The organism is Streptomyces sp. NPDC100445 (assembly GCF_044759735.1).
Taxonomy (GTDB): Bacteria; Actinomycetota; Actinomycetes; order Streptomycetales; family Streptomycetaceae; genus Streptomyces.
Genome location: NZ_JBIVZV010000008.1, coordinates 132596 through 245447 on the forward strand (window position 1 = coordinate 132596; position 112852 = coordinate 245447).

100 protein-coding genes and 9 pseudogenes (2 of these 109 cut by a window edge) are annotated in these 112852 nt (G+C 71.1%); 58 read left to right on the top strand and 51 right to left on the bottom strand.

Annotation, left to right across the window (positions count from 1 at the left end):
- From ACIQVT_RS20245 to ACIQVT_RS20290, 10 genes are all read right to left on the bottom strand, one after another.
- On the bottom strand, positions 1-750 hold the 5' portion of the coding sequence (locus ACIQVT_RS20245) for a fumarylacetoacetate (FAA) hydrolase (RefSeq protein ID WP_403755231.1). Its footprint begins 168 nt before the window's first position; 750 of the gene's 918 nt are visible here — the first part of the coding sequence; it begins with the start codon at positions 748-750; its stop codon lies off the left edge, out of view.
- 39 nt (positions 751-789) lie between these two features.
- Complete coding sequence (locus tag ACIQVT_RS20250) at positions 790-2076, bottom strand: pyridoxal phosphate-dependent aminotransferase (protein ID WP_403755234.1); 1287 nt, start codon at positions 2074-2076, stop codon at positions 790-792.
- A 132-nt stretch (positions 2077-2208) separates the two neighbouring features.
- Entirely contained in the window at positions 2209-3864 is a 1656-nt protein-coding gene (locus ACIQVT_RS20255) for an AMP-binding protein (RefSeq protein ID WP_403755237.1), read from the bottom strand.
- Positions 3861-4979, bottom strand: a complete 1119-nt coding sequence (locus ACIQVT_RS20260) for a Glu/Leu/Phe/Val dehydrogenase dimerization domain-containing protein (protein ID WP_403755240.1) — start codon at positions 4977-4979, stop codon at positions 3861-3863. Before ACIQVT_RS20260 ends, ACIQVT_RS20255 begins: the two co-directional genes overlap by 4 nt.
- 57 nt (positions 4980-5036) lie before the next feature.
- Positions 5037-5600: a type 1 glutamine amidotransferase gene (locus tag ACIQVT_RS20265; protein WP_403755243.1), complete on the bottom strand. Its 564-nt coding sequence runs from the start codon at positions 5598-5600 to the stop codon at positions 5037-5039.
- A gap of 11 nt (positions 5601-5611) precedes the next feature.
- Complete coding sequence (locus ACIQVT_RS20270) at positions 5612-6415, bottom strand: acetylglutamate kinase (RefSeq protein WP_403755246.1); 804 nt, start codon at positions 6413-6415, stop codon at positions 5612-5614.
- Positions 6412-7470, bottom strand: coding sequence for an N-acetyl-gamma-glutamyl-phosphate reductase (argC, locus tag ACIQVT_RS20275; RefSeq protein WP_403755250.1), 1059 nt, complete (start codon positions 7468-7470; stop codon positions 6412-6414). The genes ACIQVT_RS20270 and argC overlap by 4 nt, the downstream gene beginning before the upstream one ends.
- A complete protein-coding gene (locus ACIQVT_RS20280; RefSeq protein WP_403755253.1) occupies positions 7467-8315 on the bottom strand; it encodes a RimK family alpha-L-glutamate ligase in 849 nt (282 codons plus the stop codon). Before ACIQVT_RS20280 ends, argC begins: the two co-directional genes overlap by 4 nt.
- Before the next feature lies 1 nt (position 8316).
- Complete coding sequence (locus ACIQVT_RS20285) at positions 8317-8502, bottom strand: lysine biosynthesis protein LysW (RefSeq protein ID WP_403755256.1); 186 nt, start codon at positions 8500-8502, stop codon at positions 8317-8319.
- 71 nt (positions 8503-8573) lie between these two features.
- A complete protein-coding gene (locus tag ACIQVT_RS20290; RefSeq protein ID WP_403755259.1) occupies positions 8574-9725 on the bottom strand; it encodes an isopropylmalate synthase in 1152 nt (383 codons plus the stop codon).
- Positions 9726-9961: 236 nt separating this feature from the next.
- Between ACIQVT_RS20290 and ACIQVT_RS20295 the strand changes: the two genes are divergently transcribed.
- Both ACIQVT_RS20295 and ACIQVT_RS20300 read left to right on the top strand, forming a co-directional pair.
- Entirely contained in the window at positions 9962-11107 is a 1146-nt protein-coding gene (locus ACIQVT_RS20295) for an acyl-CoA dehydrogenase family protein (RefSeq protein ID WP_403755262.1), read from the top strand.
- A 29-nt stretch (positions 11108-11136) separates the two neighbouring features.
- Complete coding sequence (locus ACIQVT_RS20300; protein WP_403755265.1) at positions 11137-12426, top strand: acyl-CoA dehydrogenase family protein; 1290 nt, start codon at positions 11137-11139, stop codon at positions 12424-12426.
- 86 nt (positions 12427-12512) lie between these two features.
- Here ACIQVT_RS20300 and ACIQVT_RS20305 read toward each other — a convergent pair whose 3' ends face one another.
- Positions 12513-13202 carry a winged helix-turn-helix domain-containing protein gene (locus tag ACIQVT_RS20305; protein WP_403755267.1) on the bottom strand — a complete coding sequence of 230 codons (690 nt, stop codon included), beginning with the start codon at positions 13200-13202 and terminating at the stop codon, positions 12513-12515.
- Positions 13203-13609: 407 nt separating this feature from the next.
- On the bottom strand, positions 13610-14260 hold the full coding sequence (locus ACIQVT_RS20310; protein ID WP_403755270.1) for a ScbR family autoregulator-binding transcription factor: 651 nt from the start codon (positions 14258-14260) through the stop codon (positions 13610-13612).
- A 147-nt stretch (positions 14261-14407) separates the two neighbouring features.
- Here ACIQVT_RS20310 and ACIQVT_RS20315 point away from each other — a divergent pair, with 147 nt between their 5' ends.
- A complete protein-coding gene (locus ACIQVT_RS20315; RefSeq protein ID WP_403755273.1) occupies positions 14408-15307 on the top strand; it encodes a ScbA/BarX family gamma-butyrolactone biosynthesis protein in 900 nt (299 codons plus the stop codon).
- A 58-nt stretch (positions 15308-15365) separates the two neighbouring features.
- Here ACIQVT_RS20315 and ACIQVT_RS20320 read toward each other — a convergent pair whose 3' ends face one another.
- Positions 15366-16130 carry an SDR family NAD(P)-dependent oxidoreductase gene (locus ACIQVT_RS20320; protein ID WP_403755276.1) on the bottom strand — a complete coding sequence of 255 codons (765 nt, stop codon included), beginning with the start codon at positions 16128-16130 and terminating at the stop codon, positions 15366-15368.
- 208 nt (positions 16131-16338) lie between these two features.
- Here ACIQVT_RS20320 and ACIQVT_RS20325 point away from each other — a divergent pair, with 208 nt between their 5' ends.
- The 4 genes from ACIQVT_RS20325 to ACIQVT_RS20340 all read left to right on the top strand — a co-directional run bounded on the left by ACIQVT_RS20325 (position 16339) and on the right by ACIQVT_RS20340 (position 19928).
- Positions 16339-16902: a TetR/AcrR family transcriptional regulator gene (locus ACIQVT_RS20325; protein WP_403755279.1), complete on the top strand. Its 564-nt coding sequence runs from the start codon at positions 16339-16341 to the stop codon at positions 16900-16902.
- A 130-nt stretch (positions 16903-17032) separates the two neighbouring features.
- Positions 17033-18085 (top strand): medium chain dehydrogenase/reductase family protein, encoded by a 1053-nt coding sequence (locus tag ACIQVT_RS20330; protein WP_403755282.1) that lies wholly within the window; start codon positions 17033-17035, stop codon positions 18083-18085.
- A 268-nt stretch (positions 18086-18353) separates the two neighbouring features.
- Entirely contained in the window at positions 18354-19103 is a 750-nt protein-coding gene (locus ACIQVT_RS20335) for a DUF6585 family protein (RefSeq protein WP_403755284.1), read from the top strand.
- A gap of 132 nt (positions 19104-19235) precedes the next feature.
- Complete coding sequence (locus ACIQVT_RS20340; RefSeq protein WP_403755288.1) at positions 19236-19928, top strand: hypothetical protein; 693 nt, start codon at positions 19236-19238, stop codon at positions 19926-19928.
- A 120-nt stretch (positions 19929-20048) separates the two neighbouring features.
- Here ACIQVT_RS20340 and ACIQVT_RS20345 read toward each other — a convergent pair whose 3' ends face one another.
- Positions 20049-23003, bottom strand: coding sequence for an AAA family ATPase (locus ACIQVT_RS20345; protein ID WP_403755291.1), 2955 nt, complete (start codon positions 23001-23003; stop codon positions 20049-20051).
- A gap of 384 nt (positions 23004-23387) precedes the next feature.
- Here ACIQVT_RS20345 and ACIQVT_RS20350 point away from each other — a divergent pair, with 384 nt between their 5' ends.
- On the top strand, positions 23388-24311 hold the full coding sequence (locus ACIQVT_RS20350) for an LLM class F420-dependent oxidoreductase (RefSeq protein WP_403755294.1): 924 nt from the start codon (positions 23388-23390) through the stop codon (positions 24309-24311).
- 212 nt (positions 24312-24523) lie between these two features.
- Positions 24524-25363, top strand: coding sequence for a hypothetical protein (locus ACIQVT_RS20355; protein WP_403755297.1), 840 nt, complete (start codon positions 24524-24526; stop codon positions 25361-25363).
- Here ACIQVT_RS20355 and ACIQVT_RS20360 read toward each other — a convergent pair.
- From ACIQVT_RS20360 to ACIQVT_RS20380, 5 genes are all read right to left on the bottom strand, one after another.
- Positions 25344-25556 (bottom strand): hypothetical protein, encoded by a 213-nt coding sequence (locus ACIQVT_RS20360; protein WP_403755300.1) that lies wholly within the window; start codon positions 25554-25556, stop codon positions 25344-25346. The genes ACIQVT_RS20355 and ACIQVT_RS20360 overlap by 20 nt on opposite strands.
- Positions 25541-25666 carry a hypothetical protein gene (locus tag ACIQVT_RS20365; RefSeq protein WP_403755303.1) on the bottom strand — a complete coding sequence of 42 codons (126 nt, stop codon included), beginning with the start codon at positions 25664-25666 and terminating at the stop codon, positions 25541-25543. Before ACIQVT_RS20365 ends, ACIQVT_RS20360 begins: the two co-directional genes overlap by 16 nt.
- Before the next feature lie 417 nt (positions 25667-26083).
- The gene (locus tag ACIQVT_RS20370) at positions 26084-26242 is read right to left on the bottom strand and encodes a hypothetical protein (RefSeq protein WP_403755306.1); all 159 of its coding nucleotides are present in this window, start codon (positions 26240-26242) and stop codon (positions 26084-26086) included.
- Positions 26239-26898: a response regulator transcription factor gene (locus tag ACIQVT_RS20375; protein WP_403755309.1), complete on the bottom strand. Its 660-nt coding sequence runs from the start codon at positions 26896-26898 to the stop codon at positions 26239-26241. The genes ACIQVT_RS20370 and ACIQVT_RS20375 overlap by 4 nt, the downstream gene beginning before the upstream one ends.
- Positions 26899-27211: 313 nt before the next feature.
- Entirely contained in the window at positions 27212-28249 is a 1038-nt protein-coding gene (locus ACIQVT_RS20380) for a sodium-dependent transporter (RefSeq protein WP_403755312.1), read from the bottom strand.
- 397 nt (positions 28250-28646) lie between these two features.
- On the opposite strand from ACIQVT_RS20380, the gene ACIQVT_RS20385 reads away from it, so the two are divergent.
- The 5 genes from ACIQVT_RS20385 (at position 28647) to ACIQVT_RS20405 (ending at position 35275) form a co-directional block, all read left to right on the top strand.
- On the top strand, positions 28647-30860 hold the full coding sequence (locus tag ACIQVT_RS20385) for a glycoside hydrolase family 9 protein (RefSeq protein ID WP_403755865.1): 2214 nt from the start codon (positions 28647-28649) through the stop codon (positions 30858-30860).
- A 62-nt stretch (positions 30861-30922) separates the two neighbouring features.
- Positions 30923-31264 (top strand): VOC family protein, encoded by a 342-nt coding sequence (locus tag ACIQVT_RS20390; RefSeq protein WP_403755315.1) that lies wholly within the window; start codon positions 30923-30925, stop codon positions 31262-31264.
- 884 nt (positions 31265-32148) lie between these two features.
- A complete protein-coding gene (locus tag ACIQVT_RS20395) occupies positions 32149-33993 on the top strand; it encodes a thiamine pyrophosphate-requiring protein (protein ID WP_403755318.1) in 1845 nt (614 codons plus the stop codon).
- Positions 33990-35126 (top strand): enolase C-terminal domain-like protein, encoded by a 1137-nt coding sequence (locus ACIQVT_RS20400; protein WP_403755321.1) that lies wholly within the window; start codon positions 33990-33992, stop codon positions 35124-35126. Before ACIQVT_RS20395 ends, ACIQVT_RS20400 begins: the two co-directional genes overlap by 4 nt.
- Entirely contained in the window at positions 35123-35275 is a 153-nt protein-coding gene (locus ACIQVT_RS20405; RefSeq protein ID WP_403755909.1) for a hypothetical protein, read from the top strand. Before ACIQVT_RS20400 ends, ACIQVT_RS20405 begins: the two co-directional genes overlap by 4 nt.
- Positions 35276-35332: 57 nt before the next feature.
- Here the strand turns inward: ACIQVT_RS20405 and ACIQVT_RS20410 are convergent, their stop codons facing one another.
- Together ACIQVT_RS20410 and ACIQVT_RS20415 are read right to left on the bottom strand one after the other, a co-directional pair.
- Positions 35333-38395: an FAD-binding and (Fe-S)-binding domain-containing protein gene (locus ACIQVT_RS20410; RefSeq protein WP_403755324.1), complete on the bottom strand. Its 3063-nt coding sequence runs from the start codon at positions 38393-38395 to the stop codon at positions 35333-35335.
- A 148-nt stretch (positions 38396-38543) separates the two neighbouring features.
- Positions 38544-38639 (bottom strand): annotated as a pseudogene (locus tag ACIQVT_RS20415) (hemerythrin domain-containing protein); the annotation flags it as partial.
- A gap of 431 nt (positions 38640-39070) precedes the next feature.
- Here ACIQVT_RS20415 and ACIQVT_RS20420 point away from each other — a divergent pair.
- Positions 39071-39661: a PP2C family protein-serine/threonine phosphatase gene (locus ACIQVT_RS20420; protein WP_403755327.1), complete on the top strand. Its 591-nt coding sequence runs from the start codon at positions 39071-39073 to the stop codon at positions 39659-39661.
- A gap of 251 nt (positions 39662-39912) precedes the next feature.
- Here the strand turns inward: ACIQVT_RS20420 and ACIQVT_RS20425 are convergent, their stop codons facing one another.
- On the bottom strand, positions 39913-41268 hold the full coding sequence (locus ACIQVT_RS20425) for a glutamine synthetase family protein (RefSeq protein WP_403755330.1): 1356 nt from the start codon (positions 41266-41268) through the stop codon (positions 39913-39915).
- A 269-nt stretch (positions 41269-41537) separates the two neighbouring features.
- Here ACIQVT_RS20425 and ACIQVT_RS20430 point away from each other — a divergent pair, with 269 nt between their 5' ends.
- The 10 genes and pseudogenes from ACIQVT_RS20430 to ACIQVT_RS20475 all read left to right on the top strand — a co-directional run bounded on the left by ACIQVT_RS20430 (position 41538) and on the right by ACIQVT_RS20475 (position 50999).
- Positions 41538-42113, top strand: a complete 576-nt coding sequence (locus ACIQVT_RS20430) for a MarR family winged helix-turn-helix transcriptional regulator (protein WP_403755333.1) — start codon at positions 41538-41540, stop codon at positions 42111-42113.
- A 246-nt stretch (positions 42114-42359) separates the two neighbouring features.
- The gene (locus tag ACIQVT_RS20435; protein ID WP_403755336.1) at positions 42360-43829 is read left to right on the top strand and encodes an aldehyde dehydrogenase; all 1470 of its coding nucleotides are present in this window, start codon (positions 42360-42362) and stop codon (positions 43827-43829) included.
- A complete protein-coding gene (locus tag ACIQVT_RS20440; RefSeq protein WP_403755339.1) occupies positions 43822-44757 on the top strand; it encodes a 3,4-dihydroxyphenylacetate 2,3-dioxygenase in 936 nt (311 codons plus the stop codon). The genes ACIQVT_RS20435 and ACIQVT_RS20440 overlap by 8 nt, the downstream gene beginning before the upstream one ends.
- 9 nt (positions 44758-44766) lie before the next feature.
- Positions 44767-45612, top strand: a complete 846-nt coding sequence (locus tag ACIQVT_RS20445) for a fumarylacetoacetate hydrolase family protein (protein WP_403755342.1) — start codon at positions 44767-44769, stop codon at positions 45610-45612.
- Between the two features lie 44 nt (positions 45613-45656).
- A complete protein-coding gene (locus tag ACIQVT_RS20450) occupies positions 45657-47021 on the top strand; it encodes a pyridoxal phosphate-dependent decarboxylase family protein (RefSeq protein WP_403755345.1) in 1365 nt (454 codons plus the stop codon).
- Between the two features lie 160 nt (positions 47022-47181).
- A complete protein-coding gene (locus ACIQVT_RS20455) occupies positions 47182-47988 on the top strand; it encodes an acetoacetate decarboxylase family protein (RefSeq protein ID WP_403755348.1) in 807 nt (268 codons plus the stop codon).
- Between the two features lie 21 nt (positions 47989-48009).
- Entirely contained in the window at positions 48010-49500 is a 1491-nt protein-coding gene (locus tag ACIQVT_RS20460) for an aldehyde dehydrogenase (protein ID WP_403755351.1), read from the top strand.
- Positions 49497-50210 (top strand): gamma-glutamyl-gamma-aminobutyrate hydrolase family protein, encoded by a 714-nt coding sequence (locus ACIQVT_RS20465; RefSeq protein ID WP_403755355.1) that lies wholly within the window; start codon positions 49497-49499, stop codon positions 50208-50210. The genes ACIQVT_RS20460 and ACIQVT_RS20465 overlap by 4 nt, the downstream gene beginning before the upstream one ends.
- A 120-nt stretch (positions 50211-50330) precedes the next feature.
- Positions 50331-50420: pseudogene (locus ACIQVT_RS20470) on the top strand (IS5/IS1182 family transposase); the annotation flags it as partial.
- A gap of 78 nt (positions 50421-50498) precedes the next feature.
- On the top strand, positions 50499-50999 hold the full coding sequence (locus ACIQVT_RS20475; RefSeq protein ID WP_403755358.1) for a GNAT family N-acetyltransferase: 501 nt from the start codon (positions 50499-50501) through the stop codon (positions 50997-50999).
- 444 nt (positions 51000-51443) lie between these two features.
- On the opposite strand, the gene ACIQVT_RS20480 is transcribed toward ACIQVT_RS20475, so the two are convergent.
- A complete protein-coding gene (locus ACIQVT_RS20480; RefSeq protein WP_403755361.1) occupies positions 51444-51767 on the bottom strand; it encodes a hypothetical protein in 324 nt (107 codons plus the stop codon).
- An 884-nt stretch (positions 51768-52651) separates the two neighbouring features.
- Between ACIQVT_RS20480 and ACIQVT_RS20485 the strand changes: the two genes are divergently transcribed.
- From ACIQVT_RS20485 to ACIQVT_RS20495, 3 genes are all read left to right on the top strand, one after another.
- Positions 52652-53185 carry a transposase gene (locus tag ACIQVT_RS20485; protein WP_403755364.1) on the top strand — a complete coding sequence of 178 codons (534 nt, stop codon included), beginning with the start codon at positions 52652-52654 and terminating at the stop codon, positions 53183-53185.
- Complete coding sequence (locus ACIQVT_RS20490) at positions 53092-53649, top strand: transposase (protein WP_403755367.1); 558 nt, start codon at positions 53092-53094, stop codon at positions 53647-53649. Before ACIQVT_RS20485 ends, ACIQVT_RS20490 begins: the two co-directional genes overlap by 94 nt.
- A gap of 415 nt (positions 53650-54064) precedes the next feature.
- Complete coding sequence (locus ACIQVT_RS20495) at positions 54065-55084, top strand: hypothetical protein (protein ID WP_403755370.1); 1020 nt, start codon at positions 54065-54067, stop codon at positions 55082-55084.
- Between the two features lie 671 nt (positions 55085-55755).
- Here the strand turns inward: ACIQVT_RS20495 and ACIQVT_RS20500 are convergent.
- The 7 genes from ACIQVT_RS20500 to ACIQVT_RS20530 form a co-directional block, all read right to left on the bottom strand.
- Positions 55756-58302: an ATP-binding protein gene (locus ACIQVT_RS20500; protein ID WP_403755372.1), complete on the bottom strand. Its 2547-nt coding sequence runs from the start codon at positions 58300-58302 to the stop codon at positions 55756-55758.
- 2 nt (positions 58303-58304) lie between these two features.
- Positions 58305-58988: a response regulator gene (locus ACIQVT_RS20505; RefSeq protein WP_403755375.1), complete on the bottom strand. Its 684-nt coding sequence runs from the start codon at positions 58986-58988 to the stop codon at positions 58305-58307.
- A 95-nt stretch (positions 58989-59083) separates the two neighbouring features.
- Positions 59084-59698 (bottom strand): potassium-transporting ATPase subunit KdpC, encoded by a 615-nt coding sequence (gene kdpC / locus ACIQVT_RS20510; RefSeq protein WP_403755378.1) that lies wholly within the window; start codon positions 59696-59698, stop codon positions 59084-59086.
- 5 nt (positions 59699-59703) lie between these two features.
- Complete coding sequence (kdpB, locus tag ACIQVT_RS20515; protein WP_403755381.1) at positions 59704-61845, bottom strand: potassium-transporting ATPase subunit KdpB; 2142 nt, start codon at positions 61843-61845, stop codon at positions 59704-59706.
- The gene (kdpA, locus tag ACIQVT_RS20520) at positions 61845-63506 is read right to left on the bottom strand and encodes a potassium-transporting ATPase subunit KdpA (protein WP_403755384.1); all 1662 of its coding nucleotides are present in this window, start codon (positions 63504-63506) and stop codon (positions 61845-61847) included. The genes kdpB and kdpA overlap by 1 nt, the downstream gene beginning before the upstream one ends.
- Positions 63507-63514: 8 nt before the next feature.
- A complete protein-coding gene (gene kdpF, locus ACIQVT_RS20525; RefSeq protein WP_009326374.1) occupies positions 63515-63604 on the bottom strand; it encodes a K(+)-transporting ATPase subunit F in 90 nt (29 codons plus the stop codon).
- 310 nt (positions 63605-63914) lie between these two features.
- Positions 63915-65285: a YibE/F family protein gene (locus ACIQVT_RS20530; RefSeq protein WP_403755388.1), complete on the bottom strand. Its 1371-nt coding sequence runs from the start codon at positions 65283-65285 to the stop codon at positions 63915-63917.
- A 960-nt stretch (positions 65286-66245) separates the two neighbouring features.
- Here ACIQVT_RS20530 and ACIQVT_RS20535 point away from each other — a divergent pair.
- Positions 66246-68312: a putative Ig domain-containing protein gene (locus tag ACIQVT_RS20535; RefSeq protein ID WP_403755391.1), complete on the top strand. Its 2067-nt coding sequence runs from the start codon at positions 66246-66248 to the stop codon at positions 68310-68312.
- Between the two features lie 200 nt (positions 68313-68512).
- Here the strand turns inward: ACIQVT_RS20535 and rpsN (ACIQVT_RS20540) are convergent.
- Positions 68513-68674, bottom strand: a pseudogene (gene rpsN / locus ACIQVT_RS20540) (30S ribosomal protein S14); the annotation flags it as partial.
- Positions 68675-68684: 10 nt separating this feature from the next.
- Between rpsN (ACIQVT_RS20540) and rpsR (ACIQVT_RS20545) the strand changes: the two are divergent.
- A pseudogene (gene rpsR / locus ACIQVT_RS20545) lies at positions 68685-68869 on the top strand (30S ribosomal protein S18).
- A gap of 174 nt (positions 68870-69043) precedes the next feature.
- Here rpsR (ACIQVT_RS20545) and ACIQVT_RS20550 read toward each other — a convergent pair.
- Positions 69044-69172 (bottom strand): annotated as a pseudogene (locus tag ACIQVT_RS20550) (hypothetical protein); the annotation flags it as partial.
- 184 nt (positions 69173-69356) lie between these two features.
- Here ACIQVT_RS20550 and ACIQVT_RS20555 point away from each other — a divergent pair.
- The 4 genes from ACIQVT_RS20555 (at position 69357) to ACIQVT_RS20570 (ending at position 74266) form a co-directional block, all read left to right on the top strand.
- Positions 69357-70856 carry a Y4yA family PLP-dependent enzyme gene (locus ACIQVT_RS20555; RefSeq protein WP_403755394.1) on the top strand — a complete coding sequence of 500 codons (1500 nt, stop codon included), beginning with the start codon at positions 69357-69359 and terminating at the stop codon, positions 70854-70856.
- Positions 70853-72190 carry a pyridoxal-phosphate dependent enzyme gene (locus ACIQVT_RS20560; protein ID WP_403755397.1) on the top strand — a complete coding sequence of 446 codons (1338 nt, stop codon included), beginning with the start codon at positions 70853-70855 and terminating at the stop codon, positions 72188-72190. The genes ACIQVT_RS20555 and ACIQVT_RS20560 overlap by 4 nt, the downstream gene beginning before the upstream one ends.
- Positions 72187-73413, top strand: coding sequence for an aminotransferase class V-fold PLP-dependent enzyme (locus ACIQVT_RS20565; protein ID WP_403755400.1), 1227 nt, complete (start codon positions 72187-72189; stop codon positions 73411-73413). Before ACIQVT_RS20560 ends, ACIQVT_RS20565 begins: the two co-directional genes overlap by 4 nt.
- Positions 73414-73498: 85 nt before the next feature.
- Positions 73499-74266, top strand: coding sequence for a class I SAM-dependent methyltransferase (locus tag ACIQVT_RS20570; RefSeq protein ID WP_403755403.1), 768 nt, complete (start codon positions 73499-73501; stop codon positions 74264-74266).
- A gap of 63 nt (positions 74267-74329) precedes the next feature.
- Here ACIQVT_RS20570 and ACIQVT_RS20575 read toward each other — a convergent pair whose 3' ends face one another.
- From ACIQVT_RS20575 to rpmG, 5 genes are all read right to left on the bottom strand, one after another.
- On the bottom strand, positions 74330-74890 hold the full coding sequence (locus ACIQVT_RS20575) for a GNAT family N-acetyltransferase (protein ID WP_403755406.1): 561 nt from the start codon (positions 74888-74890) through the stop codon (positions 74330-74332).
- Positions 74891-74962: 72 nt separating this feature from the next.
- On the bottom strand, positions 74963-75199 hold the full coding sequence (gene rpsR / locus ACIQVT_RS20580) for a 30S ribosomal protein S18 (protein ID WP_403755409.1): 237 nt from the start codon (positions 75197-75199) through the stop codon (positions 74963-74965).
- Between the two features lie 53 nt (positions 75200-75252).
- The gene (locus ACIQVT_RS20585; RefSeq protein ID WP_403755412.1) at positions 75253-76404 is read right to left on the bottom strand and encodes a CobW family GTP-binding protein; all 1152 of its coding nucleotides are present in this window, start codon (positions 76402-76404) and stop codon (positions 75253-75255) included.
- Entirely contained in the window at positions 76404-76658 is a 255-nt protein-coding gene (locus ACIQVT_RS20590; protein WP_403755415.1) for a type B 50S ribosomal protein L31, read from the bottom strand. The genes ACIQVT_RS20585 and ACIQVT_RS20590 overlap by 1 nt, the downstream gene beginning before the upstream one ends.
- A 31-nt stretch (positions 76659-76689) precedes the next feature.
- Positions 76690-76854, bottom strand: coding sequence for a 50S ribosomal protein L33 (gene rpmG / locus ACIQVT_RS20595; protein ID WP_030340409.1), 165 nt, complete (start codon positions 76852-76854; stop codon positions 76690-76692).
- Between the two features lie 68 nt (positions 76855-76922).
- On the opposite strand from rpmG, the gene rpmB reads away from it, so the two are divergent.
- The 4 genes from rpmB to ACIQVT_RS20615 all read left to right on the top strand — a co-directional run bounded on the left by rpmB (position 76923) and on the right by ACIQVT_RS20615 (position 79230).
- Positions 76923-77159, top strand: coding sequence for a 50S ribosomal protein L28 (gene rpmB, locus ACIQVT_RS20600; RefSeq protein ID WP_403755419.1), 237 nt, complete (start codon positions 76923-76925; stop codon positions 77157-77159).
- Positions 77159-77464: a 30S ribosomal protein S14 gene (gene rpsN, locus ACIQVT_RS20605; RefSeq protein WP_403755422.1), complete on the top strand. Its 306-nt coding sequence runs from the start codon at positions 77159-77161 to the stop codon at positions 77462-77464. The genes rpmB and rpsN (ACIQVT_RS20605) overlap by 1 nt, the downstream gene beginning before the upstream one ends.
- Positions 77465-77650: 186 nt before the next feature.
- A complete protein-coding gene (locus ACIQVT_RS20610) occupies positions 77651-78028 on the top strand; it encodes a hypothetical protein (RefSeq protein WP_403755425.1) in 378 nt (125 codons plus the stop codon).
- Positions 78029-78039: 11 nt separating this feature from the next.
- Entirely contained in the window at positions 78040-79230 is a 1191-nt protein-coding gene (locus ACIQVT_RS20615; RefSeq protein ID WP_403755428.1) for a GTP-binding protein, read from the top strand.
- 497 nt (positions 79231-79727) lie between these two features.
- Here the strand turns inward: ACIQVT_RS20615 and ACIQVT_RS20620 are convergent, their stop codons facing one another.
- The 8 genes and pseudogenes from ACIQVT_RS20620 to ACIQVT_RS20655 form a co-directional block, all read right to left on the bottom strand.
- Positions 79728-80900 (bottom strand): GTP-binding protein, encoded by a 1173-nt coding sequence (locus tag ACIQVT_RS20620; RefSeq protein WP_403755431.1) that lies wholly within the window; start codon positions 80898-80900, stop codon positions 79728-79730.
- Between the two features lie 6 nt (positions 80901-80906).
- Entirely contained in the window at positions 80907-81077 is a 171-nt protein-coding gene (rpmF, locus tag ACIQVT_RS20625) for a 50S ribosomal protein L32 (RefSeq protein ID WP_403755434.1), read from the bottom strand.
- Positions 81078-81204: 127 nt separating this feature from the next.
- Positions 81205-81657: a Fur family transcriptional regulator gene (locus ACIQVT_RS20630; RefSeq protein ID WP_403755437.1), complete on the bottom strand. Its 453-nt coding sequence runs from the start codon at positions 81655-81657 to the stop codon at positions 81205-81207.
- Between the two features lie 13 nt (positions 81658-81670).
- Positions 81671-82549, bottom strand: a complete 879-nt coding sequence (locus ACIQVT_RS20635) for a metal ABC transporter permease (protein ID WP_403755439.1) — start codon at positions 82547-82549, stop codon at positions 81671-81673.
- The gene (locus ACIQVT_RS20640; RefSeq protein ID WP_403755442.1) at positions 82546-83457 is read right to left on the bottom strand and encodes a metal ABC transporter permease; all 912 of its coding nucleotides are present in this window, start codon (positions 83455-83457) and stop codon (positions 82546-82548) included. The genes ACIQVT_RS20635 and ACIQVT_RS20640 overlap by 4 nt, the downstream gene beginning before the upstream one ends.
- Positions 83444-84274, bottom strand: coding sequence for a metal ABC transporter ATP-binding protein (locus ACIQVT_RS20645; RefSeq protein ID WP_403755445.1), 831 nt, complete (start codon positions 84272-84274; stop codon positions 83444-83446). Before ACIQVT_RS20645 ends, ACIQVT_RS20640 begins: the two co-directional genes overlap by 14 nt.
- Before the next feature lie 120 nt (positions 84275-84394).
- Positions 84395-85366 carry a metal ABC transporter solute-binding protein, Zn/Mn family gene (locus ACIQVT_RS20650; RefSeq protein WP_403755448.1) on the bottom strand — a complete coding sequence of 324 codons (972 nt, stop codon included), beginning with the start codon at positions 85364-85366 and terminating at the stop codon, positions 84395-84397.
- 259 nt (positions 85367-85625) lie between these two features.
- Positions 85626-86222: pseudogene (locus ACIQVT_RS20655) on the bottom strand (hypothetical protein); the annotation flags it as partial.
- On the opposite strand from ACIQVT_RS20655, the gene ACIQVT_RS20660 reads away from it, so the two are divergent.
- The 7 genes from ACIQVT_RS20660 (at position 86200) to ACIQVT_RS20690 (ending at position 91925) form a co-directional block, all read left to right on the top strand.
- Entirely contained in the window at positions 86200-86790 is a 591-nt protein-coding gene (locus ACIQVT_RS20660) for a hypothetical protein (RefSeq protein WP_403755451.1), read from the top strand. The pseudogene ACIQVT_RS20655 and the gene ACIQVT_RS20660 sit on opposite strands and share 23 nt — an antisense overlap.
- Positions 86754-87158 carry a hypothetical protein gene (locus ACIQVT_RS20665; RefSeq protein ID WP_403755455.1) on the top strand — a complete coding sequence of 135 codons (405 nt, stop codon included), beginning with the start codon at positions 86754-86756 and terminating at the stop codon, positions 87156-87158. The genes ACIQVT_RS20660 and ACIQVT_RS20665 overlap by 37 nt, the downstream gene beginning before the upstream one ends.
- Before the next feature lie 471 nt (positions 87159-87629).
- On the top strand, positions 87630-88853 hold the full coding sequence (locus ACIQVT_RS20670; RefSeq protein ID WP_403755458.1) for an RHS repeat domain-containing protein: 1224 nt from the start codon (positions 87630-87632) through the stop codon (positions 88851-88853).
- A complete protein-coding gene (locus tag ACIQVT_RS20675; protein ID WP_403755461.1) occupies positions 88850-89218 on the top strand; it encodes a hypothetical protein in 369 nt (122 codons plus the stop codon). The genes ACIQVT_RS20670 and ACIQVT_RS20675 overlap by 4 nt, the downstream gene beginning before the upstream one ends.
- 366 nt (positions 89219-89584) lie before the next feature.
- Positions 89585-90819 (top strand): IS3 family transposase gene (locus ACIQVT_RS20680; protein WP_403755868.1). Its coding sequence is split into 2 segments (ribosomal slippage): positions 89585-89858 and positions 89858-90819, totalling 1236 coding nucleotides; the frame shifts between segments, so codons are not numbered across the junction.
- Between the two features lie 238 nt (positions 90820-91057).
- Positions 91058-91474, top strand: coding sequence for a hypothetical protein (locus ACIQVT_RS20685; RefSeq protein WP_403755464.1), 417 nt, complete (start codon positions 91058-91060; stop codon positions 91472-91474).
- Positions 91475-91634: 160 nt separating this feature from the next.
- Entirely contained in the window at positions 91635-91925 is a 291-nt protein-coding gene (locus ACIQVT_RS20690) for an abortive infection family protein (RefSeq protein ID WP_403755467.1), read from the top strand.
- A 17-nt stretch (positions 91926-91942) separates the two neighbouring features.
- On the opposite strand, the pseudogene ACIQVT_RS20695 reads toward ACIQVT_RS20690, so the two are convergent.
- Positions 91943-92126 (bottom strand): annotated as a pseudogene (locus tag ACIQVT_RS20695) (GNAT family N-acetyltransferase); the annotation flags it as partial.
- A gap of 438 nt (positions 92127-92564) precedes the next feature.
- Here ACIQVT_RS20695 and ACIQVT_RS20700 point away from each other — a divergent pair.
- The 6 genes and pseudogenes from ACIQVT_RS20700 to ACIQVT_RS20725 all read left to right on the top strand — a co-directional run.
- Positions 92565-93011 (top strand): annotated as a pseudogene (locus ACIQVT_RS20700) (transposase); the annotation flags it as partial.
- Between the two features lie 279 nt (positions 93012-93290).
- Positions 93291-94589, top strand: a complete 1299-nt coding sequence (gene pcaC, locus ACIQVT_RS20705) for a 4-carboxymuconolactone decarboxylase (protein ID WP_403755871.1) — start codon at positions 93291-93293, stop codon at positions 94587-94589.
- Positions 94590-94628: 39 nt separating this feature from the next.
- The gene (locus ACIQVT_RS20710; RefSeq protein WP_403755470.1) at positions 94629-95264 is read left to right on the top strand and encodes an MBL fold metallo-hydrolase; all 636 of its coding nucleotides are present in this window, start codon (positions 94629-94631) and stop codon (positions 95262-95264) included.
- A 40-nt stretch (positions 95265-95304) separates the two neighbouring features.
- Complete coding sequence (locus ACIQVT_RS20715; RefSeq protein WP_403755473.1) at positions 95305-96084, top strand: exodeoxyribonuclease III; 780 nt, start codon at positions 95305-95307, stop codon at positions 96082-96084.
- A gap of 16 nt (positions 96085-96100) precedes the next feature.
- Positions 96101-96520, top strand: a complete 420-nt coding sequence (locus ACIQVT_RS20720; RefSeq protein ID WP_403755476.1) for a DUF6278 family protein — start codon at positions 96101-96103, stop codon at positions 96518-96520.
- Between the two features lie 207 nt (positions 96521-96727).
- A pseudogene (locus tag ACIQVT_RS20725) lies at positions 96728-96933 on the top strand (amino acid ABC transporter permease); the annotation flags it as partial.
- 76 nt (positions 96934-97009) lie between these two features.
- Here the strand turns inward: ACIQVT_RS20725 and ACIQVT_RS20730 are convergent.
- Together ACIQVT_RS20730 and ACIQVT_RS20735 are read right to left on the bottom strand one after the other, a co-directional pair.
- The gene (locus ACIQVT_RS20730) at positions 97010-98578 is read right to left on the bottom strand and encodes an alpha/beta fold hydrolase (RefSeq protein WP_403755479.1); all 1569 of its coding nucleotides are present in this window, start codon (positions 98576-98578) and stop codon (positions 97010-97012) included.
- Between the two features lie 108 nt (positions 98579-98686).
- On the bottom strand, positions 98687-99433 hold the full coding sequence (locus ACIQVT_RS20735; protein WP_403755482.1) for a hypothetical protein: 747 nt from the start codon (positions 99431-99433) through the stop codon (positions 98687-98689).
- A 143-nt stretch (positions 99434-99576) separates the two neighbouring features.
- On the opposite strand from ACIQVT_RS20735, the gene ggt reads away from it, so the two are divergent.
- Positions 99577-101379, top strand: a complete 1803-nt coding sequence (ggt, locus tag ACIQVT_RS20740) for a gamma-glutamyltransferase (RefSeq protein ID WP_403755485.1) — start codon at positions 99577-99579, stop codon at positions 101377-101379.
- 84 nt (positions 101380-101463) lie between these two features.
- Here the strand turns inward: ggt and ACIQVT_RS20745 are convergent, their stop codons facing one another.
- On the bottom strand, positions 101464-104004 hold the full coding sequence (locus tag ACIQVT_RS20745; RefSeq protein ID WP_403755488.1) for an ATP-dependent Clp protease ATP-binding subunit: 2541 nt from the start codon (positions 104002-104004) through the stop codon (positions 101464-101466).
- 903 nt (positions 104005-104907) lie between these two features.
- Positions 104908-105684, bottom strand: a complete 777-nt coding sequence (gene map, locus ACIQVT_RS20750) for a type I methionyl aminopeptidase (protein ID WP_403755491.1) — start codon at positions 105682-105684, stop codon at positions 104908-104910.
- Between the two features lie 69 nt (positions 105685-105753).
- Here map and ACIQVT_RS20755 point away from each other — a divergent pair, with 69 nt between their 5' ends.
- The 6 genes from ACIQVT_RS20755 (at position 105754) to ACIQVT_RS20780 (ending at position 112498) form a co-directional block, all read left to right on the top strand.
- Positions 105754-106005 carry a helix-turn-helix domain-containing protein gene (locus ACIQVT_RS20755; RefSeq protein WP_403755494.1) on the top strand — a complete coding sequence of 84 codons (252 nt, stop codon included), beginning with the start codon at positions 105754-105756 and terminating at the stop codon, positions 106003-106005.
- 146 nt (positions 106006-106151) lie between these two features.
- A complete protein-coding gene (locus tag ACIQVT_RS20760) occupies positions 106152-107624 on the top strand; it encodes a hypothetical protein (RefSeq protein ID WP_403755497.1) in 1473 nt (490 codons plus the stop codon).
- Positions 107625-107828: 204 nt separating this feature from the next.
- Entirely contained in the window at positions 107829-108671 is an 843-nt protein-coding gene (locus tag ACIQVT_RS20765) for a nitrilase-related carbon-nitrogen hydrolase (protein WP_403755500.1), read from the top strand.
- A complete protein-coding gene (locus ACIQVT_RS20770) occupies positions 108668-109960 on the top strand; it encodes an aspartate aminotransferase family protein (protein WP_403755503.1) in 1293 nt (430 codons plus the stop codon). Before ACIQVT_RS20765 ends, ACIQVT_RS20770 begins: the two co-directional genes overlap by 4 nt.
- A gap of 104 nt (positions 109961-110064) precedes the next feature.
- Complete coding sequence (hydA, locus tag ACIQVT_RS20775) at positions 110065-111468, top strand: dihydropyrimidinase (protein WP_403755506.1); 1404 nt, start codon at positions 110065-110067, stop codon at positions 111466-111468.
- A gap of 10 nt (positions 111469-111478) precedes the next feature.
- Complete coding sequence (locus ACIQVT_RS20780; protein WP_403755509.1) at positions 111479-112498, top strand: TIGR03842 family LLM class F420-dependent oxidoreductase; 1020 nt, start codon at positions 111479-111481, stop codon at positions 112496-112498.
- Positions 112499-112532: 34 nt separating this feature from the next.
- Here the strand turns inward: ACIQVT_RS20780 and ACIQVT_RS20785 are convergent, their stop codons facing one another.
- Positions 112533-112852, bottom strand: partial view of a hypothetical protein gene (locus tag ACIQVT_RS20785; protein ID WP_403755512.1) — the 3' portion only. Its footprint extends 346 nt past the window's final position; only the last 320 of its 666 coding nucleotides appear in the window; the start codon falls outside the window, past its right edge; the stop codon is at positions 112533-112535.

Below are 112852 nucleotides of genomic sequence, written 5' to 3' on the forward strand. Positions count from 1 at the left end.
CACCAGTCCGGGCCGGCGCAGCAGCGGGTAGGACAGGACGTGGGCGGTCATGTCCTCGATCCGGTGGTAGAGGGAGTCACCGCCGCAGGAGAAGTCCCCCTCCCAGGCCGTGGCGCCGTCCCGCTCGACGGTGACCCGTCCGGTCACGGTCCGGGGCGGCGCGTCGAGGAACAGCCACGGCGTGAGCGAGGTCTCGCACAGCTTGGCGTACGGCGTCCAGGCCCACGGGTTCTTCCGGTGCAGTCCGATGTCGTTGAGGTCGTTGCCGAAGGTGTAGCCGGCGTAGTGCGGCACGCCCTCGTCGTCGTTGACGTGGACCAGGGCGACCTCCGGCTCCTCGAGCAGCCAGACGGGATCGGCCGGGGTGACCAGGGGCTCGTCCGGCATGCGCAGCCAGGAGCCGAACCCCTTGAGGTAGTAGTTCGGCGGGGTGAACTGCTCGTCGGGGGACGGGTCGTGGTCGAACTTGGAGCGGTGGGTGCCCATGAAGCCGTTGACCAGGGCGTTGTTGGTGGTGGTGGGCAGCAGCGGCGGAAGGAACCGCAGCTCGGGGTCGCCGGTGGTCACCTCGACCGTCTCGGCGCCGTCGGTCACGGCGGCGATGACCGCCTCGGGACCGCCGCCCGCGATGACGGCGGCGCGCACCTGGTCCTCGGTGACCCGGTACAGGACGTGGGGCCGGCCGGGGGTCGGCAGGCCGACGCCCGCGTACCGCAGACCCTTGTACTCGCATTCGAAGAGGATGGACATCGTGCTGGGCTCTCCTCGGTGGGTGGGTGGTGGCGTGTTCTAGGAGGTGGGCCGGCCGGGACCGGCGAGATCGGCCAGGACCTCGGCGACGCGGTCCGTCGAGGCCCTGATCCAGGGCAGCCGGGTGGGGTCGGTGGCGGACAGGGCCTCGAAGCGTTCGGCGTCGGTGTCGCCGTAGAGCCGGCTGGTGGCGACCCGGACCCGCAGCGCGTGCCCGGACTCGCCGAAGGCGGTACCGGGCAGCAGGCCCACCCCGTACCGTTCGGCCAGCAGCGCGGCCAGCGCCTCGCCGCCGCGCACCCCGTGGACCGCGTCGAGGTGCTCCCGGAGCGGTTCGAAGTCCGGGTAGAGGTAGCAGGTGGCCCGCACGGGTGACAGTTCGGCGCCGACGGCGGTGAACCGTTCGGCCACCGCGCGCACCACCGCCTCGTGCAACCGCCGCGCGGCGGCGACGTACGCGACCACCTCGGGCGGCTCGCCGAAGGCGTAGGCCGCGGCGGCCTGCACCGGCGCCGCGGTGCTCGACCAGATCTGGCTGGCGATGCCGACCAGCCGGGCGTGCACCTCGTGCCCGAGCGGGCCGTCCGGCAGCCGGGCGACGCCGAGCCGCCAGCCGCCGAGCGCGAGGTTCTTGGTGAGACCGGTGGTGACGACGGTCCGCTCCGGCGCGAACACCGCCGGGGAGACGGCGCGGTCCGCCGGGTCGAAGACCAGGTCGCAGTAGATCTCGTCGGAGACGATGACGAGGTCCAGGTCCCGGGCGGCCCGCGCCAGGCGCTCGACCGTGTCCGGCCCTGCCACGGTGCCCGTGGGGTTGTCGGGCAGGGTGACCACCACGCACCGCGGGTCGCGCCCGGCGGCCCGGGCGAGGGCCACCGCCTCGCGCAGCGCCTCCGGGTCGGGCACACCACCCTCGCCCGGCAGGGTGGGGACCGCGATCGGGCGGGCCCCGGCCAGCCGGGCCTGCGCCGCGTAGCTGACCCAGCTGGGCACCGGCACCACCACGTCGCCGCCGACGGCCAGCAGCAGCGCGAACAGCAGCGGCTTGCTGCCCGGACCGCACACCACCAGACCGGGGTCGACGGCGAGGCCGCGGCGCTCCCAGTAGCCGGCGGCCGCGGACCGCAGTGCCGGGCTGCCCGCCACCGAACCGTAGGCGTTGCGGTCCGCCGCCTCGGCGAGCCGGTCCCGCAGCGCGGGCAGCACGGGCAGGCCGATCTCACCGCCGGCCAGGGAGAGAACCTGCTCCCCGGCGCGACGCCGACGGGCCAGCACCTCGTCGGCGGCCAGGGTCGCCGACATGGTCACGGGCACGGGTGCGGTCATGGTGGGCTCCAACGGTCGAGCTGGGACGGGATCGGGGAGCGGACGGGAGACGGGGGGACGGGGGAGGGTGCTTCCGCCGGCGGAGTGAGGGGGCGTAAGGGGGACTCCGCCGGCGGAGCGGGGGACGGGAGGTCACGACCCGGCGAAACGCTCCCGCAGTTCGACCTTGCGGACCTTGCCGGTGAGCGTCTTGGGCAGGGCCGCGACGACCTCCAGGCGCTCCGGGTAGAAGCGGGGGTCCTGGTCGGCCTCCTTCAGGTGGGCGCGGATGTCCTCCAGCGTCAGGGTGGCGCCGCCGCGCGGGACGGCGACCGCGAGGATCGGGTCGTCGACCGTGCCGTGCGGGCCGACGAGGGCGGCGTCCGCGACCTTCGGGTGCCGGGAGATGATCGCCTCCAGCTCGGCCATCGGTACGACGATCCCGTCCCGCAGGATCGTGTCCTTGGCCCGGCCCAGGATGCGGATGCCGCCCCGGCCGTCCTCCCGCGCCACGTCACCGGTGTCGAACCAGCCGTCCTCGGTGAGTTCGGCGTCGAAGACGTCCTGCTGCTTGTAGTAGCCGAGCGCCCGGGACGCGCCCCGCACCCGCAGTCGGCCCACCGCGGCCCGCCGGCTCGGGTCGTGGCACAGGTCGATGCGGATCTCCATGGAGTCGATGGGCCTGCCGTGGCTGTGCGCCGCCCAGTCCTGGTTGTAGTCCAGCCGGCTGATGGTCACGGGGCCGAACTCCGACATGCCCCACACCGAGTACGTGCGCGCTCCCAGCGTCTGGCGCAACTCGTCCACCAGCTGCTGGAGCACCGGTGCCGCGCCGGTGACGGTGTGGCGCAGACTGGACACGTCGTGCGGGTCGACCCGCTGGGCCCTGGCGACGCCGGAGAGCGTGGGTGGTGGGCCGTACAGCAGCGTGGCGCCGTACCGCTCGACCAGGTCCAGCAGGCCGGCGTGGTCCGGGCCGTTCTGGAAGGCGATCGTCCCGCCGAGCATCACCCCGGCGAGGACACCCTGGCCGAAGCCGGAGTAGTGCACCAGCGGGGTGGTGACGACGGCCACCAGGTCGTCACGGAGCAGGAAGGTGTCCACGTAGCCGCGCACACCCGAGTGCACCGTGTTCTGGCTGTGCACCACTCCCTTGGAGAACCCGGTCGTGCCGGACGTGAACAGCACCACGAACGGCTCGTCGGGACGCAGTTGACGGCCCTCCAGCTCGGCCGCGCGCTGCTTCTCCCAGGGGGTGGCCAGGAAGTGGTCGTGGAAGTCGACCGCGCCCTCGGGGGCGTGTCCGTCGACGACCACCACGTGCTCCAGCGGCAGTTCGCCCTGGAGGGCGGCGACGGTCTCCGCGAGCGGATAGCCCTCCCACTCCGGGACCGTGACGCACACCTTGGCCTCGGTGAGCGCCAGACGGTGGCGCAGCTCCTCCTCCCGGCAGACCGGCGCGATGGGGCAGATGACCGCGCCGACCGCCATGCAGGCGAACATCAGCGGCACCATCTCCCACCGGTTGGGCAGCTGCACGGCGACCACGTCACCGCGCCGCACGTCCAGTTCGAGCAGTGCCACGGCGAACCGGTCGGTCAGCCGCGCCAGTTCGGCGTAGTCGAGGGTGTCGGTGCGGGCCTCGTCGAGACGGCGCCCGGCGATGGCCAGCTTGCGCGGCCGCTCCCGCGCCTGGCGGCGCAGGTCGTCGAGGAAGGTCTCGTCCCGCCACCAGCCGCGCCGCCGGTACTCGGCCATCCGGTCCGCGGCCGACGCCGTGGCCAGGATGGCGGTGGTCGTCGAGGTCATCCCCGCTCCTTGCGCCGGGTCTCCAGCAGTTCGGGCAGCGGGTCGCCGGCGCGGGCGCCGGCTATCTCCAGCAGGTCCCGGGTGTTGCGGCGGACGCGGTCACCGATCCAGTCGAAGACCCACGCCTTGCGGGCGTCCGCCGCCAGGTCGAAGGGGACGACGCGGGTGACGGCCAGGGCGGCCGAGCCGGCACCCCCGATGTTGGCGATCACGCCCGGTACCAGCGTGGCGCCCGAGGCCCGCGCCTTCTCGCGCGCCTCGTCGCTGGAGGCGAGGTTCGCGCCCTCCACGACCAGGGCGGCCCGCAGCCGGTGCGCATTGCCGGCGTTCAGGGCGTACTTCTGTGCGGCCAGGACCAGCAGGTCGGCGTCGACGTCGAGCCAGGCGTCCGGCTCGGTGGAGACGGTGACGTGCTGCGGCAGCCGGGAGCGGTCGATCAGCCCGAACTCGTCGGTGACGGCGACCAGGTCGGCCACCGGGAGCCGGTCCGCGCTGATGGTGCCGTGCACGTCGGCCACACCGACGACCACGTGCCCGCGGTCCTCCAGGAACCGGGCGACGGCCCGGCCCACCGCGCCGAAGCCCTGCACCACGACCCGGGCGGGTCCGGTGCGGCCGCTCGCCTCCAGGGCGGTGACCGCCGCGACACCGACACCGTGGCCCGTGCAGTCGATCAGGGGCTCGTAGTAGGTGCGCCAGTCGATGGGCATGTCCGGCGCACCCAGCCGGTAGCGGGGATCGTAACCGGCCTCGTCGAAGAAGACGGCCCGGTCGGCGGGGGTGACGCCCATGTCGATGCCGAGGTGGATGCCGCCGTGCAGCAGCGGCTTGACGGTACGGCCGAAGGTGCGGAAGGTCTCCTCGCGGTCGCCGCCGTCGGAGACGATGCCGCCCTTCGCCCCGCCGATGGGCAGGCCGGCCAGGATGAACTTGTGCGTCATGTCGCGGGCGAGCCCGGCGACCTCCTCCTCGGTGACCCCGGCGGTCATCCGTACGCCGCCCATGGCCAGGCCGTCATGGAGGGAGTCGACGACGACCCAGCCCTTGAGCGCGCCGCCGCTGCCGTTGAGGTGCACGGTGAACGCCGGCGGCTGAGAGTTCTCCAGATCACTCATGGTCAAGTCAGGTCCTTTCCTGGGGTGTAGAAGGGCGGGACGGGTCCGCCCGCGGCATCACTGGTAGAGCTGGGCGAAGCCCCGCAGGATCTCCAGGCCGTCACTGCGGAACTCCAGGTGCGCCTGCGAGCCGAGGATCCGGCCGTCGTCGGAGCTCAGGAACTCCACCGGCGCGTGCTCGGACCGCCCGATGGAGCGGAAGCCGGCGGGCGCCTCACGGAGATAGAGGGTGTGCCGGTGGAAGACGGTCACCGTGGGCTTCACATGGGTGAAGAGCGGTTCCTCCTTGTCGACCTGGACGTCGAAGCCGCCGACCCGCTGGGGGCCCTCGGCGAGCCGGCCGCCCGCCGAGACCGCGAGGATCTGCATGCCGCCGCAGATCCCGAAGACCGGGACGTCGGCGGTCATCACGAGGTCGACGAGCGGCTTGTAGAAGTCGCGGTCGTAGGCCCGCACCTTGGTGCCGCTCAGGACGATCGCCTGGTGGCGGCCGTCGAGCCGGGCCGGCACGGAGGCCGCGTCGACCACGTCGGTGTCGGAGCCGAGCTCCTCGAAACGCCCGCGCAGCTGTTTCAGCGACAGCGTTCCGTTGTTGACCACGAGTACACGGGACTTCGCCACGCGCGTGCTCCTCACGTTCGGGTGATGACGGTGCCGGTGCGGGCGGCCAGCAGGTCCGTGACCGGCGCGCTGCCGATGACGACGCGTTCCACGCCCCGTTCCAGGGCCTCGCCGGCGGCCCGCAGTTTCTTGCGCATGCCTCCGGTCGCGCCCTTGTCCCGGAACTCGGCGGCGGCCCGCGCGGTGATCCGGGGCACCGGCTCGCCGTCGACGAGCAGGTGCGCCACGTCGGTGACGAGCACCAGGTCCCTCGCGCCGGTCGCGCCGGCGACGGCGGCCGCTGCCCGGTCGGCGTCGGTGTTCACCTCCTGCCCGGCCGCGTTGCGGGCGAGCGGGGTGACCAGGTAGGCGTGGCCGGGCTGGAGGTTCTTCAACGCGGAGGGGTCCACACCGGTGATCGGGCCGACGAGGTTCTCCAGCTCCACGAGCTGCTTCTCCCGCCACCACCAGCGCTCGCCCTCGCCCGCGCTGACGAGCCCGTCACTGCCGAGCAGCCGTTCCGCGGTGACCCCGCGCCGTTCGAGCCGCCCGAGGACCGACTCGGCCAGCTCGGCGCTGACCGTCTTGATGTCCTCGATGACCTCGGGCGTGGTCCAGCGGCTCTGGTTGCCGTACCGGTCGCGCAGGATCGCCGACGGCTCGTGGTAGCGGGCGCTGAGCCTCTTCAGCGGCTTGGACCAGCCGTGCACGAGGACCAGCGGCCGCTCCTGCGCGTGCCGGGCCAGGTCGTCCCACCAGGCGCCGGCGAGGTCGTCGAGGCAGCTGCCCCCGAGCTTCACCACGGTCGGTGTCCGCCGTGCGGTCGTCGCGCTCATGCGGGCATCACCGGCTGCATCGTCAGACCCGTCTCCTCGGGGAGCCGGAACCGCATGTTCATGGCCTGGACGGCCTGGCCCGCCGCGCCCTTGACGAGGTTGTCGAGGGCGGCGAGGACGACGATCCGGCCGCCCTCCTCGTCGTGCAGGACCGTCACGTCACAGAAGTTGGAGCCCAGGACCGCCTGCGGATCGGGCACCGGGATCAGCGTCTCGGTGTGGCGCCGCACCCGCACGAACCGGTGCCCCTTGTAGAAGCGCAGGTAGGCCCGCTGGAGCTCGCGGCCGTCCACCTCGTCGTCGGTGAAGACGTAGGCGCTGGCCAGCAGTCCGCGCACGTGCGACACCCCGTACGCCGACATCGTCAGCGAACCGACGGTGCCGGGCTTGCTGTGCTCCAGGAAGTCGCTGACCTCGGCGGCGTGCCGGTGCCCGGTGGGGGCGTACGGCGCGATGGCGCCGTTGCGCAGCGGGTGCAGGTCGGGGACGCGCAGCTGGAGACCGCCGCCGCTGGAACCGCTTTTGCCGTCCACGACCACGGTCCTCAGGTTCAGGCCGAGGCCGAGCGTCAGCGGGGCCAGCCCGAGGGTGATCGCCGTGGCGTAGCAGCCGGGCACGGAGATCAGCGAGGCGTCGGCCAGCTGGTCGCCGACGAGCTCCGGTACGCCGTAGACGAAGCGGTCGGCGAGTGCGTCCGACCGTGCGGCCTTGGGGTACCAGCGCTCGTGCAGCCGGCGGGTGCGGATACGGAAGGCACCGCTCAGGTCGATCACGCACGGCACGCGGTCGGCGAGGAGAGCGGCCAGTTCGGCCGAGGCCGGGGCGGGCGTGGCGAGGAACACCACGTCGCACCGCTCGGCCACGGCGTCCGCGGTGACGCGTTCGACGGTCAGACCCAGGTCGAGACGGAGCCCGGGATGCAGCTGGGCCGGGCGCCGGCCGGCGCTCGCGTTGCCGCCGAGGAAGGTCAGTTCGAGTTCCGGGTGCTGGCTCACCAGCCTGATCAGTTCACCGCCGGCCAGCCCGGAGGCGCCGACGATTCCCACGCGGATCATGCGAGTATCTCCTGGAGGTGACGGGCGATGGCCGACGGGATGTCCGCTCCCGTGGTCGACGCCACCCCTCGCCAGGCGGGGGCGTGGTTGACCTCGTTGACCAGGTGGCCCGACGGCGTCTTGAAGAGATCGACTCCGTAGATCCCCTCGCCGAGCCGGTCCACGACACCGTCGACGAGCTTCTGGACCTCGGGGTCGTGGGCGAGGGCGCGGCTCTGGTTGCCGAGCGCCGCGTTGCTGCGCCAGTCGGCCCCGGCGCTCTCGAACTCGGCCGCGGCGACGATCTCCCGGCCGACGACCAGGCAGCGGACCGAGCCGCCGCCCAAGTACGGCTCCACCAGGCAGGCCTGCTCGAAGGCGTGGCCGAGGTCCTCGACGTAGTCGTAGACGGACTGGGCCAGGTCGGCGTCGCGGACCAGGGTGACGCGCTTGCCCATCCCGCCGTAGACCGGCTTGAGCACCGCCGGCAGGCCCAGTTCGTCGAGCGCCCGGGTGAAGTCCTTGCGGGACAGGGCGAGCCGGAAGTCCGGCACCGGTACGCCGGCCGAGCGCAGCACGGCGCGCAGCACCAGCTTGTTCTCGCAGGCGTGGATGGCGGCGGCGGAGTTGAGGACGGGCACGCCGCCGGACTCGGCCAGGGTGGCGAGCAACCCGCCCCGGGTGTAGCTGCGGCTGCGGATCAGCAGGGCGTCGTAGCCGTCGACCGAGGGGTCCTGGACGTTCCCGAGGCACAGGGACTCGTCATTGACCCAGTCGACCTGGAGGCCCAGTTCGGGGGCGCGGCGGATGAGTTCGCGCTCTTCCCAGCCGACCCGGTCCGCGACGATGGCGACTCTCCGGGTCATCTCACTGGCCCCAGTCGCGCAGCTGCACCTCGACCATCTGGAGCGACAGCCGGCCGTCCTGGATGTCCTCCACGCGCAGCGTGAGCATGCACTCGGGGCAGGACAGGGTCTCGCCCTGGACCATCGGCGGCACGGTCAGGTCGGTCTCGCACTCGGGGCAGTCGCCGGTGAGGGTGGCGGTGGACATGGATCAACTCCGGTCTCTTCGTGGGATTCGGGGCTGGGGCGGGCGGGACCGCCCCGGTGTGGGGGAGTGGTTCAGACGGCCTGGAAGTCGACGGCGGCCTTGCGGATCGTGTCCCGGTCCAGCAGCGGACCGCCGGCGCGCTCCTGCCGCTCGGTGAGCCACGGGGTGAAGGCGTCGATGTCGACCGAGACACCCGAGTCGGTGAGCGCCCACTTGACGAGGGCGGGGGTGAGACGGGTGCGGACCCGCAGTTCGCGGGTGTTGCCGACGAGTTCGGCGGGCAGCGTCTCGTACGCCTCCGGGTGGGTGAGCTGGCCCGGCAGTTCGTAGGCGAAGGCGTGCGGGGTGGTCGGGCCGGACTGGAAGGCGTCGCCGAGACCGGCGCCCTTCAGGGCGACACGCGACAGCTCGGTGAGGTGGCTCAGGTCGAAGCGGGTGTCGCCGTGGACCACGCGCAGCGAGGTGAGCAGCTCGGCCAGCGGGGCGTTGCCGCCGCGCTCACCGATCCCGCCGACGGTCGCCGAGATCCACTGGGCGCCCGCGCGGACGGCGGCGAGCGAGTTGGCGACGGCCATGCCGAGCATGTTGTGCGAGTGGATCTCGATCTCGGAGCCGTCGATCGCGGTGAGGTCGGCGATGACCTCCTCCATCTGCCAGGGCGACAGGAACGCGACGGTCTCGGCGAGCCGGAACCGGTCGGCCCCCGCCTCGAAGCCGGCCGTGACATAGGGGACGAGGCGCTCCTTGGGCGTCCGGGCGCCGTCCTCGCCGCTGAAGGTGACGTGGAAGCCACGCTCCTTGGCCTGCGAGATCGCCGAACGGGCCAGGGTGTGAAGGAACTTGGCGCTGGGCGAGCCGAGCTTGAGCTTCGCGTGCTGCTCGGAGGTGGGGATCGAGTACATGATGTGGCGCACGCCGAGGCGTTCGGCCTCGTCGAGGGCCTTCGCGACCTGCTGGCGGTCGCGGACCACGACGAGCGTCATGCTGCGCTCGGGGCCGACGGCCTCATGGGTGGCGAGGACGAGGTCGGCGTCCTTGGAGCCCGGGCCGGACACCATGCCGACCTCGACGAGCTCGATGCCGGTCCGCACCAGCAGATCCGCGATGACCGCGGCGTCCTCGGGGCCGAACTCGACGCCGGCCATGTGCGCGGAGTCCCGCAGCGTTGCGTCGGACAGACGAGGCAGCCTCGGAAGGCTTCCCCCGTGCTCTTCTACTGCCATTGCGTTTTCCTCCTCCTTCTTGCAGGGCCGACAACCATGGTGGAGGGCGCCATGTCAGGAAACAACGGACCCTGTGTCAGAGCATTGTCAAGGACTGTGATGCGAGGTGAGCCGGGGTCAGTTCTGTGAATTCTCCGCAGGCTCGCCGAAAAATCTCGCATTCCCCCGGGGAACCATTCGAACGGCTGGCTATGGTGATCGGGCCCGTTTTCAGCATCTGGGAATGGAGAGTTCGAATGGAAATACCGCATTCCGCCGCAGGCGAGTGGGCCCGGGAGCTCGCCGGCCGCGTCGCGGGACCGACCGCCGCCGACCGCGACCGCGACCGCCGCTGGGACCCACGACTCTTCGCCGAACTGGCCGCGGCCGGGCCCGGCCCGGGCCTCGCCGGCCCGCTGGTACCGCGCGACCTGGGAGGCGGCGGCCTGTCCGCCGCACAGACGGCCGCCCTGCTGGCGGGACTCGGCGAGGGCGCCCGGGACCCCGGTCTCGCCCTCGTGTTCGCCGTGCACGCGGTGCTGGCCACCGTGCCGCTGCGGGCCTTCGGCAGCCCCCGGCAGCGCGAGCGGTACCTGCCCCGGATGGCGTCCGGCGAGTGGGTGGGAGCCCTGTCGCTCCAGCAGACCCAGGGCGCCTCCGTCACTCCCGCCGTCACCGCCCGGCCCGCCGCCGACGGCCCGGACGGCTGGGTGCTCACCGGTGAGTTGGACCTGGTCGCGGGCGCCCCCGTGGCCCGCCACTTCCTGATCGTCGCCGCCCACGACGACGGCGGGCGGACCGCGTTCGTCGTGGACCGGGCCACTCCGGGACTGAGCGTCGGCGAGGCGGGCCCGGCCGCGATGCCGACCTGCCCCTGGGGCCGGCTGGTCCTGGACGGCTGCACGGTGCCCGGCACCGCGGTGCTGGGCACCGTCGGCGGCGCCGCGGACGAGGTGGAACCGCTCCTCGCGGCGCTGGACTGGGTCTTCTCCGGGGCGCCCTGGCTCGGTCTGATCCGCGCGCTGACCCGGGACGCCGTCGACGGCGCCCGCGAACGCCGGCTCTTCGGCCGGCCGCTCCACCACGACCAGTCCGTCCGCTTCACCCTGGCGGACCTGGCCGCGCGGTGCGAGCTGGCCGAGGGGATGCTGTACCGGGCCGCCGCGCAGTTCGACTCCGGCGGCCGACCCTCGCACCAGGACGCCGCCGCCGCCCGGCTGTTCGTGGCGGACGCCGTGCGCACGGTCACCGAGGCGGCCGCGCGCCTGTCCGGGCCGCTCGGCCTCGACAGCGGCAGCCTGACCGGACGGGCGCACCGCGACGCGCTGTTCTTCGCCGGCACCGGGGGCGGCACCGAGGTGCTGCGACCGGTGATCGCGGCCTCCCTGCTGGAACTCGGCTGACCATGCCCGACTCGAGGAGCGCTGACGACATGACCAGCACCACGACCAGTGCCGGTGACACGACCGGCGGCATCACCGGCGGCATCACCGGCGGGGCGAGTGGCGAGGCGGGCCGCGTCCGGCCCGTGCCCGAATTCCCGGGCATCGCCGCCCGGGCCGCCCGCACCGACGCGACGGGCCGCATACCGGCCGAGAACTGGAAGGAGCTCATCGACAGCGGCTACCTGCGGCTGTTCCACCCGCCGGAGGTGGGCGGCACAGGCGCCGACGGCCTCGCCCAGGCCGACGCCATGGAGGCACTCGCCCGGGCCTGCCCCGGCACCTACTGGGCGGCGACCGTGTCGGCGCTGCTGTGCGCCAAACTGATCTCCACCTACGGCGACCCGCGCGACCACGCACCGCTGCTGCGCTCCCTGCTGTCGGGGGAGCGGCTGGCCGCCTTCGCGGTGGTGGAGCGTACGGCGGGCAGCGACGCCGGCACCTACCGCACCACGGTGCGCCGCGCCGGGCCGGCCGGCGCCGGCTTCGTCATCGACGGCGAGAAGTCCAGGATCACCAACGCGCCCGTCGCCGACCTGGCCGTCGTGCTCGCCCGCCGGGACCGTCCCGCGGGGGACGACGGCCCGGACTGGTGCCTCGCCTTCGTGGACCTGCACCAGCGCGGCGTCGAGCGGTACGAGATCCCGCACATGGGGCTGCGGGGCATGCCGTGGGGCGGGATCGTGTTCACCGGCGCCCACATCGCCGAGACCGACGTGGTGCCGGTGCCGTTCGGGGAACTCGCCGAGGGCATGGCATGGGGCTGGCTGAAGAACTCGTTCGCCGCCATCGCCGTCGCCGAGTCCGCGCTGGCCGCCTCCGTACGGCATGCCCGGGAACGCGTCTCGTTCGGCCGGCCGCTGGCGCACATGGAGGGCGTGCAGGCCCAGCTCGCCGACTCCCGCGCCCAGATCGACGCCGCCCGGCTGCTGGCCCGCCGGGCCATGTGCGAGCGTTTCGCGGGCCGTTCGGCACGGGACCTGATCGCCATGCTCAAGATCTACGCCACCGAGATGGGCGTCGAGGTCGTCGCGCGGGCCGTGCAGATCCACGGGGCGTCCGGGGTGACCCAGGGGCACGAGGTGGAACGCCTCTACCGCGACGCCCAGATGAACGTCATCGGCGGCTTCACCTCCAACCGGCTGCGCGAGCAGGTCGCCGAGGGCATCGGCCTGGGGCCGGCGGTCTACAGCGCCTTCGACTGGGTCGCGCCGGCCGGCCTCGGCCGGGACCCGGCGGGGCTCGACGGACCGGCGTACGCGGTCGGGGCGGTGTCGTAACCGGTCACCGGCCGGTCCGGCGCGCCCCCGCGGGCCCGTCCCCCTTTTCGGGGGGGCGGGCCCGCGACGGTTCACCGCGCTGTTTCTCAGCCGTGTCCCATGCGGTAACCGACACCGCGGACGGTGATGATCCAGGAATTGGCGCCGAGTTTCGCCCGCACGCTGCGCACGTGGGTGTCGATCGTGCGACTGGAATCCGCCCACGTGGTTTCCCAGACCCGTGCCATCAATTCCTTGCGTGATACGACGCAACCGGGGGTCGCGGCAAGGGTGTGCAGTAATTCGAATTCCTTGGCGGTGAGGTTCACCGGCCGGTCGTGCAGGCGGATCTCACGGGTCTTGCTGTCGATGCGCAGTGGGCCGAGGCAGAGGGTCCCGGGCTGTTCCGACCGGGGCCGGGCCCGGCGCAGCACGGCCTCGATGCGCGCCAGCATCTCGCGCGAGCCGCACGAGGTGACCACGCAGTCGTCCGCCCCGGCCTGGAGGGCGAGCACCCGGTCCAGTTCGGTGTTGCGGGCCGTCACGGAGATGATGGGCTTGTCGCCGGCCTCGCGGATCGACCGGCAGACCTCGAGTCCGTCGATGTCGGGGAGGTCGAGGTCGAGCAGGACCAGGTCCGACTGCTGATGGCTGCTCAGCGCCTCGGCCCCGGTGTCGACGCTCCTCGCGAAATATCCCTGCCTACGCAGCTCGCGCACCCTCGCCTCGGCCGTGCCGGCGTCGTCGCCGACCACCAGGACGCGGGTGGTGTCCGGTTGCGCTGCGTGCACTGCCATCGCTCCCCCTTCCGCACGCCAGACTTCCCATCAACAAAAGAACACACGTCCTGTTATTTGTACAGCCAATCACTCCCATCAAAACTGGGCAATCAGGGCATTCAACGCAAAAATTTGCGTCGCGATGACTTCATGATTGGGGTAGATACGATATGTACGCCATATCGGTCAGTCGAAAACAGAACGCTGAGGGGTTATGCTCACTCGTCAACAGCCGCCGGGGGGTCCGGGTGGCTGTGTCGATCACGTTGCGTTTATGCCGCAGTCAGGTGGAGCATGGCGTGCGATGCTCTCGTCACGCCGTAGTACGGGGGTACACCAATGCAAAGTAAGCGAGCCTTGAACGCGCAACGGCTCCGGGTCGTCACCCGGAGCCGCCGACCCGGACCGTTATCCGGGACCATGTCTCACTCCTGTTCGGGGGCCTGCTGCCCGTCGTTCTCCCGCAGGAGCCGCTCCGCCCGGTAGGGCGACAGGTCGAGCTTGGCCAGCACCACCGGGGTGACGATGCTGGGGAGCAGCAGCTGGTACAGCCCCGCGATCTCCTGGGACAGGTCCAGCTTCTCCTCCAGGACCTCCGTCACCAGCTGCACTCCGGTCCACGCGCCGACGACCGCCCGCGAGACGGCGGCGGGGTCGGCGTGCGCGAGCAGCTCACCGTTCTCCTTGGCCTCGCCGAGCAGTTCGTGTCCGACGGTGACCCAGTCCGGCCACCGGGTGCCGAACAGCCTGCGCGCCTTGGGGTCGACGGCCAGCCGGACGGCGGCCCGCAGTATGGGCTCCCTGGGCAGCCGGTGGGCCAGCAGCAGCCCCAGGTCCACCCACTCCTGAAGCTTGAACGCCTGCGGACTGAGCCCCTCGCGGGTCACCGCCTCGTCCAGCACGGCGCGCGCCATGTCCTCCTTGGAGGCGAAGTGGAAATACAGGGCCCCCCGGGTCAGTCCTGTCCGCTCGACCAGTGCGGCGATCGTCGCGGCGTCGTACCCGACCTCGTTGAACAAGCTCGCCATGTTTTCCAGGATAAGTTTGCGGGTGCGAATTGCCCTGTCTTGCCTCACCAGCCTGCACCTTCCAGTAGTCCCTAGGTCTGGTCCTCAGCACTCACCAAATGACCACCTATGAGTAACCGACTAGCCGTTACTTTATCAGCGCGACGCCCTCGAACAGACTCCGCATTCGAGGGCGCGTCGCAACGGGGGGAATCCGTGTTCAGTGCCGTCGAATCCACGCAGCCCGCGTCCCATGAAGCCCGATCCACGGCGAAATTGGGGGAGTACACCCATCTCAGACACATATCGGCGATTCTCGTCAGCAGCTGGCGCCGGGAGAGACCGGACGTCTTCACGGTGACCGCCCACTGGCCCGAGCACCACGGCCCCGGCCCGTACGACCCCCGGCTCCTGGCGCAGACGGTCCGGCAGAGCGGACTCCTCGTCGCCCACGCCGAGTACGGTGTGCCGACCGGGCACCAGACGCTGCTCAACAGCCTCAAGATCACGACACAGCCCGGCTTCCGGACCGCCGGAGCCTGCGACTTCGAGGTCGACATCACGGTGACCCGGCGCGCCAGGCGGTGCGCCCTCGGCATGCGGTTCCGCATCCGGCGGGGACACGCCACCGTGTGCCTGGCGGAGACCGAGTTCGGCTGGGTGTCCCCGGCGGCCTACCGCCGGATGCGCGGCCGGCACCTCACCGTCGACTGGGGCGAGTGGCCTCTGCCGGCGCCGATCGGCCGCCACCTGGCCGGCAGGGCCGACGACGGCGACGTGCTCCTGGCGGCCGGGACGGCCGGCCACCGGTGGCGGCTGCGCAACGACGTTTCCAACACCCTGCTCTTCGACCACCCCGTGGACCACGTCCCCGGTCTCGTCCTCCTGGAGGCCGCGCACCAGGCCGCCCGGGCCGCCGCGGGCCCGGAGCCCGTCGAACTCACCGACGTCGCGATCGACTTCGAGCGGTACGTGGAGTTCGACGAGCCCTGTTGGATCGACGCCCGGCGCCTGTCCACCCTGGTGCCCAACTGGTACGCGGTCGCCGTCACCGGACGCCAGGGCGGAGAAGTCGCCTTCGAGGCGCGGCTGAGCGGACTGCGGCCGCTGTCATGACCGGGGGCGGCGGCGGACGGGCGGGACCACCGCCTGCCGCCGCCCTCGGCGACCGTCGTCAGTGGTTGACGAACCCCCCGTCCACCGGCAGGACCGTGCCCGTCAGGAACGGACAGCGATCGCTGAGCAGCCAGGCCGCGGCCTGCGCGATCTCCTGCGGCTCGGCCGTACGCCCCTGCGGCGTCAGGGAGTTGGCCAGCTGCTCCATGCCGGGATTGCGCGCGAACCAGTCGACGGTGATCTCACTGCGCGTGGTGCCCGGGGCCACCGCGTTCACCCTGATGCCCTGCTTCGCGTACTCGTCCGCGGCCGCCCTGGTCAGTCCGACGACCGCGTGCTTCGAGGCGATGTACGGCGCGGCGGCGGGGATGGCCACCAGACCGGCCACACTGCTGTTGTTGACGATCGAGCCGCCCCCGCGCGGCAGCATCGCGGCTATCTCGTGGCGCAGGCAGTTCCAGATGCCCCGCACGTTGACGTCCATGATGGTGTCGTACACGTCGTCCGTCATCAGGTGCAGCGGAGTACGGTCCCCGCCGATCCCGGCGTTGTTGAAGGCCCCGTCCAGGCGTCCGTACTCGGCCACGGCGAACTCCACCGCGCGGGCCGCGTCGGCGGCGACCGACATGTCACCCACCACGTACGCCGCCTCGGCCCCCTTCTCCCGCAGTTCGTCGCCGAGCGCGGCCAGCCGGTCTTCCCGACGCGCCGCCAGCACCACCACCGCCCCCTCCTGACTGAACACCTTCGCCGCCGCGGCGCCGATGCCACTGCTCGCTCCGGTGATGAGGATCACTTTGTCCGCTAGCAGATCGCTGTTCATAGGCGCAGTGTCTCAAGTAGCCCTGAAATCAGGGCCGTTGTTCCACACCGCGGACCCGCTCCCGACGCGGCCACCACGGCACCCCGCCGTTCTCGCCCTGGAACGGCGCGCCGAACCCCGGCCGGTCCGGACGGATCACCGCCCGGAGTCCTGGGTGAAACCGAGGAGCGTGCTTGACGTCATGTGGGGTGAGTGATTGAGTACTCACATGAAGACGGAGCGCCGCCAGTTGTCCACCGCCCAGGACCGCCGCGAGACGGTGCTGCGTACGGCCATCGGGGCGTTCGCGGCCCGCGGTTACTACGGGACCACCACCACGGAGGTGGCCAAGGCCGCCGGCATCTCGCAGGCCTACGTCTACCGGCTCTTCCCGAACAAGGAGGTGCTGTTCACCGCGGTCGTCGAACACTGCTTCGTCCGGGTCCGCGCAGCCCTCGAAGCGGGCGCGGCGAACGCCGAGAGCGCCGCCCCCGAGGCGGTCCTGGCCTCGATGGGCGACGCCTACGCCCGCCTGATCAGCGACAACGACCTCATGCTGGTCCAGATGCACGCCCAGGCCGCCGCCGTCTCCGAGCCGGCGATCAGGGAGGCGGTGCGGGTGGGCTACGCGCGCACCGTCGAGTACGTCCGCAGCGCCTCGGGGGGTGACGACGAGCAGGTCCAGCAGTTCTTCGCGGTCGGCATGCTCTGCCACCTGCTGGTCTCCATCGACGCCGAGGCGGTCTCCGCCCCCTGGACCCGGACCCTGACCGCCGGGATCACGCACTACTGACACGATCCGTCGGCAGGCGGCGGCCACTCGTCGGCGTGACCCGTGGCCGCCCTTTTTTCGCCCCGGCATGTGAGTGGTCAACCACAAACTACGTCCCAAACTATCGCCCCGTACGACAAGGAGCACTTCCATGAACGACTCCCGCCCCCGCGTCGCCGCCGGCACCACCCTCACCGAGGCCGTGCTGCCCGGCGTCGTCGCCCCGGACGGCATCCAGATCCGCACCCGGCCCGTTCGCCCGGCCGGTCCCGGACAGGTCGTCCTGGCGATGGAGGCCGCCGGGATCTCCTTCGCCGAGCAGCAGATGCGCCGCGGCAAGTACTACGACCAGCCGCCCTTCCCCTTCGTCCCCGGCTACGACCTCGTCGGACGGGCCGTCGACGTGGGGGAGGGCGTGTCCGCCGAGCTGCTGGGGCGGCGCTTCGCGGTGCTGACCAAGACCGGGGCCTGGTCCAGCCACGTCACCGTCGACGCCGCGGACCTGTGCGCGGTGCCCGAGTCGGTCGACTCCGCCGAGGCGGAGACCTTCGTGGTCAACGGCATCACCGCCTGGCAGATGCTCCACCGCCTCGCCAAGATCCGTCCCGGCCGGACCGTCCTGGTGCACGGAGCGAACGGCGGTGTCGGCTCCACCCTCGTCCAGCTCGCCCGCATCGCCGGCGCCCGGGTCGTCGGCACCGCCTCGGCCAAGCACCACGACGCGGTCCGGGCGCTGGGCGCCATCCCCGTGGACTACCGCGCCCCCGACCTGGAGCACCTGCTGCGCGGACACGCCCCGCAGGGCTACGACGCGGTCTTCGACCACGTCGGCGGCGAGGGCATCGTCGCCTCCTACCGCCTGCTCGCCGCCAAGGGCACCCTCGTCTCCTACGGCACCGCCTCCACCCGTGACGTGCGGGGCTCGTCGAAGGCGCCGGTCCTGAAGCTGTTCGGCCGCCTGATGCTGTGGAACGCGCTCCCCAACGGCAAGGGCGCGCACTTCTACAACATCTGGGCCGGACGCCGCCGGCCCGCCACCTTCCGTGCCGCGCTGCACGCCGATCTGACCCAGGTCCTCACCCTCCTCGCCGACGGCCGGCTGGTCCCCCAGGTCGCCGCGCGCGTCCCGCTCGCGCAGGTCGGGGAAGCGGTACGGCTGGCGGAATCCGGCACCGTGGTCGGCAAGGTCGTCCTGGTGCCGTAGCCACACGGGTCGCGGGCCCGTCGGCGAGAGCGGGCAGGGGGACCGCCGGGCGGGGCAACCGGACCTGTCGCACTCTTTCGGGGCCGGGGGAGGCTCCCCGCCTGTGCCGCGCCCGCCCGATCCGGACCGTCGGGCGCGCCCTTCCACCGGCGAAGCCCCGGACCCTTCCGCGCAGCGACGGTCGGGCCGCCGTCGCCCGGAAGATACGTAACGGATCTACGTAGACGCACGGTTGACGCCTACGGAGGCTGCTCCGAGGCTCGTGCCCATGACTCCACTCACCCCCGTGTCGCCCGAGGTCGCCGACCTGGCCGCCCGCCATCGGCTGGGGGCGCCGCAGCACGCGTTCGCACCGCAGCGCCTCCGTCGGGTGGTGTTCGCCGCCCATGTCTTCAACTGCCTCGTGCTCGCGGCCTTCTTCCTGCTTCCCGGACTGCTGTACTACTGGTTCTCGATGCGCCGTTTCCCCGACTTCAGCCGGAGGCGGGCCGCCCAGCGGCTGCACCTGTTCGAGGAGGGACTGGTCGTGCACCCGCCGTCCGGCGGCGACCCGCTCGCCCTGCGCTGGGACGCGCTCCAACTCCAGCAGGACATCGTCCAACTGCTCGTCAACGGCGTCCCCGCGCGCACCAAATACGCCTACACGGCCGGCGTCCCCGGCCGGGGATCGGTGCGGATCACGGAGTTCTACGAGGATCCCGACGTCTGGGGCCCCTTGATGCAGGACGCGGTGGCGCGCGCGCAGCGAGCGGCCGTGCTGGAGACGCTCCGCGCGGGCGGCACGGTCCCGTTCGGGGTGCTCTCGCTGTCCCGTACGGCCGTGCACGCCGCCGGGCAGGGCGGGCTGCCCTGGCCGAGGGTCCGGGAGGTCCGTGCCGAGGGTGGTCTGGTCCGTGTCATGGCGACCGATCCCGCGGGCGACACCGTCCGTTGGTCGAACCATCTGGTCAGGGACATCACCAACCTGCACCTGTTCCTGGTCGTCGCCCACAGTCTGCGCGAGCAGTCCGCCACCTGACGGCGCAGGTCGTGCTGCCCGCCCGTTCACTACGTAGCGGCTTGCGTGTTTCCCCTGATCCGCCCGCGACCGCGCTGTGCGAGGGTGGTCACGCCGTCGGCCGCAGGCGGGCCGGCGCCGAGGGGAGGGAACATGTGGTCGTCCCGGGGGCGGGGAGCCGCCCAGGACGTCGTGGGGCTCACGGGGGCAGGTCTGCGTGCGGTGGGGTGGGGTACGGGCGCGCTGCTCGTCCTCGGCTCACTGGCCGGCTGCGGCAGCGGGGACGGGAAGGCGTCCGCCCACGCCGGGGCCACGCCGTCGGCGGAGGCGGAGGCGACGAACGGGCCGGGGGACTACCGTCCGCCGAAGGACCTCTGCCCGAAGGTCGACTTCGGACCGCTGACCGCCGCCGTCGCGCCCAGGGCCGGACTGCCGAAGGGGGAACGGACCGGTTCCGACCCGGCGAGCGCCAGCGGCGCCGCCTGTCTCCAGGGCTTCAAGGCGGCCGGGACGAAGGTGGACGGCCGTTCCGTCGTGTACTGCACCGCGTGGAAGGACGTCGCCGCCGCGGTCAAGCAGTACCGGTACCGGCTGTCCTCGGCCCCGCGGGAGGCCCGGGGCCCGGTGGTGCGGGAGAAGGGCCTCGGCCGGGAGGCCTTCCGCTACGAGAACGTCAAGGAGGCCGCGCCGTTCGTCAGCGACCTCCGGCTCGTGGTGCGCGACAGCAATCTGGAGTGCGAGGTCCAGGTGCAGAGCCTGGTGCCCCTGACGGACCAGCGGGTCAAGGCGGCCTGGCCCGCCATGGCCACGACCGCCCGCACGCTGCTGCCCGAGCTACGGCCCTGACCGGCGTCCCGGAGTGGAAGGGGCGGCCGGAGCGGCCGGAGTGGAAGAGGCGCCCGGGGCAGACGGAGCTGACGGGGCGGGCCATCGGGCGGCCCGGCCGTCGGGCGGGGCGGCGACCGGTCAGACGGCCGGCCGGTGGACCACCCGGCCGAGCGCGCCGGGCAGCGCCGCCCGGGAGGGGATGTCGAGCTTGCGGTAGACGCGGCCGAGGTGGGTCTCCACCGTCCTGGTGCTGACGAACAGCTGCTCCGCGATCTCCTTGGTGCGCTTGCCCCCCGCGGCCAGCTCCGCGATCTCCCGTTCCCGCTCGGTGAGAAGGGCCACCGCCGCCCGGGCACCGCTGTCCGGCGCGGTCGCGTCGGCCGCACCGGTGGCGGCGCGGGTCGCCGGCAGCAGGGTCCTGGCCCTCGCCGCCTCCTCCCGGATCCGCTGCGCGCCACAGGCACGACCGGCCTTCCCCGCCACGTCGAGCCACTCCAGCGCCTGATCGGTGCCGTGGGCCGCCTGGGCCGAAGGCGCCCCGGTCACCAGGGTCCAGGCGTGTTCCACCGGCAGACCCGCGCGGCGGAACGACTCCGCGGCCTCGTGGAACAGCTCTGCCGCCGGGCCGTGTTCCCCCTCGGCGGCGTGCAGCGTCGCGCGGGCCCGGCGCACGTGTTGGTGTTGCAGCGGCAGCCCCAGCCGTTCGGCCACCGCCTCTCCCGTCCTGGCCCAGTCGCGTGCGCCGTCGATGTCACCGCAGCGCAGCGCCGCGAGGCAGGCGAGGGCCAGCAGGGAGGGCTGCCAGGCTCGCAGCAGCCGCTCCAGCCGCGGGCCGCCCCCTTCGACGAGGGTGCGCAGACAGCCCGCCGGGTCCCCGCCGTAGAACTGGACGTGGGCGCGCAGGCCGACCGCCACGGCTGCCCGCCAGCCCCGCTTGCGCAGTGCCAGGGCCAGCCCCTCCCCGGCGAGGTCGAGGAGCCTGTCGGCGTCCCGCCTCGGACGTGTCCACAGCAGCCCCGTCGCCCGCAGGATCATGGCGACCCCCGCGGCCTCGTCGGCCCCGCTGGTCCGGGCGAGCACCTCGGCCTCCCCGGCACGCCGGCACAGCGACTCCAGGCGGCCCGTCAGCTGGTCGAGATGGCACAGGGCCACCAGCTGGTTGACCCGGATGAACCTCCGGGTGGCACCCGTGGTCGCCTGAAGTCCTCGCTCCAGATGCCGGTAGGCGTCGTGGAACCGCTCCTGGAACAACTCCGCGCAGCCGAGCATCGCCAGGACGTCGGGCATGGTGACGGCGGCGGCGTCGGGCAGGGCGTCCACGATCCGCGCGCACCCGGTGACCTCGGCGACGGCCTCGGGCAGCAGTCCCAGCTGGGTGTCGCCGAGGGCGGCCAGAGCCCGCAGGTAGGGCACCGCGGGTCCGCCGGTCTCCGCCGCCCCGGCCGCCTCACGGACCACGTCACGTGCCTCGCCGTAGGCACCCCGGAACAACTGCACCCGCCCGTACGCGGTGACCAGTTCGGCCATCGGTGCCGGCAGCGGGACCGGCAGCGGGCGGGGGAGGAGGTCGAGTGCCGTACGGACCACCGCCTCGGCCTCCTGGTGGCGGCCCAGCAACCGCTCCAGCTCCCCGCAGACGGCGTAGGCGCTCAGCCGCAGGTCCGCGGGGAGGTCCGCCCGGTGCCGGAGCACATCGTGGACCAGCGAACGGGCCTCCTGGAGGCGGCCCACGGCGGTGAGGGCCCGGCAGCAGTCGAGCGCCAGGGCGACCCGCGGGGCGCTGACCCTGTCCCCGGCGGGCAGGTGGTCCAGCGCCAGCCGCAGCCAGCGGGCGGCGACGGCCGGGGACGCGGCCATCGCCTCCGCCGCGCCCTCCACCAGGGCCTGCCGGGTCTCCGCGCGGCCCGCGCCCACCAGGTGCTCGGCCTGCCGGGCCCGCCGGAGCGCCGGCGCCCCGCGCGCGGTGAGCAGGTCCAGGGCGCGCCGATGGGCGTTGACGCGCAGGGACGGCGACGCGTGTTCCAGGGCGACGTGGCCGAGCACCGGGTGGCGGAAGGCGTAGCCGCCGCCCCAGGGCAGCGGCCGTATCAGGTCGGCGTCGACGAGTCGGGTGAACGCCCCGAGCGTCCGCTCCAGACCGAGACCGGAGACCGCCGCGACGTCGTCCGGCAGGAACGGGTCCCCGAGGACGGCGGCGACGTGGACCGAGGCGGCGGCGTCGGCGGTGAGGGAGTCCAGCTCGGTGACGACGGAGACGGCCTCCCGGAGCATGCCGTCCCGGTCCGGACCGGCGCTCAGCGGCCACTCGTCCGGGTCCCACCGCGCCGCGACCAGAATGCGCAGCATCCGCGGGTTGCCGCCGGACGCGGCGTGCAACCGCTCGGCGTAGGCGGCGTCGACCACGGGCGACGGGAAGGCCCGCCACTCGGTGTACGCGTGGTCGGGCGCGGCGGGAGAGGGGGCGTAGGAGGAGGTGGGGCCGGTGCGGGGCCCCGCGGCGCCGAGCACGGCGGAGGCCGCCCGGAGGTCCAAGGGGGGCGGGGTGAGGCGGACGACCGAGCCGGTCTCCACGCCGTGTTCGAGCGCCTCCCTCAGCACCGGGCCGGACCGGCGCGGGCGGTGCGCCAGTGCCAGGACGAACGGGCCGGGCGGGGGCGTCCGCGCGAGCCGCGCGAGCAGTTCCGCGGACCGCGCGTCGCACAGGTGCACGTTGTCGAGGACGACCACGCCGCCGCGCCGCGCCGCCCAGCGCCCCAGTACGTTGCGCACCTCGGCGTCCGCCCCGGCGCCGGGTTCCCGGCCGGCCGGGAACTCCCGCGGCTCCAGGGCGTGCAGCAGTTCCGCGATGAGCTGACCGGGGAATGACGTACCGCGTGCGGCGTGGGCTCGCGCGGTCCGTGCGCCCGCCCCGGCCGCCCGCTCGGCGAGCACGCCGAGCAGGGCCGTCTTGCCGATCCCCGGCTCGCCGGTGACCTCCAGGACCGCTCCCCGGCCCTCGGTCAACGCCTCGACGACCCCGGCGAGACACGCGATCTGCGGGTCCCGGCCGGCGAGCACGGTGCCGCCCTCATGGGCCGGGTCCTCGGGGGCCACGTGACCCTCCCCCTTCCCATGGACGCGCACACGAGCCAGGTCACCCTCGGGTGCCGGCGGTTCGGATATTAACCGATCGTTCCGAGACGACCCCGAGAGCCGCCGCGGGCGGGATGATCGACCGAGGCTCGGCTGAGCGCCACCATCCAGCGTCTCGCCGACGGATGACGCGCGACGCCGAGGCTGCCCGGATGGTTGACCGGCCCAGGCGTTTCTCACCGGTGCGGTACGCCGGGCGGAGGCGCGCAACGGCCCACGGCCTCGGCGTTCACCGATCAGCTGTCCGGTGCACCACTGCCGGGCCGGCTCACGTACACACGTCTGACAAGAAGTTGTCACACGCCGACCGGAATGCCCGCCCCGCCGGGGCACGTTCCGACCGGCATGACTGTTGGAGTAGCACTCGACGCCTCCGGGGCGCGGAACCAGGTCGACGCCACCGTGGAGCTGGCCCGGGAAGCCGCGGCCGCCGGTCTGCGGTCGGCCTGGTTCGGCCAGACCTTCGGCGCGGACTCGCCCCAGCTCGCGGCGATCGTCGGACGCGAGGTACCCGGACTGCACGTGGGCACCTCGGCGATCCCCGTGTTCGGCCGGCACCCCCTGCTCGTCTCCAGCCAGGCCCAGACCGCCCAGGCCGCGACGCACGGCCGCTACCACCTCGGACTGGCCCTGGGGACCAAGCTGCTCACGGAGAGCGGCTTCGGCCTGCCCTTCGAGCGCCCCATCGCCCGCCTGCGCGAGTTCCTGACGGCCTTGCGGCAGTTGACGCAGACCGGCACGGCCGACTTCCACGGTGAGCTGCTCACCGCCACCACCCCGATCCCGGGCCGGGTACCGGGCGCCGAGGACGGCGTCCCGCTCCTGGTCGCCGCGATGGGACCGCAGGCGCTGCGGGTCAGCGGCGAGCTGGCGGACGGCATCCTGCCGTACCTGGCGGGCCCGCGTGCCCTGGCGGACCATATCGTCCCCGCCCTCACCGCCGCGGCGGAGGCCGCCGGCCGGCCGGCGCCCAGGATCGTGGCCCTGGTGCACGGCGTGGTCACGGACGACGTGGCGGCGGTGCGGGCGAAGGCCACCGACGACCTGGCGTTCTACGAGCAGATCCCGTCCTACCGGCGGGTCGTCGAACTCTCCGGCGGCCGCCGGGCCGCCGACGTGGCGGTGATCGGCGACGAGAAGACGGTCGAGGCGGAAGTACGGCGTTACCGCGACGCCGGCGCCACCGAGGTGATCTTCTCGGGCACCGGGATCGCGGGAGAGGAGGACCGCCGCCGCACCTGGGCGCTCCTCGGCGAACTGGCCGGGTGAGCGGGCCCGGCCGCCACGCCGAGCGCTGTGCTCCGGGGCGACCCCGGACACCGCTGATACCACCGACTCCACGTCGCTGACCAGCGCGTCGGCGCCATGTTCAGGTCGCGTTCAGGTCCGTCCCCGTCTCGGGCAACTCCCGTACCGGAAGCGCCAAAACTCTGGCAAAGAGGTCTGGGGCGCGGGCCGGGGGCCATGTCATGGTGCCTGCCATGTCGACTGATCACCTCACTTATGACCGGCCCGCGGGCCACCTCCGGCACGCGGCGAGCAAGGTGCCGGAGGTGACCGTCTACTTCTGGATCATCAAGGTGCTGACGACCGGCATGGGCGAGACGGCCTCCGACTGGCTGGCCCACCTGCTCGGCCCGATCCCCGCGGTCGGTCTCGGCGGCATCGCCCTGGTGGCCGCCCTGGCGGTGCAGTTCGCCGTCCGGCGTTACGTGGCCTGGGTCTACTGGACGGCGATCGTCATGGTCAGCGTCTTCGGCACGATGGCCGCCGACGTCCTGCACGTCGGTCTCGGCGTGCCCTACACGCTGTCGACCCCGTTCTTCATGGCCGCGCTGGCCGCCGTCTTCGTCCTCTGGTACCGCGCCGAACGCACCCTGTCCATCCACAGCGTCCACACCCGGCGCCGCGAGACGTTCTACTGGGCCGCCGTACTGGCCACGTTCGCGCTGGGCACCGCCGCCGGTGACCTCACGGCCACGGTCGGCCTCGGCTACCTGGGCTCCGCCGTCCTGTACGCCGCCGCGATCGCCGTCCCGGCCGTCGCCCACCGGTGGGGGAGCCTGAACGCGGTGGCCGCGTTCTGGGCCGCGTACGTCATCACCCGCCCGCTCGGCGCCTCCGTCGCCGACTGGATGGCCGTCGGCCACGGCAGGGGCGGACTCGGCCTGGGCCTGGGCCCGGTCACCCTGTCCTGGACGGTCGCCATCCTCGGCTTCGTCGGCTACCTGGCCACCTCCCGCAAGGACGTCCGGCGCGACAGCACGCGTGATGTGCCGGGGGCGCCCGGTGCGGCCGACCTCACCCGGCAGGCGGGCTGACCACGAACCGGGCCTCGGGGGTGTGTCCGGGACCGTGCCACACCTCGCCGCCGGCGGAGCGGGCCGGCCGTCGCGCCGGCGGCAGGCCCAGGCCCGCTCCGCCGTGTCCGTCGCCGACGACCTCGACCCGTACGCCGTCGGGTGCGGCGGCAAGGCCCGAGCCGTCGACGGTGACCGTCAGGTGCGGAGGCACGTGCGGGGGTCCGGCGAGTCCGTCCAGCGTGGGAACACCTCGTCGGTGCCCGGCGCGGTGAGCAGTCCCTCGCGGGCGTCGGCCGGCAGGGTGTCGCAGATGGTGCGCACGGACCGGACGGCGTCCGCGATGACCCCGTGGGTGACGGCTCCGCCACCGGTCGAGTTCGGCGATGATCCGGCTCAGCGGCGTACGCAGCTCGTGCGAGAGCTGACCGGTGAGTCGGCGCTCTTGGCGCGGGAGGGTGCGATCACGGTCCGGCAGGGCGTCCGGCGACGAGCAGAGGCGGGCGAGTTCGACCGGCCGGCGCGTGCCGCCGAAGCGGTCCTCCGAGGCGACGGCACTCCACCGGGCGGCCTGGTCGGTCATGGTGCGGACCGCTGGCCGGCATAGATCCACACGTCGGCGCCGAGGGGCTCGTCGTGGAAGGCCCCCGGCACGCGCACCGTCGTGCCGCCGGTGTCGACGGCCGTCGCGACGGCGGCGGCACGGGCGCGCGACTCGTCGTCGGCCCGGTGCCGGAGGCACTATTGGGCGACGACGTCGAAGGCCGCGGTGAGGCCCAGCGCTACCGGCGTGGCCGTGGTGACGGCGACGAGGGAGGGCCGGCCGCGCAGCGTGCGGGGCCCCGCACGGCGGAGCAGCGCGGTCACGGCGAGCCGCGGCCGGTGACGGGCGCCGCTCACGACAGCCGGTGACCGATCCCGCGGGCGGTGCCGATAGTCCGCTCGCTGCCCGCCTCGCGCAGCTTGCGGCGCAGTCGGGTCAGATACTGATCGAGGGTGTTGTCGTGCACGCGGGCACCCTCGTGCCAGCCCGCCCGGACCAGATCACGGCGCCGCACGATGCCGCCGGAAGCCGCCATGAGCGCGGCCAGGAGACGGAACTCGGTCGGGGTCAGATCGACTGGGGTGCCCCGGACGCTGACCACGTGCCGGACGGCGTCCAGTGCCAGGTCTCCGGCCGCGGGAGCGGGCGGCGTGGCCCGCCTGAGGGCAGCCCGCAGGCGGGCGGCGAGTTCGGCGAGATGGAACGGCTTGGGCAGGTAGTCGTCGCCTCCGGCCGAGAACCCGGACAGCCGGTCGCTCAGCCGGTGATGGGCGGCCAGGAAGACGACCGGGGAGAGGAAGCCGTTCGCGCGCATCGCCCGGCACACGTCCCGCCCGTCGGCATCGGGCAGCCCGATGTCGAGCACGGCGGCGCAGACACCGGCGCTGGCCAGCCGCAGGGCGGTGGCGCCGTCCGGCGCGGGCACGGTGTCGAAATCCTCGTCGCGCAGCCCGCGCATCAGCACGTCACGCAGGGCGTGATCGTCCTCGACGACCAGGATCGTCCGGCGCATGGCCCTCCCTCCGCTCTCGTGCCACGTCCGTCCGGGACCCGTGCCGTGTCCGTTCGGCCTCCACCGTGCGGCCATCGGCTCCGCCCTCGTGCGCCGGATCGATCCGTGCCCGGGTTCGTCGTGCCCAGGGCCAGCCTGGTGGGGGAACCGGCGGCCGGGCGCCCGGCACACCGACGGCGAACCGTGACGACGTCTACTGAACTGTAGACGATGGCGGGGTGCGGAACGGTCCCGTGGCGGACGGGAGAGGTGAGAGGCGGCGGGCCGGCGAGCGCGAGGCGCCCGTGGCCGGTCCCGACACATGGACCCGGTTTCAGGGGCCCGCCGTGGGGACCGGGCCGTGCCGGAGGTGACTGACGATGCGGCTCGCGGCACTCTTCTGGAGGAGTCCGTAGGCGAGGACCGGCAGCAGCAGATGCGGTTTGTCGGGCAGGCACGTGGTGATCAGGACGGCGCTCGCGCTGCTGTTGTTCATGCCGCAGGCGAGCGTCAGTGACGAGGCGGTGCCCGCTTCCAGCCGCAGGACGTGCGCGGCGGCCCGGCCGACGGCGAAGGAGAGCAGGCAGGCCAGGGCCGCCACCGCCAGGGCGGCGATGAACAGCAGGGGGCGGGGCCGGGTGAGGGCGGAGCCGAGGGCGCCGCTGGCATTGACGTAGGTCAGCAGCAGCGAGCCGGTCAGCGCCATGGGCGTCACCGCGAGACGAAGGCGGCTCAGCAGGCCGGCGGGGAGCGCGAGCGCGCCCAGGAGGCCCCCCGCGCAGGGCAGGACCACGGTGGTCAGGCCGAATCCGCCCTGGGCCAGACGGCCGGTGGCGGTGAGGGTGTGGGCGTAGCCGCCACTGAGCAGCGGCGCCAGGGTCCTCAGCAGGAGCGGGACGGTGAGCGGGCTGAGGAGGGTGGAGGCCAGCACGAGGCCGACCATCGTCGGTTGGTCGCCGTCGCCCTTGTCGGTCCACACGGTGGCCCCCGCGGCGACGGGCATCGCCACGATCAGGATCAGCGCCGTGAGCAGTCCGCTTCCACCGTCGGCGTCGGGGGTGCGCCGCAACAGGAAGGCGACGAGCGGCACGACGGCCAGCGGGATCGCGAGGTGCAGCGCGAGCCCGGCGAGCAGGGCCTGGGGTCGCCGCAGCAGGCGGCCCAGCGCGCGGACGGGGACCTGGAGCCCGGCCGAGAACAGCACCAGACCCAGCAGGAGCGGCGTGGTGTCGACCGTCAGATGCGTCAGCGGTGAGGGATGGGGGCGGCGCAGCCACAGGCCGGGGCCGGGCAGGAACAGAGCGAGGGCGTAGGACAGGACGACGACGCGGCCGAGCCGGTGCCGCAGCCAGGAAGCGGCGCGGGTGTGCATGGGCCCATCGTGATCAGGCCCGGCCCGGAGAGGTGACAAGACCGCGCGGCGGTCAGGACATGTTCAGGTGACCGCCGGCAGCCCACGCCCGACGACCGCGGACGGGCATCCTCCGGGGAAGGACACGTCCAGTGGACCGCGGGTCGGCAGAGCCGCGCCTTCCGCCGAGGCCACCCGTCGCCACGGACGCCCGAGGGCAGGGACCCGTGGTCGTCGTACTCGTTGACAGGGTGCGCACAGGCCACAACACTGGCCAGCGGTCGACCGATTGGGAGCGCTCCCATGCTCAGGGCGGGGCGTTCCGTCGAACCGGAGACCGGATGCCCCAGCCTGCTCGTCCGCCATCTCGCGAGGAGCTCCAGACGTGATCAGACGCCGATCGTCCGCACTGGCCGTGATGGCCCTCGCCGCGGCCACGCTGACCGCCGTCCCGGTGGGCAGGGCCACCGCGGACGAGGTCGAACAGGTCAGGAACGGGTCGTTCACCACGGGCATGGACCCCTGGTGGACGACCCCGAACGTCACCGGGGAGCTCTCCGACGGGCAGCTGTGCGCGAACGTCCCCGGTGGCACGGCCGACCGCTGGGACGCGGCTGTCGGCCAGAACGACATCACGCTCGTGAAGGGAGAGTCGTACCGGCTCGGCTTCAAGGCCTCGGGTTCACCGGAGGGACACGTCCCGCGGGTGATCGTCGGCCTGTCGGTGTCGCCCTACGACACCTACTACGAGGTGAGCCCGCAGGTGAGCGTCTCGGGCAACACCTACTCGTACACCTTCACCTCGCCCGTCGACACCACGCAGGCCCAGGTGGGGTTCCAGCTCGGCGGGAGTGCCGATCCCTGGCGTTTCTGCGTGGACGACGTGTCGCTGCTCGGTGGCGTACCGCCCGAGGTGTACGAGCCCGACACCGGCCCGCGCGTCCGCGTCAACCAGGTGGCCTATCTGCCCTCGGGCCCCAAGAACGCGACTCTGGTCACCACCGCCACCGCGCGGCTGCCCTGGGAGTTGAAGAACGCCACGGGGACGACCGTCGCGCACGGGCGCACGGTGCCGCGCGGGGTCGACGCCTCCTCCGGCCAGGCCGTCCAGTCGATCGACTTCAGCTCCTACCACCGGCGGGGCACGGGCTTCACGCTGGTCGCCGACGGCGAGACCAGCCGTCCGTTCGACATCAGCCCGGCCCCGTACGGGCAGTTGCGGGCCGACGCGCTGAAGTACTACTACACGCAGCGCAGCGGCATCGAGATCCGCGACGCGTTGCGCCCGGGGTACGGGCGGCCCGCGGGGCACGTCGGCACGTCGCCGAACAAGGGTGACGTCGACGTGCCGTGCCAGCCGGGCGTGTGCGACTACCGGCTCGACGTCAGCGGCGGCTGGTACGACGCGGGCGACCACGGCAAGTACGTCGTCAACGGCGGTGTCGCCACCTGGCAGTTGCTGAACGAGTACGAGCGCTCGCGGCTCGCCCGCACCGGGCAGCCGGCGAAGCTCGGGGACGGCACGCTCGCCATTCCGGAGAGCGGCAACAAGGTGCCGGACATCCTGGACGAGGCGCGCTGGGAGCTGGAGTTCCTGCTCAAGATGCAGGTGCCGCAGGGCGAGCCGCTCGCGGGCATGGCCCACCACAAGATCCACGACGCGAACTGGACCGGGCTGCCGCTGCTCCCCGGCGACGACCCCCAGCAGCGCGAGCTGCACCCGCCGTCCACCCAGGCGACCCTCAACCTGGCCGCCACGGCCGCACAGGCCGCACGGCTGTACCGCCCCTACGACCGCGCGTTCGCCTCCCGGGCGCTCGATGCCGCCGAGAAGGCCTGGGCCGCGGCCCGGGCCCACCCCGAGATGTACGCGTCCGAGAGCGACGGGACCGGCGGCGGGGCCTACGCCGACGGCGACGCGAGCGACGAGTTCTACTGGGCGGCCGCCGAGCTGTACCTCACGACCGGCGAACAGCGGTTCGCCGACCACCTCCTGGCCTCCCCGCTGCACACCGCGGACGTCTTCGCCACCGGCTTCGACTGGGGCCGGACGGCCGCCCTGGGCCGGCTCGACCTCGCGACCGTCCCCAACCGGCTGCCCGGCCGCGACGGGGTGCGCCGCTCCGTGGTGAAGGCCGCCGACACCTACCTGGCCACCCTCGACGCGCACCCCTACGGCCTGCCGTACGCGCCCACCGGCAACGCCTACGACTGGGGTTCCAACAGCCAGATCCTCGACAACGCGCTGGTGATCGCCGACGCGTACGACATCACCGGTCGCACCGCCTACCGCGACGGCGCGGTGCAGAGCATGGACTACGTCCTGGGCCGCAACGCGCTCAACCAGTCGTACGTGACCGGTTACGGCGAGGTCGCCTCGCACAACGAGCACAGCCGCTGGTACGCCCACGAGCTGGACCCGGCCCTCCCGAACCCGCCGAAGGGAACGCTCGCGGGAGGCGCGAACTCCAGCATCCAGGACCCCTACGCCCAGGGGAGACTCCAGGGCTGCGTGGGACAGTTCTGCTACATCGACGACATCCAGTCCTGGTCCACGAACGAGACGGCCATCAACTGGAACGCGTCCCTCGCCTGGATGGCGGCCTTCGTCGCGGACCAGGGGGACGACTAGGCCTGCTGGTCACAACCACTCGAGCGGGATGATCGTCGGTGGTCGCCCTCAGGGTGACGATCATGAATCTGACAGCAGTGATGGTCAGGGTGGATCGTGCGGAACCGCAGGAGCTGGCCCGGTGGTGGGCCACTGCGTCGGGAGGCGAGATCGCCCAGGACCACGGCGACTTCGTCATCGTCGGAGCACAGCCTCTGGCATGGGGCTTCCAGCGTGTGGCCGAAGAGCGGCGGGGCAAGAACCGCGTACACGTCGACTTCGCCGCCGCGCCCGGCACAGGCCGGGCGGGGGAGGTGGAGCGACTGGTCGCCCTGGGCGCGAGCGTCGTGGGCGAGCACAGCATTCCGGGCCTCACCTGGACTGTGCTGAAGGACCCGGCCGGCAACGAGTTCTGCATCCACTGACCGGCACGGTCGCGGCGCGTGGCCGTCCGGTGGCCGGTGCGGGGTCTGCGACCGCGTTCGGGAACGGGCCGGTACCGCGGGCTGTCGTGCCGGTGCCCGGCGGCGATCAGCAGCGACGGCGGGTGACACCCCGCACCGGCGGCCGGCCGGCACCGTCTCCCCGGATCGCGCTCAGCGACAGTGCCGGTGCTGGTCCTCGCGTCACGCCGCGTGGACCAGGCCCTCCAACCGGGTCAGCAGCTCCGCACGTCCGCCGACGCCCGGGTCGCGGTGCACCGTGCTGACGAGCACTCCCTGATCGGGCGAATGTGACAGCAACACGGTTTCCGGCCCCTTCGGTGCGAACCGGGGAACAAGTCCTGACCGGGTCGACGCTCCGCGGCGGTCGATGTCGGGCAGGGGGTGATCCTGTGGGATTCGCACGGAGCGGGACGGCCGCCGCGGCGCCGGCACGGCCGTACTGAACGCCGGACCTGTGCCGACACGGCCCCGTGGGGCCGACCGTGGAGCCGGACTCCGGCCCGGGCCGTGCACAAGATCGCTCGCGACCCGGGCGCCGGCAGGGCCGCCTCGCTCACAGTGGCGCGGATGTCCGGCTGCTCCGACGGGTGGCCGGGGAGGCCACCGGCGGCATGCCCATGATGGCACCGGACGGCTGAATCGACCGCGGTTCCACCTGCCGCCTCCAGCCCTCGATCCCCCGTCAGGGACGGCCACGGACCGCGGCACCGTGCGCTGCGACTCGGGCACGGAGGGCTTCCGGTGACGTTTCCCTTCCATCGGGATGGTTACCCATGGTGTCGGGCCGTTCCCGCACACCCGCTGTTCCGGACGAGGTGGCCGAGGGCGGTCACGGCGTACGCAGGACCAGAAACGGAGTCTCCATGGCCAGCACGAAGGTGTCCGACTACATCCTCCGACGACTGCGCGAGTGGGATGTGGACCATGTTTTCGCCTACGCCGGCGACGGTATCAACGGCCTGCTGGCGGCCTGGGGACGGGCGGAGAACAAGCCGAAGTTCGTGCAGGCCCGGCACGAGGAGATGGCCGCCTTCCAAGCGGTGGGGTACGCGAAGTTCTCCGGCAAGGTCGGGGTGTGCGCGGCGACCTCGGGGCCGGGGGCGATCCACCTGCTGAACGGGCTCTACGACGCCAAGCTGGACCACGTACCCGTGGTGGCGCTGGTGGGGCAGACCAATCGCAGCGCGATGGGCGGCAGCTATCAGCAGGAGGTGGACCTCCAGAGCCTGTACAAGGACGTCGCCTCGGAGTTCTGTGAGACGGCGATGGTCCCGGAGCAACTGCCGAACCTGATCGACCGGGCGATCCGCACGGCGTACGCGAAGCGCACCGTCACCGCGATCATCCTGCCCGCCGACGTGCAGGAGCTGGACTACTCGCCGCCCACGCACGCGTTCAAGATGGTGCCGTCCAGCCTCGGCCTGGGGCGTTACGCGCCGGTGCCGGCGGACGAGGACCTCCAGCGGGCCGCCGACGTGCTGAACGCCGGTGAGAAGGTCGCCGTGCTGATCGGGCAGGGCGCGCGCGGGGCGCGTGCCGAGGTGGAGCAGCTCGCCGAGGTGCTCGGTGCCGGGGTGGCGAAGGCCCTGCTGGGCAAGGACGTCCTCCCTGACGACCTGCCCTATGTGACCGGCTCCATCGGCCTGTTGGGCACCCGGCCCTCCTACGAGCTGATGCAGGAGTGCGACACCCTGCTGATGATCGGTTCCAGCTTCCCGTACACGCAGTTCATGCCGGAACTGGACCAGGCGCGGGCGGTCCAGATCGACATCGACCCGCACATGATCGGCCTGCGTTACCCCTTCGAGGTGAATCTCGTCGGTGACTCCCGCGAGACGCTCCAGCGGCTGCTGCCGCTCCTGCGCCGCAAGGAGGACCGGAAGTGGCGTGAGGGGATCGAGAAGAACGTCGCCCGCTGGTGGGAGGTCATGCAGCGCCGGGCCGCCGTGGACGCCGATCCGGTCAACCCCGAGTACGTCGTCCACGCCCTGGACGGCAAGCTCCCCGACGACGTCATCCTCACGTCCGACTCCGGCTCCGCCGCCAACTGGTACGCCCGGCACCTGCGCCTGCGCGGCCGGATGCGCGGCTCGCTGTCCGGCACGCTGGCGACGATGGGACCCGGTGTGCCGTACGCCATCGGGGCGAAGTTCGCCCACCCCGACCGGCCGGCGATCGCCCTGGTGGGTGACGGCGCCATGCAGATGAACGGCATGATGGAGATGGTCACCGCCGCCAAGTACCACCACGAGTGGTCCGACCCGCGGCTGATCGTGGCGGTGCTGAACAACCGCGACCTCAACCAGGTCACCTGGGAGATGCGGGCGATGTCCGGCGCCCCGCAGTTCGAGGAGTCGCAGTCCATTCCCGATCTGCCGTACGCGGAGATCGCCCAGTGCATCGGCCTGGACGGGGTGCGGGTGGAGAAGCCCGAGCAGGTCGAGGCGGCGTGGGACCGGGCGCTGGCGGCCGACCGGCCGTTCGTCATCGACTTCCGCACCGACCCGGCCGTCCCGCCGATCCCGCCGCACGCCTCACTGGACCAGATCGAGGCGGCGGCCTCCGCGATCCTGCACGGCGACAGCGACCGCGGTTCCATGGTCAGGCAGGGGCTGAAGGCCAAGGTGCAGGAGATGCTGCCGGGCAGCCGGCACCGCGACGACCGGCCCGGCGCCGGGCCGCACGACAGCGCCGAAGGGAACAAGTGAGGCAGGCGACGCCACAGGGCCAAACGCTCCGGGACGGGCCGGTCGTGGAGCACCTGGCCGTCTCCGTGTACCGGGTCCCCACCGACCTGCCGGGTGGTGACGCGACCCTGACCTGGGACGCCACGACCCTCGTGCTGGTCGAGGCCACCGCGGCGGGCCGGACCGGCATCGGTTTCACCTACGGTTCGCCCGCCACCGCCCCCGTCGTCGAGCACGAACTGGCCGACCTCGTCGTCGGGCACGGCGCCTTCGACGTGCCCGCCGCCAACGACCGGATGAGCCGGGCGCTGCGCAACGCCGGCAGGCCGGGCATCGCCGCCGGTGCCGTCTCCGCCGTCGACATCGCGCTGTGGGACCTCAAGGCGCGCCTGCTGGACCTGCCGCTGGTGCGTTCGCTGGGCGCGGCCCGTGACGAGGTCGCGGTGTACGGCAGCGGCGGACTGACCACGTACGACGACGCCCAGCTCGAACGGCAGCTGCGCGGCTGGACCGACCAGGGCATCGAGCGGGTGAAGATCAAGGTCGCCGAGTCCTGGGGCCGCTGCGAGGCCCGCGACCTGCACCGCACCGCGCTGGCCCGCCGTGTCGTGGGTGACGCGGCCGAACTGTATGTGGACGCGAACGGCGGCTACACCCGCAAGCAGGCGGTACGGATGGCCGCCGCCATGGCCGGCCTCGGCGTCACCTGGCTGGAGGAGCCCGTCTCCTCCGACGACCTCACCGGGCTGCGTGAGGTGCGCGACGCCGTCACCGCCGATGTCGCGGCCGGTGAGTACGGCTATGCCCTCCCGTATTTCGCCCGGATGGCGGCCTCGGGTGCCGTCGACTGCCTCCAGGCCGACGTCACCCGCTGCGGCGGCATCACGGTCTGGCTCCGCGTCGCGGCCGTCGCCGAAGGGCTCGGGCTGCACATCTCGGGCCACTGCGCCCCGCACCTGCACGCCCACGTCGCCGCGGCCGTGCCCAACACGCGGCATCTGGAGTGGTTCCACGACCACGTCCGGATCGAGAACCTGCTGTTCCACGGCACGCTCGACCCGCGGGGCGGCACCGTCACGCCCGGTGCCTCGGGCGAACCGGGCCACGGCCTCACCCTGGACCGGGCGGCCGCCGACCGCTACCGCACCGCATGAACACTCGCGCTCACCCGCTCACCCGTCGTGCGCCGACGGGCCCGCGACGGTTCGAGCGGACCCGTTCGGCGTGCGGGCCGGCGGGCCTGTTCGCGGAGGAGTACGACGTGGCCCAGCGCCAGGACGAGATCTCCGCCACGGGTTGGTGAGGAGCCGGGCACGCCTGTCCGCGCCGCCCGGGGCCGCCGGGACGCGGAGGCCCGGTCTCAGTGCCGACGGCGGCCCGCGCGACGCCTGCGCCACACGCCGGTCAGTACCGCCAGCGCCCCCGCGGCCGCGCCGGCGGCGCCCAGCGGCAGCAGACCCCGTGCCCCGGGAGCCTCCGGCCGTTCCGGCACCACCGTCTGCCCCCTCAGCCCCGCCGCCAGCACTTCCGCCAGGTGCAGGGGGGTACGTCCGGTGTCCGCCTGGTCGACCTGGGTACGGCAGCTGAAGCCGTCCGCGAGAACCAGCGTCGCCTCGTCGGCCTCCCGCACGGCGGGCAGCAGTCCCGCCTCGGCGCAGGCCATGGAGACGTCGTAGTGGCCCTTCTCGAAGCCGAAGTTGCCGGCGAGTCCGCAGCAGCCGGCGTCCAGTACGTCGGCGTCGACCCCGGCGCGTTCGAGGATCTTCCGGTCGGCGTCGAAGCCCATGACCGCGTACTGGTGGCAGTGACGCTGGACCACCGCGCGGGCGTCGACGCGCGGCGGCTGCCAGTCCCCGGCGCGTTCCACGAGGAGTTCGGCCAGTGTGCGGGTCTGCTCGCGCAACCGGTCGATGTCGGGGTCCTTCGGCAGGAGTTCGGCGGCGTCCGCGCGGAAGACGGCGGTGCAACTGGGTTCCAGGCCGACCACGGGAGTGCCGCGGCGCAGGTCCTCGCGCAGCACGTCGATCGTGTGGCCGAGGACACGCCTGGCGACGCCGAGCTGCCCGGTGGAGATCCAGGTCAGACCGCAGCACACCGCCGCCTCGGGCACCTTGACCCGGAAACCCGCCGCCTCCAGGACCTCGACCGCCGCCCTGCCGATCGCCGGGTGGAAGTGGTCGGTGAAGGTGTCGGGCCACACCACGACCTCGCCCCGGCTTCCCCCACCGCGCGATCCTCCCCGCTCGCGCCACCAATCGGTGAAGCGCTGTTCGGTGAAGACGGGCACATCGCGCTCAGGGGCGACACCACCGAGCGCCTTCGCCGCGCGGGCCACCCACGGCACCGCCGTCAACGCGTTGACGGTACGGGGAGCGAGGGCGACGACCCGGGCGACCGCCGGCAACCAGCCCATGGAGTAGTGCGCGAGCGGCCGCAGCCGCCCCTTGTAGTGGTGGTGCAGGAACTCCGCCTTGTAGGTCGCCATGTCCACGTTGACCGGACAGTCCGTCCTGCACCCCTTGCAGGCCAGGCACAGGTCGAGCGCGTCGTGGACCGCCTCGGACCGCCAGCCGTCGGTGATCGGTGAGTCGCCGTCGTTGTTGACCATCTCGAACAGCAGCCGGGCACGGCCCCGGGTGGAGTGCTCCTCCTCCCGGGTGGCCCGGTAACTGGGGCACATCACGCCACCCTCGGAGGAGCGGCACTTGCCGACGCCGACGCAGCGGGCGGCGGCACGGCTGAACTTGCCGTCGTCGTGCGGGAAGGCGAAGACGGTCTCCGGCTCCCAGGGCAGGTAGTCCGCGCCCAGGCGCAGGTTCTCGTCCAGGCGGTACGGCAGGACGATCTTCCCGGGGTTCATGCGGTCGCCCGCGTCGAACAGGCCCTTCAGCCGCTCGAACCCCTCGATCAGTTCCGGCCCGAACATCTTCACCAGCAGCTCGCCCCGCGACTGGCCGTCCCCGTGCTCGCCGGACAGCGATCCCCCGTAGGACACGACCAGGTCGGCGGCCCTCTCCACGAAGGCGCGCATCCGGCCGATGCCCTCCTCCGACTCCAGGTCGAAGGGGATACGGGTGTGGACGCAGCCGTGGCCGAAGTGGCCGTACACGGACGGATGCCCGTAGTCGAACTCCTCGTACAGCCGTTTGAGGTCGCGCAGGTAGTCACCGAGCCGGTCGACCGGGACGGCGGAGTCCTCCCAGCCCTCCCACGTGTCGGGCTTGCCGGGCACGTGCGCGGTGGCGCCCAACCCCGACTCGCGGACCAGCCACAACTCGTGCACGTGCTGCTCGTCGTCGTACCAGGTGTGGTCCACATCGTCCGGTTTGGCGTCGATCAGCGCCCGGGCCTTGGCCTCGACCGCCTCCCGCGTGTCCGCGGTGAACTGCACCATCAGGTAGGCGCGGCCCTCGGGCAGCTCCTTCAGCGCCTCCGGGTTGAGGTGTTTCTCCTGCTGGAAGTGGACCAGCTGGTGATCCACGCCCTCCAGTGCCGCCGGGCCGTGTTCCAGGACGGCCGGCACGTGGTCGGCCGCCTGGCAGATGTCCTTGTAACCGAGCACGACCAAGGCGGTGTGCTTCGGTACCGGAACGAGTTCGAGTTCCGCGCGCACCACGGTGACCAGCGTGGACTCCGATCCGGTCAGGAGTCCGGCGACGTCGAAGCCGTGCTCGGGCAGCAGCGAGTCGAGGTTGTAGCCGGACACCCGTCGAGGGATGTCGGGGAAGCGCTCGCGCACCAACCCGGCGTACCGGTCCCGCAGGGCCACCAGTCCGCGGTACAGCTCGGCCTCCCGCCCCTCGGCGGCGGTCAGCCGTTCCAGTTCGCCGTCGTCCGTCCGCCCCACCCACATCCGCACACCGTCGTAGGTGAGCACCTCCAGGCGGTGCAGGTTGTCGACGACCTTGCCGTACGCCTGGGCCGTCGACCCGCACGAGTTGTTGCCGATCATCCCGCCGATGGTGCAGTTCGGATGGGTGGCCGGCCGGGGCCCGTACATGAGCCCGTGCTCGGCGAGCTGCCGGTTGAGGTCGTCCAGGACGATGCCCGGCTCGACCACGCAGCGCCGGTTCTCCGGGTCCACCGACACCAGCCGGTGGCAGTACTTGGTCCAGTCGAGCACCACCGCGGTGTTGCAGCACTCGCCCGCCAGGCTGGTGCCGCCGCCACGGGACAGCAGCGGTGCCCCGTGCTCCCGGCAGACCGCCACCGCCTCCACGGCCGCCTCCACCGTGCGCGGGACGACCACCCCGATCGGTACCTGCCGGTAGTTCGACCCGTCCGTCGAGTACGCCGCGCGCGTACCCGCGTCGAAGCGGACCTCCCCGTCGACCCGTGCGCGCAGATCGTGCTCCAGAGCGCGCACGTCGGTCTGCGCCTGCGGGCGCCTGACGACGGGCAGGGGCAGGTCGACGGGTTCCATGCGCGACACTCTCACTCCACTCGGCGACGGGTGATCTGTTGACGGCAGCGGGCGGAAGGCACTGGGGCGGACGGGTGCGGACGGGGCGAGACGGTCTTCTTGGCCTGACGGACCTTGTCGCCCGACTTCATCAGCTTGCGCCGCTCGTCCCCGGGGGCGCCAGGGCCTCGATCCTCCCGAACAGCTCATCGACCTCGCGGTGATCGGTGGTCAGTCCCCCGATGACGTCCCCACCGTGTCCCATGGGTGTTTCCTTCGTTCGCGCGGCCCGTCAGGAATGCCTCGACTGTGTATCCAGGCTCCCGCGCCCGCAAACCTGGTGGGCATTCGGCGCATCGGTGTCACCGCGGGGCAGCCGCTCGGTCGTGAGAGTTCTGCGGGGGACCTGTGAGCGGGACGCTCCGGGGCGGCCTGCACGTCACGACGAGAACAGCCCGCGCGGAGTCCGTCTGTACGATGCGCGGGCGTCGTGCTTGACCTCCCTGGCGTACGACGCGGTGTCGGATCGCCCGCTCGCCATGTGGGCCGGGCACACGGACGTGCGGACGACGGGGACGCGGTACGTGAAGCCGGACGCGGCGGACCTGCTTCCAGCAGCGGAGGCATGGGGAGGTCTCCCGGGGGCGTGCGCTCCGGCGCGGCTTCGGCGTGAGATCGGCTGCGACGGCGCGCACGATGCGGTCGGCTCCTCATACAGTCCGTGTTCCTGAGACGCTTTCTCACGACCTTGACGCCGCGGCCGGAATGGCGCAGGTCCGCAACATGCTGCGAGCCTTCGCATGGTCCCGCCCCCGGGCCACGCCCAGCGCCGTCGTCACCCAGCTCGACGAAGCCGTGAAACACATAGCCGAGGTCCGCATGGCCACCATGATCCTGGCCACCCTCGTCCTGGCCGACGACCGGTTGTGGCGATTGTCCCGGACGAACGCCGGCCACCCTCCCCCTCTGCTGGTCAGCCACGACGGTCAGGCCCGCTACCTCATCGACGCTCACGGCATTCTGCTCGGGACCGGAGTCGGTCGGCCCCGCCCCGATGCCGTCACCGTCCTGCCGCCCCGCGCCACCGTCCTGCTCTGCACCGACGGCCTGGTCGAGTCTCCGCACCACTCCATCGACCAGGGACTGGACCGGTTGCGCCGACACGCGGCCTCTCTTGCCCACCGCCCTCTGGATTCCTTCTGCGACGTACTGCTGGAACAGGTACGCCCCGACGACAACGACGACGACGTCGCCATGCTGGCACTGCGCACGCCCCCTCGCGCATAGACCGGTGGTCATGAAGAGCGCTTCGGCACCGGTCGGCGGCCACCGGACAGTCCGGCACACGACACGAGCTGAGCAGTCAGGCGCGCTGCCTTCACCAAGCCCTCCACGGCAGGTTGGCCGGCAAGCCGTCGTCACTCGGTGCTTCGTCCAGCCCAGCGGACGCCGCGGCCGCCGTAGCTGGAAGACGGACCGCAGCAAGCCCGGCATGGTGCTCATGTCAAAGAGGGGGACTGGGTCCGGGAAGGGCGGTGTCAGTTGATCCGGGCGTACTCGCGGAACTCCCAGTCGGTGACGTACCGGTGGAACCGGGCGAGTTCGTCCCGCTTGAAGGTGAGGAAGCCGTCGACGAACGACTTGCCGAGGGCGTCGACGAGCTGATCGTCGGCCTGCAGGGCGTCGAGGGCCTGGCCGAGGTCGGTGGGTAGCCGGTCGGCGGTCCCGGTGTCGGCGGCGAGGCCGGTGGCAGGCGCCGGAGGCTCGGCCGCGGCAGTGATGCCGAGGTGGATGGCGGCCAGGAGGCCGGCGACGGCGAGGTACGGATTGGCCGTGGCGTCGCCGAGGCGGACTTCCAGTCGGGATGCGGCACCGCGCTCCGGCGGGATGCGCACCACGGCGTTCCGGTTGTCCAGGCCCCAGTTGATCAGCCAGGGGGCGGTGGTGCCGGGGCCGAACCGCTTGTAGGAGTTGACGGTGGGGTTGAGCAGTGCGGACAGAGCCGGTGCGTGTACGAGGACGCCGGCCAGGGCGTGACGGGCCGTGGCCGAGAGGCCGTGGGCCTCGCGGGGGGCGTCGAAGACGTTGTTCCCGTCCGTGTCGATCAGGGAGACGTGCAGGTGGAATCCCGATCCGCCGCCTTCGTTGAAAGGCTTGGCCATGAACGTCGCCAGCCGGCCCTCGCTGCGGGCGAGTTCCTTGACCGCGGCCTTGAACCGGAAGGCGCGGTCCGCGGCGTTCAGTGCTGCCGAGTGATTGAGGTTGATCTCGAACTGTCCGTCGTCGAACTCGCGGTTGCCGCCGCTGACATCAAGGCCGAGGGCGTGCAGGGCGCGCACCGTGCGCAGAAGGTGTCCGTCCGGGTCGGCGCGGCGGCCGGTGGTGTAGACGTTCCCCGGGGCGGGGGCGTAGCGCCGCCACCCGGTGGGCGTGTCGGCGTCCGGCTCGAGCAGGACGTATTCCAGTTCGGGGCCGACGAGCGCGGTCAGGCCCGCGTTGTTCAGGCGGGTGAGAACCTGGCGCAACAGGTCCCTGGGCGATTCGGGCACGCTCCGGCCGGTGGCCGGGTCCCGGACGTCACCGATGCACCAGGCGACGTTCGGCTCCCACGGCAGCGGGACGACGGTGTCCAGGTCCGGGCGCACCAGGATGTCGGGCATGCCCGCCTGAAGGCCACCGGCGATGTCGGAGTGATCACCCAGGGCGCCGGTGTGATAGACGGCGCGGCTGAAGGCGAGGCCGTGCCCGGCCGCGTGCGGCAGGTGGTGCAGCAGGATGTCCCGGCTGCGGTCGGATCCCATCATGTCCGGGTAGGCGACGCGGAGGACATCGATCCCCTGGGCGTCGAGCGCCTCGATCGTCTGTCGGACCTGGCGGTCTGTGTGCGCGCTCAAGGGAACTCCAGGGAGGCGGTGAGGGCTTGCGTCTCGTCCGATGCGCCCGCACGGCATCCGTGCGGCCTCACGGCCGAGCGGTGGCGCCGGGACGTCATTCATTTGGTGTCAAACGATATGGGTCGGCTGCACCGCCCACAAGAGGGGGCACCCAGGTTCACCTGCCTCGGGTCACGGCCGAGGATGCCGGATCCGGCGGCTGTGGAGATACATTTGGCCGCAAATGAAACCTCGGCGGCCCCCGCCGCCCCGACGACGAGGAGAAGCCCGTGCCCGGGCCCCGCCGATCCATCACCGAAACCGAACGGGCCGTACAGCGGCGGCTGGGTGGCCTGACTCTGCAGCGCGAGGCCATGGCCGCCGTGGGCAACATCCACCGGGCGGCGGCCGCCGTCCGGCAGCACCTGGAGAACTCGGTGCTGCGTCCGCACGAGCTGACGTGGACCGGCTTCGTCGTGCTGTGGGTGCTGTGGATCTGGGGCGAGGCGGAAACCTGGTCCGTGGCCGAGGAGGCGGGGATCTCCAAGGGCACCCTGACCGGTATTTCGCGTACCCACGAATCGCGCGGCCTCGTGGCCCGTTCCCCGCACCCCGAGGACCGCCGCCGGGTCCTGCTCTCGCTGACCCCTGAAGGGGAAGAGCTCATGGAGAAGCTGTTCCCGGCCTTCAACGCCGAGGAGGCGTTCGTCGCCGCCCCGCTCAGCCCCGACCAGTGCCTCCAGCTTGCCGACAGTCTGCGTGTCATCGTCGGCCGGCTCGAGGAGCACGGTGAGCAGCGCAGGCGGGAGCTCCTCGACGGCGAAAGCCTCGCCCCACGACGCTCGGGCCGCCGCCCGCGCCCGTAGCCGGACCGCCGGAGGCCACGGCCCCCGACGACGTGCCGTTCTCGCCTCGGGGTGTCGCGCACTTCGCCGGAGGCGGCGTGCGCTCGCCGGTTCCGTTGGGTCCCGCCCGATCCGCCGGGTTCCGTCGCCGAGGAGGGGCGTCGGCCGTCAGCCAAAACGTTTGGTCCCAAATAAATTTCGGCAGGGGTCTTGACGCTGCCTCGACGCGACTGTTTATTTGGGGCCAAACGAAGTGGAGGTCGCGACATGACCCGCGAGTCCGTAGCAGCTGTCGTCGCCGGTGTACCCGTCGACACCCGGCACTGGATCGGCGGCGAGCGCGTCGCCTCCGGTGAGACGTTCACCGACATCTCGCCGGTCGACGGCAGCGTCTTGGGGGAGATCGCCCGGGGTACCGCGATGGAGGCCGCCGCGGCGGTCGCCGCCGCCAAGGCCGCCTTCCCCGGCTGGGCCGCCACCCCGCGCCCCGAGCGCGCCCGCATCCTGCACGCCATCGCCGAGGGGGTCGAGAAGCGGCTCGAAGAGCTGGCCATCGTCGAGACCACCGACAACGGCGCCCTCCTGCGCTCCCACCGCCGCGGCGTCATGCCCCGCGTCGCGCACAACTTCCGCTTCTTCGCCGACTGGCTGCTGAAGCTGGAGCACGAGGACTTCGAGACCCGCGGTCACACCAACCACGTCAGCTGGGACCCGGCCGGCCCCTGCGTGCTGATCACACCGTGGAACGCACCGCTGATGCTCGCCACGTGGAAGGTGGCCCCGGCGCTGGCGGCGGGAAACACGGTCGTCCTCAAGCCGGCCGAGTGGTCTCCGCTGACCGCCTCGCTGCTGGCCGACATCGCGGCCGAGGCCGGGCTTCCGGCCGGTGTTCTGAACGTGGTGCAGGGCTATGGCTCGGAGATCGGCGACGCGCTCACCTCGCACCCGGATGTGCGCCGGATCAGTTTCACCGGCTCCGTCGCGACCGCGCAGCGGATCGCCGCGTCGGCCGCCGCCAACCTCACGCCTCTGAGCCTGGAGCTGGGTGGCAAGTCCCCGCTGCTGGTCTTCGCCGACGCCGACCTGGACCTGGCCGTCGACCTGGCGGTGGAGCAGTACGACAACGCAGGGCAGGTATGCCTCGCCGCGACCCGCATTCTGGTCGAGGAGACGATCGCGGAGGAGTTCACCCGCCGCTTCGTCGACAAGGTGTCCCAGCTGAAGCAGGGCGACCCGCGGGACGAGGCCACCGACATCGGCCCCACCATCCACCCCCGCCAGCTGGAGAAGATCGACGGCTTCGTGCAGCGGGCAGTGGAGGCCGGCGCCCGCGCGGTCATCGGCGGACACCCCAAGGAGGGGCAGTACTACGCGCCGACCCTCCTCACCGGCGTCGTCCAGAGTTCCGAGATCGTCCAGGAGGAGGTCTTCGGCCCAGTCCTGACGCTCCAGACCTTCACCGGTGAGGAGGAGGCGGTCCGGCTCGCCAACGACACCCGCTTCGGGCTGGCCGCCACCGTCGCCACGAGCGACCGAGAGCGTGCCCAACGCATCACCGCGCGGCTGGTCGCCGGAACCGTCTGGGTCAACTGCTTCTTCGTCCGCGACCTGAAGGCGCCCTTCGGCGGCTCCCGCCACTCGGGCGTGGGCCGCGAGGGCGGCACTTGGAGCTTCGACTTCTACTGCGACGTCAAGAACACCGTCACCGCACCGAACGGATGGAAGCACCATGGGTGAGATCGTCGGGGCGGGCCTGCTCGCCCACGTCCCCACCATCGTGCTCCCGGAGGAGACCCGGCGGGAACTGAACGGGGGCAAGGAAATCACCCTCGTCACCGGCCTGAGGCAGCTCCGCAAGGACGTCTTCGAGCGCGATGCCGCCAACGAATACGACACCGTCGTCGTCCTCGACTCCCACTGGGCCACGACCGTCGAGTTCGTCGTCACCGCACAGCCCCGCCGGGCCGGCCTGTTCACCTCCGAGGAACTGCCGCGCGGCATGTGCCGCATGCCGTACGACTTCCCCGGAGACCCGGAACTCGCCCACAGTATCGCGTCGTTCGCGGACAGGCACGGCACGTTCATCACCGCGATCGACGACGCGTACCTGCCGATCTACTACGCGACCGTCAACCTGTGGAAGTTCCTGGGTGAGGGCCTGCCGGACAAGCGGTGGGTGACGATCGGCGTCTGCCAGACCGGTGACATGGAGGACCACCTACGCCTCGGCCGGGCGCTGGCCGACGGCATCGCCGCCACCCCGGGACGCCGGGTCCTGCTCATCGCCTCCGGAGCGCTCTCGCACACCTTCTGGCCGCTGCGTGAGATCCGTGAGCACGAGGCCAGCGACCCGGCGCACATCTTCACGCCCGAGGCGCGCGCGGCGGACGAGGAGCGGATCGCCTGGTTCAAGGAGGGCCGCCACGACCGGGTCCTGGACACCATGGACGCGTTCTGGAAGCACAAGCCCGAGGCCAAGTTCTTCCACTACCTGATGATGGCCGGCGCACTCGGCGAGCGGGCGTGCACGGCCAGGGCCCGCCAGTACGGCGAGTACGAGAACTCGGTCGGCACCGGTCAGGCCCACCTCTGGTTCGACCGCCCCGCCGACGGCTGGACCGGCACCGGCCTGTCCGCCGCGCGCACCCCTCACAGCCGTATCTAGGAGCCCTTCATGCCCGAGTACCGCCGCGTCCTCCTCGACGGCGTCGCCGTCCAGGTCACGGTCGACGGGGACGAGCTCGTCGCCGGGGACGGCCGTCGCGTCAGGACCGAGGAGGCCCACCACCTGCCCCCGGTGCTCCCCTCGAAGGTGATCGCCGTCCACCTCAACCACCGCAGCCGCGTCGAGGAGTTCCGGATCGGCCTGCCGGACACCCCGACCTACTTCCACAAGCCGACCTCCGCACTGAACAGCCACAAGGGCGCGATCGTCCGCCCCGAGGGCTGCAAGTGGCTCAACTACGAGGGCGAGGTCGCCATAGTGATCGGGCGGACGGCCCGCAACATCTCCCCGGCCGAGGCGGGGGAGTACATCGCCGGGTACACGATCGCCAACGACTACGGCCTGCACGACTTCCGCGACACGGACGCCGGGTCCATGCTCCGGGTCAAGGGGTCCGACACCCTGTGCCCGCTCGGTCCCGGCCTGGTCACCGACTGGGACTTCCACGGCAAGCGGCTGCGCACCTACGTCAACGGCACGGTCGTCCAGGACGGCTCGACCGACGAGATGACGTGGGACATGCACTACCTCGTCGCCGACATCGCCCGCACCATCACCCTGTGCCCCGGCGACGTCCTGCTGTCCGGCACCCCCGCCAACTCCCGTCCCGTGCAGCCCGGCGACGTCGTCGAGGTGGAGGTCGAGGGACTGGGCAGACTCACCAACCACGTCGTCACCGGCCCCACCGCCGTCCGCACCGACGTCGGCGCCCAGCCCACCGAGTCCGAGGAAGTGCTCTCGACCGCCCTGGGCGGCGACTGGGAGTTCCGCGGCATCCGCCCGCCCAGGCGCTGAGCCCCGACCGCGTCCATACACACCGATCGAGGAAGAGGGACGGAATGGATCTGAACAAGTGGCTGGCCTCGGCGGTCGCGTCGAACGCCGAGTGGGCGAAGACCTTCGGCGCCTTCGACCCGCACCCGGCACTGGCCGTCGACGACAACCGGTTCGCCGCCGCGTTCGAGGTCTTCACCGAGCGGCTGAAGGACAACTACCCGTTCTTCCACCCCCGCTACGCGGGCCAGATGCTCAAGCCGCCCCACCCGGCGGCAGTGGTGGGGTACCTGACCGCGATGCTGATCAACCCGAACAACCACGCCCTGGACGGTGGCCCGGCCACCGCCACGATGGAGCGGGAGGTGGTCCAGCAGCTGGCCACGATGCTCGGCTACGACACCCACCTGGGGCACTTGACCACCAGCGGCACCATCGCCAACCTCGAAGCGCTGTTCGTGGCGCGCGAACTACACCCGGGCAAGGGTGTCGCGTACAGCACGGAGGCCCACTACACGCACGGCCGGATGTGCGGGGTTCTCGGGGTGGAAGGCTTCCCCGTCCCCACCGACGACCTCGGCCGCATGGACCTCGACGCGCTGGACGAACTGCTGCGCGGCGGCCGGGTCGGCACGGTCGTGCTCACCGCCGGTACGACCGGGCTCGGCGCCGTCGAGCCGGTCCACGAGGCGCTGGCGCTGCGTGAGCGTTACGGCGTGCGGATCCACGTCGACGCCGCCTACGGCGGATTCTTCACCCTGCTGGCCGGCGCGGACGGCCCCGAGGGTCTGCCTGCGGAGCCCTGGCAGGCCGTCGCCCAGGCCGATTCCATCGTGGTGGACCCGCACAAGCACGGCCTCCAGCCCTACGGCTGTGGCCTGGTCCTCTTCCGCGACCCCTCGGTCGGCCGGTTCTACCTGCACGACTCGCCGTACACGTACTTCACCTCCGAGGAACTGCACCTGGGCGAGATCAGCCTGGAGTGCTCCAGGGCGGGTGCGGCGGCTGCCGCGCTGTGGCTGACCTTCCAGTTGCTGCCGCCCACCCGTGACGGGCTGGGCCAGGTGCTGGCAGCCGGCCGGCGGGCGGCGCTGCGCTGGGCGGAACTGATCGAGGGTTCCGAGCACTTCGAGCTCTACCAGCCGCCGCAGCTGGACATCGTCGGCTACTTCCCGCTGACCGCGGGCACCGCCCTCTCGGCGATCGACGCGGCCAGCAACCGGATCCTGCGGGAAGGGATGACCGACACCGAGGACCCGGTCTTCCTCAGCACCCTCCGCGTGGGCGCCGAGCGCTTCACCACCCGCCACCCGAAGATCAACGCCGACGCCGACAGCGCGCGCATCCTGCGCAGCGTGCTGATGAAGCCCGAATCCGAAACCTACGTCGAGCAGCTGCACCAGCGGCTGGAGCAGCTCGCCCGCTCCTGACCGCCCCGCGCGTCACCGGCTCACCGCAGCCCGGCCGACGGTGATCCGCCAAGTCGGGCGCTCGATTCGAACCTCACGCTACGGCGGACCTCTCTCCGCCCGCCGCGTCTGTCGCGCAGACGGCGTATCCACCCCTGCTGATCTCTCTGGAGCTGACGACATGGCCCGCGTCCGTGGCTACTTCCACCCCAAGACGGCGACGGGTGCCTCGTCGCTGATCCCCTCCCCACCATGGCACTACTCCGGCGACCTGCTCACCGTCGAGTACCGCACCGACCCGGCCCGGGTACGCGAGCTGCTGCCCGAGCCTCTGGAGCTCGCCGACGAGGACCCCGGCGCGGTCGCGCTGATCTGGGCCGACTGGCAGTCGTGCTCGGCATCCGGCGCCGAGCTGCTGGATCCGGTGCTCGCCCAGTACAAGGAGGCGTTCGCCGTAGTCCGCTGCAGGTATCAGGGCCGGACCTACAGCCGCTGCGTGTACATCTGGGTCGACAAGGACTTCGCCATCGCCCGCGGACTGCACCAGGGCTACCCGAAGAAGCTCGGCTCCATCCACCAGAGCCGCCCGCACCCCTACGGGCCGGCGCCCCGGATCGAGGCCGGGGCGCGGTTCGGCGCGACCCTCGCCGCCGCCGACCGGCGCCTGGCCCAGGCGGTGGTGACCCTGCGCGAGCCGGCGGAGACGAACGGGTTCGTCAACGCACACCCGATGGCCCACCACCGATGGCTGCCGTCGATCGAGAAGGGAAAGGGTCTCGCCCTGGACGAGCTGATCGAGTCCGGCGCCGCCTCCTTCGAGGGCGGCCGGCCCTGGGTCGGCGACGCCGACCTGGAACTGTTCGAGTCACCCACCGAGGAGCTGGCCCGGCTGGAGATCCGCGAGCCGATCGCCGCGTACTACCGTCAGGTCGGCGTGGTGTGGGACGGCGGCCGGCTGCTCGAATCCGCCACTTCAGGCGCCGAGTGAGAGGCCCGTTCGGAGACCCCCATGCACACCTTCACCCATGAGGAACTGCTGATCCGGGCCGAGAAACTCCGCCTGCCCACCCAGCACCACATCGACGGCCGGGCCGAAAGCGGCAGCGGTGCGACGTTCACCGTCGTCGCCCCCCGCGACGGACAGATCCTCACCCACGTCGCCGACGCGCGCGAGGCCGAGGTCGATCTCGCGGTCGCGGCCGCACGCCGCGCCTTCGACTCCGGCCCCTGGCCGCGCATGGCGCCCGCCGACCGCGGCCGGACCCTGTTGCGGATCGCCGACCTCCTCGAAGAACGACGCGGGGAACTCGCCCTCACGATCAGCCTGGAAATGGGCAAACCGATCACCGAGGCGCACGACATCGAACTGCGCGCCACCATCAGCACCTTCCGCTGGTACGGGCAACTGGCCGACAAGCTCACCGACGAATCCCCGCACACCGCACCCGACACCCTCGCCCTCGTCACACGGGAGCCGGCCGGCGTGGTCGGCGCGGTCGTGCCGTGGAACTTCCCGCTCACCCTGGCCGGCTGGAAAGTCGCCCCGGCCCTCGCCGCAGGCTGCACCGTCGTCCTGAAACCGTCCGAATCGTCCCCGCTGTCGGCCCTGCTGCTGGGCCGCATCGCCACCGACGCAGGACTGCCCCCGGGCGTCCTCAACGTCGTCACCGGCGACGGCCCGACGGCAGGCCGGGCCATCGGCCTGCACCCGGACGTCGACGTCCTGGCCTTCACCGGCTCCACCGCCGTCGGCCGCCACTTCCTGCGCTACGCCGCCGACTCCAACCTCAAACGCGTCTGGCTGGAGCTCGGTGGCAAGTCGCCCAACATCATCCTTCCCGACGCCCCCGACCTGGAGAAGGCCGCCGCCACCGCCGCCTGGGGCATCTTCTTCAACCAGGGCGAGATGTGCACCGCCCCCTCCCGGCTCCTCGTGCACTCCTCCATCGCCGAGCAGGTCACCGACGCAGTGGCCCGGCGGGCACGGGGGCTGAGAGTCGGCGACCCGCTCGACCCGGCCACGGAGATGGGCGCCCTGGTCTCACCAGCCCACCTCGACCGCGTGCACGGCCACATCGTCACCGGCCAGGCCGAGGGCGCCCGACTGCGCACCGGCGGGGAGCGCACCCTGACCGCCACCGGCGGCAGCTTCCTCCAGCCCACCGTCTTCGACCACGTCGACCCCGGCATGCGGCTGGCCCGCGAGGAGATCTTCGGCCCCGTGCTGTCCATCCTCACCTTCGACGACCTCGACGAGGCGGTACGCCTGGCCAACGCCACCGAATACGGCCTCGCCGCCGGCCTGTGGACCTCCGACCTGTCCACCGCCCACCAGGTCTCCCGCGCCCTGAAGGCCGGCACGGTATGGGTCAACTGCTACGAGGACGGCGACCTCACCGTGCCCTTCGGCGGCATGAAGCAGTCCGGCAACGGACGCGACAAGTCCGTTCACGCCCTGGAGAAGTACACCGAACTGAAAACCACCTGGATCCAGCTGTGACCCGCCCCCTGATAGCCATCCCGGCCCGCTTCTCCGCCACCACCTCAGCGCTGCGGTACGAAGCCGAGGTCAACGCCCGCGCGCTCGTCGAGGCAGTCTGGCGCGCCGGCGGCGAACCGGTGAGCATCCATCCGTCGGACCCCGCCGACACCGACGTCGCCGCCCGGCTCGCCCGCTTCGACGGCGTCCTGCTCCCCGGCGGCGGCGATATCGCCCCGCACCGCTACGGCGCAACCGACCGCCACGACAGCGTCTACGACGTCGACCACCTCCAGGACGCCTTCGACCTCGAAGTAGCCCACCAGGCACTGGAGACGGGGATCCCGTTGCTGGCGATCTGCCGGGGCCTCCAAGTCGTCAACGTCGCCCTCGGCGGCACCCTCCACCAGGACATGGGCGGCCCAAACCACGAGCACCGCCACCTGATACACCCGGTGACCATCCGCCCAGGAACGAGGGCGGCACACGCGGTGGGTGCCGAAAAGGCCGAAGCATCCTGCTACCACCACCAGCGGATCGAGCGCCTGGGCAACGGCCTGACCGTGGCAGCCACCGCCGAGGACGGCACGATCGAAGCCCTCGAACTATCCACCGCGAGCCGCTGGTTCACTGCCGTGCAGTGGCACCCGGAGGACACCGCGCACAGTGACCCAGCCCAGCAAGGACTGTTCGACACTCTGGTGTGCATGGCCATGGCCGTCCCCGGTTGAGCAACCCGGACAGCACACCGGCGACCCCGGCCCGACCCTGCCGATCGCAATCCGCCCTCGACCCGCGCCGCCGGCTCGCCGTTCCCCACCACCGACGCACGCTCCACATGATCGTGGGAGATCGCGAAGCCGCTGATCCCGCGATCGAAGGTACCGCCACAGGGTGGCGGGACGCAGAACACACCTGATGGGACGCTTTTCGCAGGTGTCCAGGCCGGCCTTCACAGCCCGATCTTGGACTCCATATTCGCGAGCCGGGCAGCGACGGAACTGGTTACTGTTGCCCGCATGCCGCCGCTGTCTCTTTCCCCGCTTCGACTCGCTCCGCGTGATATCGCCGAGGTTGTTGGCATCTACGCGTCCAACCCCGAGTACGGCCGTACCTCTGGCGAGTACGACGCCGAGCACATCCAGGCCCATCAGGTGGAAGCCGAAATGCGCGAGGACACGAGCACCGGTCGGTTCGACGTCCTGCTTTCCCGAGACATCGAAGGCCAAGCGGTGGGCCTGGTCTCCCTTCTGCGCCAGCACCCCGGGGACGGGTATCCATGGATCGGACTGCTGATCGTGCACGGAGACCACCACCGCAAAGGCCGCGGCCGACTGCTGGCGAACCTGGTTGAGGAACGCTTGCGCTCCGAGGGCCGGAACGGCGTCCGCCTCGCAGTTCTTGAGAACAACCCGACAGCCCTGGCCTTCTGGAATTCGCTGGGCTGGCACGAGATCGATCGCCGGCCCGACGCTCAGTACGGTCGACCCTGCACCGTCATGCACAAGCAACTGACCTGATCCCTTTGGAATGACCGGTCCAGCGGTCTCGCCGACGACCGTGAGGTGCGCCTGGCTGTCGACCACCCCGCGCAGGCCGGCACGCATCAACTCCTGCGCGTCGCAGATCAGTACTCCGGCCTCTGTCATGGCGCCCCGCCCCCTGACACGGTCACCCGCTCCCGCGCGCCGGTCAGCTCATGCCCGGACACCGGATGCGGGCGGTCGGGGGTGCGACCACCGGCGTGGACGGCGGTGCACGGGCAGAACGGCTCGACAGCGAGTGTCCGGCCAAGGCCCCGGTCGGCTCCGCTGACGAGAACGATGCTGGTGGACAGGCTCATGAAATCCTCCTGATGGAGTGGGGGGCTGGGGAAGGCATGCCGGCCTCAACGAACGGCCGGCCGGCCGATGTGCTGTGCCGACCGACAGACCGGCCACGTACGCCGGGATCAGCTGATCGGGTCAGATGTGTGGACGGCCTGAGGGGGCGGGCTTCCCAGGCGCATCCCCGGTCGGACGGCGTTCTTCGAACGCGGCGAGTGCGACGACGATCGCGGCGGCGATGACCTCCGCCAGATACGCCGGGGCCGCCAGCGTGAGCATGCCTGCGACGGCCAGGGCGGACAGCGCGACGAGCCGTGACCAGTGCAGGTCGTCGAAGAGGGTCGCCCCGTGCCAGGTCTGCGTGGCGATGAGGAGGGCAGGCCCGCCGAACAGCAACAGGTTCGTGGTGAGACCGGCGTGCTCCACGGGGTGCGCGATGACGCGTTCGTCGGCCACGGCCACGGCGACGTTTCTCAGACAGACCTGCCACCTTCCCCGCGGCCCGGACTGAACCCCGGTGGCGCCCGGTCCGCGCTGATCCACCGCTCGCATGCCCGCAGGACCCGGCAACCATGCTGGTGCGGGTGGCCGGCAGCAGTAAGCCGTTCGGCCAGTGCCTCGATCGCCTCCGGATCGGTCAGCCGCATGTCGACGCAGGTGAGCCGGGCGGTGTCGGGTGCTGCGGGCGTGCCTCCGCGCGGGCTGAACCGGTTGGTGAGGACGAGGAGGCTGCGGTAGTCGCTCACGCCGACGCCGACGCCGATGAGCCCGTCTCCCAGGCGGGCGTAGATCTCCAGCCCGGCAGGTCGCGGTAGAACGGCGTGGTGCGGGTGAGGGCGGCGCCGGTCGCCTTCTGAAGTCGTTCCTGCCGCGGTCGACGAAGAACTGCCGGGATCGCGGACCATATACGGCTGTCCGTCAATGCCGGTCGCGAGTGGGCGAAGAGTCAACGCTGTTTCACCGCGTCCAGGCCAGGTTGTGGGCCGGTTCGTTCGAAGCCTTCCGGCTGTGGTCGGGTCAGGCCGTGGTGCCGGGACAGATGGGACGGTTGCGCAGTGCCGTCCCGGACGGGGGCCTGACTCATGAGATCTATGACCGGTGTGTCCAGCAACTGGCTTGTCGACTGCCGTCGCGGGATGGCGCCTGCAGGTACCGAGCCACAGGGCGTTCCCAATAGGGGCCTTGCCGATCTTCAGGCGCCGTCACGGTTTCAGACCGCCCGAGCGGGCCGGTGCCATCCACTCGGCACGTCACCGCATGGGAGACGAACCACGATGTAGTCCAGACAATGCAGTACCTCCTCCACCAGGACGGACCCATCCATTCCGGGCGAGGTCGTCCTGGGCGTGGACACTCACGGCGAAGTTCATGTCGCCGCCATTGTCTCCCCGCTGGGGAAGGCCCTGGGCACTGAGTCCTTTCCGGCCACGGCGGACGGCTACCGTCGGCTGCTCGTCTGGGCCCGCAAGGCGGGGACGGTGCGCCGGGCCGGCGTGGAGGGCACCGGCACCTTCGGCGCGGGCCTGTCCCGCTACCTGCTGGCCCAGCAGATTCAGGTCTTCGAAGTGAACCGGCCCGACCGTTCGGCCCGCCGGCTGCTCGGGAAGTCGGACCCGCTCGACGCTCAGGCCGCCGCGCGGGCCGTGTTCAGCGGTCGTGCCCGGGCCCGGGCCAAGTCCGGCGACGGTCCGGGACTCCGCGGTCAAGGCCCGCACCCAGGCGATCAACCAGCTCAAAGCCGTCCTGGTCATCGCCGTTCCCGCACTGCGGGAACGACTGTCCAGCTTTGGGTAACCGCGAGCTGCTCCGCACCTGCGCACGCCTCGGGCCAGGCGACGGCGAGGAAGGCGAGAACGCGGTGGTCCAGGCCACCTATATGACTCTGAGAATGCTCGCGAAGCGGATCGAACAGCTCACCGGGCAGATCAATGAGCTGAACCAGCGCCTGACCCAGCTCGTCGAACACCACGCCCCACAGCCACTCGCCCCGGTGGGCATCGGCCCGGACAGCGCAGTCACCTTGCTGATCACCATGGGAGACAACCCCGAGCGGCTGAACACCGAGGCATCCTTTGCTGCCCTTTGCGGAGTCAGCCCCATCGAGTACTCCTCTGGCCAGCGGAGCACGCGCCGGCTCAACCACGGCGGAGACCGCCAGGCCAACGCTGCCCTGCACCGCATCGTGTTCACCCGCCTGCGCCACGACCCGCGCACCCAGGCGTACTACGAACGCCGCACCCAGGAGGGCAAGACCCGACGCGAGATCATCCGATGCCTCGAGCGATACGCGGCCCGCGAGGTCTTCAACCTGGTCAGACCGGTTTCCCGCGCCCCCGCGTTATAGGGGCGTGTGACAGCGCCTGTGACAGGCCGGTGATAGGACATGGCCGCGCTGCGGAGCATGCCAGCGGGGCCTCTGCCCGGAGCCACGAGACGCAGCCCCACCGGAGTGCTCCGGTGGGGCTGCGTCTCGAGCTCGACTGTGCTTGCGTGCATGACGGGCTCGGCTTCTCATGCATTTCGTGTTCCTGTGCTGCGCTCGGCGATGCTGGCTTTGCGATTGCAGCCAGCAAGACGGGACCTGTGAGGCCACGCGGCCCCGCGGGAACCCGGGCGGGCGGATGTGCGACGTCGTGGCCATCGTTGATGCTGCACCCCGTGATGAAACCGGACTTGGTCGTACGTGCCGGGCGTTCTGCGGTGAGAGGGCACAATGGTCGGCATGCGGTGGCTGGGGGAGCGGCTCTGGGGAGGGCGTCGTGAAGTTCAGAAAGCGAACGCTGGAAATGCTTGGCGACCTCATTTGCGGGAATCTCGGTGCGGCTGATCCTCAGGATGGCGCCGATCCTGCATATTTCCCGTATCGCTCGAGCATGTACATCACCGAGTTCTTCGCGGAGCTCGACATGGATTGGGAGCACGACGGTTCGACGCGGCATCGCTGGGTCGCGGGGGTGCTGGAGCAATTGTTGGCGGAGCCGCACGAGGGGCCTGCGCATCCGCCGGAGTCGTTCTGCAGGGTGATCGACCACCTGATGAATCCGGCGGATGCCCTCAATGAGGGTCTCGACCGATCCAATGCCCTGCGCTTGCTGAACAATGCGCTCGCCAGGGAAGGGTTCGAAGCCTTCTACGGGGAGGACAAGCACTGCTACCTGCGGCACATCGGAACGAACACTGTCTCGATGTTGGCCAAGAATCCGCATCGTCCGCTGAGCGTCGCCGAGATGCAGCGGCGTACCGCACTTGCCGCGTTTCTGGACACGTGCAGCGAGGATGCACTCATTGAGGAAGTGCTGCTGCCGCTGTTCCGGCAGCTGGGTTTTCACCGGATCACGGCGGCCGGGCACCGAGACAAGGCGCTGGAGTATGGCAAGGACATCTGGATGAGGTACACCCTGCCGACCCAGCACTTCCTGTACTTCGGCATCCAGGTGAAGCGCGGCAAGCTGGACGCCACCGGAAAGTCCAGGGCGGGCAATGCCAACATCGCCGAGATCCACAACCAGGCCCTGATGATGCTGGCGCACGAGATATTCGACCCCGAGACCAACCGGCGCGTCCTTGTCGACCATGCGTTCATCGTGGCCGGCGGGGAGATCACCAAGGCTGCACGCAACTGGCTGGGCAACGCGTTGGACGCGGCGAAGCGGAGCCAGATCATGTTCATGGATCGCGACGACATCCTGAACCAGTTCGTGGTGACCAATCTGCCGCTTCCCGTAGGTCTGCTGCCAGGCGCGACGCCATCCGGTGGTACCGCGAAAGCGCCCTTCTGATGCTCTCCGGGGGCATCGGCCTCAGGCGGACCGGCGGGTCGTGGCCGCGGATACTGCCGTGAGCAAAGCTGCCTGGGGGCCTGGCCGCGCCCCCCCGTTACGGAGTCCGGGCGGGTTGGCAGCACGAACCAGAGGCTCTTTCCCCGGTTGTGACGGCGGACGCCCCACGCGCCGGCGAGCGCGTCCAGTAGGGGCGTCCCTCGGCCGGACTCGGCCGGATCCTCGACTGCGGTGTCCGGTGTCTGGCTGACCCGTAGGAAACGGCGCATCAGGCAGCTCAGCGACGAGGTCCAGGACGCGCAACCGGTTTGCGATTCGCACCCACTCATCCGTGCGGATACGGCACCGCGCCCACCAAGGCAGCACCCCGGCCCGGGTGGCCGCCGCACGGTGGCCGTGGCTGCCGTCCTGACGAACCTGCGTGGACGGCCGCTGGCACCAATGGGCAGCATGTTCGTGGCCGGAAGGTCAGGGAGTAGGCGTTGAGCGTTGAGCGGGTCAGCTGTGCTTTAAAAAGAGGGCAGCTCCTTCAAGGAGGCGCGCAACATCAGCTGGCCAAGCCGAGAGCGCGCAATCGACTTTTCTCACCCGCGTATGCAAAGGAGGCTCCTTCTACTTGGCCGGGCTCTTCGAGCTGTTTTGGGATCCTGAGCTGTTGCGTGACCAGCCGCTCAAGTCGTGAAGGCGGAAGTGCGCTCAGGCTCCTCCATGCGGCGTTGGGGTGCCGTTGGCAGGGTGAGGACCATGGTGAGGCCGCCGCCGGGTGTGTCCTCGGCGTTGAGGGTGCCGCCGATGGCCTCGGTGAAGCCGCGGGCCACCGCGAGTCCGAGGCCGACGCCGGCGCCGCGCGGGGAGTCGCCGTAGCGCTGGAACGGTTCGAAAATGCGAGGTTTGGCCTCGTCCGGGACGCCGGGGCCGCGGTCCACGACCCGGACCTCCACGCGGTCCGCTATGGCGCTGGCGGAGACGAGGACCGGTTCCCCGGGCGGGCTGTACTTGACCGCGTTCTCGACGACGTTGGCGACCGCGCGTTCCAGCAGGCCACGGTCGACGTCGACCATGGGCAGCGTCTCCGGGATGTCGAGGTCGACGCTGTCCTCGGGTACGCCGCCGAGCGCCATGGGGATGACCTCGTCGAGGTCGGTCTCGCGGATGATCGGTGTGACGGTGCCGGTCTGGAGGCGGGACATGTCGAGCAGGTTGCCGACGAGGTGGTCGAGGCGGTCGGCGCCCTCCTCGATGGCTGCCAGGAGCTCTGCCTGATCGGCGTCGGACCATTCCACGTCGTCCGAGCGCAGGGACGTGACGGCGGCCTTGATGCCGGCGAGTGGGGTGCGCAGGTCGTGGCTGACGGCGGCGAGCAGGGCGGTGCGGATGCGGTTGCCCTCGGCCAGGGCCTTCGCCTCGTCGGCCTCCTGCTGCAGGCGCTGGCGGTCCAGCACGACGGCGGCCTGGGCGGCGAAGGCGGCCAGTACCCGGCGGTCTTCGGCAGGCAGGACACGGCCGGAGAGGGCCAGGGTCAGGTGGTCACCGACCGGGACGTCCACGTCGGCTGCGTCCGGGGTGGCGCAGGGGCGGGGGCCGACGCTGCCGGCGCAGGTCCAGGGAGCGACGTCGTTCTCGCGTTCCAGCAGGGCCGCCGACTCCATGCCGAAGGTCTCGCGGACCCGGTCCAGGAGTGCTTCCAGGGTGGTCTCACCCCGCAGGACGTTGCCCGCGAGGAAGGAGAGGATCTCCGACTCGGCGCGGAGCCGGGCCGCCTGGTGGGTGCGGCGGGCGGCCAGGTCCACGACGGAGGCGACGGAGACGGCGACACCGAAGAATACCGCGATGGCGACGATGTTCTTCGGGTCGGCGATCGTCCAGGTATGCACCGGTGGGGTGAAGTACCAGTTCAGCAGGGCGGATCCGACCACCGCCGAGGTCAGCGCGGGCAGCAGCCCGCCGAGCAGCGCCGCCGCTACCGTCATGGTCAGGAACAGCAGCATGTCGTTGGCCAGGCCGAGGTGCGGCAGCATACTGCTCAGCAGCCAGGTGAGTAGCAGCGGTCCGGCGATGCCGGCCAGCCATCCCCAGATGAGCCGGGCCCGGCCGAGCCGTGCGCCCCTGGCGGCGACGGGCAGTCCTCGTCCCTTGCCCACCTCGTCGTGGGTGATGAGGTGGACGTCGAGGTCGGGGCCGGATTCGCGGGCGACCGTGGCGCCGACGCCGGGTCCGAAAACGTACTGCCAGCCCTTGCGGCGTGAGACGCCGAGGACGATCTGGGTGGCGTTGACGCCGCGTGCGAAGTCGAGCAGGGCGGCGGGGATGTCGTCACCGACCACGTGGTGGAAGGTGCCGCCCAGGTCCTCCACCAGGGTGCGCTGGACCGCCAGTTCCTTCGGGGAGGCGGAGGTCAGGCCGTCGCTGCGGGAGATGTAGACGGCCAGTACCTCACCGCCCGCGCCCTTCTCGGCCAGGCGTGCGGCGCGCCGGATGAGGGTGCGGCCCTCGGGGCCACCGGTGAGCCCGACCACGATCCGCTCGCGGGAGCCCCAGATCTTCGAGACCCGGTGCTGGCTGCGGTATTCGGTCAGGTACTCGTCGACCCGGTCGGCCACCCACAGCAGTGCCAGCTCGCGCAGGGCGGTGAGGTTCCCGGGACGGAAGTAGTTGGACAGGGCAGCGTCGACCTTGTCCGGCTGGTAGATATTGCCATGCGCCATCCGGCGGCGCAGTGCCTCCGGGGACATGTCGACCAGCTCGATCTGGTCGGCTCGCCGGATGACCTCGTCGGGGACGGTCTCCTGCTGCCGTATACCGGTGATGGACTCCACGACGTCACCGAGCGATTCCAGGTGCTGGATGTTGACCGTGGAGATGACGTCGATCCCGGCGGCGAGCAGTTCCTCCACGTCCTGCCAGCGCTTGGCATTGCGTGAGCCGGGGACGTTGGTGTGCGCGAGTTCGTCGACGAGGGCCACCTGGGGGCGGCGGGCGAGGACGGCATCCACGTCCATCTCGGTGAAGACGCTGCCCCGGTACTCGATCTCCTTGCGCGGTACCTGCTCCAGGCCGTGCAGCATCACCTCGGTACGCGACCGGCCGTGATGCTCCACGAAGGCCACGACGCAGTCGGTGCCCCGCTCCACTCGGCGGTGCGCCTCGGACAACATCGCGTAGGTCTTGCCGACGCCGGGTGCCGCGCCGAGATAGATCCGGAGCTTGCCGCGTGCCATGTTCACCCTTCGAAGCGGTAGCCCATGCCGGGCTCGGTCATCAGATAGCGGGGATGTGCGGGGTCTGCTTCCAGTTTGCGCCGCAGCTGGGCCATGTAGACGCGCAGGTAGTTGGTCTTGTTGCTCTGGGTGACGCCCCACACCTCTTGGAGCAGCTGCTTCTGGGTGATGAGTCGGCCGGGGTTGGTCACCAGGATCTCCAACAGGTGCCACTCGGTCGGGGTCAGCCGTACGTCCCGCCCGTCCCGTACGGCCTTCTTGGCCAGCAGGTCGAGAGTGAAGTCCTCGGTCTCGACCAGCGTCGTCTCAGGGACGAGCGGGGTGTCCTCGGTACGGCGGACGGCGGCGCGCAGCCGGGCCAGGAGTTCGTTCATGCTGAACGGCTTGGTGACGTAGTCGTCGGCGCCTGCGTCGAGGGCCGCTACCTTCTCGTCGGACGACTGACGTGCGGACAGGACCATGATCGGGACGCGGGTCCAGCCGCGCAGCCCCTTGATCACGTCGACGCCGTCCATGTCGGGCAAGCCGAGGTCGAGCAGGACCACGTCCGGCTGGCGGGACGCCGCCAGCCGGAGCGCGGTGGCGCCGTCGGGGGCCGCGTCCACGCCGTAGTGACGTGCCTGCAGGTTGATCACGAGGGCCCGTACGAGCTGCGGGTCGTCCTCCACCACGAGCACCCTGGTCATGGGTGTGTGCCTCTCCTGTCGTCATGACAGCGGGAGTCGGCAGCCCCGGGATCTTCTCCTGGCCGCCGGCTCCCACGCATGTCGCTGTCATCCCATCATTGCTTCGATGCGAGGTCCTTGAGCGCGATGTTGAGCGCCAGGACGTTGACGTGCGGCTCACCCATGAATCCGAATGTGCGGCCGTCGGTGTGTTCCTTGACCAGCTTCTGCACCTGGGCGACGGGCAGGCCGTTCGCCTTGGCCACGCGGCCCACCTGGATGTCCGCGTAAGCCGGGGAGATGTCCGGGTCGATCGCTGAGGCGGAGCCGGTCACCGCGTCCTTGGGCACCTCGGACTGAGGCACGCCGTTGAACTCGGCGACCTGCTTCTCCGCGCCCTTGACCATCTGCACCAGCTTGGGGTTACTGGCGCTGAGCTGGCTGGAACCGGTGGTCAGCGGATCGTAGTTGCTGTTGGACGGCCGGGGCTGGAACCACTTGGGGTCCGGCTTGTCGGTGCCCTTGATGTTCCAGCTCTGACCGATCAGCTTCGAGCCGACCACCTTGCCGTCGACCTCGACCATCGAGCCGTTGGCCTTGCTATGGAAGGCCGCCTGGCCGATGCCGGTGACGAGGAGGGGGTAGGCGACGCCGGTCACGACGGTGAGGACGAGCAGCATGCGCAGGGCGGCCCACACCATGCGGCCGGTGTTCACAAAGGAGTTGTTCATGTCCTTCACCCGATCCCGGGGATGAGCGAGATGAGAAGATCGATGAGCTTGATGCCGATGAACGGCGCGATCAGGCCGCCCAGGCCATAGATCCCGAGGTTGCGCCGCAGCATCTTGTCAGCGCTCATCGGCCGGTAGCGCACGCCCCTCAGGGACAGCGGGACCAGCGCGATGATGATCAGTGCGTTGAAGACGACCGCGGAGAGGATCGCGGAGTTCGGGCTGGACAGATGCATGATGTTCAGCTTGTCCAGGCCCGGGTAGACCGTCGCGAACAGCGCCGGGATGATCGCGAAGTACTTGGCGACGTCGTTGGCGATGGAGAACGTCGTCAGCGCGCCCCGGGTGATGAGGAGTTGCTTGCCGATCTCGACGATCTCGATGAGCTTGGTCGGGTTGGAGTCGAGGTCGACCATGTTGCCGGCCTCTTTGGCGGCCGACGTTCCGGTGTTCATCGCCACGCCGACGTCCGCCTGGGCTAGGGCCGGGGCGTCGTTCGTGCCGTCACCGGTCATCGCGACGAGCTTGCCGCCGGCCTGCTCCCGCTTGATGAGGGCCATCTTGTCCTCGGGGGTGGCCTCGGCGAGGAAGTCATCGACGCCCGCCTCCTCGGCGATCGCCTTGGCGGTCAGCGGGTTGTCGCCCGTGATCATGACGGTCTTGATGCCCATGCGGCGCAGTTCCTCGAACCGCTCCCGCATGCCTTCCTTGACGACGTCCTTCAGGTGGATGACCCCCAGGACGCGGGCGCCCTTGTCGTCATGGACGGCGACCAGCAGGGGCGTGCCGCCCGCCTCGGAGATCCGGTCGGTCAGCTCCTGGGCGCCCTCGGCAACGGTGCCGCCCTGCTCCTTGACCCAGGCGATGACCGAGGCGGTTGCGCCCTTGCGGATCTTGCGGCCGTCGACGTCCACACCCGACATGCGGGTCTGGGCGGTGAACTCGATCCACTCGGCGCCGACCAGCTCGCCCTGGTGCCGCTCGCGCAGCCCGTACTTTTCCTTGGCCAGGACGATGACGGAACGGCCCTCGGGGGTCTCGTCCGAGAGGGAGGACAGCTGGGCGGCGTCGGCCACCTCCGCCTCCGTCGTCCCGCGCACCGGCACGAACTCCGCCGCCTGCCGATTGCCGAGGGTGATGGTGCCGGTCTTGTCCAGCAGCAGGGTGGAGACGTCACCGGCGGCCTCGACCGCACGCCCGGACATGGCGAGCACATTGCGCTGCACCAACCGGTCCATGCCCGCGATGCCGATCGCGGACAGCAGGGCGCCGATCGTGGTGGGAATCAGACAGACCAGCAGCGCCACCAGGACGACCATGCTCAGCTGGGCGTGCGCGTAGTCGGCGAACGGCGGCAGGGTGGCCACCGCCAGCAGGAACACGATGGTCAGCGACGCCAGCAGGATGTTCAGCGCGATCTCGTTGGGCGTCTTCTGCCGGGCCGCACCCTCGACCAGGTTGATCATCCGGTCGATGAACGTCTCGCCGGGCTTCGTCGTGATCCTGATGACGATCCGGTCGGACAGCACCTTCGTACCGCCCGTGACCGCCGAGCGGTCGCCGCCGGACTCTCGGATGACGGGCGCGGACTCGCCGGTGATCGCCGACTCGTCCACGGACGCGACGCCCTCGACGACGTCACCGTCGCCGGGGATGATGTCGCCGGCCTCGCAGACCACCAGGTCCCCGATGGTCAACTCGGTGCCGGGGACCTGCTCCTCGGAGCCGTCCGCGAGCAGCCGGCGGGCGACGGTGTCGGTCTTGGCCTTGCGCAGGGTGTCGGCCTGCGCCTTGCCCCGGCCCTCGGCGACCGCCTCCGCCAGGTTGGCGAAGATCACCGTCAGCCACAGCCAGGCGCTGATGGTCCAGCCGAACCAGTCGGTGGGCTCCTTGAAGGAGAACACCGTGGTCAAGACGGAGCCGACGAGGACCACGAACATCACGGGAGACTTGACCATCACACGCGGGTCGAGCTTGCGGAAGGCGTCTGGTAGCGACTTGACCAGCTGCTTGGGGTCGAACAGTCCGCCGCCGACACGGCCTTCGGGCGCCTTGTGCCCGGTCGGCGCGTCCTGGTGGGGCGCGAGGGTGGGAGTGGACATCGAGTCCTGCTTCTTGATTTCTGTCTTCTGCGTGTTGGTGGTCATCACGCCAACCCTTCGGCCAGCGGGCCCAGCGCGAGGGCCGGGAAGAACGTCAGACCGGTGATGATCAGGATCGCGCCCACCAGCAGGCCGGTGAACAGGGGCTTCTCGGTGCGCAGGGTGCCCGCGGTGGCTGGGATCGGCTGCTGCTCGGCGAGCGAGCCGGCCAGCGCCAGCACGAACACCATGGGCACGAAGCGGCCGAGCAGCATGCACAGGCCGAGCATCGTGTTGTGGTATTCGGTGTTCGCGGCGAATCCGGCGAAGGCCGAACCGTTGTTGTTGGACGCGGAGGTGTAGGCGTACAGCACCTCGGAGAAGCCGTGCGCACCAGAGTTCAGCATCGACGACTGGCCCTTGCCCACCGCCATCGCCAGAGCCGCGCCGATCAGCACCAGGGCCGGAGTGACCAGGATGTAGGCGGCGGCCAGCTTCATCTCGCGGGCGCCGATCTTCTTACCCAGGTACTCGGGCGTACGGCCGACCATCAGGCCGGCGATGAACACCGCGATGATCGCCATGATCAGCATGCCATAGAGGCCGGAGCCGGTGCCGCCGGGCGCGATCTCGCCGAGCATCATGCCGAGCAGCAGCACACCGCCGGACAGCCCGCCGAAGGAGTCGTGGAAGGAATCCACAGAGCCGGTCGACGTCATGGTCGTGGAGACCGCGAACGCCGAGGAGTTGCCCTCGCCAAAGCGCTGCTCCTTGCCCTCCATCGCGCCGCCCGCCAGCTGTGAGGCGGTGCCCGGGTGGGCGTACTCCAGCCAGGTCACGGCGACCACGGCGAGGAACCAGATGATGCCCATCGCGGCGAGGATCGCGTAGCCCTGCTTGACCGAGCCGACCATCTTGCCGAAGGTGCGCGGCAGCGAGAAGGGGATCACCAGGAGCAGGAAGATCTCCAGCCAGTTGGTGAAGCCGTTGGGGTTCTCGAAGGGGTGCGCGCTGTTGGCGTTGAAGAAGCCGCCGCCGTTGGTGCCCAGGTCCTTGATGGCCTCCTGCGACGCCACCGCGCCTGGGCTGATGGCCTGCTTCTGGCCGGTGAGGGTGGTGATGTGGTGGATGTCGCCGAAGTTCTGGATGGCACCGCAGGCGATCAGGACTACGGCCGCGATCACGGAGAGCGGGATCAGGATCCGGACGATGCAGCGCACCAGGTCCGCCCAGAAGTTGCCCAGGTCGCCGGTGCGGGACCGGGCGAAGCCGCGCACCAGCGCGACCGCGACCGCGATACCGACGGCCGCCGACACGAAGTTCTGCACGGCCAGACCCATCGTCTGGGTGACGTGGCTCATCGCCACCTCGCCCGAGTACGACTGCCAGTTCGTGTTGGACACGAAGGACGCGGCCGTGTTGAACGCCTGGTCCGGGCTGATCGGCTGGAAGCCGAGCGACAGCGGCAGCTTGTCCTGCACCCGCTGGAGCAGGTACAGGAACAACACGCTGACGGCGGAGAAGAACAGCACCCCGCGCAGGTAGGCAGGCCAGCGCATCTCGGCGTCGGGGTTGGCTCCCACCGAGCGGTATATCCACCGCTCGACGCGCAGGTGCTTCCTGGACTGGAAGACGGCGGCCATGTAGTCGCCGAGGGGACGGTGCACCAACGCGAGCGCGCCGATCAGCGCGGTCACGAAGAGCACGTCAGCAAGTACGGGACCCATGTCGCGGCTCAGAACCTCTCCGGGAAGATCAGGGCGAGGACGAGGTAACCCAGCAGGGCGACGGCCACGACCAGGCCGACGACGTTTTCGGCGGTCACAGCTTCGTCACCCCCCGGGCGACGAGAGCCACCAGCGCGAAGACCGCGACGGTGATGGCGACGAAGGCCAGATCGGCCATCGTGAACTCCTGAAGAGGTTCGGGGGTGGAACATGGACGCTTAGAGGTAACCGCCTGTCCGGCGGGATCTGGTCGTTCGTTGACGGCCCTCTTACGGCCGCACCCACGGGTTTGACGGAACTCTTACGGCCGGTGGTCCCTACCGGTGGGTTCCGTGGCGCGTGAGCAGCATCGAGGACCCGTGCGGTCCGAGGGCTTGCGCGGCCGCCCTCAATTTGAAGAGATCGATCTCAACGCTTCCGTCGACGCCTGCCCCGGCCCGCTGCCGCTCCCGCGGTTGTCGTTTCCCTCTCCGGGCCGGGGCGATCGGCTGCGACCACCAAGGCCGCCAACAGCGTCGTGACCGGTACCGAGGCGACCAGGCCGATCGAGCCGACCAGCGTGCGGACGATCTCCTCGGCCACCAGCTCGCTGTTGGCGACCGTGCCCACGCCGCTCTGGGCGATCGAGAACAGGAGCAGCAGCGGCAGGGCGGCACCGGCGTAGGCGAGGACGAGGGTGTTGACCACGGAGGCGATGTGGTCGCGGCCGATGCGGATGCCTGCCCGGTACAGTCCTCGCCAACCCATCGAGGGGTTGGCGTCGTGCAGCTCCCAGACGGCCGATGTCTGGGTCACGGTGACGTCGTCGAGTACGCCGAGGGAGCCGATGATGACGCCGGCGAGCAGCAGACCGCTCATGTCGAGCTTCGGGTAGAGGCCGTGGATCAGGCCGGTGCTGTCGTCCGTGTTGCCGGTGAGGGCGGCCCAGCCGATGAACGCCGAGCCCAGGATGCCGATCAGCGCCAGCGAGAGCAGGGTGCCGAGCACCGCCACCGAGGTGCGGGCCGACAGGCCGTGGCACATGTACAGGGCGATCAGCATGATGGCGCTCGAGCCGACCACCGCTACGAGCAGTGGATTCGAGCCTTGCAGGACCGCGGGCAGGATGAAGAAGTTCAGCACCATGAAGCTGATGGCGAGCGCCACCAGCGCCATCACGCCGCGCAGCCGGCCCACCACTACGACGGCGAGTGCGAAGATGCCGGCGAGCAGGCCCATCGGGAAGCGGCGGTTGACGTCGGCGACCGAGTACTGCAGGTCCTTGGGTGCGGAGGGTTCGTAGGCGGACACGACCTTCTCGCCCTGGTGGAGCTGTCGCGCCTGGTCGGGCTGCACGATCTCGGTGAAGGTGCGTCCCTTGTCCTTGCCGGTGTCGACCCGGATCGTGGCCTTGTGGCAGGTGCCGTTCGCCTCTTGCTGCGCCGAGTTGCCCTCGGCGGTGGAGGTGTCGCCGGTGGGGGTCTCGCCGGAGGCGTTCACCGACTTGCAGCTCACCTCGAGGACCTTGGTGACCGTGGCCTGCTGGGTCTGCTGGTCGAAGCCGACGCCGGTGCGTTTGTGCGGCGGGGCTTCGCCCGGCCACAGCACGACGAGCCCCACCACGACGGCGGCGGTGAAGGGGATCAGGATTGCCGCGATGACTTTGCGCAGGTGCCGGGAGACGGGGGCGGCGGGGCCGTGGCCGTGGCTGTGTCCGTGGGCGTGCGCGTGTCCATGGCCTTCGGCGCTCGCTCCGGGGCCGTGTCCGGCGCCAGCCGCTGGTGCGTGTCCGTGGCCCATCTCTTGAGAGGGAGAGAGGAGGTGGCCCGCGCCGGCATCGGGTCCGTAGCCGGGGTGAGGTATCGACTCGGGAGGATTCCCGTACCCGTAGTCGTGGCCGTACTCGCTCGCCCGATCGCCTCTGGGTCGGGGCGGTTCGCCGACCCGGTTCTGTCTCCGGCGCTCTGCCGGTCAGCGGTTCCCATGCCGTCTCCCTCGCGGTTGTCCGTGCCCCCTCCGGAGCCGGTCCTGCGCGGCGGCTCTGGGGAAGAGTACGGGAACGGCTGTGCCGTGGTATCAGTCCGAGGAGCGCCAGAAGATCGAGCGTTCTGCTCCCTGTGCCTGGATCATGAACCTCTTCACCGGCCGCATTTTCCGCATCCGCCCCCGGAGTGCGTGCCGGGAAACTCCCGTCGCCATTGGGGGAGCACGGCTCCTCTACGCGTGTGTGGTAGGGCGCGAAGGGGCGTGGCCGGGCCGTAGATCCGTTCACTCTCGGGGCTGAGAGCCCTTGCGGTGCGTTCCAACGCAGGTAGCCAGAAGCGGCGCGGCGGTGCGCGCCCGGCTGACGTCATGTGGCTCGTCGAGGGTGTCGCAGGCGCTGGGCAACGGTGAAAGGAGCGGTTGCTGGTGCGGTCCTGGAGGGGAGTTCAGGCTGATCAGCAGAATGAGTCCCGCCACAAGAGTTGCCATCGAGATCCACCTGGGCCAGCTCTGTGGCCCAACCCGTGGCCATCACGCGTTGGCCCCCATGAGGGGGCCAACCGCATTCTATGGAGAAGCAAAGAATTCGGCTCGGTACTGCCCGGTAGGACCCGTTCCGGTCTACGTTCCTCTCGCATCCTGTCATGTCACGCTCACCCAACGTGGCAGGGGTGCGCGAGTGTCATGCTCCTGACTGCGCGGTTTCGCCGCCGCTACGCGCAATCACGGGCCTGCCCATCCAGTGCGATACCCCACGTCAACCGGAGGCAGTACCCCATGCGTGAGTCACACCCCAGCGGACGGAGACGGAGTCTGCGAAGACTCGTCGCCGTCGCCTTCCCCGCCCTCACTCTGACCGTCGCCGGATTCACCGCTGCACCGACGGCCGGCGCCCAGCCTGCCGCGCCCCACCCGCAGACCTCCAAGGTCACGCAGAACAACAAGGCTTTGACCGCCCCCGAGCGGCAGACCTACCACGCGACCGGCAAGGCCGGCCAGAAGGTGCCGACCCAGCACCTGTGCGCCACCGCCGCGCCAGGTCACGCGTCCTGCTTCGCCCAGCGCCGCACCGACATCAAGCAGCGCCTCGCCTCGGCGCTCGCCGCCGCGGCGCCCTCCGGCCTCTCCCCGGCCAACCTGCACAGCGCCTACAACCTGCCCACCACGGCCGGCTCGGGCATGACCGTCGGCATCGTGGACGCCTACAACGACCCGAACGCCGAGTCGGACCTGGGCACGTACCGCTCCACCTACGGCCTGTCGTCCTGCACCAAGGCCAACGGTTGCTTCAAGCAGGTCAGCCAGACCGGCTCCACCACCTCGCTGCCGACCAACGACAGCGGCTGGGCCGGTGAAGAGATGCTCGACATCGACATGGTCAGCGCGGTCTGCCCGAACTGCAGCATCATCCTGGTCGAGGCCAACTCCGCGAGCATGGCCGACCTCGGCGCCGCGGAGAACGAGGCCGTGGCACTCGGTGCCAAGTTCATCTCCAACAGCTGGGGCGGCTCCGAGGACTCCTCCCAGACCGGCAACGACACCTCGTACTTCAAGCACCCGGGCGTCGCGATCACCGTCTCCTCCGGTGACTCCGCCTACGGCGCCGAGTACCCGGCGACCTCCCAGTACGTGACGGCCGTCGGCGGCACCGCGCTCACCACCGCCTCCAACTCCCGCGGCTGGAGCGAGTCGGTGTGGCACACCAACTCCACCGAGGGCACCGGCTCGGGCTGCTCGGCCTACGACCCGAAGCCGAGCTGGCAGACCGACACCGGCTGCACCAAGCGCATGGAGGCCGACGTCTCCGCGGTCGCCGACCCGGCCACCGGCGTGGCGGTCTACGACACCTACGGCGGCTCCGGCTGGGCCGTCTACGGCGGCACCAGCGCCAGCTCGCCGATCATCACCTCCGTCTACGCCCTCGCGGGCGCCCCGGGCGCGAGCGACTACCCGGCGAAGTACCCGTACTCCCACACGAGCAACCTCTACGACGTCACCAGCGGCAACAACGGCAGCTGCTCCCCGTCGTACTTCTGCACCGCCGGCACCGGCTACGACGGCCCGACCGGCTGGGGCACCCCGAACGGCACCGCCGCCTTCACCTCCGGCTCCACCGGCGGCAACACGGTGACCATCACCAACCCCGGCAGCCAGTCGACCACCACGGGCGGCTCGGTCAGCCTGCAGATCCACGCCACCGACAGCGCGGGCGCGGCCCTCACCTACAGCGCGAGCGGCCTGCCGACCGGGCTGTCCATCAACAGCTCCACCGGACTGATCTCGGGTACGGCGTCCACCGCCGGCACCTACCAGGTGACGGTCACGGCGAAGGACTCCACCGGCGCCTCCGGCTCGACGTCCTTCACCTGGACGGTTGGCTCCGGCGGGGGCGGCTGCTCCTCGACGCAGCTGCTGGCCAACCCCGGCTTCGAGTCGGGCAGCACAGGCTGGAGCGCCACCAGCGGTGTCATCACCACCGACTCCGGTGAGGCGGCCCACGGCGGCTCCTACAAGGCGTGGCTCAACGGCTACGGCTCCTCGCACACCGACACCCTGTCCCAGTCGGTGACGATCCCGGCCGGCTGCAAGGCCACCCTCACCTTCTACCTGCACATCGACACCGCGGAGACCGGCACCACCGCGTACGACAAGCTGACGGTGACCGCCGGTTCGACCACCCTGGCGACGTACTCGAACCTCAACCACAACTCCGGGTACGCGCAAAAGACCTTCGACCTGTCCTCGCTGGCGGGCCAGACGGTCACCCTGAAGTTCAACGGCGTGGAGGACTCCTCCCTGCAGACCAGCTTCGTCGTCGACGACACCGCCCTGACGACCAGCTGATCTGCCGGTCCGGCCCCGGGTCCCGCACGCGGAAGCCGTCCGCGTGCGGGGTACGTCGTACCTACCTGGTCATTGCAGAACGCGACAAGCCGGTGCCGCCGCCCGCCCGCCGTTCAGAGTGGCGAAAGGCGCGTTCGAAACCGGGCACAGATTCGGGCTGCGTCGCCGACGCGCCCGTTGTGAGCCCCTGGCGTGCCGGGTCACCAACTGCTGTTGGTCACGCCAGGGAGCTCGCCCGCACGGGCCATCTCGCGTACCCGGATACGGGACAGGCCGAAGGCGCGCAGGTAGCCGCGAGGGCGGCCGTCCACAGAGTCGCGATTGCGCAGGCGGGTGGCGCTGGCGTCGCGGGGATGCTGACGCTCCAACCCGCTGGACGCCGCCGGCATCACCTACATCGACTACAAAGACACCGACCTGCTGCGGAAGTTCATCTCCGACCGCGGAAAGATCCGCAGCCGTCGGGTGACCCACGTGACGCGTCAGCAGCAGCGCCAGACAGCGCAGGCATCAAGAACGCACGCGAGATGGCGCTCCTGCCCTACAGCTCCCGATAGCACCGTATCGACGAGCTCAACGCTTCTCGTAGCGGTCCGACGGCTGCTTGACCTGCTTGACCGTCTTCGCGTCCAGTACCGGGGGCCAGGCCGCCGTCGCGGCCTGCCTTTCGAGTGCCAGATGCCCGTGACCGTCACCCAGGTGTCCGTAGCCGGGGCGTCCGCGCCGCGGACCTGCACTTCACTCGTCGTCGCGTCGGCCGCGCAGCACGACACGAGCAACCGGGTCACGTACCAGCTGCCGCCGTCCCCGTGCGTGACGCAGCCGGTCAGCCGCACCGTACGGCCCTTTCGAGGAGACATGCGAGAAACTCCGTGGCGTCGCTCCCCATCTCAGGTATGCCGACGGCTGACGCCTCTCCGCCCGCTCGTGGCGCAATGACACCTGGTCGCCCGCCGGGGCTTAAAGACGCTTGTGGGCGGAAATGATTACGCTCGAACGGTTGCCGGAGCAGCGGTCGACCGGTGGCGAGGGGGAGGATCTGCCGTGGGTGAGCCCCTTCGTCTGCGGCCACGGCTCGAACCCCCGCTCAGCTCACTGCTGGACGCCGGACCGTTCCTCCACTCGCTCGTCGATGCGCTCGGCTCCCCGCTCAACCTGCTCCTGCCGGAACGGATGGCCGAGAACGCACGAAGGTTCCACGCCGTCTACCGCGAGCACCACCTGGCCGGACGCGTGTACTTCGCGCACAAGGCGAACCGGTCCAGTTCCCTGGTACGGCGACTGGCGGTGGAGGACCCGGCTGCCGTCGGCGTCGACGTCGCCTCACTCGGAGAGTTGCGCCATGCCCTGGGCTGCGGCTTCACACCGGACCGGATCATGGCCACCGGCCCCAAGGACCCGGAGTTCCTGTGGCTGGCGGCTCGTGTCGGGGCGACGGTGAACCTCGACTCGCGTGGTGAACTCCACCAACTGGCCGAACTGGTGCGGAAGTACGCCCTTCCCCGGGTCGATGTCCTGCTGCGTCTCTCCGGGTTCGAATCGGCAGGAGGACCGGAGGAGCCCGGTGTGCGGGTGCTCTCCCGGCGCAGCCGCTTCGGCTCGCCGGCGGGCGAGGTGACTGAACTGCTCTCGGCGGTCGAACGGCACCGCGACGCGGTCGAGTTGACCGGGGTCGCGTACCACCTGGACACGACCGGTCTCATGGAGAAGGTCCACGCGCTGGAGCGCTGTGTGATGGTCATGGACGAGTGCCGGGCCCGGGGCCTGGCGCCTCGCGTCGTCGACATCGGCGGCGGCTTCGGAGTCGGATACGTCGCCGACGCCGCCGAATGGGACCGCTACACCACCGCGCTGACCGAGGCCGTTCTCGGCTCGCGTCCCGCCCTGACCTGGCGCGGGCACGGCTACGGGCTGCGCAACGAGGGCGGTACGGTGCGCGGGACCGCGGCCCTGTATCCGGCGTACCGGCCCACCGCCGGGCCTGACTACCTCGCCGAGTTGCTCTCGCTGGCCGCGCCCTCCCTGGGCCGCCCGGCCGCCACCCTGCTCCTGGAGCACATGTACGACCTGTGCGCCGAACCGGGCCGCGCTCTCGTCGACCAGTGCGGACTCTCGCTGGTGAGGGTCCTGGACGTACGGCGGACGGGAGAGGGGACCGGGGAGTATCTGGTCCGGCTGGCCATGAACGCCGGGGACGTGAGTCTGGAGGAGCACGGCGTACTCGTCGACCCCGTGCTGCTTCCGCGCGCTGGAGCGGAAGGGGAGAGCGATCAGGGGCCGGTGGGGGTGTATCTCGTCGGCAATCTCTGCCTCGAGGCCGATCTGATCACGCGCCGCATGGTCTTCCTTCCCCGGCTCCCGCACCCCGGTGACCTGTTGGCCTTCGCCAACACCGCGGGCTATGCGATGGACTTCCACGCCCACCACGCACAGCGGCAGCCGGTCGCCCGCACGGTCGCGGTCGTGGACGAGGGGGGCTCCTGGCGCTGGTGCCTGGACGAGGAGTACTGGCCGATCCCACAGTTCGGGGGAGCGTTGGCATGAGGTACGACAGCATCACGGAAGCCATCGGCAACACGCCGCTGGTGCGCATCGATCCGGCCGTGCACGGCCTGCGTCACTTCGACCTGTACGCGAAGCTGGAGATGCTCAATCCCTTCGGGTCGGTCAAGGACCGGCCGGCCTGGAACATGGCCCGCCCCCGCCTGGAGGCCGCGGCGGAGCGCGGTGAGACGGTCGTGGAGCTCTCCAGCGGCAACACGGCCAAGGCACTCGCCCTCCTGGCCGGAATGCACGGGCTGCGCTTCAAGAGCGTCACCAACCGGATGCGGGTACCGGAGATCAAGGAACTGCTCCTGCTGCTGGGCGCCGAGATCGAGGAACTGCCCGGACAGAGCGAGTGCCTGGACCCCACCGACACGGACGATCCACTGACCCGCGTCCACCAGGCGCTCGCCGAGCCGGGAAGCACGTATCTGCACACCGACCAGTACTTCAACCCGCGCAACACCGAGGCGCACGCGGCGGGCACCGGCCCGGAGATCGTCAAGGACCTGGACGGGCGGGCACCGGACTTCTTCATCGCCTGCGTGGGTACGGCGGGTTCGTCGACCGGAGTGGCCAGAGTTCTGCGTGAGCACGACCCGGACGTGCGGGTCCTCGGCCTGGTCGCCCATAAATCGGACTTCATCCCCGGCATCCGCACCATCGACGAGGTGCACCAAGTGGGCCTGTTCGACCCGGCGACGTACGACACCATCGAGTCGGTGACATCCCAGGAGGCCATCGACGGAATGCTCACCCTCATCCGCCGCTGCGGTCTGCTCTCGGGCCCCACGGGCGGTGCCGCCTACCGGGGCGCGGTACGACATCTGCGGAGAGTGGACGCGGAGTTGCCCGAGTCGGAGCGACGCCGGACAGCGGTCTTCATCGTCTGCGACCGCGCCGAGAGCTACCTCAGCTATGTACGACAACGCAGGCCGGAGCTTCTGGGCGCACCCCGCCGGGGGCACTCCGCCACGGCTCTCACCGAGGACGAGGTCCGGGCCGGGGCCCGGACCGTCGACACCGGCGACGCGCGCCGGTGGATGGCCGACGGAGAGCCGCGCCCGCTCGTCGTCGACCTGCGGGGCCCGCACGCGTACGCCGCGCTGCACATCGAGTGTTCGATCAACATCGTCGACGAACTCTTCGAGGAACTCGTGAGCGACGGGCTGCCCTTCAGCAAGCGGCAACCGGTGCTGCTGGTGTGCCCGGTGGGGGAGAAGTCCGCCCGCTACGCGGCGCTGCTGACCCGGATGGGCCATCCTGATGTGCGCAGCCTGGCGGGCGGCGTCATCGCCTGGCGGGACGCGGGCGCGCCGCTGATACGGGAATGAGCGGCGTGCATCCCGGCTTCGGGGAGGAGCGGGCCGCCGTGGCTTGGCAGCGCGAGATGCGGGAGCAGTTCCCCATCATCACCGCGCACCCCGACCTGGCCTACCTCGACAGCGCGGCCACCGCGCAGAAGCCCCGGGCGGTACTCGAAGCGGTTCAGTCATATCTGACGACGTCGAACGCCAACGCGGGGCGGGGCACCTACCCGTGGGCCAACCGGACCACGGAGCTGGTGGAGCGCACCCGACGGCGGGTCAAGGAGTTCCTCGGTGACCCGGACCCACAGCGGTCCACCGTCCACTTCACCAGCGGCACCACCGAGGGACTGCGCGCCGTCGCCCGCGACTGGCTCACCTCGTTCCTCTCCGACGGCGACGAGATCCTCGTCCCCTTCGCCGACCACCGGGCCAATCTGGAGCCCTGGCTGGAGGCGCAGAGGCTGCTGGCCGACCGGGGAATCAATGTGGGCGTGCGGGCACTGCCCTACCAGGCCGAGTCGGGCGACTACGACCACCGGGCGCTGGACCAGGTCATCGGACCGCGTACCCGGTTCGTCGCCGCCACGCACATCCATCACGTCTACGGCGGCGACATGAACGTGCACCGCATCCGCGCGGCCGTCGGCCCCGACGTGCCGATCTGCCTGGACGCCGCCCAGAGCATCGGTCATCTCCCGGTCTCCGTGGCCGAGTCCGCGCTCGACGTCGACTTCGTCGTCTTCTCGGGCCACAAGGCGCTGGCCCTGCCCGGCACCGGTGCGGTCTGGGCGCGAGGCGCACGCGGCCCCGCCTTTGAACCCGGCGGCTGGCAGGGCACCCCCAACACGGTGGGCATCGCCTCGCTGGAGGCGGCACTCGACTGGCTGGAGGCGGCGGGTGTCGAGCGGATCGCGCGCTGGACGCTCGCTCTGGCGACCCGGCTGACCGACGGACTCCGGCACCTCGCCTCCTACGAGATCCTGGGCTGCGGGTCCAGCCTGGCCGCCGACTCCGCGCTGCCGCTCCAGCAGCGCCGCCATGGCATCGTCACCTTCCGGCACCGCGCCATTCCATCCGACGACCTCGGCTTCATCCTCTTCAGCCACGGCTTCATGGTGCGGGCCGACAGCCTCTGCCAGGCAGGCGCCGACGAGAAGAGGGACGGCTCGGTACGGGTCAGCCTGCACGTCTACAACACCGCGGACGAGGTCGACCGTCTGCTGGCCGTGCTGGCGTCACTCGATTGACGGGAGAATGGAACCGAAAACCGTTTCCACCTGTAGTTTCGATGGTGTCCGCGACAGGTGAGAGACGGAAGAGGTGCGCGACCTGATGGGCGTGAGCATGGCGACGGCCAAGATGTGGGTGGAGCGCTGGGAACGGCAGCAGCAGCACTACGCCGTCGACCGTGAGGAGCGGTTCACCGTGATCGCGGACGTGGTCGAGCACGTGACCGCCGACCGTGAGCGGCCACTCCTCCTCGACCTGGGCTGCGGGCCGGGCTCGCTGGCGGCGCGGCTCGCCGGGCGCATGCCGGACGCGGAGATCGTCGCCGTCGACATGGACCCCGTCCTCCTGGAACTCGGCCGTACCCACCACGCGGACGCCGCCCGCTACGTCGACGCCGTCATCGGCGACCACGACTGGGCCGAGGTACTCGGCCTGGACCGGCCCCTGGACGCGGCCGTCTCGACAACAGCCCTGCACTACCTGGCCGAGCCGTCCCTCCTGCACACATATCGCCGCCTCGCGGGACTCCTGCGACCCGGCGGCGTCCTCATCAACGGCGACCACTTCCCCCAGAACGGCTCGCCCCTCTCGGAGCTCACCGCGCATGTGGGTCGCCGCAGGGCCGAGCGATCACACGCCCACGCGAACGAGGACTGGGAGTCCTGGTGGGCCGAGGCGGCCCAGGACCCGGAACTCACCGACCTGTTCGCCCAACGAGAGCGGCACCGGGCCGCTCAGGCGGGCGGCAGCGGCGGCGACCACCTGACCGTGGCCCGGCATGCCGAACTGCTGCGGACGGCGGGCTTTCGCCACGTCACGTCCGTCTGGCAGTTCGGCGACAGCCACGTCCTCGTGGCGGTCAAGGACTGATCCGCACCGGCTGCGAGCGCCCGCGAGTCCACAGGGACGACTCCCGGCGGTGGCGGACGCCGGTCAGAGGGCGAGGCTCATCAGGATCTCGTCGCGGTCGTCGCCGGGGGCCACCCGCAGTGCCCCCGGCCATCGGCCGACCTCCACCCAGCCCAGCTTGCGGTAGAAGTCCTCGAGCCCCAGGCCGGACCGCGCGGCCAGCCCCAGCCGTTCCAGCCCCATCTCGTCCCGGGCGACGTCCGGGACGCGGCGCATCAGCGCGGCACCGATCCCCAGGCCACGGAACCCGGTGTGTGTCTGCACGTGGTTGACCGTGCCGCAGTGTGCGACGAGCGGGTGCGGATCGCGGCGAAGGAGCAGCCATCCCGCAGTCATCCCCTCCGCGGTGGCCACCAGCAGCCTGCTCCGTTGCGGATCGAGTGCCTGGACGATCTCGTCGAGGACCGGCCCGACCTCCTGCTCACTCACCGGCGGCAATGAGAAACCGTGCGGGATGACCGCCCCGCCGGCATTGCTCACCGCCACCCAGCAGTCGACCAGCTCCCGCCGCAGGCCGGAAGCCAGCTCGTGGGGCCGGCTGATCTGTGCGAACTCGAGTGACGTCACTGCCGTGTGCGCTGCCATGGCGATCAGCCTGCCAGACGGCCCCGCGTGGGCGGGTCGGACCATCGGGCGATCGCCGTCGTCATTGCCATGTCACTTGCTGGAGTAGGGGAGGAGGGCCATCTCTCGGGCGTTCTTGATGGCCGCGGCGAGCTGGCGCTGCTGTTGAGCGGTGATGTGGGTGACGCGCCGGCTGCGGATCTTGCCGCGGTCGGAGATGAACTTACGCAGCAGGTCGGTGTCCTTGTAGTCGATGTAGGTGATGCCGGCCGCGATGAGCGGGTTGGAGCGGTGCTTCACCGGTTTGCGCGTGACGATGCGTCGGGCCATGTGGCTTTCTCCGTTTCAGTGGTTGTGGAGTGGATGTCGTACGGGTCGGCGGGTCACGCGGCGTCGAGCAGGGAGTCGAAGGCCGCGGGCAGGCGCTGCCAGCCCTCGGGCCCGGCCGCGTACTCGGCGTCGGTGAGCAGGCAGGAGTCGAGGAGCTGCTCGATGCCGGCGCGGTCGAGTCCGGGTGAGGTGAACACGAGGTGCTGGCAGCGGTCGCCGTGCTCCGGATGCCAGTCCAGGGCGGCGGCCGCCCGCCGTACCGGTGGGACCAGTTCCCATGCGGCGTCGGGCAGGGAAGCGAGCCAGGGGCCCGCGCTCTCGACGCACAGGGCGCCGCCGGCCGCATCCCACGCCAGCAGGGTGTCGGACCGGTCGGCGAGCCAGAACCGGCCCCTGCTGCGGGCCGCCGCGCAGCACAAATCTTCCAGCGCCTGGTACAGGCGTTCGGGATGGAAGGGGCGGGTGCGGTGCCACACCAGCGTCGCGACGCCTGCTTCATCGGCCTCCAGCGGCAGGAGCGCGCAGGCCGGGTGCTGGGCTGCGGCCGCCGCTTCGACGTCGAATCCGGCGAACGCAAGGTGGGCGAGCTCACCCGAGGCGGCGTCGACCTGGTGTGCGGTGGGGTTGAGCTGGGTCAGCAGGGCGTGGTCCTGTTCGTCCGCGTCCTGGCTGTCCACGAGGGCGAGGAGGGGCGCGTACTCCAGTTGCCGGGCCCAGGTGTCGCCGACGGTGCGCTGGTCCGTCGCCGCCGCCGCGAGTCCCGCCTCGGCCAGGTCGTCTCCGTTGGAGAGGTACGGCAGGACCAGCGCCGGGTCGACCGCGGTGATCACGTTGGTCAGCGTCAGGTCCTGTCCGCTGTGCGCGGCGACGACCTCCGCCATGGCTTTCGGTTCGACCGAGTCCCACAACTCGACGATCGCCAGCCGCGTCAGGCCGTGGCCGGCCAGCCGCTCCAGTTCCGGGACGAGGTCCTCGCGCAGTGCGCAGCAGGCGCAGTCGTTGACCAGCGGCGCTTCGCCCGACGCCAGGACGCCGGACGCGTCGCGCAGGAGACGTCGTACGGTTCCCTCGCCCGCGGTGGCCAGGTCGTGGTGCAGGGCGATGCTTCCCGGCACCGCCTTCAGCAGTCGGTCGACAACGTGCGTGCGGGCGTCCGCGTGCAGGCCGCCGACGATGACGACGGGCAGTCGGCCTTCCTCGCGCATCAGCGGCCTCCGGATCGACCGTAGCGGCGCTCGAAGCGCTCCACGCGGCCCGCGGTGTCGAGGACTCGGGCGGTCCCGGTGTAGAAGGGGTGGCTCGCCGAGGAGATCTCGACGTCCACGACGGGATAGGTGTTGCCGTCCTCCCACTCGACGCGCTTGTCACTGGTGAGCGTCGAACGGGTCAGGAAGGCGAAGTCGGCGGCCTTGTCGCGGAAGACGACGGGACCGTAGGCGGGGTGGATGCCGGGCTTCATGGCGTGCTCCCTCGGGCGGTAGGTGGTCGGGTCAGCGTTCTTCGCGGAAGTCGACGTGCCGGCCGGCGAGCGGGTCGTACTTGCGCAGCACCAGGCGATCGGGGTCGTTGCGGCGGTTCTTGCGGGTCACGTAGGTGTAGCCGGTCCCCGCGGTGGAGCGGAGCTTGATGACCGGGCGGAGTTCGTTGCGAGCCATAGGCGCTACTATATGGGAACGATTTCCATTACCGATAGCCGTCCCTCAAGTGAGAGGCAGGTCATCCTGTGTCCGCCCACTGCCAACTGACCGGCGCCCAGCCGGGATTCGGTAACCGCATCTCCCACTCGCACCGGCGCACCTCCCGCCGCTTCAACCCGAACATCCAGCACAAGCGGTACTGGCTGCCCAGCGAGTCCCGGCACGTCCGACTGACGCTGAGCACCCGCGGAATCAAGACCGTCGACACCATCGGCGTCGAAGCGGCTGTCGCGCGCATCCGCGCCCGGGGAGGAAAGGTCTGATGGCGAAGCAAAGCAAGATCGCGAAGAACGAGAAGCGCAAGGCCGTCGTCGAGCGGTACGCCGCCCGGCGCGCCGAACTCAAGGAGATCATTCGACGTCCGTCCTCGACGGAAGCCGAGCGCAGTGCCGCGATCGCCGAACTGCGCCGGCAGCCGCGCGACGCCAGCGCCACCCGCGTCCGCAATCGTGACGGCGTCGACGGTCGCCCCCGGGGACATCTGCGCAAGTTCGGGCTCTCCCGCATCCGCGTGAGGGAGCAGGCGCACGCGGGTCTCCTGCCCGGGGTCACCAAGTCGTCCTGGTGACGGCGGTCCCTCCGTGCTCACGGAGGGACGCCAGGGGGCGTGTTTCACGTCCGAGCGCGTCCCCGACCAAGGCGGTACGAGCAGGACCGAAGAGTCCTGGTGTGCTCGTGGTCGCCGTCCGCGCGTATGCGAGAGGTGAGGCCGAAGTGGAAGCCGTCCACCGTGAGATCCGGCAGGAGTGCACACATGGGTGACGCCGCACGCGGTCACCGGGGCCGCCCCTTCACCCTTGTCGTCTGCGCCTCGTGTGAGGCCGCCACCGATCAGGTGCTGGACGAGCTGCGCCGGGCGGTCCGCGACAGCCCCCACGGCGTCATGATCTCCACAGGCTGCCTGCGGAAGATCCTCGGCTGCGCGGGCCGACTGGGGCTGCACGCTGCGGTACAACCGTGCACGGTGGATCGCAGGCCCACCGGAGCCGTCGTGCGTCTCGGCCCGCTCGTCACCGCAGCCGACGCCGTGGCGGTCGGAACGTGGCTGCGGGCCGGAATACCGGACGACGGCACCCTGCCCGACGGGCTGCTGGCGGTGCCCGCCCCGCAGCGTGTCGCACACCTCAACTGAGGGCGGAAGGCATGGGCAAAGGTCTGTTGAGCGTGGTGGTCGGCAACACGCCCGGCGTTCGCGGTGCCGTGGTCGACCAGTTGCTGAGGCTTGCTCCACGGGCCGTGGTTCTGGCGGTGTCGATCCAGGCGCAGGCTCAGGGCAGGGGATACCCCACTGTCCAGCGCTTCCTCTACGGCAGTGGGGCAGCGCTTCCGGGCAGGGCGTTGCAGGGCGCGACAGGAGACCCGGTCGTCATCCTGCGCCAGGACCTGCTGTCCCTCCGCCGTTCGCCCGGCGCGGCGCACGTCGTCCTCGCGCTGCCGGACAACGTCGACGCCCTCCCCCTCCTTGTGGAGCTGTGGCGCCCTCGGGTGAGCAGCGGATCGCTGGGGGACCACTACGACGCGGCTCCGGTCGTGGTCGGCATCGACACGGAGTCGTTCATGGCGGACATCGGCTGCGTCCACCGGACGGAACGACTGTGGAGCGGGGGCGACCAGGGCGAGTCCGTGACTCCCGCCGAGGCCGCCGCCCGCCAGGTGGAGGCGGCCGACGCCCTGATCGTGCCGCGGCCGGCGGGCAGCGCACACCAGCCCGGAGGAGCGGAACTCCTCCGCCAACTCAACGGCCGTGCCCTGCTCATGAGCCCCGTCGGCACGGACGGAGCGGCACGGGAGCTTCCCGTGTCGCTCGTCCACGCCCTGCCGAAGGGCGCCGACGAGGAGTGGCGGTCACGCCTGGAGCCGGTGGTGCCGCCGCGCCCATGCCGAGACGGCGGCCGTGAGGTGAGGTCCCTGTACTGGCACGCCCGCCGCCCTCTGCATCCCGAGCGCCTGACCGACGCGCTTGCCGTCGTCATGTCCGGTGTCGTGCGCGGCAGGGGGCATCTCTGGCTGTGCAGCCGACCCGACGCGGTCGTGACCTGGCGGTCGGCCGGTGCGTATCTGGAACTGCGCGAGGCGGACCGCTGGCTGGAGGAGGACGACCCCCGCGGCTGGCAAACCGCCTCCCCGCAGCGGCGCACCCTGGCCTCGTGGTACTGGCACGACTACTACGGCGAACGCCGCAACGAGATCACCCTGACCGGAGTCGCCCTGGACCAGCAGGCGGTTCGCTCCGCGCTGGACAGGGCTCTGCTCACCGACGTGGAGCTCTCGCGAGGGCGGCGGGGTTGGACGTCGGTTCCAGACCCTCTGCTCGGCGACCTCGGTGGACGGTGAGCACGGACCCGGCCCGTCCTCGGCGTCAGGTCGGCCGGACGAGACCGGGCGGTAGGCGTCGGCCCGGGGCAGCCGTTGGGCGGCGAGGCCGGACGGCATCTCCTGATGCGCGGGCTGCGGTTCGTCGGGCCTCCCGTCCTGGAAGGCCGCTGAGGGTGTGGGAGGCGAAGGGCTGTGTCCCTGGTCGCCACTCGGCCCATCCGGCCGGACGCTCGCGGGTCCACGGCATGCGAGCCACAGAACTGCTCCGGCAGGCAGGGCAGGTTGTCGAAGCGGGCGAAAGTCGTAGTCGATCGACGCGACGATCTCCTAGGCCCGGGTACCGCGCAGCGCGGGCTGTTCCTCTCGGTTCTCCACCGTGCGGCCGCTCAGCGACATCAGCAGGGTCCGCTGGACCCTGGCCGGGCGTATGCCGTTGTCCGTCATGTTGACCTTCGGATCGAGTTCCGTACCGGGCCGGGCGGTGCCGTGGCTGCGTCCACCGCCCGACCCGGGTCTCAGGTTTCCGCGACGAGTACGGGCTGCTCTTGTTCGCAGGTGTCGTCGATGCCGTACGTGTCCCAGACGGGGAACGGGTCGACGGGCGGCAGGTTCTCACCGTCCGCAATGAGGCAGTCGGTCAGCGCCGCCCGCAGCGCGTCCGTGTGCAAGTCCGTGCCGATGAAGACCAGTTCCTGAGAGTCGGGACTCTCGGCGTCGCGGGCGGCGGAGGGCTCGAAGCGGGCCACGGAACCGGCCTGCGACCACAGGCCGGTCACGTGCGGGCGGCTGGCCAGGGTGAAGAAGCCCTTGGACCGCAGGATGCGCCCGTAGACCCCGCTGTCGAGTTCCTCGGTAATGAACGTCCACAACCGGCCTGGGTGGAAGGGCACTTCGGAGCGGAAGACGGTGGACGAGATGCCGTACTCCTCCGTCTCAGGCACGTGGTCGCCGTTGAGTTCCCTGACCCAGCCGGGAGCCTGCTGGGCGCGCTCCAGGTCGAACAGCCGGGTGCCGAGCACGTCGCCGATCTTCACGCGGCCGTGGACGGCCGGGGCGATCCGGGCGGTCGGATTGAGGCGGGCGAGCGTCGCCCGGAGCCCGTCGGCGGTTTCCGTGTCGACGAGGTCGAGCTTGTTGAGCACGATCACGTCGGCGAACTCGATCTGGTCCATCAGCAGGTCGCTGACGGTGCGTTCGTCGTCCTCGTACTGGTCGAGGCCACGCTCGGCCAGCTCGTCTCCGCTCGCGAGCTCGGTCAGGAAGTTCGCCGCGTCGACGACCGTGACCATGGTGTCCAGCCGGGCCAGATCGCCCAGCGTCGCCCCGTCGTCCCGGGCGAAGGCGAAGGTGGCGGCCACCGGCATGGGTTCGGAGATGCCGGACGACTCGATGAGCAGGTAGTCGAAACGGCCCTCGCGGGCCAGCCGGTCGACTTCCTCCAGCAGGTCGTCGCGCAGGGTGCAGCAGATGCAGCCGTTGGTCATCTCGACCAGGCGTTCCTCGGTACGTGACAGGGCGGCCTCGCCGCCGCGTACCAGGGCGGCGTCGATGTTGACTGCGCTCATGTCGTTGACGATGACCGCGACGCGCAGTCCTTCGCGGTTGCCGAGGACGTGGTTGAGGAGTGTGGTCTTGCCCGCGCCGAGGAATCCGGACAGGACGGTGACGGGCAGTCGGTCATAAGGCATGAACAATCAGCCCTCGGGGCGCAGCAGTCCGCGCTCGTACGCCTTCACCAGTCGCTGCGGCACCAGGTACGAGACTCCGTCCACGGTGATCGGCGCGAGCGTGGGCGTGGTCGCCTTCCACTGGGCGCGGCGGTGGCGGGTGTTGCTGCGGGACATCTTCCGCTTGGGTACGGCCATGGGGTCCTCCTCGAGCGATGAGATGTCCAAGCTACATGAAAATGAATCCCATTACTACTTGGTGGGATGCCTGGAGCGGAGTGGCCATGCCGGACGCCGACACGTCAGGCGGCGCTCGCGTTCGTCCTCACTGGGTCGCCACACGTTGTGGAGCGCAGTCCGGACACACACCGGAAAGCTCCACTGTGTGACGGACGTTCGCAAACCCGGACGTGCGCGCGATCGTGTCGGCCCAGTCCTCCACCGGTCCGGAGTCGACGGGTCGGCTGAGGCCGCATTCGGTGCAGATGAGGTAGTGGCGGTGTTCGGGTCCCGGGCGGTAGCGGAAGAGGCGTTCACCGCTGGTGTCGCGCACCATGTCGGCCCGGCCGACGCCGGCCAGGGCGGTCAGGGTGCGGTAGACCGTGGAGAGGCCGACCGGTGAGCCGGCGGCGACGAGCTGGTTGTGGAGGGCCTGGGCGCCGACGAAGCCCTCGGCCCGTTTGAGTGCCTCGACCACGGTTGCGCGTTGCTGGGTGAGGCGGCCGATCAGCGTGACGTCGTGCGACGGGGTGGGGGTGCACTGGCGGTCGGGTGCCATCGGGTGCCTTCGCTCATCTGCCGGTGGGGACGGCGGTGTGCGTACCAGCCGTACGGGGATCGGAGGCGGGCCGTCGTATCAGGAACGTCGCGGCGTAGACGACAGTGGCAGTGGCCATGATGGCGAAGCTGGGCGGCATCTTCGGCACCGTGTAAGAGGCGAACAGCCCCGCCCACATCTCCACCACCGCCAGGCCGGCGGAGAGGGCGAGTGCCCGGTAGGGGTGGTCGGTGAGGCGGATCGCGGCGCCTGCGGGGGCGGCGAGCAGGCCGAGCAGGAGCAGGGAGCCGACCGCCTGGGTGGCCTCGGCGGCGCTGATCCCGGCCAGGGCGAGGAAGCCGTAGCCGAGCAGCCGGACCGGTACTCCACGGGCCGCGGCCACGGCCTCGTCGAGCGTGGCGAACAGCAGCGGTCGGGCGATGAGGATCACGAGCAGGCCGACCCCGGCGGCCACCAGGGCGGCGACGACTGCGCTGCTGGAGGAGATGCCGAAGATGGAGCCGAACAGCACGCTGACGCCGGCGGTGCCGTTGGTGGTGCTGTGGGAGGTGGTGTAGAGGGTGATGAAGAAGGCGCCCAGGCCCAGGATCCAGGAGAAGACGCTTCCGATGACCACGTCGTCGGGTCGAGCCTTGCGGCCGAGGGTGCCGAAGAGCAGCGCCATGGCGATGGTGGCGGCGAACAGGCCCAGGCGAAGGTCGGCGCCGAAGGCGAGGGCGGCCATCGCGCCGGTGAAGGCGACGTGGCTGAGCGCGTCGCCGGTGAAGACCTGGGCCCGCAGGACCAGGAAGTAGCCGACCAGTCCGCAGGCGGCGGCGATGGCGGTACCGGCGAGGAAGGCGTGCAGGAAGAACGGGTGGGACAACGGGGAGGCGGTGAGCAGGACGGTCATGCGACCACCTCCTTGGCCCTGGGTTCGGCCCCGGCCTGGGTGCGACCGAGCACCTCGCGCAGCGAGCGGTGGCCCAGGGCGAGCAGGTATCCGGCGAAGGCGATGGTCGTCACGAAGAAGCCCAGAGGGTAGGGCGAGTAGTAGGCGGCGGTCAGTCCGAGCCAGGTGGCGGCGAATGCCAGCAGAACGGCGAGGGCCAGACTCAGCGCTGGACGGGCGGTGAGCACTTGCGCGGTGGCGACCGGGATCACCATGAGGGCGAAGACCAGGAGGGTGCCGGTGATCTGGCTCGCCTCGGCGGTGGCCGCGCCGAGCAGGACGAGGAAGACCACGGACAGCGCGCGGACCGGCACTCCGCGCCCGGCGGCGACCTGCGGGTCGACGGACGCGAACAGCAGCGGCCGTCCGATCAGCGCCAGCACCGCGAGCACCACCGCGCCGACGACCATCAGCAGAGTCACCTGCGACGAGGTGATCCCCAGGAAGGTGCCGAAGAGGATGGTCTGCGGACCCTCCAGCAGCCCTCTGTACAGGGCGGTGAACAGGAACCCGGAGGCGAGCAGGAACGCCTGCACGGTCCCGGTCAGCGCCGACTCCTCGTGCTCACCGCCGCCCCGCAGGGCAGCGATGACCAGCGCGGCGGCCACGCACAGCGTGAAGTAGCCGTAGACCGCGCTCACTCCGAGCAGAAGCGCCCCGGCCGCGCCGGGAAAGGCGACCGCAGAGACGGTGTGCGCGGCGAACGTCTGCCGCCGCAGCACCACGAACCACCCCACAGCGGCGGAGACCACGGCCACGACCGCGCCCGCGCGGAAAGCGTTGACCATGAACGGGTACGACCACATGTCCTGGAAGTCGGTGAGGAGGTTCCACGACCAGGCAGGCGCCGCCGTCTCAGCGAGCGTCATGACCGCTCCCCGGGGTGTCGTGCCGGTCGGTGTGCACCGCGGGCGGCTCCGGCTGGCCGACCACGACCAGCCGCCCGTCCGAGGTCCGCAGTACCTCGACCGGTGTGCCGTAGAGCCGGGTCAGCGTCTCGGAGGTGATGACCTCGGTCGGTGTGCCTGCGGCGGCGCCGCCCTCGGCCAGGTACACCACCCGGTCCAGGTGGTGGAGTATCGGGTTCACGTCATGGGCGACCATGACCACCGAGACGCCCTCCTGGTGGCAGATGCGCCCGATCAGTGCGGCGACGGCGCTCTGGTTGGGCAGGTCGAGGCTGTCCAACGGCTCGTCCAGCAGCAGTAGTTCCGGCCTGCGGACGAGCGCCTGGGCGATCAGCAGCCGCTGCTGCTCGCCGCCGGAACACTGCCCGATCGGCCGATGTGCGTAGGCCGACGCCCCGACCAACTCGATCACCTCGTCCACCCGCGCACGGGCGTCCCGCCGACGCTCGCTTGGGAACGGCAGCGGCACTCCCCACCGGTCGCCGTCCAGACCCATGCGCACCACGTCCACGCCGCGGATCCGCAGGTTGGCGTCGAAGCTGCGTCGCTGTGGCAGGTAGCCGATGCGTTCGTTTGCCTGCCCGGGGCGGGCGCCGAGCACCCGCACTTCGCCGGCCGCCGCGGGCAGGGCGCCGAGCAGGACCTTGATCATGGTGGACTTGCCGACGCCGTTGGGGCCGAGCACGGCTGTGAACTCACCGGTCCCGATGCGAAGGTCCACCCCCGACCACAGCGTCCGGCCGCCGACCCGCACGGCGGCCCCGTGCAGGGCGACCACCGGATCGCTTCCGGTTCCTGCGGCCGTGTCGTGCCCCCCGCTTCGACGGCTGGGGACGGTGTGACTACTGGTGTGTGTGACGGCTTCGCGGGCCTTCGCTATCGGGTTCATGGCTTCAGCTCACTTCCCGGTGGCCTTGGCCAGGGCCCGCTCGATGCCCTGCAACTGCGCGGTCTGCCACTGCTGGAAGGAGGCCCCGGCGGGGGTCAGGGTCTCGGTCACCGTGGCGACCGGGATGCCCTGCGCCTTGGCCTCCTTGACCTGCGCCTGCACGTCCGGCGTGGAGTTCTGCGAGTTGTAGACGTAGATCTTGATCTGCTTGCTCTTGATCTGCTGGTCGATGGTGGCCTTGTCCTTGGCCGTGGGGTCGGAGCCCTCGCTCATCGCGTCCAGGAACGTCTCCGGGGTGAGCATCTTCAGTCCCAGGCCCTCGGCGAGCGGCGTGACGATGGACTCGGAAGCACCGATCGGCGTGCCCGCGTACTTCGCCTTGATGTCGGCTATGAGCTTGTTGTAACCGGCGAGCGACTTCGTCTCGAAGGTCTTCTTCTGCTGGTCGAAGTAGGCCGCGTCCGCCGGGTCGATCTTCTTGTAGTCGGCGGTGATCTTCTCGATGACCTGGTGGACGTCGGCGGGGGAGTACCAGCGGTGCGGGTTGCCGCCCGGCTTGATGCCGACCAGGTCGCCGACCTTGAGCTGGGTACGTCCGCTGCCGGGATTGGCGGCCAGCAGCTTGTCGGCCCAGGCGTCGTAGCCGATGCCGTTGACGATCGTGTACTGGGCGCCGGCCACGGTGCGGGCGTCGGCGGCGGTCGGCTCGTAGTCGTGGGGGTCGGCTTCCGGATTGTTGATGACGCTGGTCACCTTCACGTGGCTGCCGCCGAGCTGGGAGGCGATGCTGCCCCAGAAGTTCTCCGCCGCCACCACCTGGATCGTCTTGCCGGAGCCGCTGCCGGTCGCGGCGGTGTTGCTGGTGTGTGAGGAGGAGGTCGAACAGGCGGTCGCCGACGCCGCCGTCAGGGCGGCCGTCGCGGTGATCAGTGCGATCCTCGCCGTCGGCCGGACGGAACGGGAGGCGGGGGCGGTGGACATGCGGAGCTCCTTCGGGCGAAACCGGGCGCACGGCGCACATGCGCCGGCCGTGTGGCGACACCTTCGACGCTAGATGGGAATGATTTTCAGATCAATGTCAGATGAAAACCGTTGCCATCTTTTGACCGGGCGTGCGACTGCTCGGGGGCTGCGCAGGTAGGAGGGGGCGGCGGATGCCGCCGGGACAAGCCTTGGCGGCCGTAGCTCACGAGGACCAGGTGTCCTGGTGGGTGACGGCCGCCGAGGGGAAGGGCGAAGCGAGCCGGGGCTTGTTCAGCGGAAGGATGTCGTCGGCCGCGCCATCGACACGGTTGGGCAGCATCACGTGGTCGAACTTGACCGGGTCCAGCGAGAGATCGGTGCCCCGCTTGCCGGTGTGCTTGATCTCGTCAAGCCAGAGGGACTGGTCCGTGGAGTCACCGGTGTCGCCGGGATCGAGGTAGAGCTGCTTGAGGGACCAGACGTCCACCGGCTCGAAGACCGGGGTGGCGGCCGCCGCGTTCCAGGCGTAAGTGGTGATCGCCGTCAGCCGCTTACGGGTGAAGAACGACGGGCCGACATTCCCGGTGCACTTGTCCCCGTCCTTGCATACGGAGTCGAACGGCACGTCCGGCCAGTTGTCCCGGGTGTCCTTGGTCAGCGAGTCACAGCCGCTGCCCGAGGCCAGGCAGCGCTCGGCATAGTCAAAGACCACCTTGTCCGAGGCGGCTGGGGAGCCGGAGAAGAGGGCGCCGGCGCGCTGACCGTAGCGGATCTCCTTCAGGTAGCCGCCGCGGACGTAGTCGGTACCGGTGTTGTCGTCGCCGAGCATGGCGTAGTTGTTGTGCTCGGCGGTGTACCAGTACGACTCGGCGTTGGGCGACTTTTTTGAAGGTCTCCTTCAAACCGTCCTGGGAGGGGCCAGCGAAGGCGGCGGCGTCGTCCTCGGTGCATCGGGTGTAGTCGAATGCGCCACAGGAGTCCTGTGCGAGGCGGGTATCCCTTCGATCGCCGGCGGGGCCGGATTGGTTGTCTTCGGCGATAAGATGCTGGACTCCGGCTCAGACAAGCTCGGCAAGGCATTCCGGGAAGCGGACGGTGCCGCAGGTGGTGGTGGCGCCAACAGCACGCCTTCAGCGCCCGATTGGATACCAAAGTCCGCAACGAGCAAGGTGCCGGACGAATTCGGTCCGGGGAAGGCTACCAAGAAGGGCATCGGCTGGCGGTGGAACGACGGTAAGGGAAACGGGGTTAGGATTGACCAAGGAAACCTGAACAACTCTCAGGAATATCAGCAGGTTGATCACGTCGTAATCAACTCCGGTGGCAGGATCATTGGGCGGGATGGTAAGCCGATCGAAGGTGACATTAAGTCAAGCGCCTATGAGGCTCATATTCCGCTCGATCAATGGCCGAAGTGGAAGTCGTGGAATTCTCCGAACTGAGCGGCGTTTCCCTACCGGAAATGCGCAGAAGTATCATCTCGGCTGTCCGGGCTCTAGCTGACGAGGAGTATCAGAGGAGAGTCTGGGTCGATCGAAATTACCCCAAGGAAGGGTATTACGATGACTTTGACATGAATCTTCACATTCTCTTCGATGACACCCTGGTGCTCGAAGACCCGGAAGCAGCGCTTGGAACTGTGCTGCGGTCGGTGCTCGAGGTGGACGCGATGGCGACACTTGCTTCTGCACTCGACGACCTGCTCGCCATGGAAGGGGAGGATAAAACGGATGCTGAGTACATCTCGTCTCCCCTGTGGGGCCCCGTTGTGCGGTCTGCTTCGGTCGCGCGTGATGCACTGACCAGCTAGCGGCGCTTTGGGGCCGACGCGGGCTCCGAGTGTTGGTCCCCTGCTCTGCAATCTGCACGGTAGGGGACCTGCCGATTTCATGACGTCGGAGTCTGGGAGCCGGTGTGAAACGCTGTGTGAGGTGAACTCGCAGCGGTGTGCGCGTCGTCGTGGCGCTCTTGCTCGGCCCGTGCCCGACGCCGAGGGCGCTGACCCCCTCACGCCCCGGATCGACCGCCCAGCAGAGCCTGGTGTGGAACACCGAGGGCACTGTCCAAGCTCACCGAGGGCACCAAGGAGACCAGCTACCTCGACGACGCTGGCGGCGAGCTGCTGATCCGCCGCGCCAAGGGCGACGGCGAAACCGTCCTCTACCTCGGCGCAGGCACGGAACTCCACCTCACCACCAAGGGCACCACGAAGACCGCCTCCGCCACACGCTCCTACACGGCCAATGGCCAGACGATCGCCGTCCGCACGGCCACGTCCGGAGTGTCGGGCACGAAGCTCACCTTCCTGGCGGCCCACCAGCACGGCACCTCCAGCAGCGCCCTCGACGCGAGCACGTACGCGGTCATCAAGCGCTACAGCACGCCCTTCGGCGCCCCTCGCGGCCCGAAGCCGGCGTCCTGGCCCGACGACAAGGCGTTCCTCGGCAAGCCGGCCGACGGCACGACCGGCCTGACCCACGTGGGGGCGCGCGAATACGACCCCACCATCGGGCAGTTCATCAGCGTCGACCCGGTCCTGAGCCTGGACCAGCACCAGTCGCTCAACGGCTACAGCTACGCCGGCAACACACCGGTCACCCAGTCCGACCCGACCGGCCTGTGCTTCGCCGATGCCTGCGGCGTCGGCACACCCAAGGGCGACGGCTCGGGCAACATCATCACGGACGGCCCCATCGACCCGGGCAACAACAGTGCCGGCAGCTGCCACCACGGAAGCTGCGGCAGGGTCCACTACAACAGCACCGGAACGGCGTCCACGAGCAGCTCCGGCCACGTCAGCTCAGACTCAGGCGCGAGCAATCGATGCGCCCGAACCGGGCTTCCGCAAGACTGCGGCGCCCCGGTCAAGGGCCCCAGCGACAGCAACAGCTACGTCGGCAACTACCTGTCCAGCCTTGGGCAGAATGGCGACTTTTTTGAAGGTCTCCTTCAAACCGTCCTGGGAGGGGCCAGTGAAGGCGGCGGCGTCGTCCTCGGTGCATCGGGTGTAGTCGAATGCGCCACAGGAGTCCTGTGCGAGGCGGGTATCCCTTCGATCGCCGGCGGGGCCGGATTGGTTGTCTTCGGCGATAAGATGCTGGACTCCGGCTCAGACAAGCTCGGCAAGGCATTCCGGGAAGCGGACGGCTCGGCCTCGTCTGAGACGAGAACTTTCTCTTCTGGCGACCCGCTCGTAGGCGACTTGGCAAATGAAATCGAGGCCCAGTACCCTGGCCTTGTGGAAGACGTCAACGTCCCAGCCAAACGCGCCGATGGAACCGATTTGACGGACTTTGACATCGAGCTCAAGAATGCTGTCATTCAGGTGAAGGCGGGGCCTGGCAAGGGGGCTGAGGATCAGGTGACGCGAACCCAGCAGGGAACAGACAAGCCTGTTATCGTCTACGGTCCCAAGCTACGACCTAGTGTCGTCAAGGAAGTGAACAGGCGCGGAGGCATTGGTGTGACCTCTCTAGACGATCTCCTTCAGGTGGTTACCCCATGAATTCACTAATCGCCTGCATTCCGAGCGGTATCACTGTCGAAGAAGTGTACGACCAGCTGCTTGCCGAAGGCGTTGCAGTAGATCTTCAAGGCGGGCGGATCGCAGTCTCCTGCGATGGATCTTTGGCCTGGGTATCACCGGATTCGGAAGGCGAGCTGGAAAGAGAGTACGAGCCCGATGAGCTATCCCTTATTGCAGGAATGATAGGAGCGTGGCAGGGGTACATCATCGATTACCGCATGCTCCATACTGCAGAGGTGGCCGTGGCCGCGATCTCCGCACGGTGGCCGTGCGTAGTGGATGACGAAGGCGGCTTCATCGGCCGAGCGCAGGACTACTTCGAACGCCGCCGCAACAACGGCTGACTGTATGTGACAGGGCGTCTGTCGACACAGCGATACCGCGGTTGGGTCGAAAGGTACGGCCGCGGTATCGCAGCGAGGAAGGTCCCCATGGGATCCGGCTCCCAGGGGCTGGCGTCCCGCCATCCAGCGGGCTGCATCGATTGTGGCGGGCCCATGCCGGTCGGCACCGGCATGGGTGCGTCCCGGCCCTGGCTTGGTTTGCGATGACGGTCACCGGCCAGGATGCCTGGTCAGAGCTGAAGGCCGCAGGCGGTTGCTGAAGGAGTGCGGGTGCCGGGGCGATCAAACTCGTCCAGCAGGGCGGCGTGTAGGCAGAGCCAGACGCCGGCCTCGTGAGGTGACCCCTGGGGTGTGGACACTCTGACAATGGATCTTGATGGTCCGAGGAAGGGTGTCCTGGTGGGACGTAGGTCTCCCAGGAACGACGCGGTCGCGTTGTGGCGTGCGGCGGGCGGGAAGCGCACGTACTCGGCAGTCGCGGCGGATGTCGGGGTGACCGGCGAGACGCTGCGGAGCTGGGTGCGTCAGGCCGACGAAGCTGGCCGCAGCCACGCCCGTGGCGGTGCGGCGGTGGAGGGCCGGGACGAGGAGTTGGCGCGGCTGCGCGCGGAGCTCGGCCGGCTGCGCAAGGCGGAGAAAGAGTGGGAGCTCGAGCGGGAGATCCTGCGACGGGCGGCCCAGTAGTTCGCCAAGGAGATGAGGGCATGACCGGCCGCTGGAACTTCATCTCCCTTCACCGCGCCGACTTCGGCGTGCAGCGGATATGCCGCATCCTCGGCGTCTCGCGCTCGGGCTACTACCAGTGGCTCGCCGGCGCCGAGGCCCGCGAGGCCCGCCGCGTGGCCGACGACGCCCTGGTCGCGGAGATCCGCGAGATCCACGCCGGTCACCGGGGAACCTACGGGGTCCGCCGCATCCACGCTGAGCTGCGGGGCTTTGGGCACACCGTCAACCGCAAGCGCGTCGAGCGGCTCATGCGCGTCAACGGCATCCAGGGACTGCACCTGCGGCGGCGCAAGCGCACCACGGTCCCCGACCGGCTTGCGTCACCGGCTCCGGACCTGGTCCCGCGCGACTTCCATGCCACGGACCTTAACGAGAAGTGGTGCGGCGACATCACATACGTACAGGTGGGCGGCTCGTGGCTGTATCTCGCCTGCGTGATCGACATCTGTTCGCGTCGGTTGATCGGCTGGTCGATGGCCACGCACATGCGCACGGAGCTGGTCACCGCCGCGCTCGAGATGGCCGTGGCGTCCCGCGGTGGCCGCGTGGACGGAGTGATCTTCCACGCGGACAGGGGCTCTCAGTACACGTCGGCCGCGTTCGCGCAGGTCAGTGATGCATACGGGATCCGCAGGAGCATGGGCCGTGTCGGGTCGAGCTACGATAATGCCCTCGCCGAGAGCTTCTGGCAGGGGTTGAAGAGGGAAGCGATCCACACCAAACGCTTCGTGACGGTGCGCCAGGCCAGGCTGGAGATCTTCCAGTGGCTGACCTACTACAACACCCGCAGGCGCCACAGCGCCCTCGGCTACCTCTCACCCATCGAATTCAAGCAGCAGCACCAGCGAAGTCAAAGACTCACACTCGCAGCATGAACCCCCGTGTCCACACTCCGGGGGACACCTCACCCGGCGGCCATCACCGCGATCATGCCGAGGGCCGTCGAGCTGAGAAGGGGGATCAGGACATTGAGATCACGGCCTCCACCGGGCGGCCCTGGGCCTCCCGCCTTGCCCCGGCTCTCCACCGTTTCACCTGTACCGTTCGGAGCGGCTCCGAGTCTTCGTCGGGAAAGGCCATGACGTTGTCTGGGGCTGCTCGTATCTTCAGACCATGACCGTCACTGCCCGCCGGGAGCTGGTGAGTCCAGCGACCCGCAACGCTTTCCGCTCGCTCGCCACGGATCTGACCATCCGGATCGTGGAGGAGCTTTGGGAGAATCATGGGTTCGCACCCATCCCTCCGGAGGAGCTGAAATACGACGACCCCGGGCAGCGGCGGACCACGTTCATGCTCTACGCGGAAGGCGTGGATTGGTCTGACCCCGAGCATGTCCGGCGGGCGCTCCTCGTCTTCAAGGACTTCATCCGCGCGTACCGGGACCCTGACCTGCAGGGCACCCCCAAGTGGCTGGAGGACATCGGCGTTCGGCTGGAGCGGGACGGATTCCTTCTCGACAAGAGCGGCCGGATCTCGTGGAAGCACCCGCCCATTTCCCTCCTCGCCCGGGATCTGAGCGCACTTAAGTGACAGCTCGGGGATCGTTGTCGAGCTGGAGCGGATCAGGCGAGACCTGACCACGGACCCTCATGGGGCCATCGGAGCCGCCAAGCAACTCATCGAGGCGAGGGCGAAGACGGCCCTCCGGGAGCTAAGCATCGAGATCGACAAGAACGCCGCCCTCCCAGCTTTGGTCAGCAATGTCCAGAAGGCACTGAAGCTCGATGCCGCGTCGGCTCCTGACGGGCCCGACGGCAGCAAAGCCGTGAAGAAGATTCTTTCCGGCTCGGTGAACATCGCCGTGGGCGTGGCCGAGCTACGCAACCAGGGCTTCGGTAGCGGCCACGGGCAGGCCAGTGCGCCGTCCGGACTAAGGGTCCGTCACGCACGTCTGACGGTCAACGCTGCTGTGACTTGGTGTGAGCTGATTCTCGACACGCTCTCGGACCCCGCAGCGCCCTGGCGCAAGCCCGCCACTTGACCTAGCGGCCTTCTCGATCATAGGGCGGGGTAAGCGAGGGGCCGAGCCGGGTGGCGCGGGCCGAGGAAGACTGCGATGCCGTTGCCGTCGGCGGGAGGGGTGGGTGGCCTGCGTCCAGCCCTGGCAGCGGTAGAAGGCCATGGCCCGGCCCGGCCGTACGGAGGTGAGCAGCCAGAAACGGCCGTCGGGGGCGTCACAAGTTTCCCTGGGTCGATGGACCGGCAGCTCGGTGAAGATCAGGCGTAGGAATTCCGTTGTAGCCGGTGCTGACCTGGGCGCTGCCGGCCATGAAATACCGGTCAGGGGTGGACGGTAGTCAACGCATTGTCAGCGCGCTCAGTCATGTTGAGCATCGGTTCGGTCGAAGTCATCCGGCAGTGATCGAGTCATGCCGCTGTACCGGGATCGATGGGACGGTTGTGCAGTGCCGTCCCGGGCGGAGGTCTGACTCGTGAGATCTATGACCGAAGTGTCCAGTCACGGACCTGTCGACTGCCGTTGCGGGATGCTGCCTGCCACCGAGCCACAGGGCGTGTCCCTATAGGGGCCTTGCCGAGTTCAGGCGCCATCACGGTTCAGACCGCCCGAGCAGGCCGGTGCCATCCACCCAGCACGTCACCACGCGGGAGGCGAACCGCCATGACGACCAGACAGCGCAGCACCTCCTCGAGCACGGATCCGCCCGTTCGGCGCGAGGTCGTACTGGGTGTGGACACGCACGGCGAGGTTCACGTCGTCGCCGTGGTCTCCCCGCTGGGGGAGGTCATGGGAACCGAGTCCTTCCCCGCGACGGCGGCCGGCTACCGACAACTGCTCGTGTGGGCCCGCAAGCGGGGGACGGTGCGCCGGGCCGGCGTGGAGGGCACCGGCACCTTCGGCGCGGGCCTGTCCCGCTACCTGGTGACCCAGCAGATCCAGGTGTTCGAAGTGAACCGGCCCGACCGGTCGGCCCGCCGGTTGCTCGGTAAGTCGGACCCGCTCGATGCGCAGGCCGCAGCGCGAGCCGTGCTCAGTGGTCGCGCCCGGGCCCAGGCCAAATCCGGCGACGGATCCGTGCACAGCGCCCGGATCTACAAACTTGCCAAGGACTCCGCGGTCAAGGCCCGTATCCAGGCGATCAACCAGCTCAAGGCCGTCCTGGTCATCGCCGACCCCGCCCTGCGGGAGCGGTTGTCGAGCTTGGGCAATGCCGAGCTGTTCCGCACCTGCGCGACCCTCGGCCCACCTGATGGTGGGCAAGACGCGACGCGAGATCATCCGATGCCTCGAGCGATATGCCGCCCGAGAGGTCTTCAACCTGGTCAGACCGGTTCCCCGCGCCCCCGCGTTATAGGGGCGTCCGTGAGACGTGAGAGGGTCTGGGGCGTGAGTGAGACACCACCGAACACCCTGCAATACCGCTTTGACGGGCCAGAAGACGCTCCGGTCCTGATCCTGGGTCCCTCACTGGGCACCACCTGGCACATGTGGGACCGACAGGTGCCGGAACTGGCCAAGCAGTGGCGGGTCTTCCGGTTCGACATGCCCGGGCACGGCGGCGCCCCCGCCCACCCGGCGGGCTCCGTCGCCGAGCTGACCGCCCGGCTGCTGGTGACGCTGGACGCGCTGGGCGTGCAGCGCTTCGGGTACGCGGGCTGCGCGCTGGGCGGCGCCGTCGGCATCGAGCTGGCCCTGCGCCACCCCGAACGTCTCGCCTCCCTCGCGCTGGTCGCGGCCTCGCCCCGGTTCGGCACCGCCGACGAGTTCCGGCAGCGTGGGGTGATCGTCCGCACCAACGGGCTCGACCCGATCGCCCGCACCGCACCGGACCGCTGGTTCACCGGCGGGTTCGCCGCCGCGCAGCCGGCGATCACCGAGTGGGCGGTGCAGATGGTCCGCACCACCGACCCGGGCTGCTACATCGCCGCCTGCGAGGCCCTCGCCGGGTTCGACGTCCGGCCCGAGCTGGGCCGGGTGGGCGTGCCGACGCTGGTGCTGGTCGGCGCCGACGACCAGGTCACCGGACCCGCCGAGGCCCGTACGCTGGTCGCCGGCATCCCGGACGCGCGCCTCGCGGTCGTCCCCGGCGCCTCCCACCTGGTCCCGGTGGAGCAGCCCGCCGCCGTCACCGACCTGCTGGTGCGCCACTTCTCCAGCGCCTGGCAGCACAACTTCGACACCGGCCAGAACGTCCTGCCGGGCACCCCGGCCGTCACGGCCCCCGCCCCGGCGCCGGCCGCGCCGCAGCCCGCGCCGGTCGCCGAGATCTGCGCGGCGCCCGTACCGGGGCGACCGGCTGGGGAGCCCGACCGGTACGGGACCGGGCTGAAGATCCGCCGGGAGGTGCTCGGCGACGCGCACGTGGACCGGGCGCTCGCGGAGGCCGACGAGTTCTCCGAGGACTTCCAGGAGTTCGTCACCCGGTACGCCTGGGGCGAGATCTGGGACCGGCCCGGCCTGGACCGGCGTACCCGCAGCTGCATCACGCTCACCGCGCTGGTCGCCGGCGGCCACCTGGAGGAGCTCGCGGCCCACACCCGCGCGGCCCTGCGCAACGGACTGACCCCGCACGAAATCGCTGAGGTGCTGCTCCAGACGGCCGTCTACTGCGGGGTGCCGGCCGCGAACCGCGCGTTCCGGGTGGCCCGGCAGGTCATCCGGGAGGAGACGACACCGGCCGAGTAGGACCCCGGCGGACGGCCGCACGCGGCAGACTGGGCAGACATGAGGCTCACGAAGAAGTCCCACGCCTGCGTCCGCCTGGAGAAGGAGGGACGCACCCTCGTCATCGACCCGGGCGGATTCTCCGAGGAGGACGCGGCGGTCGGCGCGGACGCCGTCCTGGTCACGCACGAACACCCGGACCACTTCGACGAGGGCCGGCTGCGGGCCGCCCTCGAGGCGAATCCGGCCGCCGTGGTCTGGGCGCCGCGGTCGGTCGCCGGCCAGATCGCGGCGGCCTTCCCGGACCGGGTGCGCACCGTCGGCCACGGCGACGCCTTCACCGCCGCCGGCTTCGAGGTGGAGGTCCACGGCGAGCTGCACGCGGTGATCCACCCGGACATCCCGCGGATCACCAACGTCGGCTACCTGGTCGACGGCGGCCGCGTCTTCCACCCCGGCGACGCCCTCACCGTCCCGGGTCGGCCGGTGGAGACCCTGCTGCTTCCCGTGATGGCCCCCTGGAACAAGATCTCCGAGGTGATCGACTACGTCCGCGAGGTCGGGCCGCAGCGTGCCTACGACGTCCACGACGCCCTGCTCACCGACCTGGCCCGCCCGATCTACGACCGCCAGATCGGGGCCCTGGGCGGCACGGACCACCTGCGCCTGGAACCGGGGGCCTCCGCCGACCTGTGAGCACGGCCGGTTGTCAGGGCCGCCGGGTAGGTTGGTGGACATGCGCATCGCCACCTGGAACGTGAATTCGATCACCGCCCGCCTGCCGAGGCTGCTGGCCTGGCTGGAGAGCAGCGGCACCGACGTGCTCTGCCTCCAGGAGGCCAAGATCGCCGAGGAGAGCTTCCCCGTCGACCAGCTGCGCGAGCTGGGCTACGAGGCGGCCGTCCACGCGACCGGCCGGTGGAACGGCGTGGCGGTGCTCTCCCGCGTCGGCATCGAGGACGTGGTCAAGGGCCTGCCCGGCGACCCCGGCTACGACGGGGTGACCGAGCCGCGCGCCGTCTCGGCGACCTGTGGCCCGGTCCGCGTCTGGTCGGTGTACGTGCCGAACGGCCGCGAGGTCGGCCACCCGCACTACGCGTACAAGCTCCAGTGGTTCGAGGCCCTGCGGGCGGCGGTGCGCGACGACGCGCGGGGCGGCCGCCCGTTCGCGGTGCTGGGTGACTACAACGTGGCGCCGACGGACGACGACGTCTTCGACCGGGCCGCCTTCGAGGGTTCCACCCACGTCACCGAGGCCGAGCGGGCCGCCCTGGCCGCCCTGCGCGAGGAGGGCCTCGGCGACGTCGTGCCGCGCCCGCTGAAGTACGACCACCCGTTCACGTACTGGGACTACCGTCAGCTCTGCTTCCCCAAGAACCGCGGCATGCGCATCGACCTGGTGTACGGCAACGAGCCGTTCACCCGGGCCGTCAAGGACGCCTACGTCGACCGCGAGGAACGCAAGGGCAAGGGCGCCTCCGACCACGCGCCGGTGGTGGTCGACCTGGACGTGTGATGCCACGCTGGGGTCCATGCACCTTCCGTTCCGGGGCCCCCGGCGCAAGAAGCACGGTGACGCGGCGCTCCCCGCCGACCCCGTGGCGGTCGCCGCGCTGCTGGCCGAGTGCGAGCTGCTCCGCTCGCAGGCCGCGCGGGCCGGCGTCCGCCTCGACGACACCCCGGCCTCCCTGGAGGCCCTGGACCAGATGGTGCCGCGCTGGCGGGACGACGCCGAACTGCTGCCCTGGCTGGGCCACGACGCCGGACTGTATCTGGGCACGGTCGTGGTGCGGACCGTGCCCGGCGCCGCCTGGCGGATCACCTCCGGCGGCGAGCCCGTCGTGCGGCTCACCTCCGGCCGCGAGGCCGAGGTGGTGCCGGCCGGAGAGGAATGGGCGGTCAGCGGGGTTCCCGAGCTGTCCCAGCTGTACGCGGAGATCGCCGAGTCCTGACCCCCGCCGACGCCCTACCGGCGTGCCTGCCACCGAGGCCCGGACGGGTGCGGACGGTCGGTCAACTCTTCCGCCGTCCGGGCGGGTTGTGGCGGTCCCGGCGCAGCGGCGGATGCGTGCCGAGGCCGTCCGCGCGGGCGGAGGCACCGGCGAACGCGGTCGCCGGCAGCCCCCGTTCGGGCCGGCCGCCGGCGCGCCCCGCGGGGGTTCCCCGACGCCGGGAAACGCGTCGGCGCCAACCTCGACTACGATTTGCCGTTCATCCCCGTGGTGATGGCGACCGCCGATCCACATCGGGATGTGCCTGCTGCTCTCGTGGTTCGCCGGCCGGGTGTCCCGCCGTGAGCAGCGCAGTCCCAGGGCGGGCGGTGGTGACCGCCGCGGCCGGCCCCGGGACGCTGCTGCCGGGTGGGGAGCCCCCCCATGGCCCCGGGACCGCAAGGGGGCAGCAGACCACACGGGCCAGGCTCGTCCGGCGGCAGCCGGAGATCACTGCTCGCGCAAGGGGACGGACACGTACGACGGGTCGTCCGCGGGCGAGGAGAAGGTCAGCTGCGCGCCGGACGGGTTGTGCTCGAGGTAGAGCGGGTCGACCGTGTCGACCACCAGCGCGAGGCGGTGCCCGGCGGGGACGTCGTAGGCCGTGGAGTACAGGTCCAGGTCGACAGTGAACGGTGCGCCGGGCGTCCGCCCGTGCCAGGTGAGGGGCGCGTGCGTGACGAGCTTGCCGAGGCCGAGCGGGCCCACGTCGTACAGGTAGGCGAAGAAGGTGCCGCTCTCCGCGGTCGGGGTGAGCGTGGTGTGCAGGTTCGCCGTGCCGCGCACCCGCTGGGCGGTGCCGTACCGCTCCGACTGCCAGACGGCCGCCCAACGGCGCGGCAGCAGCGGCATCGAGGCGACCGGCGGCAGTTGGGCGACCTGGTCCAGGATGCTGGAGAGGAAGACGACACCGCCGTCCGCGCCGGAGTCGACGTTCGCGTGGATGGTGGGGGAGCCGGCCAGGGCGATCTTCCGCCGGGTCGCGGCGACCGACTTCCAGTCCGGGTAGCCCTCGTATCCCCCCGCGCCACGGGACTTCAACTGGACCGGCTGTTCGCGCTCGATGCCGTTGTCGGCGGCCTTGAGGTAGTGGTCGAACCAGCGCTCGGTGTCGGTCCACACGTCGTTGGGCAGCCCGAACAGGCCGGTCAGTTCGGGGGTCGCGTGGTCGCCGGGGCGCAGCTCCAGCCGCTTGGGTCCGGTCAGCTTCTCGTAGAAGGAGGCGTACTGGTTGGCGGGGAAGACCGTGTCCCCCCAGGCGTTGGCCAGCATCACCGCGGCGCCGTTCGCGTTCAGCCGGTCGGTGTAGGTCACGGGGGAGCGTTCCTTCCCCCAGTCGATCATGTCCTGTTCCTTCGACAGGTTCGAGGAGTACAGGTTGTCGAAGATGGTGCGCAGTTCGGGGCTCTCGCGGCCGGTGAGGGTGGCCGCGCCGTCCAGTACGGCCGCCGCCTGGAGGTGCTGGGTGCGGCCCGAGTAGATGGAGTCGATCAGGTCCGCCCAGCCGCTGAGCGCGGCCACCGCCTTGACGCGCTTGTCGTGCGCGGCGGCCAGCAGGCTGATCCCGGCGCCGTACGACACCCCGGCCATGCCGATGTGTCGTGGGTCGGCGGGGGTGTGGGCCAGGGCCCAGTCGATGACCCGGGAGGCGTCCGCCACGTCGGGCGGACCGGCCACTTCTATCCGGCCACCGGACTGCCAGAAGCCGCGCACGTTGTAACCGACCACCACGTAGCCGGAGTCGGCGAGCCGCCGCGCCTGGGCGAGGTACTCGACCTGGGGCAGGCCCCAGCTGGTGGGCAGCACGACGAGCGGGTAGCGGGCCGAGGCGTCGGCGCCCGCGGGCGTGAGGACGTTGGCCTTGAGGACGGTGCCGCCGTCGCCGGTGATGTCGACGAACCGGACGGCCGGGGCGGCCTCGGCGGCCGGCGCGAGGCCGGTGACGGTGCCGGCGACCAGGGCCGCCGAGACGGCGGCCACGGCGGTGGAGGTGCGCAGAGCGGTGCGACTTCGTCCCATGGGTCACTCCTTCACTGGGTTCCGTGCAAAGTGACCCGACGGTAACCGTGGCGCCTTACCCTAAGTAACCCGTCGGTAAGTTACGTGCCGGTAACGGTTGTTGACGGCTCACCCGTCGCCGTCGGCGCCGGCCTCCGGACGCGGGGTCCGCGCCGCCCGCGTCACGTCCGCCACCAGCTCCACCACATCCGGCCCGTACGCCTGCGAGTTGACCACCTTCAGCAGCAGGACGAAGGAACCCGCGCGGTACTTCCGGGCCAGCCGCTCGTGATGGCGGGCGAGATATCGGGCGGCGGCCTGGTTGGTGATTGCGCTCTGGCCGCAGAAGAGGAACACCGGGCGCGCCTCCCGCCGCTCGCCCGCGGTGAGCCGGGCGAGCAGCACGTACTCGCTCCGGCCGTGCTCCCCGCGGTAGTCCGTCCCGTCGATCCGGAAGGACCCGCGCTCCGGACCGGGCTCGGCCTGCGTGTTGACGTCCACGCCGGGCAGCAGCGAGGAGAGGTGGGCCGCCGTGCGGTGGTTGGAGACGGGGCCGCCGAGGCAGAACTCCGTACGCTCCCCGAAGCCCTGCTGGGCGGCGTCGTGCGCGAGGACCTGGGCGTGCGCGCGGCAGTCCTTGATGAGGGCCGACAGTTCCAGCAGGGCGAACACGTCGTGCCGCATCACCGCCTTCTCGGGCCCGCCCGCGTTGCGGTTGACCACCAGCAGCGCCTCGGAGTGGTCCGGCAGCCCGAAGAAGGCCTGCTTGCGACGGAGCGCCCGCCGCCACAGGACGGTCCGGGCGAGCCACCCCAGCGCGGCACTGACACCGGCCGCCATGACGCCGAGGACGATGTTGCGCACGTCGTCGTTCATGGCCGCGCATGCTAGCGGTCCCGGGGGTAGACGTACGTACCGGTGTTCGATGTGTGACGTTCGTGTGGCGGGCCGCCGAGGCGTACTGTCAGTACTACGGCGATCTGGTTACGCTGCGCGGACTGTCCCGACGGGAGGTACGGATGGGTCGTCCTGGCACGCGGAAACTGGCGGTACTGGCGGTCTCGGCCGCCATGGTGTCGGTGGGGGCCGCGGCCCCGCCCGGCACGGCAACGAGCGCGACGGGGGCGAAGGTTCCGGTGGCCGTCGGATACGGCGGCGCGGTCGCCAGCGTCGACGCCGACGCCTCGGCCGCCGGCATCGAGGTCCTCAGGAAGGGCGGCAACGCGGTCGACGCGGCCGTCGCCACGGCCGCCGCGCTCGGCGTCACCGAGCCCTACTCGGCCGGCATCGGCGGGGGCGGCTACTTCGTCTACTACGACGCCCGCACCCGCACCGTCCACACCATCGACGGCCGTGAGACGGCGCCGCAGAGCGCCGACTCCGACCTGTTCCTGGAGAAGGGCAAGCCCCTCGCCTTCGACGACGCCGTCAGCAGCGGCCTGAGCGTCGGCACCCCGGGCACCCCGGCGACCTGGCAGCGGGCGCTGGGGGAATGGGGGACGAGGAGGCTCGGCACGGTCCTGCGTCCGGCCGAGCGGATCGCCCGCGACGGCTTCACCGTGGACGACACCTTCCGCTCGCAGACCGCGTCCAACGAGACGCGGTTCCGCTACTTCCCCGACACCGCGAAGCTGTTCCTGCCGGGCGGCCGGCTGCCGGCCGTCGGCTCCACGTTCAAGAACCCCGAACTGGCCCGCACCTACGAGGAACTGGGCCGCAAGGGCGTCGACGCGGTCTACCACGGGGACATCGGCGACGACATCGTCGACACGGTGGAACACCCGCCCGTGAACCCCGCCTCCGGCTGGAACGCGCGCCCCGGCAAGCTGGCCGAGAAGGACCTGGCCGCCTACCACGCCAAGTTCCAGGCGCCCACCCGGACGTCGTACCGCGGCCTGGACGTGTACTCCATCGCCCCCTCCTCCTCCGGCGGCACCACCGTCGGCGAGGCGCTCAACATCCTGGAGAAGAGCGACCTCTCCAAGGCGAGCAAGGCGCAGTACCTGCACCGCTTCATCGAGGCCAGCCGCATCGCCTTCGCCGACCGCGGACGCTGGGTAGGCGACCCCGCGGCCGAGGACGTACCGACCAAGCAGCTGCTCTCCCAGCGGTTCGCCGACTCCCGGGCCTGCCTGATCCGCGACGACGCGGTCCTGACCAGCCCGCTCGCCCCCGGCGATCCGCGCCACCCCGCCGCCTGCGGCAAGGGCGGCACCGCGGCCCCGACGACCTACGAGGGGGAGAACACCACCCACCTCACCGTGGCCGACAAGTGGGGCAACGTGGTCTCCTACACGCTCACCATCGAGCAGACCGGCGGCAGCGGCATCACCGTCCCCGGCCGTGGTTTCCTGCTCAACAACGAGCTGACCGACTTCTCCTTCGCGCCGGCCAACCCGGCCGTGCACGACCCCAACCTGCCGGGCCCGGGCAAGCGTCCGCGCTCCTCGATCTCCCCGACGATCGTCCTCGACCGGCACGGCAAGCCGGTGGTGGCGCTCGGCTCGCCCGGTGGCGCGACCATCATCACCACCGTGCTCCAGACGCTCACCGGGTTCCTGGACCGCGGGCTGCCGCTGGTCGACGCCATCGCCGCCCCGCGCGCCAGCCAGCGCAACGCGGCCCAGACCGAACTCGAACCCGCCCTGTACAACAGCGACATGAGGGCGCGGCTGGAGGCCCTCGGGCACAGCTTCAAGCTGAACCCGGAGATCGGCGCGGCGACCGGCGTGCAGCGGCTGCCGGGCGGGAAATGGCTCGCCGCCGCCGAGAAGGTACGGCGAGGCGGCGGCTCGGCGATGGTGGTCGACCCGGCACGGTAACCGGCCGCCGACGCGGTAACCGGCCGCCGACGCGGTGACCGGCCGTGGTCGCCGGTGTCCCCCCGGGAAGCCGGGGGGACACCCTCACAATTCGGGTGCGGGTGGCCGGGCTTCCTCGTCCGTACGGAAGTCGAGCCGTCCGTCCCTGGCGTCCACCGTCACCCGGCTGCCCCTGCTGACCGTGCCGTCCAGCAGCAGCCGGGACAACTGGTTGTCCACCTCGCGTTGGATGGTGCGGCGCAGCGGCCGGGCGCCGTACTCCGGCTGGTAGCCGCGCTCCGCCAGCCAGTCGACGGCCGCGCCGGTGAACTCCACCGAGACACCCTGCCCCTCCAGCAACCGCCGGGTGCCCTCCAGCAACAGATCGGTGATCTGCCGCAGTTGGTCACCGGTCAGCTGCCGGAAGACCACGATCTCGTCGACGCGGTTGAGGAACTCCGGCCGGAAGTGCTCCCGCAGCGGCCGCAGGATCCGCTCCCGCCGCGCCTCCTCGTCGGCGTCCGCGCCGCCCGGCCCGAACCCGATGCCGGCACCGCGCCGGGTGATCGCCTCGGAGCCGAGGTTGCTCGTCATCACGATGACCGTGTTGGTGAAGTCCACGGTCCGCCCCTGGGAATCGGTCAGCCGGCCGTCGTCCAGCACCTGGAGCAGGATGTTGAAGACGTCCGGGTGGGCCTTCTCCACCTCGTCCAGGAGGAGCAGCGAGTACGGGTGCCGGCGCACCACCTCGGTGAGCTGCCCCGCCTCCTCGTGGCCGACGTACCCGGGCGGGGCGCCCACCAGCCGGGAGACGGTGTGCCGCTCCTGGTACTCGCTCATGTCGAGCCGGACCATCCGGTCCTCGCTGCCGAACAGGGCCTCGGCGAGCGCCCGGGCCAGCTCGGTCTTGCCGACGCCGGTCGGTCCGAGGAACAGGAAGCTGCCGATCGGCCGGCGCGGGCTGGCCAGTCCGGCGCGCGAGCGCAGCACCGCCTCCGCGACCACGGCCACGGCCTCCTCCTGGCCGACGACCCGCTGGTGCAGGTGCTCCTCCAGGCCGAGCAGCCGCTCCTTCTCCTCCTGCGTCAGCCGGCTCACCGGGATGCCGGTCTGGCGGGACACCACCTCGGCGATGGCCTCCGCCGTCACCTCCAGCTGCCCCTCGTCGCCCCGGTCGTCGCCGCTGGCCGCCGTGATCCGCTGCTTCAGCTCGGTGATCCGGTCGCGCAGCTGCTTGGCCTGCTCGTAGTCCTCGTCGGCGACCGCCTGGTCCTTGTCCCGGACCAGTTGCTCCACCTCGCGCTCCATGGCGCGCACGTCCGTGCCCTTCGTGCCGGCGCCGAGCCGGACCCGGGCGCCCGCCTGGTCGATCAGGTCGATCGCCTTGTCGGGCAGCCGCCGGTCCGTGAGGTACCGGTCCGACAGCTCCACGGCGGCGACCAGCGCCTCGTCGGTGTAGCGGACCTGGTGGTGGGCCTCGTACCGGTCGCGCAGCCCGCGCAGGATCTCGATGGTGTCCGCGGCCGTGGGCTCCGGCACCAGGATGGGCTGGAACCGGCGGGCCAGCGCCGCGTCCTTCTCGATCCGGCGGTACTCCTCCAGGGTGGTGGCGCCCACGATGTGCAGCTCGCCCCTGGCGAGGGCCGGCTTGAGGATGTTCCCGGCGTCCATCGCGCCGCCCTCGCCGCCGGAGCCCGCGCCCACGACGGTGTGCAGCTCGTCGATGAAGACGACCAGCCGGTCGGAGTGGGCGCGGATCTCCTCCACGATGTTGTTCAGGCGTTCCTCGAAGTCGCCCCGGTACCGGGTGCCGGCCACGACCCCGGTGAGGTCCAGGGCCACCACCCTGCGGCCCGCCAGGATGTCCGGCACGTCACCGTCCGCGATGCGCTGCGCCAGGCCCTCCACGACGGCCGTCTTGCCGACGCCCGCGTCACCGATCAGCACCGGGTTGTTCTTGCCGCGCCGCGACAGCACCTCGATGGTCTGCTCGATCTCCGAGTCCCGGCCGATGACCGGGTCGACCCGGCCCTGCCGGGCCAGATCGGTCAGATCACGGCCGTACTTGTCCAGGGTCGGCGTGCCGGAGGCCCGCTGCCGGTCCGGGCGGGGCTGACCGCTCTCCGGGGCCTCCGGCGGCAGGGAGCCGGCCGAGAACCGGGCCGCGTTCAGGATGTGCCCGGCCGCCGAGTCCGGATTGGCGGCCAGCGCGCTCAGCACGTGCTCCGGGCCGATGTAGCCGGCGCCGCTCGACCGGGCCAGGTCGTGCGCGTCCAGCAGGGCCCGCTTGACCGCCGGGGTCAGCGACAGCGACGTCGGCGGCGGGGCCTCGCCGGGGCCGTGCTGCACCGGGCCGGCCCGGCCGTCGATCTCGGTCGCGAGTGAGTCCGGGTCCGCGCCGGCCCGGCTCAGCAGGCTCCTGGTGGGCTCGGTGGACAGCGCCGCGCGCAGCAGGTGCTGGGTGTCCAGGTCCCGGCTGCCGTGCTCGGCGGCGTACTGGGCGGCCCCTCTGACCAGTTCCCGGGCCGGCTGGCTGAGCAGCCGGCCGATGTCGATGTGGCGGGGGCCGGGGGCGCCGCCCGGGGCACCGCCGAAGAAGCGGGCCAGGAACTCGCCGAAGGGGTCAGGAGGGTAGCCGTTGGTCATGGCGTTGCGTTCCTTCGCTGACGACTGGCTCCGCCGGGTAACCGGGTGGGGGCGGTTCATGCCCACGATGACACGATCCCCCGGGCCGGGCATGTCCGCCGGCGCGGTCCCGTACCGGGGAGCGGATGTCGTCCGGCGCCGGGTGCGTGGCGTCCGACGCCGCCCGCATGGCATCCCCTGCGGTTCCCGGGTGGGGCCCGGGGTGGCGGACGCGTTCAGTCGGTTGTGGGTGCGGTGAGGGCGCGGGGCGCGGCCGGCGATGGCGGGGTGCGTGGCGTGGGGACGCCGCCCGGTCAGGTCCTCCTGCGGCTTCCGGGTGGGGCCTGGGTGGCGGACGGGCTCAGTCGGCGGCGGGTGCGCCGAGGACGCGGGGCACGGCCGGCGATGGCGGGTGCGCCGGTGTCCGACGCCGTTCCCCGGTCCCCCTCGGGCGGAGGCCGCCGTCCCGGTCGTCCGCGCCGTACCGGGCGAGGACGGCAGCGGCTTCCGGGTGGGCCCCCACTGCGGGGGCCGGGGTGGTGGACGGGCTTGGTCGGTGGTGGGGGAGCGGGGCATGGCCGACGCCCCCGGTGCGCCGCCCGCACGGCTCCTCCCGCGGCTTCCGGGTGGGCCCCGTCCTGGGCGTTCGGGGGTGGGGACGGGCTCGGCCGGTTGTGGGGGCGCTGAGGACGCGGGGCATGGCCGCGCCGGGGTGTGTGGCGTCCGACGCCGCCCGCACGGCTCCTCCCGCGGCTTCCGGGTGGGCCCCTCTGTGGAGCCCGGGGTGGCGGATGCGCTCGGTCGGCCGTGGGGGCGGTGAGGACGCGGGGCACGGTCGGCGGCGCCGGGGCGTCCGACGCCGTTCGCCCGGTTCCCCCTGCGGTTCCGGTGGGCGCCCCGCCGGGGCCCGGGGTGGCGGACGGCTCAGTCGGTCGTGCGTGCGGTCAGGACGCGGGGTCCGTCCTCCGTGATGGCCACCGTGTGCTCGGCGTGGGCGGCGCGCGAGCCGTCGCTCGTGCGCAGGGTCCAGCCGTCGTCGGCCTCGTAGTACGTGTCCTTCCCGCTCGCGATGACCATCGGTTCGATGGCGAGGACCATGCCGGGGCGGAGCGGGAACCCGCGGCCGGGGCGGCCCTCGTTCGGGACGTCGGGCGCCTCGTGCATGCGGCGGCCGATGCCGTGGCCGCCGAAGCCGTGCGGGATGCCGTAACCGGCGGCACGGCAGACCCGGCCGATGGCGTGGGCGATGTCGCCGACGCGCCCCCCGGGCACGGCCGCGTCGATGCCCGCCGCCAGCGCCCGCTCGGCGGTGTCGATCAGCCGGAGGTCCTCCGGGCGCGGGCGGCCCACCACGAAGCTGATCGCCGAGTCGCCCGCCCAGCCGTCCAGCACCGCCCCGCAGTCGACGGAGAGGAGGTCCCCGTCGCCGAGCCGGTAGCCGGTGGGGATGCCGTGCACGATCGCGTCGTTCACCGAGGCGCAGATCACCGCGGGGAAGGGCGTCGTGGCGAAGGAGGGGCGGTAGCCGAGGAACGGCGAGGACGCGCCGGCCGCGCGCAGCACCTCCCGGGCCACCTCGTCCAGCTCCAGCAGCGAGACGCCGACGCGCGCGGCCTCCCGTACGGCCGTCAGGGCCTGCCCCACGACCTGGCCCGCGGCATGCATCGCCGCGATGGACGTCTTCGTCTTCAGTTCCACCATGCCAATAACTATACCGGTATTTAAATGGTGTCCAGGCCGTCGGGGCGCCGCCGGTATTAGAATGGGGGCATGGTGCGCACCCCTCTGACCCCCGAAGAGCGCGACCGCGGTGAACGGCTCGGCCGGCTGCTGCGCGAGGCGCGGGGTGCCCGGAGCATGGCCGAGGTGGCCGCCGTGGCCGGAGTCTCGGCCGAGACGCTCCGCAAGATCGAGACGGGACGGGCGCCGACGCCGGCCTTCTTCACCGTCGCCGCGCTGGCGGGCGCGCTCGGCCTGTCGATGGACGAACTGGCCGCGCTCTGCACGCCGGCGCCCGTCTGACCCGTCCGGCGGCGCCCCGGCCGCACCCCGGTCGGAGATCCGGCGCGAGCCGTTCGCGCGCTCCCCGAAAACTCTGCGTAGTAGCCCCGTAACACGACTGGTGTTGCCTACCGGACGGGGGACCGGCGGCGGGTGGGAGCGGGGCGATGACGGTGGATCGACTCCCCGGACGGATAAGGGAGTTCGCGAGCTACCTGGACGCACTCCTGGCACGCGTCGGCGGGGGCGGTGGCTGGAGCGCGGTCTTCTGGCACCGCGATCCCGAGGGCATGCGGGCCTGCCTGGACGGACACGAGATCCCTCCGTGGGACGTGGTCGAGGCCCTGCTGGAGGACCTCGGCGCGGCGTACGGGCCAGCCGTCGCGGCGGCCGAGAGGGAACGGGCCCGCGCGCTGCACGCCGCCGCGCTCACCGCGTACGACTCCCGGCCCGGAGCCCGGGACTTCCTGGCCGGCCGGCTCGACGGCATGCTGCGCGAGCAGCGGCACGCCGCCGAACGCCACGCCGAACTCAGCCGCCTGCTGTCCGCGCCGGTGTCCGCGGCCCGCGCCGAGACCCTCCACCTCGAACTCGCCCAGGCTCGCGACGACCACCGCCGCGCCACCGCACGCTGCGCGGAACTGCGCGGCCGGCTGGCGCGGTTGGACCTGCCGGCCGCCCATCCGGTCGCCCATCCGGCCGCCCATCCGGTCGCTCACCCGGCCGCCGGTCGGGCCGTGCCACCGGGACGCCCGCCGGACCCGTCCGGCCCCCCGCCGGCCCCTCGGCGCGGCCCGGCCGGCCCACCGCCCCCCGCCCCGTTACCGGACGCCGGCTTCACGCCCGACCGGCCGGGACGGACCGCACCCGCATCCGCGCCGCCCGCCTCGCCCCCCGCCCCGCCCACCGCCCGCCGGCCCCGCGCCGGGCGCCGGCGTGGCAGCGCGCGGTTCGCCGGGATGGGGGAGGAGGGGACGGCCGCGCCCGTGACCGTGCCGCAGACCCCCGCGCCGGACGCCGGCGCCGGGATCCGGACACCGCGCGGCGCCCGCTTCGCCGGGGCCGCGGAGACGGCCGCACCGGTACCGGCGGTGGCCGCCGTGGTGGACGAGGGAGCGTCCGAGGCGGTCGCCGGGACCGTGGACCTGCTGGCGCGGCTGCGGGCCGAGGGACGCAGCGGAGAGGCGCACGTGCTGCTGGCCGAGGCGGCGCGCTGGCCCGCCGGCCGGTTGCCGTGGCTCGCGGACGCCCTGCACCGGGCCGGGCTCGGCGCCGACTGGGCCACCCTGCTGTGGGAGGCGGCCTCGCTGCCCGCCGAGCGGCTGGCCGCCGTCGCCGGCACGCTCACCGCGGCCGGCCGGGACGCCGACGCCCGGCAGGTGTTGCGACAGGGTGTGGCGAGACCGGCGGAGCAGATCGGCACGGCCGTGCTGCGGCTGGAGGCGGAGGGCCGCCACCGGGAGGCATGGGCCCTGCTGGACGCCTGTGTGCGCGTCCGCACGCCCGAGGAGGCCGCCCGGTGCGCCGCCGCGGGTCCGGCGCGTCTGGTGCCGCTGCTGCTCCGGGCGGCGGCCGGGGTGTGCGACGAGCGGCACTGGGACCTGGTGCACGCGCTGCGCGTCGCCGGGCACGCCCCGTGACCGGCGGCTGGGGAACCCGTCCCGGTCTGCCCGGGTCCGCCCCCCGGCCGGCGGATCCGCTCACCCAGCGGAGTGTGAAACGTGATCGACTCCGCGGGTTGCCGGCGATGGTCTTGGCAAGGGCGTCGCGGAGGCTTACCTTCGTCCCTCTACGGCCTGCTCTACGGGCGTAGAGGCTCTGAGGCCGCGTCGAAGGAGCAGCTCATGGCCAACGTCGTACGCGCCGCTCTGGTCCAGGCCACCTGGACCGGCGACACCGAGTCCATGGTGGCGAAGCACGAGGAGCACGCCCGCGAGGCGGCTCGCCGGGGCGCCCGCATCATCGGCTTCCAGGAGGTCTTCAACGCCCCCTACTTCTGCCAGGTGCAGGAGCCGGAGCACTACCGCTGGGCCGAGCCGGTGCCGGACGGGCCGACCGTCAGCCGGATGCGGGACCTCGCCCGCCAGACCGGCATGGTGATCGTCGTCCCGGTCTTCGAGGTCGAGCAGTCCGGGTTCTACTACAACACCGCGGCGGTGATCGACGCCGACGGCACCTACCTCGGCAAGTACCGCAAGCACCACATCCCGCAGGTCAAGGGCTTCTGGGAGAAGTACTACTTCAAGCCCGGCAACCTGGGCTGGCCGGTCTTCGACACCAGCGTCGGCAAGGTCGGCGTCTACATCTGCTACGACCGGCACTTCCCGGAGGGCTGGCGCCAACTCGGCCTGAACGGCGCCCAGCTGGTCTACAACCCGTCCGCCACCCACCGGGGCCTGTCCGCCCACCTGTGGCAGCTGGAGCAGCCCGCCGCGGCCGTCGCCAACGAGTACTTCGTCGCCGCCATCAACCGGGTGGGTCAGGAGGAGTACGGCGACAACGACTTCTACGGGACCTCCTACTTCGTCGATCCGCGCGGACGCTTCGTCGGGGAGACCGCCGACGACAAGAGCGAGGAACTCGTCGTCCGTGACCTCGACTTCGACCTGATCGAGGAGGTGCGGCAGCAGTGGGCGTTCTACCGCGACCGTCGCCCCGACGCCTACGACGGGCTGGTGCGGCCGTGAACGACCTGTACGCCCGGCACCGCCGGGTACTGCCCGACTGGCTCGCCCTCTACTACGACGACCCGATCGAGATCACCCACGGCGAGGGCCGGCACGTCTGGGACTCCGAGGGGCGCAGGTACCTGGACTTCTTCGGCGGCATCCTGACGACGTCGACCGCGCACGCCCTGCCGGAGGTGACCAAGGCGGTCGCCGAGCAGGCCGCCCGGATCGTGCACTCCTCGACCCTCTACCTCAACCGGCCGATGGTCGAACTCGCGGAGCGCATCGCGCAGTTGAGCGGCATCCCGGACGCCCGCGTGTTCTTCACCACCTCCGGCACCGAGGCCAACGACACCGCCCTGCTGCTCGCCACCGCCCACCGGCGCAGCGACACCGTGCTGGCCATGCGCAACAGCTACCACGGCCGCTCCTTCGGCACGGTCGGCATCACCGGCAACCGCGGCTGGTCCCCGACCTCGCTGTCCCCGTTGCACACCCTGTACGTCCACGGCGGCGTGCGCACCCGGGGGCCGTTCGCGGACCTGGACGACCGGGCGTTCGTCGACGCCTGCGTCGCCGACCTGAGGGACGTCCTCGGCCACACCCGGACGCCCGCCGCGCTGATCGCCGAACCCGTCCAGGGCGTCGGCGGGTTCACCTCGCCGCCCGACGGCCTGTACGCGGCGTTCCGCGAGGTCCTCGCCGACCACGGCATCCTGTGGATCGCCGACGAGGTGCAGACCGGCTGGGGCCGCACCGGCGACCACTTCTGGGGCTGGCAGGCGCACGCCCGCAACGGCCCGCCGGACATCGTCACCTTCGCCAAGGGCATCGGCAACGGCATGTCCATCGGCGGGGTCGTCGCCCGCGCCGAGATCATGAACTGCCTGGACGCCAACAGCATCTCCACCTTCGGCGGCACCCAGCTCACCATGGCCGCCGGCCTCGCCAACCTCACCCACCTGCTCGAACACGACCTCCAGGGCAACGCCCGGCGGGTCGGCGGACTGCTCATCGAACGGCTCCGCACGGTCGCCGCCCAGCTGCCCGCGGTGCGCGAGGTGCGCGGACGCGGGCTGATGATCGGTGTGGAACTGGTCCGGCCGGGCACGGACGAGGCCGATCCGCGGGCGGTCGCCGCGGTGCTGGAGGCGGCCCGCGACGGTGGACTGCTCATCGGCAAGGGCGGCGGCCACGACACCAGCGCCCTGCGGATCGCCCCGCCGCTGTCCCTGACCGTCGCCGAGGCCGAGGAGGGCGCGGCGATCCTGGAGCGGGCGCTGAGAAGCGTGGACCGGAGCGGCTGACCGCCGCCCCGGGCGGCGGCCGGGGCGGGCGGGGAGACCACCGCCCCCCTGGTGTGCCGCGCCGCCGACCGCGTCCCGACCCCACCGTCGACCGAGGGAGCAGCATGAGCAGCCGTACCGTCATCCGCAGCGGTCTCGTCGTCACCGCGTCGGACGAGATCCACGCCGACGTCCTGGTCGAGGACGGTCGCGTCGCCGCCCTCGCCGCCTCCGGCACGTCGGCGGCCGAGGCGTTCAGCGCCGAGCGCGTCGTGGACGCCACCGGGAAGTACGTCATCCCGGGCGGGGTCGACGCCCACACCCACATGGAGCTGCCCTTCGGCGGCACCTTCGCCTCCGACACCTTCGAGACCGGCACCCGCGCCGCGGCCTGGGGCGGCACCACCACGATCGTGGACTTCGCGGTGCAGAGCGTCGGCCACACCCTGCGCGAGGGCCTGGACGCCTGGCACGCCAAGGCCGAGGGCAGGTGCGCGATCGACTACGGCTTCCACATGATCGTCTCCGATGTGAACGAGGCGACGCTCGCGGAGATGGACCTGCTGGTCGAGGAGGGGGTGACCAGCTTCAAGCAGTTCATGGCCTACCCGGGCGTGTTCTACAGCGACGACGGCCAGATCCTGCGGGCCATGCAGCGCTCCGCCACCAACGGTGGACTGATCATGATGCACGCCGAGAACGGCATCGCCATCGACGTGCTGGTCGAACAGGCCCTGGCCCGCGGCGAGACGGACCCCCGCCACCACGGCGAGGTCCGCAAGGCCCTGCTGGAGGCCGAGGCCACCCACCGCGCCATCCGCCTCGCCCAGGTCGCCGGCGCCCCGCTGTACGTCGTGCACGTCTCCGCCACGGAGGCGGTCGCCGAGCTGACGCGGGCCCGGGACGAGGGGCTGCCCGTCTTCGGCGAGACCTGCCCGCAGTACCTCTTCCTGTCCACCGACAACCTCGCCGAGCCGGACTTCGAGGGCGCCAAGTACGTGTGCTCCACCCCGCTGCGGCCGAGGGAGCACCAGGCCGCCCTGTGGCGGGGACTGCGCACCGACGACCTCCAGGTGGTCTCCACCGACCACTGTCCCTTCTGCTTCGCCGGACAGAAGGAACTGGGCCGCGGCGACTTCTCCAAGATCCCCAACGGGCTGCCGGGCGTGGAGAACCGGATGGACCTGCTGCACCAGGCCGTCGTCGACGGGCACATCTCCCGTCGCCGCTGGATCGAGATCGCCTGCGCCGCCCCGGCCCGCATGTTCGGCCTCTACCCCAAGAAGGGCACTCTCGCCCCCGGTTCCGACGCCGACATCGTCCTCTACGACCCGCACGCCGAGCAGGTGCTCTCCGCCGAGACCCACCACATGAACGTCGACTACTCGGCGTACGAGGGCAGGCGCGTCACCGGCCGCGTCGAGACGGTGCTCTCCCGCGGCGAACTCGTCATCGACCGCCGGGAGTTCACCGGCCGCGCCGGACACGGCGTCTTCACCCCGCGCGCCACCTGTCAGTACCTCTCCTAGGAGCGGCCCCATGGACTTCGGCCTCGTCCTCCAGACCGACCCGCCGGCCTCCCGCGTCATCAGCCTGATGAAACGGGCCGAACGCAACGGCTTCCGCTACGGCTGGACGTTCGACTCCGCCGTGCTCTGGCAGGAGCCGTTCGTGATCCACAGCCAGATCCTCGCCCACACCTCCCGGCTGAAGGTCGGCCCGATGGTCACCAACCCGGGTACCCGCGCCTGGGAGGTCACCGCCTCCACCTTCGCCACCCTCAACGACATGTTCGGCAACCGCACCGTCTGCGGCATCGGCCGGGGCGACTCCGCCATGCGCGTCGCGGGACGCGCGCCCAACACCCTCGCCAGGCTCAGCGACGCCATGAAGGTGATCCGCGCCCTCGGCCGCGGGGAGGAGGCCGACCTCGGCGGCACGAAGATCCGGTTCCCCTGGGTCGGCGAGGGAGCCCAACTCCCCGTCTGGATGGCCGCGTACGGGCCGAAGGCGCTGAAGATGGCCGGCGAGGAGGCCGACGGGTTCATCCTCCAGCTGTCCGACCTGTACCTGACCGAGTACATGGTGAGGACCGTCAAGGAGGCGGCCGTCGCCGCCGGACGCGACCCCGCCGAGGTCACGGTCTGTGTGGCCGCACCCGCCTACGTCACCGAGGACGACTCGCCCGCGGCCCTCGCCCACGCCCGCGAGCAGTGCCGCTGGTTCGGCGGCATGGTCGGCAACCACGTCGCCGACCTGGTCGCCCGGTACGGCGAGCACTCCGGCCGGGTCCCCGCCGAACTCACCGACTACATCCGGTCCCGGCAGGGCTACGACTACTCCCACCACGGGCGCAGCGACAACCCGGACACCCGGTTCGTGCCCGACGAGATCGTGGACCGCTTCTGCGTGATCGGCCCCCCGGAGGCACACGTCGAGAAGCTCACCGCGCTCCGCGCCCTGGGCGTCGACCAGTTCGCCGTGTACGACATGCACGACGCCCAGGAGGCGACGATCGACGCCTACGGCACCAGCGTCATCCCGGCTGTCGGCGCCTGACCCCGGGACCTGCCCGCCCGCGTCGTACGGCCGCTCAGCCGCGGCCGGCGCCCAGCGCGGCGACCGCCGCCTTCGCCGCCTTGATGGCCCCCTTGTTGATCTCGTCCGTGCCGGGGGCCTTCTTGGACTCGAAGTCGCTGCCGCTGTAGGTGACGACGACGAGCGCGTTGGCGGCCCGGGCCAGCACCACGCCCTCGCGGGTCTGCTGCTTGTCCTCGGTGGTGAGGTTCACCACCGAGTAGGCGCCGTCCCCCAGTCCGGGGACGGCCCCGCCGCCGCTCTTCTCGCGGACCCGCTGCCCGTACTCCTCGCGCGCCTCCCGGTCGGAGCCGGTGATCTCGAAGGACACGTCGA

Coding starts and splice junctions, on each gene's coding strand:
- ACIQVT_RS20250 (WP_403755234.1), bottom strand. CDS start 2,076: ATGACCGCACCCGTGCCCGTGACCATGTCGGCGACCCTGGCCGCCGAC.
- ACIQVT_RS20255 (WP_403755237.1), bottom strand. CDS start 3,864: ATGACCTCGACGACCACCGCCATCCTGGCCACGGCGTCGGCCGCGGAC.
- ACIQVT_RS20260 (WP_403755240.1), bottom strand. CDS start 4,979: ATGAGTGATCTGGAGAACTCTCAGCCGCCGGCGTTCACCGTGCACCTC.
- ACIQVT_RS20270 (WP_403755246.1), bottom strand. CDS start 6,415: ATGAGCGCGACGACCGCACGGCGGACACCGACCGTGGTGAAGCTCGGG.
- argC (WP_403755250.1), bottom strand. CDS start 7,470: ATGATCCGCGTGGGAATCGTCGGCGCCTCCGGGCTGGCCGGCGGTGAA.
- ACIQVT_RS20280 (WP_403755253.1), bottom strand. CDS start 8,315: ATGACCCGGAGAGTCGCCATCGTCGCGGACCGGGTCGGCTGGGAAGAG.
- ACIQVT_RS20285 (WP_403755256.1), bottom strand. CDS start 8,502: ATGTCCACCGCCACCCTCACCGGCGACTGCCCCGAGTGCGAGACCGAC.
- ACIQVT_RS20290 (WP_403755259.1), bottom strand. CDS start 9,725: ATGGCAGTAGAAGAGCACGGGGGAAGCCTTCCGAGGCTGCCTCGTCTG.
- ACIQVT_RS20295 (WP_403755262.1), top strand. CDS start 9,962: ATGGAAATACCGCATTCCGCCGCAGGCGAGTGGGCCCGGGAGCTCGCC.
- ACIQVT_RS20300 (WP_403755265.1), top strand. CDS start 11,137: ATGACCAGCACCACGACCAGTGCCGGTGACACGACCGGCGGCATCACC.
- ACIQVT_RS20305 (WP_403755267.1), bottom strand. CDS start 13,202: ATGGCAGTGCACGCAGCGCAACCGGACACCACCCGCGTCCTGGTGGTC.
- ACIQVT_RS20320 (WP_403755276.1), bottom strand. CDS start 16,130: ATGAACAGCGATCTGCTAGCGGACAAAGTGATCCTCATCACCGGAGCG.
- ACIQVT_RS20325 (WP_403755279.1), top strand. CDS start 16,339: ATGAAGACGGAGCGCCGCCAGTTGTCCACCGCCCAGGACCGCCGCGAG.
- ACIQVT_RS20330 (WP_403755282.1), top strand. CDS start 17,033: ATGAACGACTCCCGCCCCCGCGTCGCCGCCGGCACCACCCTCACCGAG.
- ACIQVT_RS20335 (WP_403755284.1), top strand. CDS start 18,354: ATGACTCCACTCACCCCCGTGTCGCCCGAGGTCGCCGACCTGGCCGCC.
- ACIQVT_RS20340 (WP_403755288.1), top strand. CDS start 19,236: ATGTGGTCGTCCCGGGGGCGGGGAGCCGCCCAGGACGTCGTGGGGCTC.
- ACIQVT_RS20350 (WP_403755294.1), top strand. CDS start 23,388: ATGACTGTTGGAGTAGCACTCGACGCCTCCGGGGCGCGGAACCAGGTC.
- ACIQVT_RS20355 (WP_403755297.1), top strand. CDS start 24,524: ATGTCGACTGATCACCTCACTTATGACCGGCCCGCGGGCCACCTCCGG.
- ACIQVT_RS20375 (WP_403755309.1), bottom strand. CDS start 26,898: ATGCGCCGGACGATCCTGGTCGTCGAGGACGATCACGCCCTGCGTGAC.
- ACIQVT_RS20380 (WP_403755312.1), bottom strand. CDS start 28,249: ATGCACACCCGCGCCGCTTCCTGGCTGCGGCACCGGCTCGGCCGCGTC.
- ACIQVT_RS20385 (WP_403755865.1), top strand. CDS start 28,647: ATGGCCCTCGCCGCGGCCACGCTGACCGCCGTCCCGGTGGGCAGGGCC.
- ACIQVT_RS20390 (WP_403755315.1), top strand. CDS start 30,923: ATGAATCTGACAGCAGTGATGGTCAGGGTGGATCGTGCGGAACCGCAG.
- ACIQVT_RS20395 (WP_403755318.1), top strand. CDS start 32,149: ATGGCCAGCACGAAGGTGTCCGACTACATCCTCCGACGACTGCGCGAG.
- ACIQVT_RS20405 (WP_403755909.1), top strand. CDS start 35,123: ATGAACACTCGCGCTCACCCGCTCACCCGTCGTGCGCCGACGGGCCCG.
- ACIQVT_RS20410 (WP_403755324.1), bottom strand. CDS start 38,395: ATGGAACCCGTCGACCTGCCCCTGCCCGTCGTCAGGCGCCCGCAGGCG.
- ACIQVT_RS20420 (WP_403755327.1), top strand. CDS start 39,071: ATGCGGTCGGCTCCTCATACAGTCCGTGTTCCTGAGACGCTTTCTCAC.
- ACIQVT_RS20435 (WP_403755336.1), top strand. CDS start 42,360: ATGACCCGCGAGTCCGTAGCAGCTGTCGTCGCCGGTGTACCCGTCGAC.
- ACIQVT_RS20440 (WP_403755339.1), top strand. CDS start 43,822: ATGGGTGAGATCGTCGGGGCGGGCCTGCTCGCCCACGTCCCCACCATC.
- ACIQVT_RS20445 (WP_403755342.1), top strand. CDS start 44,767: ATGCCCGAGTACCGCCGCGTCCTCCTCGACGGCGTCGCCGTCCAGGTC.
- ACIQVT_RS20450 (WP_403755345.1), top strand. CDS start 45,657: ATGGATCTGAACAAGTGGCTGGCCTCGGCGGTCGCGTCGAACGCCGAG.
- ACIQVT_RS20455 (WP_403755348.1), top strand. CDS start 47,182: ATGGCCCGCGTCCGTGGCTACTTCCACCCCAAGACGGCGACGGGTGCC.
- ACIQVT_RS20460 (WP_403755351.1), top strand. CDS start 48,010: ATGCACACCTTCACCCATGAGGAACTGCTGATCCGGGCCGAGAAACTC.
- ACIQVT_RS20475 (WP_403755358.1), top strand. CDS start 50,499: ATGCCGCCGCTGTCTCTTTCCCCGCTTCGACTCGCTCCGCGTGATATC.
- ACIQVT_RS20500 (WP_403755372.1), bottom strand. CDS start 58,302: ATGGCACGCGGCAAGCTCCGGATCTATCTCGGCGCGGCACCCGGCGTC.
- ACIQVT_RS20505 (WP_403755375.1), bottom strand. CDS start 58,988: ATGACCAGGGTGCTCGTGGTGGAGGACGACCCGCAGCTCGTACGGGCC.
- kdpC (WP_403755378.1), bottom strand. CDS start 59,698: ATGAACAACTCCTTTGTGAACACCGGCCGCATGGTGTGGGCCGCCCTG.
- kdpB (WP_403755381.1), bottom strand. CDS start 61,845: ATGACCACCAACACGCAGAAGACAGAAATCAAGAAGCAGGACTCGATG.
- kdpA (WP_403755384.1), bottom strand. CDS start 63,506: ATGGGTCCCGTACTTGCTGACGTGCTCTTCGTGACCGCGCTGATCGGC.
- ACIQVT_RS20530 (WP_403755388.1), bottom strand. CDS start 65,285: ATGGGCCACGGACACGCACCAGCGGCTGGCGCCGGACACGGCCCCGGA.
- ACIQVT_RS20535 (WP_403755391.1), top strand. CDS start 66,246: ATGCGTGAGTCACACCCCAGCGGACGGAGACGGAGTCTGCGAAGACTC.
- ACIQVT_RS20560 (WP_403755397.1), top strand. CDS start 70,853: ATGAGGTACGACAGCATCACGGAAGCCATCGGCAACACGCCGCTGGTG.
- ACIQVT_RS20565 (WP_403755400.1), top strand. CDS start 72,187: ATGAGCGGCGTGCATCCCGGCTTCGGGGAGGAGCGGGCCGCCGTGGCT.
- ACIQVT_RS20570 (WP_403755403.1), top strand. CDS start 73,499: ATGGGCGTGAGCATGGCGACGGCCAAGATGTGGGTGGAGCGCTGGGAA.
- ACIQVT_RS20575 (WP_403755406.1), bottom strand. CDS start 74,890: ATGGCAGCGCACACGGCAGTGACGTCACTCGAGTTCGCACAGATCAGC.
- rpsR (WP_403755409.1), bottom strand. CDS start 75,199: ATGGCCCGACGCATCGTCACGCGCAAACCGGTGAAGCACCGCTCCAAC.
- ACIQVT_RS20585 (WP_403755412.1), bottom strand. CDS start 76,404: ATGCGCGAGGAAGGCCGACTGCCCGTCGTCATCGTCGGCGGCCTGCAC.
- ACIQVT_RS20590 (WP_403755415.1), bottom strand. CDS start 76,658: ATGAAGCCCGGCATCCACCCCGCCTACGGTCCCGTCGTCTTCCGCGAC.
- rpmG (WP_030340409.1), bottom strand. CDS start 76,854: ATGGCTCGCAACGAACTCCGCCCGGTCATCAAGCTCCGCTCCACCGCG.
- rpsN (WP_403755422.1), top strand. CDS start 77,159: ATGGCGAAGCAAAGCAAGATCGCGAAGAACGAGAAGCGCAAGGCCGTC.
- ACIQVT_RS20610 (WP_403755425.1), top strand. CDS start 77,651: ATGGGTGACGCCGCACGCGGTCACCGGGGCCGCCCCTTCACCCTTGTC.
- ACIQVT_RS20615 (WP_403755428.1), top strand. CDS start 78,040: ATGGGCAAAGGTCTGTTGAGCGTGGTGGTCGGCAACACGCCCGGCGTT.
- ACIQVT_RS20620 (WP_403755431.1), bottom strand. CDS start 80,900: ATGCCTTATGACCGACTGCCCGTCACCGTCCTGTCCGGATTCCTCGGC.
- rpmF (WP_403755434.1), bottom strand. CDS start 81,077: ATGGCCGTACCCAAGCGGAAGATGTCCCGCAGCAACACCCGCCACCGC.
- ACIQVT_RS20630 (WP_403755437.1), bottom strand. CDS start 81,657: ATGGCACCCGACCGCCAGTGCACCCCCACCCCGTCGCACGACGTCACG.
- ACIQVT_RS20635 (WP_403755439.1), bottom strand. CDS start 82,549: ATGACCGTCCTGCTCACCGCCTCCCCGTTGTCCCACCCGTTCTTCCTG.
- ACIQVT_RS20640 (WP_403755442.1), bottom strand. CDS start 83,457: ATGACGCTCGCTGAGACGGCGGCGCCTGCCTGGTCGTGGAACCTCCTC.
- ACIQVT_RS20650 (WP_403755448.1), bottom strand. CDS start 85,366: ATGTCCACCGCCCCCGCCTCCCGTTCCGTCCGGCCGACGGCGAGGATC.
- ACIQVT_RS20665 (WP_403755455.1), top strand. CDS start 86,754: ATGGCCGAAGTGGAAGTCGTGGAATTCTCCGAACTGAGCGGCGTTTCC.
- ACIQVT_RS20675 (WP_403755461.1), top strand. CDS start 88,850: ATGAATTCACTAATCGCCTGCATTCCGAGCGGTATCACTGTCGAAGAA.
- ACIQVT_RS20685 (WP_403755464.1), top strand. CDS start 91,058: ATGACCGTCACTGCCCGCCGGGAGCTGGTGAGTCCAGCGACCCGCAAC.
- ACIQVT_RS20710 (WP_403755470.1), top strand. CDS start 94,629: ATGAGGCTCACGAAGAAGTCCCACGCCTGCGTCCGCCTGGAGAAGGAG.
- ACIQVT_RS20715 (WP_403755473.1), top strand. CDS start 95,305: ATGCGCATCGCCACCTGGAACGTGAATTCGATCACCGCCCGCCTGCCG.
- ACIQVT_RS20720 (WP_403755476.1), top strand. CDS start 96,101: ATGCACCTTCCGTTCCGGGGCCCCCGGCGCAAGAAGCACGGTGACGCG.
- ACIQVT_RS20730 (WP_403755479.1), bottom strand. CDS start 98,578: ATGGGACGAAGTCGCACCGCTCTGCGCACCTCCACCGCCGTGGCCGCC.
- ACIQVT_RS20735 (WP_403755482.1), bottom strand. CDS start 99,433: ATGAACGACGACGTGCGCAACATCGTCCTCGGCGTCATGGCGGCCGGT.
- ggt (WP_403755485.1), top strand. CDS start 99,577: ATGGGTCGTCCTGGCACGCGGAAACTGGCGGTACTGGCGGTCTCGGCC.
- ACIQVT_RS20745 (WP_403755488.1), bottom strand. CDS start 104,004: ATGACCAACGGCTACCCTCCTGACCCCTTCGGCGAGTTCCTGGCCCGC.
- map (WP_403755491.1), bottom strand. CDS start 105,684: ATGGTGGAACTGAAGACGAAGACGTCCATCGCGGCGATGCATGCCGCG.
- ACIQVT_RS20755 (WP_403755494.1), top strand. CDS start 105,754: ATGGTGCGCACCCCTCTGACCCCCGAAGAGCGCGACCGCGGTGAACGG.
- ACIQVT_RS20760 (WP_403755497.1), top strand. CDS start 106,152: ATGACGGTGGATCGACTCCCCGGACGGATAAGGGAGTTCGCGAGCTAC.
- ACIQVT_RS20765 (WP_403755500.1), top strand. CDS start 107,829: ATGGCCAACGTCGTACGCGCCGCTCTGGTCCAGGCCACCTGGACCGGC.
- hydA (WP_403755506.1), top strand. CDS start 110,065: ATGAGCAGCCGTACCGTCATCCGCAGCGGTCTCGTCGTCACCGCGTCG.
- ACIQVT_RS20780 (WP_403755509.1), top strand. CDS start 111,479: ATGGACTTCGGCCTCGTCCTCCAGACCGACCCGCCGGCCTCCCGCGTC.